General features: G+C 65.5%; 105 protein-coding genes, 1 tRNA gene, 1 pseudogene and 1 CRISPR repeat array (2 of these 108 running past the window's edge). Of the genes and pseudogenes, 43 read left to right on the top strand and 64 right to left on the bottom strand.

Features of this window, described 5'->3' with window-relative positions; all coding sequences use genetic code 11:
- Positions 1-439: the 3' portion of a hypothetical protein gene (locus tag ACFO0J_RS09275; RefSeq protein ID WP_376812780.1), read on the top strand. It extends 347 nt beyond the left edge of the window; only the last 439 of its 786 coding nucleotides appear in the window; its start codon lies beyond the left edge, outside the window; its stop codon occupies positions 437-439.
- Position 440: 1 nt separating this feature from the next.
- Here the strand turns inward: ACFO0J_RS09275 and ACFO0J_RS09270 are convergent, their stop codons facing one another.
- The 4 genes from ACFO0J_RS09270 to ACFO0J_RS09255 form a co-directional block, all read right to left on the bottom strand.
- Positions 441-1,214 carry an ABC transporter ATP-binding protein gene (locus tag ACFO0J_RS09270; protein ID WP_376812779.1) on the bottom strand — a complete coding sequence of 258 codons (774 nt, stop codon included), beginning with the start codon at positions 1,212-1,214 and terminating at the stop codon, positions 441-443.
- Complete coding sequence (locus tag ACFO0J_RS09265) at positions 1,211-3,043, bottom strand: branched-chain amino acid ABC transporter ATP-binding protein/permease (RefSeq protein WP_376812778.1); 1,833 nt, start codon at positions 3,041-3,043, stop codon at positions 1,211-1,213. Before ACFO0J_RS09265 ends, ACFO0J_RS09270 begins: the two co-directional genes overlap by 4 nt.
- A gap of 6 nt (positions 3,044-3,049) precedes the next feature.
- On the bottom strand, positions 3,050-4,087 hold the full coding sequence (locus ACFO0J_RS09260) for a branched-chain amino acid ABC transporter permease (RefSeq protein ID WP_376812777.1): 1,038 nt from the start codon (positions 4,085-4,087) through the stop codon (positions 3,050-3,052).
- An 88-nt stretch (positions 4,088-4,175) separates the two neighbouring features.
- Positions 4,176-5,345 carry an ABC transporter substrate-binding protein gene (locus tag ACFO0J_RS09255; RefSeq protein ID WP_376812776.1) on the bottom strand — a complete coding sequence of 390 codons (1,170 nt, stop codon included), beginning with the start codon at positions 5,343-5,345 and terminating at the stop codon, positions 4,176-4,178.
- Between the two features lie 234 nt (positions 5,346-5,579).
- Here ACFO0J_RS09255 and msrB point away from each other — a divergent pair, with 234 nt between their 5' ends.
- The 6 genes from msrB (at position 5,580) to ACFO0J_RS09225 (ending at position 8,474) form a co-directional block, all read left to right on the top strand.
- Positions 5,580-5,975, top strand: coding sequence for a peptide-methionine (R)-S-oxide reductase MsrB (gene msrB / locus ACFO0J_RS09250; RefSeq protein WP_376812775.1), 396 nt, complete (start codon positions 5,580-5,582; stop codon positions 5,973-5,975).
- Positions 5,976-5,982: 7 nt separating this feature from the next.
- Entirely contained in the window at positions 5,983-6,567 is a 585-nt protein-coding gene (locus ACFO0J_RS09245; protein WP_376812774.1) for a septation protein A, read from the top strand.
- A gap of 43 nt (positions 6,568-6,610) precedes the next feature.
- Positions 6,611-6,901 (top strand): BolA family protein, encoded by a 291-nt coding sequence (locus ACFO0J_RS09240; protein WP_376812773.1) that lies wholly within the window; start codon positions 6,611-6,613, stop codon positions 6,899-6,901.
- Positions 6,898-7,692 (top strand): peptidylprolyl isomerase, encoded by a 795-nt coding sequence (locus tag ACFO0J_RS09235; RefSeq protein WP_376812772.1) that lies wholly within the window; start codon positions 6,898-6,900, stop codon positions 7,690-7,692. Before ACFO0J_RS09240 ends, ACFO0J_RS09235 begins: the two co-directional genes overlap by 4 nt.
- Positions 7,693-7,845: 153 nt before the next feature.
- The gene (locus ACFO0J_RS09230) at positions 7,846-8,088 is read left to right on the top strand and encodes a type II toxin-antitoxin system Phd/YefM family antitoxin (protein ID WP_376812771.1); all 243 of its coding nucleotides are present in this window, start codon (positions 7,846-7,848) and stop codon (positions 8,086-8,088) included.
- Positions 8,085-8,474, top strand: a complete 390-nt coding sequence (locus ACFO0J_RS09225) for a type II toxin-antitoxin system VapC family toxin (RefSeq protein WP_376812770.1) — start codon at positions 8,085-8,087, stop codon at positions 8,472-8,474. The genes ACFO0J_RS09230 and ACFO0J_RS09225 overlap by 4 nt, the downstream gene beginning before the upstream one ends.
- Positions 8,475-8,555: 81 nt before the next feature.
- Here ACFO0J_RS09225 and ligA read toward each other — a convergent pair whose 3' ends face one another.
- Genes ligA through smc form a run of 3 tightly spaced genes read right to left on the bottom strand, consistent with a single transcriptional unit; the run spans position 8,556 to position 15,288 of the window.
- On the bottom strand, positions 8,556-10,694 hold the full coding sequence (ligA, locus tag ACFO0J_RS09220) for an NAD-dependent DNA ligase LigA (RefSeq protein ID WP_376812992.1): 2,139 nt from the start codon (positions 10,692-10,694) through the stop codon (positions 8,556-8,558).
- A 53-nt stretch (positions 10,695-10,747) separates the two neighbouring features.
- Positions 10,748-11,737 carry a cell division protein ZipA C-terminal FtsZ-binding domain-containing protein gene (locus ACFO0J_RS09215; protein WP_376812769.1) on the bottom strand — a complete coding sequence of 330 codons (990 nt, stop codon included), beginning with the start codon at positions 11,735-11,737 and terminating at the stop codon, positions 10,748-10,750.
- 17 nt (positions 11,738-11,754) lie between these two features.
- Positions 11,755-15,288, bottom strand: a complete 3,534-nt coding sequence (gene smc, locus ACFO0J_RS09210) for a chromosome segregation protein SMC (RefSeq protein ID WP_376812768.1) — start codon at positions 15,286-15,288, stop codon at positions 11,755-11,757.
- A gap of 168 nt (positions 15,289-15,456) precedes the next feature.
- Here smc and lplT point away from each other — a divergent pair, with 168 nt between their 5' ends.
- Positions 15,457-16,761: a lysophospholipid transporter LplT gene (gene lplT, locus ACFO0J_RS09205; RefSeq protein ID WP_376812767.1), complete on the top strand. Its 1,305-nt coding sequence runs from the start codon at positions 15,457-15,459 to the stop codon at positions 16,759-16,761.
- 2 nt (positions 16,762-16,763) lie between these two features.
- Here the strand turns inward: lplT and ACFO0J_RS09200 are convergent, their stop codons facing one another.
- Positions 16,764-17,708 (bottom strand): uracil-DNA glycosylase, encoded by a 945-nt coding sequence (locus ACFO0J_RS09200; protein WP_376812766.1) that lies wholly within the window; start codon positions 17,706-17,708, stop codon positions 16,764-16,766.
- Positions 17,705-18,982: a tRNA (adenosine(37)-N6)-threonylcarbamoyltransferase complex dimerization subunit type 1 TsaB gene (gene tsaB, locus ACFO0J_RS09195; protein WP_376812765.1), complete on the bottom strand. Its 1,278-nt coding sequence runs from the start codon at positions 18,980-18,982 to the stop codon at positions 17,705-17,707. Before tsaB ends, ACFO0J_RS09200 begins: the two co-directional genes overlap by 4 nt.
- A 127-nt stretch (positions 18,983-19,109) precedes the next feature.
- Between tsaB and ompR the strand changes: the two genes are divergently transcribed.
- From ompR to ACFO0J_RS09180, 3 genes are all read left to right on the top strand, one after another.
- Positions 19,110-19,844 carry an osmolarity response regulator transcription factor OmpR gene (ompR, locus tag ACFO0J_RS09190; protein WP_376812764.1) on the top strand — a complete coding sequence of 245 codons (735 nt, stop codon included), beginning with the start codon at positions 19,110-19,112 and terminating at the stop codon, positions 19,842-19,844.
- A 122-nt stretch (positions 19,845-19,966) separates the two neighbouring features.
- Positions 19,967-21,337 carry an ATP-binding protein gene (locus ACFO0J_RS09185; RefSeq protein ID WP_376812763.1) on the top strand — a complete coding sequence of 457 codons (1,371 nt, stop codon included), beginning with the start codon at positions 19,967-19,969 and terminating at the stop codon, positions 21,335-21,337.
- 122 nt (positions 21,338-21,459) lie between these two features.
- A complete protein-coding gene (locus tag ACFO0J_RS09180; RefSeq protein WP_376812762.1) occupies positions 21,460-22,008 on the top strand; it encodes a peroxiredoxin in 549 nt (182 codons plus the stop codon).
- Positions 22,009-22,049: 41 nt separating this feature from the next.
- Here ACFO0J_RS09180 and ispF read toward each other — a convergent pair whose 3' ends face one another.
- Entirely contained in the window at positions 22,050-22,541 is a 492-nt protein-coding gene (gene ispF / locus ACFO0J_RS09175; RefSeq protein ID WP_376812761.1) for a 2-C-methyl-D-erythritol 2,4-cyclodiphosphate synthase, read from the bottom strand.
- 27 nt (positions 22,542-22,568) lie between these two features.
- Complete coding sequence (locus ACFO0J_RS09170) at positions 22,569-23,357, bottom strand: IspD/TarI family cytidylyltransferase (protein ID WP_376812760.1); 789 nt, start codon at positions 23,355-23,357, stop codon at positions 22,569-22,571.
- 257 nt (positions 23,358-23,614) lie between these two features.
- Here ACFO0J_RS09170 and eda point away from each other — a divergent pair, with 257 nt between their 5' ends.
- On the top strand, positions 23,615-24,241 hold the full coding sequence (gene eda, locus ACFO0J_RS09165; RefSeq protein WP_376812759.1) for a bifunctional 4-hydroxy-2-oxoglutarate aldolase/2-dehydro-3-deoxy-phosphogluconate aldolase: 627 nt from the start codon (positions 23,615-23,617) through the stop codon (positions 24,239-24,241).
- 3 nt (positions 24,242-24,244) lie between these two features.
- Here the strand turns inward: eda and ACFO0J_RS09160 are convergent, their stop codons facing one another.
- The 9 genes from ACFO0J_RS09160 to edd form a co-directional block, all read right to left on the bottom strand.
- The gene (locus ACFO0J_RS09160) at positions 24,245-25,222 is read right to left on the bottom strand and encodes a 2-hydroxyacid dehydrogenase (protein WP_376812758.1); all 978 of its coding nucleotides are present in this window, start codon (positions 25,220-25,222) and stop codon (positions 24,245-24,247) included.
- Between the two features lie 112 nt (positions 25,223-25,334).
- Positions 25,335-26,285: a sugar kinase gene (locus ACFO0J_RS09155; RefSeq protein WP_376812757.1), complete on the bottom strand. Its 951-nt coding sequence runs from the start codon at positions 26,283-26,285 to the stop codon at positions 25,335-25,337.
- The gene (locus ACFO0J_RS09150; protein WP_376812756.1) at positions 26,272-27,069 is read right to left on the bottom strand and encodes a sugar phosphate isomerase/epimerase family protein; all 798 of its coding nucleotides are present in this window, start codon (positions 27,067-27,069) and stop codon (positions 26,272-26,274) included. Before ACFO0J_RS09150 ends, ACFO0J_RS09155 begins: the two co-directional genes overlap by 14 nt.
- Positions 27,070-27,078: 9 nt before the next feature.
- A complete protein-coding gene (locus ACFO0J_RS09145) occupies positions 27,079-27,849 on the bottom strand; it encodes an amino acid ABC transporter ATP-binding protein (protein ID WP_376812755.1) in 771 nt (256 codons plus the stop codon).
- 26 nt (positions 27,850-27,875) lie between these two features.
- Positions 27,876-28,682, bottom strand: a complete 807-nt coding sequence (locus ACFO0J_RS09140; RefSeq protein ID WP_376812754.1) for a transporter substrate-binding domain-containing protein — start codon at positions 28,680-28,682, stop codon at positions 27,876-27,878.
- An 80-nt stretch (positions 28,683-28,762) separates the two neighbouring features.
- A complete protein-coding gene (locus ACFO0J_RS09135) occupies positions 28,763-29,419 on the bottom strand; it encodes an amino acid ABC transporter permease (protein WP_376812753.1) in 657 nt (218 codons plus the stop codon).
- Complete coding sequence (locus tag ACFO0J_RS09130; RefSeq protein WP_376812752.1) at positions 29,416-30,090, bottom strand: amino acid ABC transporter permease; 675 nt, start codon at positions 30,088-30,090, stop codon at positions 29,416-29,418. Before ACFO0J_RS09130 ends, ACFO0J_RS09135 begins: the two co-directional genes overlap by 4 nt.
- A 132-nt stretch (positions 30,091-30,222) precedes the next feature.
- On the bottom strand, positions 30,223-31,248 hold the full coding sequence (locus tag ACFO0J_RS09125) for a LacI family DNA-binding transcriptional regulator (RefSeq protein WP_376812751.1): 1,026 nt from the start codon (positions 31,246-31,248) through the stop codon (positions 30,223-30,225).
- A 79-nt stretch (positions 31,249-31,327) separates the two neighbouring features.
- Complete coding sequence (gene edd, locus ACFO0J_RS09120; RefSeq protein ID WP_376812750.1) at positions 31,328-33,169, bottom strand: phosphogluconate dehydratase; 1,842 nt, start codon at positions 33,167-33,169, stop codon at positions 31,328-31,330.
- Positions 33,170-33,352: 183 nt separating this feature from the next.
- Between edd and hexR the strand changes: the two genes are divergently transcribed.
- The 6 genes from hexR to ACFO0J_RS09090 all read left to right on the top strand — a co-directional run bounded on the left by hexR (position 33,353) and on the right by ACFO0J_RS09090 (position 42,168).
- On the top strand, positions 33,353-34,198 hold the full coding sequence (gene hexR, locus ACFO0J_RS09115; protein ID WP_376812749.1) for a transcriptional regulator HexR: 846 nt from the start codon (positions 33,353-33,355) through the stop codon (positions 34,196-34,198).
- A gap of 17 nt (positions 34,199-34,215) precedes the next feature.
- Positions 34,216-37,680: a transcription-repair coupling factor gene (gene mfd / locus ACFO0J_RS09110; RefSeq protein ID WP_376812748.1), complete on the top strand. Its 3,465-nt coding sequence runs from the start codon at positions 34,216-34,218 to the stop codon at positions 37,678-37,680.
- A gap of 140 nt (positions 37,681-37,820) precedes the next feature.
- Positions 37,821-38,069 (top strand): DUF4160 domain-containing protein, encoded by a 249-nt coding sequence (locus tag ACFO0J_RS09105; RefSeq protein WP_376812747.1) that lies wholly within the window; start codon positions 37,821-37,823, stop codon positions 38,067-38,069.
- The gene (locus ACFO0J_RS09100; protein WP_376812746.1) at positions 38,056-38,472 is read left to right on the top strand and encodes a DUF2442 domain-containing protein; all 417 of its coding nucleotides are present in this window, start codon (positions 38,056-38,058) and stop codon (positions 38,470-38,472) included. The genes ACFO0J_RS09105 and ACFO0J_RS09100 overlap by 14 nt, the downstream gene beginning before the upstream one ends.
- A 242-nt stretch (positions 38,473-38,714) precedes the next feature.
- Complete coding sequence (locus ACFO0J_RS09095) at positions 38,715-40,844, top strand: TonB-dependent siderophore receptor (protein WP_376812745.1); 2,130 nt, start codon at positions 38,715-38,717, stop codon at positions 40,842-40,844.
- Between the two features lie 4 nt (positions 40,845-40,848).
- Positions 40,849-42,168 (top strand): MFS transporter, encoded by a 1,320-nt coding sequence (locus ACFO0J_RS09090; protein WP_376812744.1) that lies wholly within the window; start codon positions 40,849-40,851, stop codon positions 42,166-42,168.
- On the opposite strand, the gene ACFO0J_RS09085 is transcribed toward ACFO0J_RS09090, so the two are convergent.
- Positions 42,165-44,288: a S9 family peptidase gene (locus ACFO0J_RS09085; RefSeq protein ID WP_376812743.1), complete on the bottom strand. Its 2,124-nt coding sequence runs from the start codon at positions 44,286-44,288 to the stop codon at positions 42,165-42,167. The two genes, ACFO0J_RS09090 and ACFO0J_RS09085, sit on opposite strands and share 4 nt — an antisense overlap.
- Positions 44,289-44,498: 210 nt before the next feature.
- Between ACFO0J_RS09085 and ACFO0J_RS09080 the strand changes: the two genes are divergently transcribed.
- The 7 genes from ACFO0J_RS09080 (at position 44,499) to ACFO0J_RS09050 (ending at position 52,043) form a co-directional block, all read left to right on the top strand.
- Positions 44,499-46,736, top strand: a complete 2,238-nt coding sequence (locus tag ACFO0J_RS09080) for a TonB-dependent receptor (RefSeq protein WP_376812742.1) — start codon at positions 44,499-44,501, stop codon at positions 46,734-46,736.
- A 360-nt stretch (positions 46,737-47,096) separates the two neighbouring features.
- Positions 47,097-49,418, top strand: coding sequence for a TonB-dependent receptor (locus tag ACFO0J_RS09075; RefSeq protein ID WP_376812741.1), 2,322 nt, complete (start codon positions 47,097-47,099; stop codon positions 49,416-49,418).
- Positions 49,419-49,599: 181 nt separating this feature from the next.
- The gene (locus ACFO0J_RS09070) at positions 49,600-50,280 is read left to right on the top strand and encodes a Fe2+-dependent dioxygenase (protein ID WP_376812740.1); all 681 of its coding nucleotides are present in this window, start codon (positions 49,600-49,602) and stop codon (positions 50,278-50,280) included.
- A 226-nt stretch (positions 50,281-50,506) separates the two neighbouring features.
- Positions 50,507-50,761, top strand: a complete 255-nt coding sequence (locus tag ACFO0J_RS09065; RefSeq protein ID WP_376812739.1) for a type II toxin-antitoxin system HicA family toxin — start codon at positions 50,507-50,509, stop codon at positions 50,759-50,761.
- Positions 50,758-51,144, top strand: a complete 387-nt coding sequence (locus tag ACFO0J_RS09060) for a type II toxin-antitoxin system HicB family antitoxin (RefSeq protein ID WP_376812738.1) — start codon at positions 50,758-50,760, stop codon at positions 51,142-51,144. The genes ACFO0J_RS09065 and ACFO0J_RS09060 overlap by 4 nt, the downstream gene beginning before the upstream one ends.
- Before the next feature lie 267 nt (positions 51,145-51,411).
- Positions 51,412-51,732 (top strand): type II toxin-antitoxin system RelE/ParE family toxin, encoded by a 321-nt coding sequence (locus ACFO0J_RS09055; protein WP_376812737.1) that lies wholly within the window; start codon positions 51,412-51,414, stop codon positions 51,730-51,732.
- 2 nt (positions 51,733-51,734) lie between these two features.
- Positions 51,735-52,043, top strand: a complete 309-nt coding sequence (locus ACFO0J_RS09050; RefSeq protein ID WP_376812736.1) for a helix-turn-helix domain-containing protein — start codon at positions 51,735-51,737, stop codon at positions 52,041-52,043.
- A 6-nt stretch (positions 52,044-52,049) separates the two neighbouring features.
- Here the strand turns inward: ACFO0J_RS09050 and ACFO0J_RS09045 are convergent, their stop codons facing one another.
- On the bottom strand, positions 52,050-52,184 hold the full coding sequence (locus tag ACFO0J_RS09045) for a hypothetical protein (protein ID WP_376812735.1): 135 nt from the start codon (positions 52,182-52,184) through the stop codon (positions 52,050-52,052).
- A 123-nt stretch (positions 52,185-52,307) separates the two neighbouring features.
- On the opposite strand from ACFO0J_RS09045, the gene ACFO0J_RS09040 reads away from it, so the two are divergent.
- Entirely contained in the window at positions 52,308-53,258 is a 951-nt protein-coding gene (locus ACFO0J_RS09040; protein ID WP_376812734.1) for an Rpn family recombination-promoting nuclease/putative transposase, read from the top strand.
- An 8-nt stretch (positions 53,259-53,266) separates the two neighbouring features.
- On the opposite strand, the gene serB is transcribed toward ACFO0J_RS09040, so the two are convergent.
- Entirely contained in the window at positions 53,267-54,118 is an 852-nt protein-coding gene (gene serB / locus ACFO0J_RS09035; RefSeq protein WP_376812733.1) for a phosphoserine phosphatase SerB, read from the bottom strand.
- Between the two features lie 130 nt (positions 54,119-54,248).
- Between serB and ACFO0J_RS09030 the strand changes: the two genes are divergently transcribed.
- Complete coding sequence (locus ACFO0J_RS09030) at positions 54,249-55,328, top strand: alpha-hydroxy acid oxidase (protein ID WP_376812732.1); 1,080 nt, start codon at positions 54,249-54,251, stop codon at positions 55,326-55,328.
- Between the two features lies 1 nt (position 55,329).
- On the opposite strand, the gene ACFO0J_RS09025 is transcribed toward ACFO0J_RS09030, so the two are convergent.
- From ACFO0J_RS09025 to ACFO0J_RS08930, 20 genes are all read right to left on the bottom strand, one after another.
- Positions 55,330-55,671, bottom strand: coding sequence for a DUF2818 family protein (locus ACFO0J_RS09025; protein WP_376812991.1), 342 nt, complete (start codon positions 55,669-55,671; stop codon positions 55,330-55,332).
- A gap of 247 nt (positions 55,672-55,918) precedes the next feature.
- On the bottom strand, positions 55,919-57,403 hold the full coding sequence (gene nuoN, locus ACFO0J_RS09020) for an NADH-quinone oxidoreductase subunit NuoN (protein ID WP_376812731.1): 1,485 nt from the start codon (positions 57,401-57,403) through the stop codon (positions 55,919-55,921).
- 12 nt (positions 57,404-57,415) lie between these two features.
- Complete coding sequence (locus ACFO0J_RS09015) at positions 57,416-58,918, bottom strand: NADH-quinone oxidoreductase subunit M (RefSeq protein WP_376812990.1); 1,503 nt, start codon at positions 58,916-58,918, stop codon at positions 57,416-57,418.
- Complete coding sequence (gene nuoL, locus ACFO0J_RS09010) at positions 58,915-60,990, bottom strand: NADH-quinone oxidoreductase subunit L (RefSeq protein WP_376812730.1); 2,076 nt, start codon at positions 60,988-60,990, stop codon at positions 58,915-58,917. The genes ACFO0J_RS09015 and nuoL overlap by 4 nt, the downstream gene beginning before the upstream one ends.
- A gap of 7 nt (positions 60,991-60,997) precedes the next feature.
- Positions 60,998-61,306, bottom strand: coding sequence for an NADH-quinone oxidoreductase subunit NuoK (gene nuoK, locus ACFO0J_RS09005; protein WP_376812989.1), 309 nt, complete (start codon positions 61,304-61,306; stop codon positions 60,998-61,000).
- Positions 61,306-61,932 (bottom strand): NADH-quinone oxidoreductase subunit J, encoded by a 627-nt coding sequence (locus tag ACFO0J_RS09000; RefSeq protein ID WP_376812729.1) that lies wholly within the window; start codon positions 61,930-61,932, stop codon positions 61,306-61,308. The genes nuoK and ACFO0J_RS09000 overlap by 1 nt, the downstream gene beginning before the upstream one ends.
- Positions 61,933-61,949: 17 nt before the next feature.
- A complete protein-coding gene (nuoI, locus tag ACFO0J_RS08995; protein ID WP_376812728.1) occupies positions 61,950-62,438 on the bottom strand; it encodes an NADH-quinone oxidoreductase subunit NuoI in 489 nt (162 codons plus the stop codon).
- 10 nt (positions 62,439-62,448) lie between these two features.
- Positions 62,449-63,522: an NADH-quinone oxidoreductase subunit NuoH gene (gene nuoH, locus ACFO0J_RS08990; protein WP_376812727.1), complete on the bottom strand. Its 1,074-nt coding sequence runs from the start codon at positions 63,520-63,522 to the stop codon at positions 62,449-62,451.
- Positions 63,522-65,852 (bottom strand): NADH-quinone oxidoreductase subunit NuoG, encoded by a 2,331-nt coding sequence (nuoG, locus tag ACFO0J_RS08985; protein ID WP_376812726.1) that lies wholly within the window; start codon positions 65,850-65,852, stop codon positions 63,522-63,524. The genes nuoH and nuoG overlap by 1 nt, the downstream gene beginning before the upstream one ends.
- Before the next feature lie 14 nt (positions 65,853-65,866).
- Positions 65,867-67,156, bottom strand: a complete 1,290-nt coding sequence (nuoF, locus tag ACFO0J_RS08980; RefSeq protein WP_376812988.1) for an NADH-quinone oxidoreductase subunit NuoF — start codon at positions 67,154-67,156, stop codon at positions 65,867-65,869.
- A 74-nt stretch (positions 67,157-67,230) separates the two neighbouring features.
- The gene (nuoE, locus tag ACFO0J_RS08975) at positions 67,231-67,713 is read right to left on the bottom strand and encodes an NADH-quinone oxidoreductase subunit NuoE (protein WP_376812987.1); all 483 of its coding nucleotides are present in this window, start codon (positions 67,711-67,713) and stop codon (positions 67,231-67,233) included.
- A gap of 31 nt (positions 67,714-67,744) precedes the next feature.
- Positions 67,745-68,998 carry an NADH-quinone oxidoreductase subunit D gene (locus tag ACFO0J_RS08970; protein ID WP_376812725.1) on the bottom strand — a complete coding sequence of 418 codons (1,254 nt, stop codon included), beginning with the start codon at positions 68,996-68,998 and terminating at the stop codon, positions 67,745-67,747.
- A 1-nt stretch (position 68,999) separates the two neighbouring features.
- Positions 69,000-69,611 (bottom strand): NADH-quinone oxidoreductase subunit C, encoded by a 612-nt coding sequence (locus ACFO0J_RS08965; RefSeq protein ID WP_376812724.1) that lies wholly within the window; start codon positions 69,609-69,611, stop codon positions 69,000-69,002.
- Between the two features lie 29 nt (positions 69,612-69,640).
- Complete coding sequence (locus ACFO0J_RS08960) at positions 69,641-70,117, bottom strand: NuoB/complex I 20 kDa subunit family protein (RefSeq protein ID WP_043680684.1); 477 nt, start codon at positions 70,115-70,117, stop codon at positions 69,641-69,643.
- 12 nt (positions 70,118-70,129) lie between these two features.
- The gene (locus tag ACFO0J_RS08955; protein WP_376812723.1) at positions 70,130-70,489 is read right to left on the bottom strand and encodes an NADH-quinone oxidoreductase subunit A; all 360 of its coding nucleotides are present in this window, start codon (positions 70,487-70,489) and stop codon (positions 70,130-70,132) included.
- 306 nt (positions 70,490-70,795) lie between these two features.
- A complete protein-coding gene (locus ACFO0J_RS08950) occupies positions 70,796-71,083 on the bottom strand; it encodes a BrnA antitoxin family protein (RefSeq protein ID WP_376812722.1) in 288 nt (95 codons plus the stop codon).
- A 564-nt stretch (positions 71,084-71,647) separates the two neighbouring features.
- Positions 71,648-71,956: a DUF4148 domain-containing protein gene (locus ACFO0J_RS08945; protein ID WP_376812721.1), complete on the bottom strand. Its 309-nt coding sequence runs from the start codon at positions 71,954-71,956 to the stop codon at positions 71,648-71,650.
- Positions 71,957-72,239: 283 nt separating this feature from the next.
- Positions 72,240-72,983: a porin gene (locus tag ACFO0J_RS08940; protein WP_376812720.1), complete on the bottom strand. Its 744-nt coding sequence runs from the start codon at positions 72,981-72,983 to the stop codon at positions 72,240-72,242.
- Positions 72,955-73,335, bottom strand: a complete 381-nt coding sequence (locus ACFO0J_RS08935; protein WP_376812719.1) for a porin — start codon at positions 73,333-73,335, stop codon at positions 72,955-72,957. The genes ACFO0J_RS08940 and ACFO0J_RS08935 overlap by 29 nt, the downstream gene beginning before the upstream one ends.
- A gap of 329 nt (positions 73,336-73,664) precedes the next feature.
- Positions 73,665-74,873 (bottom strand): porin, encoded by a 1,209-nt coding sequence (locus ACFO0J_RS08930; RefSeq protein ID WP_376812718.1) that lies wholly within the window; start codon positions 74,871-74,873, stop codon positions 73,665-73,667.
- A gap of 344 nt (positions 74,874-75,217) precedes the next feature.
- Between ACFO0J_RS08930 and ACFO0J_RS08925 the strand changes: the two genes are divergently transcribed.
- Complete coding sequence (locus ACFO0J_RS08925; protein WP_376812717.1) at positions 75,218-76,447, top strand: nucleoside recognition domain-containing protein; 1,230 nt, start codon at positions 75,218-75,220, stop codon at positions 76,445-76,447.
- Positions 76,448-76,529: 82 nt separating this feature from the next.
- On the opposite strand, the gene ACFO0J_RS08920 is transcribed toward ACFO0J_RS08925, so the two are convergent.
- Positions 76,530-76,850, bottom strand: a complete 321-nt coding sequence (locus ACFO0J_RS08920) for a helix-turn-helix domain-containing protein (protein ID WP_376812716.1) — start codon at positions 76,848-76,850, stop codon at positions 76,530-76,532.
- Between the two features lie 88 nt (positions 76,851-76,938).
- On the bottom strand, positions 76,939-77,859 hold the full coding sequence (locus ACFO0J_RS08915; protein ID WP_376812715.1) for an ATP adenylyltransferase family protein: 921 nt from the start codon (positions 77,857-77,859) through the stop codon (positions 76,939-76,941).
- Positions 77,860-78,000: 141 nt separating this feature from the next.
- On the opposite strand from ACFO0J_RS08915, the gene ACFO0J_RS08910 reads away from it, so the two are divergent.
- Positions 78,001-78,531, top strand: coding sequence for a hypothetical protein (locus ACFO0J_RS08910; RefSeq protein WP_376812714.1), 531 nt, complete (start codon positions 78,001-78,003; stop codon positions 78,529-78,531).
- A 6-nt stretch (positions 78,532-78,537) separates the two neighbouring features.
- Here ACFO0J_RS08910 and ACFO0J_RS08905 read toward each other — a convergent pair whose 3' ends face one another.
- From ACFO0J_RS08905 to ACFO0J_RS08895, 3 genes are all read right to left on the bottom strand, one after another.
- Positions 78,538-79,680 (bottom strand): YbfB/YjiJ family MFS transporter, encoded by a 1,143-nt coding sequence (locus ACFO0J_RS08905; RefSeq protein ID WP_376812713.1) that lies wholly within the window; start codon positions 79,678-79,680, stop codon positions 78,538-78,540.
- Complete coding sequence (locus ACFO0J_RS08900) at positions 79,677-80,285, bottom strand: TetR/AcrR family transcriptional regulator (RefSeq protein WP_376812712.1); 609 nt, start codon at positions 80,283-80,285, stop codon at positions 79,677-79,679. The genes ACFO0J_RS08905 and ACFO0J_RS08900 overlap by 4 nt, the downstream gene beginning before the upstream one ends.
- Before the next feature lie 146 nt (positions 80,286-80,431).
- Positions 80,432-80,974 carry a hypothetical protein gene (locus ACFO0J_RS08895; RefSeq protein WP_376812711.1) on the bottom strand — a complete coding sequence of 181 codons (543 nt, stop codon included), beginning with the start codon at positions 80,972-80,974 and terminating at the stop codon, positions 80,432-80,434.
- Between the two features lie 530 nt (positions 80,975-81,504).
- Here ACFO0J_RS08895 and ACFO0J_RS08890 point away from each other — a divergent pair.
- The 5 genes from ACFO0J_RS08890 to ACFO0J_RS08870 all read left to right on the top strand — a co-directional run bounded on the left by ACFO0J_RS08890 (position 81,505) and on the right by ACFO0J_RS08870 (position 86,561).
- Positions 81,505-82,749, top strand: coding sequence for a tyrosine-type recombinase/integrase (locus ACFO0J_RS08890; RefSeq protein ID WP_376812710.1), 1,245 nt, complete (start codon positions 81,505-81,507; stop codon positions 82,747-82,749).
- Between the two features lie 14 nt (positions 82,750-82,763).
- Entirely contained in the window at positions 82,764-83,348 is a 585-nt protein-coding gene (locus ACFO0J_RS08885) for a hypothetical protein (protein WP_376812709.1), read from the top strand.
- 122 nt (positions 83,349-83,470) lie between these two features.
- Positions 83,471-83,656 carry a hypothetical protein gene (locus tag ACFO0J_RS08880; protein ID WP_376812708.1) on the top strand — a complete coding sequence of 62 codons (186 nt, stop codon included), beginning with the start codon at positions 83,471-83,473 and terminating at the stop codon, positions 83,654-83,656.
- A gap of 506 nt (positions 83,657-84,162) precedes the next feature.
- Positions 84,163-86,202: an AAA family ATPase gene (locus ACFO0J_RS08875; RefSeq protein ID WP_376812707.1), complete on the top strand. Its 2,040-nt coding sequence runs from the start codon at positions 84,163-84,165 to the stop codon at positions 86,200-86,202.
- A 59-nt stretch (positions 86,203-86,261) separates the two neighbouring features.
- The gene (locus tag ACFO0J_RS08870; protein WP_376812706.1) at positions 86,262-86,561 is read left to right on the top strand and encodes a hypothetical protein; all 300 of its coding nucleotides are present in this window, start codon (positions 86,262-86,264) and stop codon (positions 86,559-86,561) included.
- Positions 86,562-87,048: 487 nt separating this feature from the next.
- Here ACFO0J_RS08870 and ACFO0J_RS08865 read toward each other — a convergent pair.
- A pseudogene (locus ACFO0J_RS08865) lies at positions 87,049-87,258 on the bottom strand (IS66 family transposase); the annotation flags it as partial.
- A 108-nt stretch (positions 87,259-87,366) separates the two neighbouring features.
- Positions 87,367-88,287 (bottom strand): hypothetical protein, encoded by a 921-nt coding sequence (locus ACFO0J_RS08860; RefSeq protein ID WP_376812705.1) that lies wholly within the window; start codon positions 88,285-88,287, stop codon positions 87,367-87,369.
- Between the two features lie 108 nt (positions 88,288-88,395).
- Here ACFO0J_RS08860 and ACFO0J_RS08855 point away from each other — a divergent pair, with 108 nt between their 5' ends.
- On the top strand, positions 88,396-88,728 hold the full coding sequence (locus ACFO0J_RS08855) for a helix-turn-helix domain-containing protein (RefSeq protein WP_376812986.1): 333 nt from the start codon (positions 88,396-88,398) through the stop codon (positions 88,726-88,728).
- Between the two features lie 724 nt (positions 88,729-89,452).
- Here the strand turns inward: ACFO0J_RS08855 and ACFO0J_RS08850 are convergent.
- The 6 genes from ACFO0J_RS08850 to cysS all read right to left on the bottom strand — a co-directional run bounded on the left by ACFO0J_RS08850 (position 89,453) and on the right by cysS (position 95,108).
- A tRNA-Ser gene (locus ACFO0J_RS08850) sits at positions 89,453-89,545 on the bottom strand.
- 69 nt (positions 89,546-89,614) lie between these two features.
- On the bottom strand, positions 89,615-90,883 hold the full coding sequence (locus ACFO0J_RS08845; protein WP_376812985.1) for an aspartate kinase: 1,269 nt from the start codon (positions 90,881-90,883) through the stop codon (positions 89,615-89,617).
- Positions 90,884-90,970: 87 nt separating this feature from the next.
- Positions 90,971-92,005, bottom strand: coding sequence for a tRNA lysidine(34) synthetase TilS (tilS, locus tag ACFO0J_RS08840; RefSeq protein ID WP_376812704.1), 1,035 nt, complete (start codon positions 92,003-92,005; stop codon positions 90,971-90,973).
- On the bottom strand, positions 91,980-92,942 hold the full coding sequence (locus ACFO0J_RS08835) for an acetyl-CoA carboxylase carboxyltransferase subunit alpha (protein WP_376812703.1): 963 nt from the start codon (positions 92,940-92,942) through the stop codon (positions 91,980-91,982). Before ACFO0J_RS08835 ends, tilS begins: the two co-directional genes overlap by 26 nt.
- A 67-nt stretch (positions 92,943-93,009) precedes the next feature.
- The gene (locus ACFO0J_RS08830; RefSeq protein ID WP_376812702.1) at positions 93,010-93,657 is read right to left on the bottom strand and encodes a DNA-3-methyladenine glycosylase family protein; all 648 of its coding nucleotides are present in this window, start codon (positions 93,655-93,657) and stop codon (positions 93,010-93,012) included.
- 8 nt (positions 93,658-93,665) lie between these two features.
- Positions 93,666-95,108 (bottom strand): cysteine--tRNA ligase, encoded by a 1,443-nt coding sequence (cysS, locus tag ACFO0J_RS08825; RefSeq protein WP_376812701.1) that lies wholly within the window; start codon positions 95,106-95,108, stop codon positions 93,666-93,668.
- Between the two features lie 131 nt (positions 95,109-95,239).
- Here cysS and ACFO0J_RS08820 point away from each other — a divergent pair, with 131 nt between their 5' ends.
- The 3 genes from ACFO0J_RS08820 to ACFO0J_RS08810 all read left to right on the top strand — a co-directional run bounded on the left by ACFO0J_RS08820 (position 95,240) and on the right by ACFO0J_RS08810 (position 97,467).
- Positions 95,240-95,902 carry a tetratricopeptide repeat protein gene (locus ACFO0J_RS08820; RefSeq protein WP_376812700.1) on the top strand — a complete coding sequence of 221 codons (663 nt, stop codon included), beginning with the start codon at positions 95,240-95,242 and terminating at the stop codon, positions 95,900-95,902.
- 85 nt (positions 95,903-95,987) lie between these two features.
- Positions 95,988-96,632 carry a peptidylprolyl isomerase gene (locus tag ACFO0J_RS08815; RefSeq protein WP_376812699.1) on the top strand — a complete coding sequence of 215 codons (645 nt, stop codon included), beginning with the start codon at positions 95,988-95,990 and terminating at the stop codon, positions 96,630-96,632.
- The gene (locus tag ACFO0J_RS08810; RefSeq protein WP_376812698.1) at positions 96,625-97,467 is read left to right on the top strand and encodes a UDP-2,3-diacylglucosamine diphosphatase; all 843 of its coding nucleotides are present in this window, start codon (positions 96,625-96,627) and stop codon (positions 97,465-97,467) included. The genes ACFO0J_RS08815 and ACFO0J_RS08810 overlap by 8 nt, the downstream gene beginning before the upstream one ends.
- Here the strand turns inward: ACFO0J_RS08810 and ACFO0J_RS08805 are convergent.
- Together ACFO0J_RS08805 and ACFO0J_RS08800 are read right to left on the bottom strand one after the other, a co-directional pair.
- Complete coding sequence (locus ACFO0J_RS08805; RefSeq protein ID WP_376812984.1) at positions 97,464-99,038, bottom strand: TerC family protein; 1,575 nt, start codon at positions 99,036-99,038, stop codon at positions 97,464-97,466. The two genes, ACFO0J_RS08810 and ACFO0J_RS08805, sit on opposite strands and share 4 nt — an antisense overlap.
- 12 nt (positions 99,039-99,050) lie before the next feature.
- Positions 99,051-99,833, bottom strand: coding sequence for an inositol monophosphatase family protein (locus tag ACFO0J_RS08800; RefSeq protein ID WP_376812697.1), 783 nt, complete (start codon positions 99,831-99,833; stop codon positions 99,051-99,053).
- Positions 99,834-99,872: 39 nt separating this feature from the next.
- Between ACFO0J_RS08800 and ACFO0J_RS08795 the strand changes: the two genes are divergently transcribed.
- Positions 99,873-100,754 (top strand): RNA methyltransferase, encoded by an 882-nt coding sequence (locus tag ACFO0J_RS08795; RefSeq protein ID WP_376812696.1) that lies wholly within the window; start codon positions 99,873-99,875, stop codon positions 100,752-100,754.
- Positions 100,747-101,703, top strand: coding sequence for a serine O-acetyltransferase (gene cysE / locus ACFO0J_RS08790; protein WP_376812695.1), 957 nt, complete (start codon positions 100,747-100,749; stop codon positions 101,701-101,703). The genes ACFO0J_RS08795 and cysE overlap by 8 nt, the downstream gene beginning before the upstream one ends.
- 2 nt (positions 101,704-101,705) lie before the next feature.
- Here the strand turns inward: cysE and ACFO0J_RS08785 are convergent, their stop codons facing one another.
- Positions 101,706-102,524 carry a mechanosensitive ion channel family protein gene (locus ACFO0J_RS08785; RefSeq protein ID WP_376812694.1) on the bottom strand — a complete coding sequence of 273 codons (819 nt, stop codon included), beginning with the start codon at positions 102,522-102,524 and terminating at the stop codon, positions 101,706-101,708.
- 509 nt (positions 102,525-103,033) lie between these two features.
- On the opposite strand from ACFO0J_RS08785, the gene ACFO0J_RS08780 reads away from it, so the two are divergent.
- On the top strand, positions 103,034-104,200 hold the full coding sequence (locus ACFO0J_RS08780) for a methyl-accepting chemotaxis protein (protein ID WP_376812693.1): 1,167 nt from the start codon (positions 103,034-103,036) through the stop codon (positions 104,198-104,200).
- Positions 104,201-104,352: 152 nt separating this feature from the next.
- On the opposite strand, the gene gnd is transcribed toward ACFO0J_RS08780, so the two are convergent.
- The 5 genes from gnd to csy1 all read right to left on the bottom strand — a co-directional run bounded on the left by gnd (position 104,353) and on the right by csy1 (position 111,370).
- The gene (gene gnd / locus ACFO0J_RS08775) at positions 104,353-105,408 is read right to left on the bottom strand and encodes a phosphogluconate dehydrogenase (NAD(+)-dependent, decarboxylating) (protein ID WP_376812692.1); all 1,056 of its coding nucleotides are present in this window, start codon (positions 105,406-105,408) and stop codon (positions 104,353-104,355) included.
- A gap of 196 nt (positions 105,409-105,604) precedes the next feature.
- A CRISPR array of direct repeats spans positions 105,605-107,192; the repeat unit is 28 nt; unit sequence TTTCTCAGCTGCCTGCGCGGCAGCGAAC.
- A gap of 130 nt (positions 107,193-107,322) precedes the next feature.
- Positions 107,323-107,889 (bottom strand): type I-F CRISPR-associated endoribonuclease Cas6/Csy4, encoded by a 567-nt coding sequence (gene cas6f / locus ACFO0J_RS08770; protein ID WP_376812691.1) that lies wholly within the window; start codon positions 107,887-107,889, stop codon positions 107,323-107,325.
- A gap of 5 nt (positions 107,890-107,894) precedes the next feature.
- Entirely contained in the window at positions 107,895-108,920 is a 1,026-nt protein-coding gene (gene csy3, locus ACFO0J_RS08765) for a type I-F CRISPR-associated protein Csy3 (RefSeq protein ID WP_376812690.1), read from the bottom strand.
- A gap of 36 nt (positions 108,921-108,956) precedes the next feature.
- The gene (gene csy2, locus ACFO0J_RS08760) at positions 108,957-109,997 is read right to left on the bottom strand and encodes a type I-F CRISPR-associated protein Csy2 (RefSeq protein WP_376812689.1); all 1,041 of its coding nucleotides are present in this window, start codon (positions 109,995-109,997) and stop codon (positions 108,957-108,959) included.
- The gene (gene csy1, locus ACFO0J_RS08755; RefSeq protein ID WP_376812688.1) at positions 109,994-111,370 is read right to left on the bottom strand and encodes a type I-F CRISPR-associated protein Csy1; all 1,377 of its coding nucleotides are present in this window, start codon (positions 111,368-111,370) and stop codon (positions 109,994-109,996) included. Before csy1 ends, csy2 begins: the two co-directional genes overlap by 4 nt.
- 180 nt (positions 111,371-111,550) lie before the next feature.
- Between csy1 and ACFO0J_RS08750 the strand changes: the two genes are divergently transcribed.
- Both ACFO0J_RS08750 and ACFO0J_RS08745 read left to right on the top strand, forming a co-directional pair.
- Positions 111,551-111,832 (top strand): type II toxin-antitoxin system RelE/ParE family toxin, encoded by a 282-nt coding sequence (locus ACFO0J_RS08750; protein WP_376812687.1) that lies wholly within the window; start codon positions 111,551-111,553, stop codon positions 111,830-111,832.
- Between the two features lie 50 nt (positions 111,833-111,882).
- On the top strand, positions 111,883-111,957 hold the 5' end (the start) of the coding sequence (locus ACFO0J_RS08745; RefSeq protein ID WP_376812686.1) for a HigA family addiction module antitoxin. The gene runs 237 nt beyond the window's last position; only the first 75 of its 312 coding nucleotides appear in the window; its start codon is at positions 111,883-111,885; its stop codon lies off the right edge, out of view.

Below are 111,957 nucleotides of genomic sequence, written 5' to 3'. Positions count from 1 at the left end.
GGCCCTGTTCCTGGACCAGGGTGCGGGCCGGATCAGCCGCTTCCTGATGCGCCTGGACGATCCGGGAGAAATGGACATCAGCGCCCCGTCCATCGGCCGCGCCGGTCCGGACACCATGCTGGAACTGCCGGTCTCGGTCAGCGGCACGGGCGCCTTCAGCGACGACGACGTGTTTTTCTTTCAGCAAGACCGCTGGACGCGGCTGGACACCCAGTGTTGGGAATCCGATCTGCAGAAACGCCTTCCGGCCGGCCTGTCCGTCGACAAGGGCGTGAATCTGAATCTGGTCGGCCTCACCGCCCAGGCCTGGCTGTACCGCAAGCAAGACGCCAACTGCTGCCCGACGGGCGGCTCGGTGGACGTCAATCTGAAGCGGGCCGGCGACCGGCTGGTGATCGAGTCGCTGCAGGTCGACCGGAAGGCACGGCCGGACGGCTAGGCTAGGCGTCCTTTTTCGCGCCTGTCAGTCCTAGATAGCTCTCAATCACCCGAGGATGGCCCGCCAGCATGCGGGCCTCGCCTTCCAGGACGACGGCGCCGGTTTCCAGGACATAGCCCCGGTCGGCCACGTGCAGGGCGGCGCGGGCGTTCTGCTCCACCAGCAGGATGGACACGCCGGTGCTGCGTAATTGCTGAATCGTCTGGAAGATTTCGCGCACCACCCGGGGGGCCAGGCCCAGGCTGGGCTCGTCCAGCATCAGCAGCGCCGGGCGCGCCATCAGGGCGCGGCCCAGGGCCAGCATCTGGCGCTCACCACCCGACAGCGTGCCCGCTGCCTGGGCCGCACGTTCCTTCAGACGCGGAAACAGGGTGTAGACCTCGTCCAGCGTGTCACGCCAGCCGCGCACGCCGGCGCGGTACAGGCGAAAGCCCCCCAGCAGCAGGTTGTCGCGCACCGACATGCTGGCGAACAGTTCGCGGCGTTCCGGCACCAGGGACAAGCCCTGGCCGACGCGGCGTTCGATGTCCCAGCCCTGCACTTCGGCGCCCTGGAACAGGATCGAGCCCCGGCTATGCCCCCGCAGAGGCAGCGCCCCCATGATGGCGCCCAGCAGCGTCGATTTCCCGGCGCCGTTGGCGCCGATGACGGTCACGATCTCGCCCCGGGCCACGGTCAGGTCGATGGGGTCCAGCGCGGCGACCTTGCCGTAATGCGCCGACAGGCCTTGGAGCGCCAGCAGGGTGTCGGGCGTCATGTGCTTGTCCACGCTCATGACGCCTCTCCTTGCGGCACGGCGTCAGGGACGCTCCAGGTCTCGTCGAGACCGCCCAGATAGGCTTCCAGCACGGCTGGATTGCGCTGAATGTCCGCCGGAACGCCCTCGGCCAGCGGCGTGCCGAAATCCATGACCAGCAGATGATCGGTGAGGTTCATCACGAAGTCCATATCGTGCTCGACCAGCAGCAGGCTCATGCCCTCGCGGCGCAACTGGTCCAGCACGGCGGCCAAAGCCTGTTTTTCCTGATAGCGCAGGCCGGCCGCCGGCTCGTCGAGCAGCAGCGCGATCGGATCGCAGCACAGCGCCCGGGCGATCTCCACGATGCGCTGGCGGCCCAGCGGCAGGCTGCCGGCCGGCTGGTCGATCACGTCGCCCAGCCCCACCCGCTCGATCTGGCGCGCCGCCTCGCGCAGCAGCGAGGCCTCGGCGGTGCGGTCCAGTCGCAGCGCGGCCGACACCACGCCGGCGCTGCTGCGCAGATGGGCGCCCAACGCGACGTTTTCCAGCACGCTCATGTCCGGCAGCAACTGCACGTGCTGGAAGCTGCGCGCCATCCCCCGGCGGGCGATCTCGCGCGCCGGCAGGCCGTCGATGCGATCCCCCATGAAGCGCACCGTACCGCCGGACAGGGGCGCCACGCCGCTGATCAGGTTGAAGGTCGTGCTTTTGCCCGCCCCGTTGGGGCCGATCAGCCCCATGATCTCGCCCGCCCGCAGGCTGAAGCTGATGTCGTTGACCGCCACCAGACCGCCGAACTCCTTGCGCACGCGATCGACTTCCAGCACCAGATCGCCCGCCTTGGGCGCCGGCCGGCGCGGCAGTTCGGGCGCGGCGGCCAAGCGCGCCGGGTCGTGGCCGCTGGATTCGGCGCGTCCGCCCAGCCGTTGCCACAAGCGGGCCAGGACGGGCCACAGGCCGTCGCGCGCATATTGCAGCACCAGGATCATCAGCACGCCGAAGGCCAGCAGTTCCAGATTGGCGGTGGTGCCCACCAGGCCGGGCAGGACGTTCTGCAACTGATCCTTGACGACCAGGATGGCGGCGGCGCCCGCCACCGCGCCCCAGACGCTGCCCGAACCGCCCACCACGGCCATGAACAGGTATTCGATGCCGTAGCCCAGGCCGAAGGGGCTGGGGCTGACGGCGCGCTGCATGTGCGCATACAACCAGCCCGACACGCAGCCCAGCAGGGCCGCGTGGACGAAGATCACGACTTTGTAGTGCTTGAGGTCCACGCCGAAGGACTCGGCCATGGAACCGCTACGCAGGGCGCGGATGGCCCGCCCGGCGCGCGAATCCAGCAGATTGTGCGTGGCCCACAGCGCCAGCAGCAGGACCAGCCAGATCAAGAGATACATGCGCTCGCCGGTCCCCAGGGACCAGCCGCCCAGGGACAGCGGCGGAATGCCCGCGATGCCGTCGTAGCGGCCCAGGAAATCCAGATTGCCGTACAGGTAATACAGCGCCAGGCACCAGGCCAGGGTGCACAAGGGCAGATAGTGGCCGGACAGGCGCAGCGTGATCGCCCCCAGCGCATACGCTACCAGACAGGTCAGCAACAGGCCCGCGATCAGCCCCAGCCAGGGGGACATGCCGCCCGCCGTCGACAGCCAGGCCGTGGTGTAGGCCCCCAGGCCGACAAAAGCCGACTGGCCGAAGGACGTCAGTCCGCCGACGCCGGTCAGCAGCACCAGCCCCAGCACCACCAGGCTGTAGAGCCCGATGTAGTTCATCTGGGTGATCCAGAAGGCGGGCACGCCCGGAATCCAGGGCAGCACCGCCAGGATCGGGAGCAGGATCATCAACAGGTGACGCGGGCGCATGGGAACCTATTCCTCCTCGTCCAGGTGGACGCTGCCGAACGAGCGCCACAGCAGGACCGGGATGATCAGGGTGAAGACGATGGCTTCCTTGAAGGGACTGGCCCAGAAAGAGGAAAACGCCTCCAGGATGCCGACGAACAGGGCGCCCGCCGCCGCCACCGGATAGCTGACCAGGCCGCCGAAAATCGCCGCCACGAAGCCCTTCAGGCCGATCAGAAAGCCCGTGTCGTAATAAATGGTGGTGATGGCGGCGATCAGCATGCCCGACAGCGCGCCGATGGCGGCCGCCAAGGTGAACGTCAGGCTGCCCGCCACCCGCGTGCTGATGCCCACCAGCCGCGCACCGCGCCGGTTGACGGCGGTGGCCCGCAAGGCGCTGCCATACAGGGTGCGGCTGAAGAACAGCCACAGCCCGCCGATCAGCACGATACAGGTGGCCAGCACCGCGAAAGTCTGGGCCGTCCATTCCACCGGCCCGATCTGCACCGAACCTTCGACCAGGGCCGGCGTGCGCCAGCCCTCGGCGCCAAAGAACAGCAGCCCCAGACCGGTCAGGGCAAAATGCACGGCGACCGACACGATCAGCAGCACCAGCACGCTGGCCTGCTCCACCGGCTGATACACCAGGCGGTAGATCATCGGCCCCATGGGCACCACCAGCGCCAGCGCGCACAGCACTTGCAGGATCAGCGGCACGTCAGGCCCGACGGCCAGCGGCGCCAGGGCCTCCAGCACCAGCGGCAGGACCAGCGCCCAGCCCAGGGTGCGGACATAGCCGCGCCACTGGCGCGCGCGCCAGCACGACAGCGCCTCGACCAGGCAGACCAGCACGCCCATGATCACCAGCAGATGCACCGTGCCCGGCACCCGGCCATTGGCCAGGAAGGCCAGGGACAGCGCGCCGAAGGTGACGAATTCCCCCTGGGGAATCAGGATCACCCGCGTCACCACGAACACCAGCACCAGCGCCAGGCCCAGCAGGGCGTAGATGGCGCCGTTCAGGATGCCGTCCTGCAGCAGGATCAGCGCAATGGTCAGATCCATGCGCCCTCCCCCCGGCCGGCGCACGCGCCGACAGGCGCGGGCCGGAGAACAGCCCGGGAAACGAACCGGAGGGCGTGCGAATGCATCCTTACAGATCCGGCTGGTAGGTCCACTTGCCGTCGACGACCTTGACCATGACGCGGCCGCGCTCGTCCATGCCGGCGTGGTCGGTCGGGCTCATGGTGAAGACCCCCTGCGAAGCGGGCAGGTCCTTGACCTGTTCCAGCGCATCGCGCAGGGCCGAGCGGAATTCCGGCGTGCCCGGCTTGGCGCCGGTCTTCAGGGCGCGCGGAATGGCGTCGTTGATCAACTGGCCGGCGTCCCACATATGGCCGCCGAAGGTGTTGGTCGTGCCCGCGCCGTACTTGCCTTCGTAGGCCTTGACGTACGTCAGGGCGCTGGCCTTGACCGGGTTGCTGTCGGGCAACTGGGCCGCCACCAGCAACGGGCCGGCGGGCAGGACCATGCCCTCGCAGGCCTTGCCGCAGACGCGCAGCACGTCATTGTTGGCCGCGCCGTGGGTCTGATAGATCCGGCCCTTGTAGCCGCGCTCCACCAGTTCACGCTGCGGCAGGGCCGCCGGCGTGCCGGCACCGGCGATCAGGATGCCGTCGGGCTTGGCCGCAAGCAGCTTCAGCACCTGGCCGGTGACGCTGGTGTCGGGCCGGGCATAGCGTTCCGCGGCCACGACCTTGATGCCCTTCGCCTCGGCCTTGGCGGTCATTTCCTGCAGCCAGCCCTCGCCGTAGGCATCGCTGAAACCAATGAAGCCCAGGGTCTTGACGTGCTGCTTGACCATCGCATCCGCCAGGGCCGCAGCCATCAGGGCGTCGTTCTGCGGCGTCTTGAAGACCCACTTGCGCGGACCGTCCACGGGCGCGACGAGCTTGACGCCGGCGGCCACGCTGATCATGGGCGTGCCGGTCTCGGCGGCGACGTCGGACATGGCCAGCGAACCCGGCACGGCGGACGTCCCCAGCACCACGTCGACGTGATCGTCGGCCGTGAGCTTGCGGATGTTCTTCACCGCCTGGGTGGTGTCGGTGGCGTCATCCAGCACAATGTATTGCACGGCCTGGCCGCCGATTTCCGCGGGCAGCAGCGCCACGGTGTCGCGTTCGGGAATGCCCAGCGAGGCGGCCGGTCCGGTGGACGACACCGTCACGCCGACCTTGATTTGAGCCGTGGCGGCCAGGGGCAGCGCGGCCAGCAGCGCGGCCGCGCCCAGGGTGAGCCGCAGGGAAAGCGGAAATGTCATGATTGTCTCCGAATGTTTTTTGACGGACCGTGCAATTCATAGCCGCGAACCCGGCGGGCTGAGGCATAAACACATGAACGGGCGTCATATTATCGCAGCCTGCAGCAATTTGCTGCCATACGGCGCAGGCCCGAACCCGCCATAGCGCCGGATGCACCGCGCCCCGGATCCCTGCCTCGACATCCAAAGTCGATTAAGATGGAGGATTGAAGTGAGATTCTGGACACCTTTCCCGTGGACAAGATCACGCGCACGGACGCCGAATGGCGCGCGCAGCTCTCCCCCGACGAATTCGCGGTCACGCGGCTGAAACACACCGAGCGGCCGTTCACGGGCCGCTACTGGGACACCGCCCAGGCGGGCACCTATTTCTGTGTCTGCTGCGGCACGCCCCTGTTCGCCTCGGACACCAAATTCGACGCAGGCTGCGGCTGGCCCAGTTATTTCGAGCCGGTCGCCCCCGACCGCGTGCGCGAACTGCGCGACACCAGCCACGGCATGATCCGCACGGAAATCCTGTGCGCCGCCTGCGACGCCCATCTGGGCCACGTGTTCCCCGACGGTCCGCCGCCCACGGGGCTGCGCTACTGCATCAACTCTCTTTCCCTGCGCTTCGTCCCGGCCGAATAAGTCTCCTGTGAAAAAATTCCTTTTCGACCTCTTTCCGCTGATCCTGTTCTTCCTGGCGTTCCGCTTCGCCGACATTTACGTCGCCACCGGGACCGCCATGGCGGCGGCCGTGCTGCAGATCCTGTGGCTGCGCCTGACCGGCCGCGCGATCGAACCCATGCACTGGATCAACCTGACGGTGATCGTCGTGTTCGGCGGCGCGACCTTGCTGCTGCACGACGATACCTTCATCAAATGGAAACCCACGGTGCTGTATTGGCTGTTCGCCGCCATCCTGGTGGGCGCGCGCCTGCTCACCGGCCGCAACCTGATGCGCCGCCTGATGGGCGACAAGATCGCCCTGCCCGAGCGCGCCTGGAACCGCCTGAACGACAGTTGGGCCGCGTTCTTCGTGGCCTCGGGCGCGCTGAACCTGTACGTGGCCTTCTCCGGCCGCTTCACCGAGTCGCAATGGGTGAATTTCAAGGTCTTCGGCCTGATGGTCCTGCTGCTGCTCTTCGTGGTGGTGCAGTCCCTGTGGCTGAGCCGGCACATCCAGGCCGAACCCGCCGAGCCCCAGGCCGGCGACCCCGACGGCGAGCCGCGCGGATGACGGCACGCATGCGCCCCAGTCCGCTCTTCGCCGGAGACCGCCCATGAGCAGCCCCGCACCTGCCGATCTGCGCGCCCTGCTGCTCGAACGCCTGAGCGCGCTCGATCCCACGCAGCTCGACCTGATCGACGAATCCCACCTGCACGCCGGCCACGCCGGCGCGCAAGGCGGCGCACGGCACTTTCGCGTCCGCATCCTGTCCAAGCAATTCCAGGGGCTCGGCACCCTCGCCCGCCATCGTCTTGTGTATGATTGCGTGCGAGATCTGATGCCCCATCCGATCCACGCGCTGGCCATCGAGGCCGGCACCCCTCCCATCGAAGGATTTTCATGAAACGTATCGCTGCTGTCGCCCTGGCCTGCTCCCTGACGCTGCCGGTCTGGGCCAAGGACATCGCCACCGTCAACGGCCAGGGCATCTCCCAGGCCAAATTCGACCAGTTCGTCGGCATGCTGGTCACCCAGGGCGCCCAGGATACGCCTCAATTGCGCGATCAGGTCAAGCAGGAAATGATCAACCGCCTGGTGGCCGTCCAGGCCGCCGAGAAGGCCGGTCTGCAAAAGGACCCCGCCGTCCAGCAGGAAACCGAGCTGGCCACGCAAAGCATTCTGGTGCGCGCTCTGATGGCCAAGTACCTGAAGGACAACCCCGTCAGCGAAGCCGACCTGAAGAAGGAATACGACACCATCAAGGCCGAACAGGGGTCGCGCCAGGAATTCAAGCTGCGCCACATCCTGGTCAAGGACGAGGCCAAGGCCAAGGAACTGATCAAGGCGATCAAGGCCAAGAAGACCACCTTCGAAGCCGCCGCCAAGAAAGACTCCATCGACACCGGCAGCGGCAAGAACGGCGGCGAACTGGGCTGGGGCCCGACCAGCAACTACGTGCCCGAATTCGCCCAGGCCGTGGAAAGCATGAAGAAGGGCGACCTCAGCGCCCAGCCCGTGCAGACCCAATTCGGCTGGCACGTGATCCAGGTCGAGGACGTGCGCCCGATCGCCTTCCCGTCCTTTGACGAAGCCAAGCCCCAACTGGAAGAAATGATGCGCCAGCAAGCCCTGGCCGGCTACCAGAAGGGCCTGATGAAGGACGCCAAGGTCGTGGACAACAGCGCGGCAAAGTAATAAGCCCCCACGCTGCGCAGCATCCAGTCCCAACATGGTTCAAAGAGGCGGCCTTCGCAAGAAGGTCGCCTCTTTATTTTGAAGATGGCTGACTGCTGAGTGGAAATCAAATAAACTAAGTTTAATGAACTAAGTTTAATCAAGGATTCCGTCATGAACGCCATCAACATCCACGAGGCCAAAACCCATTTGTCGCGCCTGGTCGAGCAGGCCGCTCAGGGCGAGCCCTTCATCATCGCCAAGGCGGGCAAGCCCCTGGTCAAGGTCGTCGCTCTGGACACGCCTGTGCGGCCCATCCGGAGGCTGGGCTTTCTAAGCGGCCGGTTGTCCGTGCCGGACGATTTCGACCGCATGTCCGCCACGACGGTCCAGGCGCTGTTCGAGGGGACCGAATGAACTTCCTGCTGGATACACATGTCCTGCTCTGGTCCGCCGGGCAACCCGAAAAGCTGACCGGGCAGGCACGCGCCTGGCTGGAAGACGACAACAACGTCCTGATCTTCAGTGCCGCCAGCCTTTGGGAAATCACCATCAAATCCGGGCTGGGCCGCGACGATTTTCAGGTAGATCCCCATGTGCTGCGCCGAGGACTGCTGGACAACGGCTACGAAGAACTGCGGATCAGCAGTCAGCACGCCGTGGCAGTCGCAGGCCTGCCCGCGCTGCACAAAGACCCATTCGACCGGCTGCTGATCGCCCAAGCCACACTGGAAGGCATCACACTGCTGACGGCCGACAGCCAGATTCTGCAATATCCGGGACCGATCCAAAGCGTGTCCTGAGGCGGCCGGGGAGACCTCGTCGCCCCCGTCTCCGGTCAGATGCTGCGTACGGACGCAGAGAACATCCGCCCGGACTCGGGCTCAGCTTCGAGACACCCCGTCCAGCAACGCCAGCAGCCCGGCCTCGTCGATCACGGGCACGCCCAACTCGGCCGCCTTGGCGAGCTTGCTGCCGGCTTCCTCGCCGGCCACCACCCAGGCGGTCTTGCGCGACACCGAGCCGCTGACTTTGCCGCCGGCGGCCAGGACGCGGCGGGTGGCCTCGTCGCGGCTGAGGGTCGGCAGGGTGCCGGTCAACACCAGGGTCTTGCCCGCCAGGGGCTTCTCGCCGACCGGCGCCGCGTCGGCCTGGGGTTCGACCCCGACGGCACGCAGATCGGCGATGACTTCGCGGTTATGCGCCTCGGCGAAGAAACGCCGGATCGAGGCGGCCACCACCGGGCCGACGTCCGGCACCTGCAGCAGGTCTTCCTCGGACGCGTCCATGATGGCTTCGATGGCGCCGAAATGCCGCGCCACGTCGCGCGCCGTGGTCTCGCCCACATGGCGGATGCCCAGGGCGTACAACAGACGGGACAGGGGCGGGCTGCGACGCTCATTGATGGCCTCGACCAGATTGCGCGCCGATTTCGCCCCCATGCGGGGATAGGTGGACAGTTCCAGCTCGCCGCCGCCGGACGGATCCGCCAGCTTGTACAGATCGGCCAGGGTGTGAACCTTGCCGTTGTCCACCAGTTGCTCGATCAGCTTGTCGCCCAGGCCGTCGATGTCCAGGGCCTTGCGGCTGGCGGCATGCCACAGGGTCTGCTTGCGCTGCGCGGGACAGAACAGCCCGCCGGTGCAGCGCGTGATGGCTTCGCCTTCCGGGCGTTCGACCGCCGAGCCGCACTCCGGGCACACCGGGCAGACGGCCAGCAGGTCGAAGACCGGCGCATCGGCCGGACGCAGCGCCAGCACCGGCCCGACGACTTCGGGGATCACGTCGCCCGCGCGGCGCACCACCACGGTGTCGCCGATGCGCACGTCCTTGCGGCGGATCTCGTCCTCGTTGTGCAGCGTGGCGTTGGTGACGGTCACGCCGCCGACGAAGACCGGCTGCAGCCGCGCCACCGGCGTCAACGCGCCGGTGCGCCCCACCTGGACGTCGATGCCGATCAGGCGGGTGGTTTCCTCCTGGGCGGGGAATTTGTGCGCCAGGGCGAAGCGCGGCGCGCGCGCGACAAAGCCCAGGACTTCCTGGGCGCGCAGGTCATCGACCTTGTAAACCACGCCGTCGATGTCGTAGGGCAGGTTCGCGCGGGATGCGCCCACGGTTTCGTAGAAACGCAGCAGCTCCGACGCCCCCCGGCACAGCGCGCGGCCGGGGCTGACGGCAAAGCCGAAGCCGGCCAGCCAGTCCAGCATCCCGGAATGGCTGGCGCGCGGCTGCAACGGGGCCCCGGCGGCGTCCTGGATCAGCCCCCAGCCGTAGGCGTAGAAGCGCAACGGCCGGGTCGCCGTGATGCGCGGGTCCAGTTGACGCAGGCTGCCGGCGGCCGCGTTGCGCGGATTGACGAAGGGCTTGTCGCCCCGGGCGACCTGGGCCTCGTTCAGCCGCGCGAAATCCGCCCGCGTCATCAGCACCTCGCCGCGCACTTCCAGCACTGCGGGCGCGTCCGCGCCGCGCAGGCGCAGGGGCACCGAGCGCAGCGTGCGGATGTTGACGGTGATGTCCTCGCCCTGCGCGCCGTCGCCCCGGGTCGCCGCCTGGACCAGGCGGCCCTGCTCGTAGCGCAGGCTGACGGCCAGGCCGTCGAATTTGTATTCCGCGACGTAGGCCACGCCGGGCGGCGGCGCAGGCCCGTCGCTCAGCGGCAGCGTTCCCTGGACGTGAGCGGCCTGCGCGGCTCCGGCATCAGGATCGGCTGCGGCCCCGCTCAACAGACCCGACTCGATCAAGGTCGCCACGATCCGCTCGTCAAAGGCGACGACGTCTTCGGTCTCGAAGGCATTGCCCAGCGACAGCATGCGCACGGCATGCGTCACGGAGGCGAAATGATCCAGCGGCGCCGCGCCGACCCGCTGCGTCGGGGAATCGGGCGTCACCCAGTCGGGATGCGCGGTTTCCAGCGCCTGCAGCTCGGCCATCAACTGGTCGTACTGCGCGTCCGAGATGGACGGCGCGTCCTCGACGTAATAGCGGCGGTTGTGGGCTTCGATGTCGGCGCGCAGGGCGTCCAGGCGGCTGCGGTCGGCGGCCTCGCGATCGGGGCCGCCCGCGTCGGATCCGGTGGTCACGAGAACACCCGCGCTGCGCGGTCGGTGCCGGCCAGAAAGCCCGCCTGATCCAGTTGGTCGTACAAGGCGCTGATCTGCCGGTCGATGGCAGGCGCGGAGTCGTCCTGGAAGGTGCGGCCCTGATCATCCAGCACGTGGGCGTCCAGACGCGCAGCCAGGTCGCGGCCCACGGTCACCATGCGGCTGAAGGCCTGATCATCCGGCAGGCTGTTGGGCACGTCCAGCACCAGATCGACGCGGTGCGTGGCGTCACCTTCCGAGGCCTCGACCTGCAAGGCGAAGCGCGGCAGGCCGTTTTCCGCCATCCAGGCCCACTGCCCGCGCGCCTGGACGAAACCCGCCTCGGCGGCCGACTGGGCGATCGCCGCGACCGCGCGCGGCTGGGCCAATTGCAGGATCAGCCCGACCTGGGCGTCCATGGCGGCGCAGCGCGCGTCCAGGTCCGCCGCCTGGCGCAGCACCACGTCCTGGTCCGGGGCCTCGATCAGGCCCTCGAAGCGTTCAGCCAGGTTCTGCGCCAGGGTCCATAGATTGGACCATTCGATGGCCGTCAGGGGGCCGCTGCGGTTGGCCAGCACGACCGCCAGTTGCAGCGACACGTAGGATTCGCCCGGCTGCGCCCCGGCGCGGTGGCCGCCGCCTTCGCGTTCGGCGAACACACGCACGGGTTTCTTGCCCACGCGGCCGATGGCCCGCAAGGCCTCGGCCAGGGACTCGCCCGCCACGGGATGCGCCAGGGCGATGTCGATGACGGCCTCGCAGGCGGGGTCGGCCTCCGGGCTGTCGTCGGCGGCGGGCCGGCCGGCTTGCCACAGGCCCGGCTCGCGCCGCGGTTCCGTGTCACGCATCAGCACGTCATGGCCGGCCTCCGGCAGCGACTGGCGCATGCTGCGCCGCGCCCGCCAATCCTGCCAGGTGTTGTACAGCAGGACGACGACGATCAGCGCCACCCCGATCGAAATCAGCAAGATCTGCAAGTCGCTCATAAAGTCCTCTTATCCGCTCAGGCCGCCTCGGCCGCCCATTGCAGGGCAGAATCCATGTCCACGGCCACGATCCGCGACACACCCTGTTCCTGCATGGTCACCCCGACCAGTTGCCGGGCCATCTGCATGGCGATTTTATTGTGTGAAATGAACAGAAACTGCGTCTGGTCGCTCATGCCGCGCACCAGGTTCGCATAGCGTTCGGTATTGGCGTCGTCCAGCGGCGCATCGACCTCGTCGAGCAGGCAGAACGGCGCCGGATTGAGCTTGAACAAGGCAAACACCAGCGCCGTCGCCGTCAGGGCCTTTTCGCCGCCCGACAGCAGATGGATGGTGCTGTTGCGCTTGCCCGGCGGCTGGGCCATGACCTGCACCCCGGCGTCCAGGATTTCCTCGCCGGTCATGGTCAGGCGGGCCTCGCCGCCGCCGAACAGGCGCGGGAACAGTTCGCCGAAATGGCCGTTGACTGTCTCGAAGGTCTGCGACAGCAGTTCGCGGGTCTCGCGGTCAATGCGGCGGATGGCGTTTTCCAGGGTCTCGATGGCCGCCAGCAAGTCGGCGTGCTGGGCGTCCAGGAAGCCCTTGCGCTCGCGCGCCGCCGTCAATTCGTCCAGCGCCGCCAGGTTCACGGCCCCCAGCGATTCGATGTTGCGCGTGATGCGCTGGACTTCGGACTGCAGCCACTCCAGACGCCGCCACTGGGGCGGCTGTTCGTCCAGGTGGCGGCGCAAAGCGTCACGGTCCACCTGACGGGCGTCGAGCTGCTCGGCGAACTGCTCGACCGACAGGCGCGACGCCTGTTCCTTCAGTTGCAGTTCGGTGATGCGCGCCCGCAGCGGGTCCAGGCCGCGCTCCAGCGTCAGCCGGCCCTCGTCGGCTTCGCGCAGGACGGCGGCCGCCTGATCCTGGGCCAGCCGCGCCTCGCGCAGGGCTTCTTCGCACGCAGCCCGGGATTCGAGCGCGTCCTGCAAGCCGGCCTGCGCCATGGACTCGTCCAGATCGAACAGTTCGCCCTGCAGGGATTCGAGTTCGGCGCCCGAGCGGCGGGCCTGGTCTTCGGCCAGTTGCAGGGTGCGGCGCAATTCGTCCAGCCGGTTGCGCAGGGTGCGCACGGCGTATTCGGCTTCCTGGGCGGCGCGTTCCTGGTCGCGGCCCTGCTGGCGGGATTGTTCGGCCTGCCGGGACAGGTCTTCGGCCTGCATGTCCAGTTCCGCCAGGCGTTCCTGCTGTTCGGCCAGGACCTGGTCCAGCGATTCGAAGCGGGCCTCGGATTCGGCCCGCCGGGTATCCAGCCCGGCCTGCTGCTCGGCCAGTTCCTTCAGGTCGCGGTCCAGGCGGCGGGATTGCTCGTCGGACTGCGCCGCCTGCTGGCTGAGCTGCTGGTGGCGGATCTGGGCATCGTGCTGCGCCCGCATGCGCTCGGCGATCTGCTGGCGCGCGGGCTGCAGCGCCTGGGTCAGGTTGCGGCAGGCGGCGTCGGCCTGGGCGTGGGCATCCAGCGCCTGGTCGGCGATCAACTGCGCGGCGCGGATTTCCAGGGCCAGGTTGTCGATCTGCTGGCGGCGCGCCAACTGGCCGGCCTGTTCGGAATCGGCGGCGTAGAAGCGCACGCTGCACGCATCGACCCGGTGGCCGTCGCGCAGCACCCAGACGCCGCCCGGCGGCAGTTCACCGCGCCGCGCGATGGCGGCGCCCAGGTCGTCGGCCACGCGCACGTCGCGCAGCCAGACGGCCAGCAGGGCCTGCAAAGCGGCGTCGCGCGCCTGGACGAAATCCAGCAGGCGCGGTGCGTCCGTCGCGGTCGCGGCGGGCTGCCCGGCATCGCCGGGCGTCTGATAAAAGGCCAGGCGCGCAGGCGGGACATCCTGGGCGAAGGCGCGCACGTGGTCCAGCGTACGCAGGCCCAGGGCGTTCATGCGTTCGTGCAGCACGGCTTCCAGGGCGGTTTCCCAGCCCGCGTCAACGTGCAGTTGCTGCCACAGGCGCGTCAAGCCGCCCAGTTCCTGACGCTGCAGCCAGGGCTCCAGCGCGTCCTCGGACTGGATCTTTTCCTGCAGCGCGATCAGGGCCTGGCGGCGCGCATCCAGCTTTTCCAGGTCCAGACGGGCCGCCTGGCTGGCCTGCAAGGCCTCGGCGCGGGCCTCTTCCAGTTCCGGCAGGCGGGATTCGAGTTCCAGCAGGCGCGCCTGGGCTTCTTCCAGGCGTTCCTGGGCGACGGCGCATTCCCCCGCCCAGCGCTGCAATTCGGCCGGGTCGGGCGCACCCAGGGCGGCGCGCTCATCATCCAGCCGCGCGCGGCGGTCTTCCAGGGCGCGCAACTGGCCGTCGGCGTCCCGCTGGGACTGCGCCGCCAGCGCCAGTTCCTGTTCGGTGCGCGCCAGCACACGGCGATCCTCGTCGCGCCGGGCCGCCAGATCGCGCAGCCGGGCGTCCAGGTCCGGCAGGCCGTCCTGGGCGTGCTGCGCCCGCTCGGCCAACTGTTCCGCCCGCGCCTCGGCTTCCTCGATCTGCGCCTGGGTGTCCTCGATCGACGCCTGGCTGTGGGTGCGCTGATCGCCCCATTCCTGCTGCTGGGCCTGTAATTGCGTGCGCCGGATCTGCAGGCGGTTGCGGGAATCGACCACGTGGCGGATTTCGGCTTCCAGGCGGCTGACCTGGGCGCCGGCCTCGAACAGGCGGCCCTGCGTCTGGTGGACCTGCTCGCTGGCCTCGAAGTGCGCGGCGCGGCGGGTTTCCAGGTCGGATTCCAGGGCGCGCAACCCGGCCACGGCGGATTCCAGCTCGGCCTGGGCGCGTTCGGTGTCGACGGCCAGGGACTGGCGGCTTTCACGCGCGGCCTGCTCGCGCAGCAGCCACAGGGCGTGCTGCTTGAGCTCGCCTTCGGCCTGCAGCGCCCGGTAATCGGCCGCCACCTTGGCCTGGGATTCCAGCTTGTCGAGCTGGCTGGCGAGTTCGCGCAGGATGTCGTCCAGGCGGGTCAGGTTTTCACGCGTGTCGCCCAGGCGGTTCTCGGTTTCGCGACGGCGTTCTTTGTAGCGCGACACCCCGGCGGCTTCTTCGAGATAGACGCGCAGTTCCTCGGGACGGGCCTCGATCAGGCGATTGATCATGCCCTGGCCGATGATGGCGTAGCCGCGCGCGCCCAGCCCGGTCCCCAGGAAGATGTCGTGGATGTCGCGGCGGCGCACCGCCTGATTGTTCACGAAATAACTGCTGGCGCCGTCGCGGGTCAGTACCCGGCGCACGGCGATTTCCGCGAAGGTGGACCACTGGCCCGCCGCCCTGCCCTGGCTGTTGTCGAACACCAGTTCGACCGAGGCGCGCGCAGCCGGCTTGCGCTGGCCGGATCCGTTGAAGATCACGTCCTGCATCGAGGCGCCGCGCAGTTCGGACGCCTTGGTCTCGCCCAGGACCCAGCGCACGGCATCGATGATGTTGGATTTCCCGCAGCCGTTGGGACCCACCACGCCGACCAGCTCGCTGGGCGTGGGAATCACGGTCGGATCCACGAAGGACTTGAATCCGGCAAGTTTGATCTGCGTGAGGCGCACGGTGCTGGGACGAACGAAAAATCGGGGCGCGTAAGTGACAGCGTATGATAACGCACCGGGCCTGAGCGGCCGCCTGCGGGCGGTCCACAACCCGCTATACTGCAACTCTTTTTTACGGGCGCGCCTCACGGCAGCCGCCCCTTTCGTCAACCACTTCGGGGTCCGCGATTGAACAAGGGCTTTTTCATGGTCATGGCTGCGCAGGCGCTGTCGTCCGTCGCGGACAACGCCCTGCTCATCGCCGCCATCGGGCTGATCGCCGACCTCAGCGGCCCGGACTGGATGGCCCCCATGATGAAGTGGTGGTTCGCCCTGGCCTACGTCGTGCTGGCGGCCTTCGTCGGCGCCTTCGCCGACGCCTTCCCCAAGGGCCGGGTCATGTTCGCCACCAACGCGCTCAAGACCTGCGGCTGCCTGCTGATGTTCAGCTACGGCGCGTTCGGCCTGGGCCACAACCAGCAACTGATCCTGATCTTCGCGGCCTACACCGTCGTCGGCATCGGCGCCGCCGCCTATTCCCCGGCCAAATACGGCATCGTCACCGAAATGCTGCCGCCCGAACTGCTGGTCAAAGGCAATAGCTGGATCGAGGGCCTGACCGTGCTGTCGGTCATCGTCGGCACCGTGCTGGGCGGCTTGCTGATCAGCCCGTCGGTCTCGGCCTGGCTGATGTCCCTGGCCTGGGTGGACCGTCTGGCCGACAACGCCGCGCAAAGCGCCATCCTGATGATCGGCCTGGTCTACGTCGCCGCCGCCCTGTGCAATCTGCTGATCCCCGACACCCATGCCTTCTATCCCCGCCAGCAGACGCATCCGACGGCCCTGATCCGCAATTTCACCCGCTACGTCCGCATCCTGTGGTCGGACAAGCTCGGCCAGATCTCGCTGGCCGTCACCACGCTGTTCTGGGGCGCGGGCGCAACACTGCAGTTCATCGTCATTGAATGGGGCGCCCAGCACCTGGGCTACCGCCTGGACCAGGCGTCCGTGCTGATGGGCGTGGCCGCCTTCGGGACGGTGATCGGCGCGGTCTGCGCCGGCCGGGTGCCGCTGCGCCGCGCGCTGGCTGTCCTGCCGGTGGGGGTGGCCATGGGCCTGGTGGTGCTGCTGATGCCGGCCGTCTACACACCCTGGGCGGTGTACTGCCTGCTGCTGCTGATCGGCGGCCTGTCGGGCTTTTTCGTGGTCCCGATGAATGCGCTGCTGCAGCATCGCGGCCACGTGCTGCTGTCAGCCGGGCATTCGATCGCAGTGCAGAATTTCAACGAACAGTTGAACATCCTGCTGATGCTGGCCATGTACAGCCTGATGCTGTGGCTGGGCCTGTCGATCAATCTGATCATCGCCCTGTTCGGCATCCTGGTGGCCTGCCTGATGCTGGTCTTCATCCACTGGAACCGGCTGAATCACCGCGCCCACCCGGAACTGAGCCAGATGATCGGCCAGACAGGGCATGGGACTGCGCTGCACTGAACTCAGGTTTTTTCCGCCGCTCGCACGGCCTGCGCCAGGCCCGCCAGATCCCGCCATGCTTCGGCCTTCCAGGCCGAACGCACCAGCAGCGATGAAGGCTGGTGCGTGACCCAGACGGGAATCGGTGCGCCCTGGTCAGGCATGTACTGATGCGGGCCGCCCCGCAGTGCGTCCAGATCCTTGTCCGTGCCGATCACCGCCCGCGCGGCCACCCGGCCCAGCGCCAGGATCCAGCGCGGCTGCAACAAGGCGATCTGCCGGTGCAGCCAGGGCAGGCAGGCGGCGACGTCCTGAGAGGTGGGCTCATGGCCGCCGACGGCGCGGCATTTGACCCCATGGGCCAGATAGACCGAGTCGGCATGCGGCAGGCGCGCGGCCGCCAGCATGGCCGTCAGCAGACGCCCCGGGTCGCCCTGGAACGGCAGGCCGCTGGCGTCATCCTCCATGCCGGGCTGCTCGCCGATGATCAGGTAATACGGCCGGTCGGCCTGGCCCATCCCGGGCACCGCCCGGGCGCGCTGGGTGTGTCGGGCGCAAGCGGTGCAGGCCGAGACGGCGGTGTCCAGCACGGTCAGGTCGGGGCACGCGGCTGGAGCGATAGCGGCGGGAGTTTGCGGTGCGACCAGCCCTGCCGGGGCGCGCACGCGCGTCAGTCCGGAAGCCGACGGGGCACGGGATTCGGGGAGGATGGCCGCGATGGCGGCGTCCCGGGCGTCCATGGCGGCCCGTGCGCCCGCATCGGACTCGGTCGAGGCCACGGCGGCGGGCGCCGAACCGGCCACTGCGGGCCCGGCAACGGCGGCCGCTGTCTGCGGCGCACGCGCCATCGACGCGGCGGCCCCCTCGTCGGCGGCCGGCTCCGGGCGCGTCGCCAGCCAATGGGTGTTCAGGCCGATCTCGGCCAGCCAGGCGATCTGGCCCGGACGCAGCAGGGCGCGCGGCGTCATGAGCGCCCCCAGGACCGGGCGATGCCCGGCCCGGCGTTTCCTTGGGCAGCGTCCACCGTCAGGGTCATGATCCAGGCGTCCTCGCGGCCCTGGACCGCCGGGTAATAGCCCCGCCGCAAGCCGACCTGGGCGAAGCCGTGCTGATGGTAGAACGCGATGGCGTTTTCGTTGCTGGGACGGACTTCGAGCGTCAGGGCCGGCTGGCCGGTCTGGCGGCAATGGTCGATGCAGTGGCGCAGCAGCCGCGCGCCCACGCCCTGGCGCTGGGCGTCCGGGCGCACACCGATGACCAGCAGGTGCGCCATGTCCGGTGCGTCCATCACCAGGGCGAAGCCCAGCATCGCGCCCATGCGGCGCACCACCCAGCCGCGATAGCCGGCGGCCAGGCCGTCGGCGAAATTCTTGCGGGTCCAGGGAAAGGACTGCACCCGGCCTTCGATGGCGGCGACCTCGTTGACGTCGGCCGGCATCATGTCGTGCAAAGTCAGGGTCGCGGCGTCGACCAGGGGATTGCCCCCCAGCCCGCCGGCGCGCTCGACCGTGGTATAGGCGACCTTGTCGCGCACATAGGCGGGCGAGGCCAGGGCGGCGTCCACCGCGCGCCCTTCCCGCCAGGCCTGTTCCGCCAGCCGGGCGATGGTGCCGGCCTGCGCGTGAACGCTTTCCGGCGGCACGGGTGTGCAACGCCCACCCAGGGCTTCGAGTTCGTCACCCAGGCCGGGAAACACGTCGAGCGCATCGCCATGCACCGTCCAGCCGCCCCCCGCCCACATATCCCAGCCGGCCGACTCGCGGGCGGCCCAGGCCGCCACATCGGCGCGCGCCAGCAGGGCCGGCGCCTGCAGCGTGACCCAGCCCGCGCCATCGGCCCGGTAGGCGGCGGCGTAGACCTCGTTCATGCGCGCGTCCTGCAGCACCACGTGGACCCCGGCCGGGTCCTCTCCGGCGCCTTGCAGCGCCACCGCGCACAGGGAATCGACCGGCAGCACCGGGACGTCCAGCGCCACGGCCAGGCCCTGGGCCACCCCGCAGGCTACGCGCAGCCCGGTGAACCCGCCCGGCCCCTGGCCGAAGGCGATCGCCGACAGGGCGCGCCGGTCCAGGCCGGCCTGATCCAGCAGATCGCACGCCATGGGCAGGATGCGTTCGGCGTGCGCGCTCCGGCCCTCGTGCAGGGCCGTGCGCAGCCGCGTCCGGCCGTCCGTTCGGGACAGCAGCGCGACACCGCACAAAGTGCTTGATGTTTCAAACGAGAGAATGTGAAAATCGTCCATGGCCTGGCTATTTTAAAGGAGACCCAAAAGGGCCCCGCTTATTTCCAAAACGAAGACCAAACGCTTATTGTGTAATTTGTTGTGATAAGCGCTGGAACCTGCTTCCCGACCCTGTTACATTTTCCGCATGAACACGCAAAACCAGACCCTCACCCGCAAGATCCTCATCGTCGACGACGATCCCAGGCTGCGCGATCTGCTACGCCGTTATCTGTCCGAACAGGGCTTCAATGTCTACGTCGCCGAAGACGCCAAGGAAATGGCGAAGCTCTGGCAACGGGAACATTTTGATCTCCTGGTGCTGGACCTGATGCTCCCCGGAGAAGACGGCCTGTCCATCTGCCGCCGGCTGCGTGGCAACCATGACAACACGCCCATCATCATGCTGACCGCCAAGGCCGAGGAAATCGACCGCATCGTCGGTCTGGAAATGGGGGCCGACGACTACCTGACCAAGCCGTTCAACCCTCGCGAACTGCTGGCCCGGGTCAACGCCATCCTGCGCCGCCGCGGCACCGAGGAACACCCCGGCGCCCCCAGCCAGGAAAACGAATCCGTCGAATTCGGTCCCTACGTGCTGAACCTCTCCACCCGCACCCTGACGCGCAGCGGCGAGGCCGTCCCCATCACCACCGGCGAATTCTCCGTCCTCAAGGTCTTCGCCCGCCATCCCAAGGTCCCGCTGTCGCGCGACAAGCTCATGGAACTGGCCCGGGGCCGCGAATACGAAGCCTTCGACCGCAGCCTGGACGTCCAGATATCACGGCTGCGCAAGCTGATCGAACCCAACCCTTCCAAGCCGGTTTTCATCCAGACGGTCTGGGGCCTGGGCTACGTCTTCGTTCCCGACGGCGGCCAATAACAGTGCCCCCACGCTGCGCCTTCGGCTTGCTGCCCCCCAAGGGGGCGCTTATTGCCTTGGGGCGGCCCGGCGGCAATAAGTAAACCTCTGGCGGCCTTCGGGCCGCGCGCATCGTTCCTCCCATGACTTTCCTGAGACGGCTGCTCCGGCACGGCATCCGGCCCCGGCTGCGGCTGGGGCTGTTCAGCCGTTCCTTCCTGCTGATCGCCTCCCTGATGCTGGTCAGCCTGGGGGCGTGGCTGCAGATCGTCTTCAACATCGAAGAAGGCCCCCGCGCCGCCCAACTGGCGCAGCGTATCGCCACCACGGTCAGCATCACGCGCTCGGCCCTGATGTACGCCGACCCGGCCGTGCGACCCTCGCTGCTGCTGGACCTGGCCACCCAGGAAAGCCTTCGCGTCCAGCCCCGCGAGCGCTCCGATGTGCTCGAACCCCTGCCCCACACCGACTACTGGAACAATGTGTCCGGCGAGATCCGCTCCCGCCTGGGCAGCCAGACGGCCGTCATGTGGTCCGTCAACCAGGCCCCCGGCATCTGGATCAGCTTCCACATCAACGAAGACTTGTACTGGCTGGTCTTCGACCGCGACCAGTTGCGCCTGACCACCGGCCGAGAATGGCTGGGCTGGGTGGCGGCGTCCCTGATGCTGGCGCTGCTGGGGGCGGCCATCAGCGTGCGCTTCATCAATCAGCCCCTGGCCCAGTTGGCCAAGGTCGCCCAGCAACTGGCGCGCGGCGAAATGCCCACGCCGCTGCCCGAAAAGGGGCCGATCGAGATCCGCGACATGAACATGGCGTTCAACCGCATGGCGCGCGACCTGCGGCAGAACGAGGCCGACCGGGAAATCATGCTGGCGGGGATTTCCCACGACCTGCGCACTCCCCTGGCGCGCATCCGCCTGGAAATCGAGATGAGCCACATGACCGACGAGGCCCGCCAGGCCATCGACGAGGATCTGGCCCAGATCAACCACAGCATCGGCCAGTTGATGGAATACGCGCGTCCGGCCGGCCAGGTGCCGGCGACCGGCGTCGACGTCTCGCGCGCGCTGCAGGACCTGTTCGAGCGTGAGCGCAGCCACACCGCGTCCCTGGGCGGCGAATTGCAGGCCTCCATTCAGCCCGGCCTGCAGGCGCGCATCAGCGCCAACGATCTCAAGCGCATCGTCAGCAACCTGATCGAGAACGCGCGCCGCTACGGCCGCAGCGCCAGCGACGGCCGCGCCCACATCAGCCTGGCCGCCTACCAGAGCGGCAACCAGTTGACCATCGAAGTCCGCGACCAGGGCGTCGGCATCCCCCAGACCGACATCCAGCGCCTGCTGCGGCCCTTCGCGCGCGGTGAATCCGCCCGCACCGGGGTCAGCGGCGCAGGCCTGGGCTTGTCCATCGTCGAACGGCTGCTGGGCCAGGTGGGCGGAAAATTCACCCTGGCGACCAACGCCCCCCAGGGCCTGCTGGCGCGCATCGAGATCCCCAAGGCCAAGGGTTAGGGAGCGCCTGAACAAGTCCTCGCGCCGCGTGCATCCGCGGACTCGGACGGCCTGCGGCGGACGAGGCCGATGGCGTAGAATGGGATGCGGCCCCGATGGCCGTACTCATCTCAGGAGCCCCGATGAAAACCATAGGCGACAAGCTCGAGGCCTTCCGCGTCACCGGCGTCAAACCCGGCTTCAATCAGCACGAGGAAAACGGCGTCTCAGCCTTCGAGGACATCACGGAATCGTCCTTCCCCGGCAAATGGAAGGTGATCTACTTCTACCCCAAGGACTTCACCCAGGTCTGCCCCACCGAAATCGTCGGCTTCAACGCCCTGGCCGACGAATTCGAGGAACGCGGCGCCGTCCTCATGGGCGGCTCGACCGACAATGAATACGTCAAGCTCGCCTGGCGGCGCGACAGCCCGGAACTGGGCAAGCTCAACCACTACCAGTTCAGCGACACGGCCGGCGCGCTGGTCGACCCGCTGGGCATCCGCGAAAAGTCCGAAGGCGTCGCCCTGCGCGCCACCTTCATCGTCGATCCGGACAACATCATCCAGCACGTGGCGGTCAACAATTTCAACGTCGGCCGCAGCCCCGAGGAAACCCTGCGCGTCCTGGACGCGCTGCAGACCGAAGGCCTGTGCGCCTGCAACCGTCCTATCGGCGGCGGCACCCTGTAGTCCTTCCCACGCCGGGCCGCGCCTGCGGTCCGGCATCTGTCTCAGATTCTCGCCAGCAACGCCACTGCGCTGGTCGCAATCCCTTCGCCCCGCCCCAGATAGCCCAGGCCTTCGTTGGTCTTGGCCTTGACGTTGACCAGCGTCGGATCGATCCCCAGATCACCGGCGATGCAGGCGACCATGGCCGGCGCATGCGGCGCGATCTTGGGCGCCTGGGCGTGCACCGTGGCGTCCACATTGACCACGGTCCAGCCCGCCTCGCGGGCCAGGCGCGCGGCTTCGCGCAGGAACAGGCGGCTGTCGGCCCCGGCCCAGCGCGGATCGCGATCGGAAAAGTGCCGGCCGATGTCCCCCAGCCCCGCCGCCCCCAGCACGGCGTCGGTGATCGCATGCAGCAAGGCGTCCGCATCCGAATGGCCGACCAGCCCTCGCTCGTAGGGAATGTGCACGCCGCCGAGGATCAGCGGCCGGCCCTCGGCCAGCACGTGCAGATCGTGGCCCTGGCCGATGCGGAAAGGAAAGGGGGACGTCATGATGGGATGGCTCCAATGGGATGTGGCTCAGCGGTCAGCAGGCGCGCGGCCTGCCGCCAATCGGTCCTCGAACCAGTCGAAATCTTCCGGCCAGGTCAGCTTGTCGTTGGCGCGCGCGCCGCGCACCAGCAAGGGCGCGCGGCCGGAGGCGCCGGCCAGCTCCACCGCCGAGGCCTCGTCGGTCACCCGGGGATCGCCCGCGCAGGCGTCCAGCGCCGCCTGCAATTCCCGGGCACGGAACATCTGCGGCGTCTGCGCCAGCCACAAGCCCTCGCGCGGCAGGGTCCGCGCCACCCGGGCGTAACCGACCTGCGTGTGCCCGGCCTGCGCGTCACCGTCCGCCGAGCATCGATCCGAGCGGCCTGCATCCAGCGCGCCCCAGGCCTGTTTGACCGTATCGGCCACCGGCAGGGCCAGCAGCCCGCCCCGGTCCCTGGCCAGGCAGGCATCGATCAGGCGCCCCAGGGCATCGACCGGCAAGCCCGGCCGTGCAGCGTCGTGCACCAGCACCCAGGCGTCGTCCGCCAGACCGGCGTCCTGCAGGGCGGCGCGTACGGTCTCGGCCCGCGTGGGGCCGCCGCAAGGACGCCAGACCGTGCGCGGCAAGCCGGCCAGGGCAGCCTCCACCCAGGAATCGCCGGGCGCCACCGCTACCCGCACCTGCATGATGCGCGGATCAGCCAGCAAGGCCCGTACTGTACGGCGCAGCATGGGTTCGCCGCCCAGATCACGATACTGCTTGGGCCGGCCATCGGGGCTGCCGGCGCGCGCGCCGATACCCGCGGCCGGCACCAGGGCGATCAGGGCTTCGGTCATCGGCTTGGCCGGTCCTGCGCGGCGGGACGGATCGCCCTGCCGCGACGCGTAGAAGGAAGGGATTTCATGAAGGGCGATTTTAGCCCACGGGGCGCGCCTTACCCCTGGGTCCGGCAGCACGGCCATCCCCCCAAGTCCTCGGCTGCGAGCACACCAAAAAGTAGCCGAAAGATCAAAATCACAAAAATATCAATGACATCGCCTTTCGCTTGTAGAATGGCTACATCTTTTCTTTCGGCACCCCGCCTCTGACATCCATGAATGCTCTCGAACTGATCGAACTCAGCCCCGTCATGCCGGTCATCGTGGTCCATGACGCAGACTCGGCCGTGAACCTGGCCCGCGCCCTGGTGGCAGGGGGAGTCCGCACGCTGGAAATCACGCTGCGCTCGGCGGCCGCGCTGGACGCGATCCGCGCCATTCAGGATCAGGTGCCCGACGCCGTGGTCGGCGTGGGCACCGTGCGCACGCCGCAGCAACTGGACGCCGCCATGCGCGCCGGCGCCCGCTTCGGCATCAGCCCCGGCCTGACCGAAGACCTGGCCCGCGCCGTGCGGGATTCGGGCATGCCTTTCCTGCCGGGCGTGGCCACAGCCTCCGAGGCCATGCGCGCAGCCGACCTGGGCTTTCTGGTGCAGAAACTGTTTCCGGCCGAGGCCGTGGGCGGCGCGGCGCTGCTGAAAGCCTGGCACGGCCCCCTGCCCGATCTGATCTTCTGCCCCACCGGGGGCATCCACGCGGGCAACGCCGCCCAGTACCTGGCCCTGCCCAACGTCGGTTGCATCGGCGGTTCCTGGCTGACGCCCGCCGCCGCCGTCCAGGCCGGCCAATGGGACGCCATCACCGCGCTGGCCCGCGAAGCCTGCGCGCTCGCGGCAAGATAGGCGCTACAGGGGATAAGCCGCGCGCGGGGCCTCGCCCCGCAACACGTGCAGCAGATTATCCACCGCCATGGCCGCCATGGCGGTGCGGGTCTCGTGCGTGGCCGAACCGATGTGCGGCAACGCCAGGATGCGCGGATGGCCGCGCAGCGGCGAATCCTGGGGCAGCGGCTCGACGTCGAACACGTCCAGCCCGGCGCCGCGCAGGCGCCCGCCCTCCAGGGCGTCCAGCAGGGCGCGTTCCTGGACAATGGGGCCGCGCGCACCGTTGATCAGGATCGCGCCGGGCTTCATGCGGGCAAAGGCCTGCGGCCCGATCAGACCCCGCGTGGACTCGGTCAGCGGCAACACCAGCACGACAAAATCGGCGGTCTCCAGCAGCGCCTCCAGCCCGACGGCCCGCGCCTTGCCGGACGGCAGGCCGCTGTCGACCGGCCGGCGGCTGTGATAGACCACCGGCATATTGAAGCCCAGGGCCGCGCGGCGGGCCAGCGCCTGGCCGATCCGGCCGTAGCCGACGATACCCAGAGTCTTGCCGTTCACATCCCAACCGTATTCGGCAGGGCCGACGCTGTGCAGCCAGCGCCCCTCGCGCACCAGATTCGCCATCTCGCACAGCCGGCGGCTGGTGGCCAGCACCATGCCGAACAGCAGATCCGCGACGGATTCCGTCAGGACGTCCGGGGTATGGCACAGCACGATGCCGCGCTCGCGCAGCGCGTCCAGCGGATAGGCATCGACGCCGACCGAAATACTGGACACCACCCGCAGCGCGGGCGCCCGGTCCAGCATCGCCGGGTCCAGGCGCACGCTGGAGCCGATCATGCCCTGGACCCGGCCCAGCGCCTGGAAGAACGCCTCGCGCTGATCTTCGCGGCGGGGGTCGGCCCGGATGACCTCGTGCTCGGCCTGAATCCGCGCCAATTGCGGCTCGGGCAGATCGCGATAGACGAGAACGGTTTGACGGGACGTTTGGGCGGACATGCAAGGGACTCCAGAAAATGCCCCCACGCCGCGCCCTTCGGGCTTGCCGCCCCCATCCCATGGGGGCGGGCCTTAGGGCGGCCTGGCGGCAAAAATACACGCCGACGGCGGACTACAGCCCCGCCGCCTGCAACTCGGCCCGCGTGGGCAGGCCCTCGGTATCGCCCGGCACCTGCACCATGCGCGCACCGATCCAGGCGCCGCGCGCCACGGCGCGTTCCAGCGGCAGGCCTTCGAGCAGGCCGCTGATCACCCCCACGGCAAAGCCATCGCCCGCGCCCACGGTGTCCACGACCTGCGCCACGGGGCTGGCCGGCACGTGGCCGCTGCGCGTGCCGTCATCGTAATACGCTCCGTCCGCACCCAGCTTGACGACCACCAGCCGCGCGCCCAGGTCGAGGTAGAAACGCGCGATGGCTTCGGGCGCGCGCTCGCCGGTCAGCAGCAAACCTTCTTCCACGCCGGGCAGCACCCAGTCGGCCAGCGCGGCCAGCTCATTGATCCCGGCGCGCATGGCCTCGGTCGAGGCCCACAGCGTGGGGCGCAGATTGGTATCGAAGGACACGGTCCGGCCGGCCTCGCGCATCAGGCGCATGGTCTGTTTCGTGACCTGGAAACTGCCGTCCGACACTGCGGCAAATACGCCGGTCGAGTGCAGATGCCGGGCCGACAGCAGCCAGCCCTGATCCACGTCGTCCGGGCGCATGCGGCTGGCCGCAGAGCCGGCGCGGTGGTATTCGACCTTGGGATCGCTGCCGTCCAGGACCCGGTCCTTGAACAGCAGGCCGGTGCGCTCGCCCGCCACCAGGGCCACGCGCGAGCAATCCACACCCTCGCCGCGCAGGCTGTCGAGCAGGTAGCGGCCCAGGGAATCCTGCCCCAGGCGGCTGCCCCAGCCGACCCGCAGACCCAGGCGGGCCAGTCCGATGGCCACGTTGGTCTCGGCGCCCGCCGTACGCTTGTCAAAAGCGTCTACCTGCTCCAGCGGCCCGGGCTGCCCGGCCACCAGCATCACCATCGCCTCGCCCAGCGTGACGACGTCGAGCGATTCATTTGTTGTCATAGAGAGCCTGCTCCAGTCGGCGCAGCGCATCCAGCGCCTGGCCCGTGATGCGGGTGAGGTCCTCGCCCACCAAGGGATATTCGATGGCCCGGGGGGCCGTGGCCGGCAGCGCCCGCAGCACCGCGCGCCAGGGTGCGGCGGACGATTCCAGCGGCACGGCCACCCAGCGGTCGGACCGCCGCAGCGCCCCCTTGCAATGCACGTAGCGCACCCGCGAGGCGAACGCCGCGGCCGCCTGCAGCGGGCATTCGCCCACCCAGTGCCAATTGCCCATGTCAAAAGTCATGCCCAAGGGCACGCCCGCATCGTCCGCAGCGCGAAAGAACGCGGCCAGGGCCGGGAGGGTGCCCGCCGATTCCGTCTGGTCGTTTTCCACCAGCAGTTCGACCGGATGACCGGCCAGCAAGGTTCGCAAAGCGTCCAGGCCCGCCGGAGCACGCGGCGCAAAGCCGCCGATCGACATTTTCAACCAGCCGGCGCCCAGCCGGAGCGCGCGTTCCAAGCCTTCGTGGACGGCCGTCGCGTCAAAGTGGCCGGCCGCATCCCACATCCCCCGCGGACTGGAATAGACGCAGGCCAGGCCGGTTTCAGCAGCCAGCGCCGCCAACGCATCGAGTTCGCCCGCCGCGTCTTCGCGCAACAGTTCGCCGCGCACCTCGACACCATGGGCGCCGGCCGTGCGGGCCAGGCGCGCAAACCAGGCCTGGCCGTGGCGCCGGACCTCGTCCGCGCCAAACGAGGTCAGGGAAACCAGTGCGCCGTGCACCGGGATCTGCGTATTCATGCCCCGCCCTCAGTGATTCAGAATCTGGCCGAGGAAACCGCGCGTCTTTTCGTGACTCGGAGACTCGAAGAACTGGTCCGGCGGCGCCTGCTCGATGATCCGGCCGTCGGCCATGAAGATCACCCGGTCGGCCACGCTGCGGGCGAAACCCATTTCATGGGTCACGCACAGCATGGTCATGCCGTCGCGGGCCAGGCCGATCATGGTGTCCAGGACTTCCTTGACCATTTCCGGGTCCAGGGCCGAAGTGGGTTCGTCGAACAGCATGACCTTGGGAGTCATGCACAGGGCGCGGGCGATGGCCACGCGCTGCTGCTGCCCGCCCGAAAGCTGGCTGGGGTATTTGTGCGCCTGTTCGGCGATCCGCACGCGCGACAGGTATTCCATCGCCAGGGCCTCGGCCTGCGCGGCCGTCAGCCCGCGCGAACGCATCGGCGCCAGCATGCAATTGCGCAGCACCGTCATGTGGGGAAACAGATTGAACTGCTGAAACACCATCCCGACTTCCTGCCGCACGGCGTCGATCCCGCGCCCGTCGGCGCCCAGGGTGATGCCGTCCACCACGATACGCCCGTCCCGGATGGTCTCCAGGCCGTTGATGCAGCGGATCAGGGTGGACTTGCCCGAGCCCGAAGGGCCGCAGATCACGATGCGCTCGCCCGCCGCCACCGTCAGGTCAATGTCGGTCAGGGCATGGAACTGCCCGTACCATTTGTTGAGCTTCTCGATCTGGATGATCGGATCGCCGGAAGGCGTATTGCGGGGCGGGGTCGAAGTCATGGCGGCCAGTCGTCAATCAGTCAGGATTATTGCTTCAGTTCGGGCAGCGGCGAGCCCAGCCACTTCTGGTAGAGCTTGCTGAATTCACCGTTCTGGATGTTGCGGTCGACCAGTTCGTTGACGGCCTTGAGCGTTTCGGGCTGGCCCGGGCGCATGGCCACGGCCATTTCCTGCTGCAGCAGCACGAACTTGTTGTCGAAGCGGTCCGGCGCACGCTTGGCGATGCCGGCGGCCACCGTGGTGGAGCACCCGATCGCGTCGACCTGGCCGGACAGCAGCGCTTGCATGGCCGAGGCGTCGTCGTCGAAGCGGCGGATGTCGGCATCCTTCGGGGCGATCTTGGTGACGGCGATGTCCTGGGTGCTGGCGCGCGCCACGCCGATCTTCTTGCCCGACAGACCTTCCGGACCGGAGACCTTCAGATCCTTGCCACCGAACACCACGATCTGCGCGGCCGAATACGGATGCGAGAACTGCACCTGCTTGGCCCGCTCCGGCGTGATCGCCAGCGAGGCCACCAGCAGATCGACCTTGTCGGTCAGCAGGTAGGGAATGCGGTTGGGTCCGGTCACCGGCAGGATCTTGACCTTGACGCCCAGGTCCTTGGCCAGCAGCTTGGCCACGTCGGCGTCGTAGCCGTCGGGCTGGTTCTCGGTGTTCATGATGCCGTAGGGCGGGAAATCGACCAGCATGCCGATCGTCAGTTCGCCCTTTTGCTTGACCTGATCGATGGTCTCGGCCGAGGCCGCAGGCGCCAGGCCGATGGCCAGGGTGGCGCAGGCGGCCAGCAGGGTGCCGCCCAACATGCCGCGCAAGGTGTGTTTCTTGAACATAGAACGTCTCCGTAAGTTTGTCGGCCCGGGGCCTGTTGACACTGAAATGGGGCGGGATCCGCCCCGAAACCCTGGATGCTTCAACTGCGCGCCTGGGACAGGGCCAGACGCCGCTCCATCCGCCCCGCCAGCAGCGACAGCGGCCAGCACAGCAGAAAATACAGGGCCGCCACGATGGAAAAGACCACCATGGGCTCGAACGTGGCGTTGTTCACGATCTGGCCCGCGCGGGTCAGTTCGGTAAAGCCGATGATGGCCGCCAGCGACGTGCCCTTGATGACCTGGACCAGATAACCCACGGTGGGCGGCACGGCGACCTTCAGGGCCTGCGGCAGGATCACGTCGCGCAGGCGGTCACGGTAATTCAGCCCCAGGGCGGCGGCGGCTTCCCATTGGCCGCGCGGCACGGCCTCGATGCAGCCGCGCCAGATCTCGGCCAGAAACGAGCCGGCATTCAGCGTCAGCGCCACGGCGGCGGCCGTCCAGGGGTCGATTTCCAGACCGATCACCGGCGCGCCGAAAAACACCAGGAACAACTGCAGCAGCAGCGGCGTGCCCTGGAACACTTTGATGAATCCCGTGGCCAGCGCCCGGGCGGCGCGGTGCGTGCCGGTACGCGCCAGGGCCACCGCCAGCCCGACCACCCCGCCGCCGATGAAGGCGATGATCGACAGCAGCACGGTCCACTGGGCGGCCTGCAGGATGTACCAGAAATCAGAGGAGCCGAAGGTTCTCATGAGCGGCCGTCCGGATAATGAAGATAGCGGTCGTGGATCCAGCGAAAGACGGTGGAAAAGCACAGCGTCAACACCAGATAGATCAGCGTGATGACGATGTAGATCTCGAAGCTGCGGAAGGTCTCGGACTGCAGGGTGGCGGCCACCGACGTCAGGTCATCGGCCGAGATCACCGACACCACGCTGGAGGCCAGCATCAGCAGGATGAACTGGCTGGTGAGCGCCGGATAGATGGCGCGCAGCGCGGGCCTGAGCACCACGAAGCGGAAAACCTCGAGCCGCGTCAGGTTCAGGGCCAGGCCGGCCTCGATCTGGCCCCGGGGGATGGCCTCGATCCCAGCACGCACGATTTCCGTGGCGTAGGCGCCCAGGTTGACCGTCATGGCCACCAGCGCGGCCGTATAGGGCGACCAGCGCACGCCGACGGCCGGCAGGGCGAAGAAGAAAAAGAACAACTGGACCAGGAAAGGCGTGTTGCGGATGAGTTCGATGTAGACCTGGATCAGCGCACGGGCGGGCGCCGGCCCGGCCGTCTTGCCCCAGGCGCACAGCACCGCGACCGCCAGGCCGAACAACATGGCCAGGCCGGAGAGCTGGATCGTCATCCAGGTGCCGTGCAGCAGCAGCGGCCATGCCTCGAACACCGGACCGAACTGGAAGGTGTAATTCATGGGAATTACCGTAAATCCGTCTTTATGAAACCGGTTTCATTATACTGAAATGCAGAATTGGCGAATATCGGGGCTAACCCTGGAATCCGGATCCCGGGTTTGGCGGTCTTCAAGCCCCAGGGGGCGGGGGCTTTACGGCGTCAGGCGCGTCGAACCCCGCGCCATCAGTGTCCCGGGCAGCCGGATCGTGCGCGCGGGCACGGCCAGACCGCCGATGCGCTCGATCAGGCAGCGTGCCGCCAGGCTGCCCAACGCGTCCGTCGGCTGCGCCACGGCGCTGATCCCCGGCCCGACATACGGCGCCCAGGACGTGTCGTCGATGCCGATCAGGCCGATCTCTTCCCCCAGGCGCCAGCCCAGCGCCGTCACGGCGGCCACGATGCGCATGGTCACCACCCCGTTGGCCGCAATCACGGCAGGCGGTCGGCGCGCACCGGCGCGCGCATCCTGCAAGGCACGCGCCAGGCCGTCCGGATCATCGGCGCCGGCCTCGACCCAGCGGCCCTCGGCCGCCGGCGCCAGCGCCGCCAGGCGGGCCTCGCAGGCGCGCACGCGCTCGATCCGGGAACTGACGGCCCCCAGCGGTTCAGTGACGAACAGGAAATCCCGATAACCCGCCGCCATCAAATGATCGAAGCAGGCGTCGATGGCCTGCACATTGTCCAGCGAGACGAAATCGACTTCCAGGCCCTGGTACAGACGGTCGACCAACACCACCGGCCGGTCCTGCAGGACCGACTTGAGCACCGCGCCCTGCTCCAGGCCCAGCGTGTTGAGGATGAAGCCTTCGACCTGGTAGGAGGACAGCATCTGCAGGCCCACGCTTTCGCGTTCGCGCTCGTTGGCCAGATTGAACAGCATCATCAGATAGCCCGCCTGACGGCAGGCCTGCTCCGCCCCGCTGAGGACGGCGACGGAATAGGGATTGGTGATGTCGGCCACCACCAGGCCGATCAGCCGCGAACGGCCGCGCTTGAGCGCCCGGGCCATCGGGCTGGGCGTGTAGGCCAGGGCCTCGATCGCGGCCTCGACCCGCTGGGCGATTTCCGGCGACAGCAGGGTATCGCGGTGGTTGAGGAACCGCGATACCGTGGCCTTGGACACGCCCGCGCGGCGGGCCACGTCGGCGATCGTGCTGCGCGGCGGATGAGGGCTCATGGGCGTAAAGGCCTGGTCAGGAAACTTGGCGCCCCATTGTATCCACCAGATCGGCGATATCCATCGGACCGGCGCATGCTCAGCGCCCCGCCCATTGCGGCCACTGGAAAAAACCGGCGCCCTGCTCGGCCCCGTCCGCCTGGGCGCGGGCCACGCCGAACAGGTCCCGGCCGATGCCCTGGGCGGACGCCGCCGGATCGAACCCGGCCGGCGCGCGCGCCGGCCAGTCCGTGTCCCCCAGCACCGCCAGCGTGCCGGTCGACGCGTCCAGCCGCACGACGTCCCCGTCGCGCAGGCGCGCCAACGGTCCGCCTGCGCAAGCCTCGGGGGTGACGTGGATCGCAGCGGGCACCTTGCCCGAGGCGCCCGACATCCGGCCGTCGGTCACCAGGGCCACCCGGTGCCCCCGGGCCTGCAGCACGGACAGGGCGGGCGTCAGTTGATGCAGTTCAGGCATGCCGTTGGCACGCGGCCCCTGAAAACGCAGCACCGCCACCAGATCGCGCTCCAGTTCGCCGCGCCCGAAGGCCTGCAACAGCGCCTCTTGCGTGTCGAAGATCCGCGCCGGGGCCTCGACCACGCGATGCTCGGGCGCGACGGCGGAGACCTTGATCACCGCACGCCCCAGATTGCCCCGCAGCAGCTTCAAGCCACCGTCCGGACTGAAAGGCGCATCCGCCCCGCGCAGCACCGACAGGTCGGTGGAGGCGCACGGGCCGTCTTCCCAGACCACGGCGCCCTCGCGCAGCGCCGGACGGCGCGTGTAGGCCGCCAGTCCCCGGCCCATGACGGTGGTCACCTCATCATGCAGCAGTCCGGCGTCGCGCAGGCTGCGGATCAGCAAGGCCATGCCGCCCGCCGCCTGGAACTGGTTCACGTCGGCCGCGCCGTTGGGATAGACGCGCGTCAACAGCGGCACCACGGCCGACAGGTCGGAAAAATCGTCCCAGTCGATTGCGATGCCGGCCGCGCGGGCGACCGCGACCAGATGCAAAGTGTGGTTCGTGGAACCTCCGGTCGCCAGCAGGCCGACGATGCCGTTGACCAGCGCGCGTTCGTCGATGACTTCGGCCACCGGCGTGAAGCGCCCGCCCCCGGCGGCCAGCCCCAGCGCATGGCGCGCGGCCTCGCGCGTCAGGGCCTCGCGCAGCGCCGTGCCCGGCGGCACAAAGGACGCCCCGGGCAGGTGCAGGCCCATGATCTCCATCAGCATCTGGTTGGAATTGGCCGTGCCGTAGAACGTGCAGGTGCCGGGCGCGTGATAGGCGCCCATTTCCGAGGCCAGCAGGGCGTCGCGGTCCGCTTCGCCGCGTGCATGCGCTTGCCTCACGCGGGACTTTTCCTCGTTGGAGACGCCGGACGGCATCGGCCCGGCCGGTACGAACACCACCGGCAGATGCCCGAAAGCGAGCGCGCCGATCAGCATGCCCGGCACGATCTTGTCGCACACTCCCAGGCAGACCGCCGCGTCGAACATCTGGTGGCTGAGCGCAATCGCCGTGGACATGGCAATCACGTCGCGGGAGAACAGGCTCAGTTCCATGCCCGCCTGGCCCTGGGTGATGCCGTCGCACATGGCCGGCACCCCGCCCGCGAACTGGGCGCTGCCGCCGGCGGCAAACGCGGCCTGCTTGATCCAGGCCGGATAGCGGCCCAGCGGCTGATGCGCCGACAACATGTCGTTGTAGGCCGACACGATGGCCAGATTGGGCCGCTCCGTGCCCGCCAGGCGCGCCTTGGCGGCATCGGGTTCGGCGGCCAGGGCGTGCGCCAGATTGGCGCACGCCAGCCCGGCGCGCTGCGTCTTTCGCCCATAGGCGGCGCGGCTGCGCGCCAGATAAGGTTCACGGGTGGCGCGGCTGCGGGCGATGATGCGCGCGGTCACGGACTGGACGACGGGATGCAGGGGTGCGGGCGCCACAGGAACCTCCGGAATGCAGAGATGAACGAGGCTTCAGTATAGGCTTGTTTTTAGTAAAACTACATTTTTTATTTATTCAATTGAAATTTACTTAGTTTATGTAATTTCACTACTTATCGCGGCCGCCCGATCTCGTCCCTGTTGCGCCCAGCCGCAACAGGCCGCCTTTATACTGATGCCCACATGAACACATCCATCCTGCCCGAGCTGCGCGCCCGCCTGCCCAGGCTGAGCCGCGCCGCCGCCCGCGTTGCGCGCCTGGCCATCGCCCACCCCGGCGACGTCGCGCGCATGACCATCGGCGAAATCGCCCAGGCGGCCGAGGTCAGCGAGCCCACGGTCATCCGCTTCTGCCGCGCGCTGGGCCACGCAGGATGGCCCGATTTCAAGGTCCAGTTGGCCGCCAGCCTGATGACCGGCGTGCCCTATGTGCATTCCTCGCTGCAATCCGACGAAAGCGTGGCCGGCCTGACCGGCAAGGTCTTCGACAACGCCGTCTCGGCGCTGCTGCGCGTGCGCGACGCGCTCGACCCCGCCGCCGTCGAGTCGGCCATCGGCCTGCTGGCGCAGGCCCGCCGCATCGAGTTCTACGGCGTGGGCAATTCCGGCATCGTCGCCACCGACGCGCAGCACAAGTTCTTCCGCTTCGATCTGGCGGTCGCCGCCTACGCCGACAGCCACATCCAGGCCATGGCGGCCTCCTTGCTGGGCCCCGCCGACGTGCTGGTGGCCATCTCGCATTCGGGCCGCTCGCGTGAACTGCTCGAAGCCGTCGATCTGGCACGGGCGAACGCGTGCCCGATCATCGCCCTGACCGCCTCCGGCACGCCCCTGGCCGAACGGGCCACCCTGATCCTGCGCGCCGACACCCAGGAAGACACCGCGCTCTACAGCCCCATGATCTCGCGGCTGGCGCATCTGACCATCATCGACGTGCTGGCCCTGGGCGTGGCCCTGCGGCGCGGCGACCAGGCCAGCCGCGTGCTGGAAAAAACCAAGAAAAGCCTGATCGGCAAGCGCCGGCCGTAACTTCTCCCGAACACCCCATGGATTCTTCGAACACCCCTCTGTCCCTGCCGTCGATCGGCCCCACCCTGGCCGCCCTGCGGCCCGGCCAGCGCTACGCCCAGCCACGCCCGCCGGGCTCCGGCGACGCCCTGCTGCTGGCCTCGCTGGCCCGCGAGGCCCGGCATCCGCTGGCCGCGTTCTGCGCCGATCCGCTGGCCGCGCGGCGCCTGGCCGACGAGATCGCCCTGTTCGACCCGGACCTGCGGGTGCGCTTCCTGCCCGACTGGGAAACCCTGCCCTATGACAGTTTTTCCCCGCACCAGGACCTGATATCCGAACGCCTGCGGACCTTGCATGCCCTGGGCCAGGGCGCCGTGGACATCCTGGTGGTGCCGGTCACCACCGCCCTGGTCCGCCTGGCCCCGCCCGCCTTCCTGGCGGCCTACACCTTCCAGTTCCGCCAAGGTGATGCGCTGGATGAAGAACGCCTGCGCACCCAGTTGACCCTGGCCAACTACAACCACGTCACCCAGGTCGGCGCGCCGGGCGAGTTCTGCATCCGCGGCGGCCTGATCGACCTGTTCCCCATGGGATCGGCCCTGCCCTACCGTCTCGACCTGTTCGACCGCGAGATCGAGTCCATCCGCAGCTTCGACGGCGACACCCAGCGCAGCCTGTACCCGGTGCGCGAAATCGAACTGCTGCCGGGCCGCGAATTCCCCATGGACGAGGCCGCGCGCAACCGCTTCCGCGCGCGTTTCCGCGAAGTTTTCGAGGGCGATCCGTCACGCGCCCTGCCCTACAAGGACATCGGCAACGGCATCGCCTTCGCCGGCATCGAATACTACCTGCCGCTGTTCTTCGAGCAGACCGCCACGCTGTTCGACTACCTGCCGCCCGACACCATCGCCGTCACCCTGGGCGACGCCTCGGCCGCCATCGAGCGCTTTGTCCAGGACGCCCGCAACCGCTGGCAGTTCCTGAAGTCCGACCCGGAACGCCCGGTGCTGCCGCCCGACGCCCTGTTCCTGGACGACGAGGCCTTTCACACCGGCCTGCGCAGCCTGGCCCGGCTGGCGCTGACCGACGAAGGCGCGCACCCGGACTTCAGCCCCTGCCCGGCTGCGGCCGTCAACCGCCGCGCCGACGATCCCCTGGCCGACCTGCGCCGCCATCTGGACGCGACACCGCTGCGCACGGCGCTGTGCGTGGACTCCGCCGGGCGCCGGGAAACCATCGCCGAACTGCTGGCCGACTATCGTCTGAAGCCGGACGCGATCTTTGATTCCTGGCAGGACTGCCTGCAGGGTGAAGCACGCTTCTCTCTGGTCGTGGCGCCGCTGACGGGCGGCTTCCAGTCGCCGCCCGCCGGGCTGGCGGTGCTGACGGAAAACGATCTCTATCCCGCCCAGGCCGGACGGCCGGCGCGCACGCGCCGCCGCCACGAACACAGCAGCAACATCGACGCCATGGTGCGCGATCTGGCCGAACTGCACGTGGGCGACCCGGTGGTGCACGTCCAGCACGGCATCGGCCGCTATCACGGCCTGGTCAGCATGGACCTGGGCGAAGGCCCCATCGAACTGCTGCATCTTGAATACGCCCGCGACGCCACCCTGTACGTGCCGGTCTCGCAACTGCACCTGATCGCCCGCTACAGCGGCGCCGACCCGGATCAGGCGCCGCTGCACCCGCTGGGCTCGGGCCAATGGGAAAAGGCCCGCCGCAAGGCCGCCCGCCAGGCGCGCGACACGGCGGCCGAGCTGCTCGCCCTGTATGCCCGCCGCGCCGCGCGCGAAGGCCTGCACTTCAAATTCCCCGCCCGCGACTACCAGGCCTTCGCCGAGGGCTTCGGCTTCGAGGAAACCCCGGATCAGGCCGACGCCATCCACGCGGTCATCCAGGACATGACCTCCGGCCGTCCCATGGACCGCCTGGTCTGCGGCGACGTGGGCTTCGGCAAGACCGAAGTCGCCCTGCGCGCCGCCTTCCTGGCCGTGATGAACGGCCGTCAGGTGGCGCTGCTGTGCCCCACCACCCTGCTGGCCGAACAGCACGCGCATAACTTCGCCACCCGCTTCGCCGACTGGCCGGTGCGCATCGCCGAACTCTCGCGCTTTCGCACCGGCAAGGAAACGGCCAAGGCCATCGACGGCCTGGCCGCAGGATCCGTGGACATCGTCATCGGCACGCACAAGCTCCTGTCCAAGGACGTGCGCTACAAACAACTGGGCCTGGTCATCATCGACGAGGAACACCGCTTCGGCGTGCGCCAGAAGGAAGCCCTGAAGGCCTTGCGCGCCGAAGTCGACGTGCTGACCCTGACGGCCACGCCCATCCCCCGCACCCTGGGCATGTCCCTGGAAGGCATCCGCGACTTCTCCGTCATCGCCACCGCGCCGCAGAAACGCCTGGCGATCAAGACCTTCGTGCGCCGCGAGGACGGCAGCACCATCCGCGAGGCCGTCCTGCGCGAGCTCAAGCGCGGCGGCCAGGTCTACTTCCTGCACAACGAGGTCGAGACCATCCACAACCGCCGCGCGCGGCTGGAGGAACTCGTCCCCGAAGCCCGCATCGCCGTCGCCCACGGCCAGATGGCCGAGCGCGAACTGGAAGAAGTCATGAAGGGCTTCTACCAGCAGCGCTACAACGTGCTGCTGTGCACCACCATCATCGAGACCGGCATCGACGTGCCCTCGGCCAACACCATCCTCATCCACCGCGCCGACAAGCTGGGCCTGGCCCAGTTGCACCAGTTGCGCGGCCGGGTCGGCCGGTCCCACCACCAGGCCTACGCCTACCTGCTGACTCCAGGCGAGGATGCCATCACGGCCAACGCCAAAAAGCGCCTGGAAGCCATCCAGTCCATGGAGGAACTGGGCGCCGGCTTCTTCCTGGCCATGCACGACCTGGAGATCCGCGGCAGCGGCGAGGTCCTGGGCGAATCGCAGTCCGGCAACATCCAGGAAATCGGCTACAGCCTGTACAACGACATGCTGGCCGCCGCCGTGCGCGCCCTGAAATCCGGCGAGGAGCCCGACCTGGAATCGCCCTTCGGCAGCCAGTGCGAAGTCAACCTGCACGCCCCGGCGCTGCTGCCCTCGGACTACTGCGCCGACGTCCAGGCCCGCCTGGGCCTGTACAAGCGCCTGGCGCACGCCGCCGACGCCGACGCGCTCACCCTGCTGCAGGAAGAACTGATCGACCGCTACGGCAAGCTGCCCGAGGCCGGCCAGACCCTGCTGTCGCTGCACCGCCTGCGCCTGCTGGCCGAGCCGCTGGGCGTGATCAAGATCGACGCCGGCGAAACCCAGGCCTCGATCCAGTTCTCCGCCCAGCCCAACGTGGATCCGATCCGCATCATTGAACTGGTGCAACAGGACCGCCAGGTCCGCCTGAACGGCCCCGACCGCCTGAAAATCGCCTTCGGCGGCGCCGTGGACGTGCCGGGTCGCGTGCAGAAGCTGAGGGGCTTGCTGCAAAGGCTGGGCGGAACGGCGTAGGCGGCCGGACCTAAGCCTCCATCCGGAATATCCTCAGCGGACCAAACTCGCGCCATAGACTCCCCATCCAGCATGCCCACAGGCATGCTGGTGGTTTGGCATGTTCGCTACTATCCAAACCGCTTGGGTTTATATAAACTATGGCTACCATCCTGCGATTCGAAGGCTGGCGTGTCGTGATCTACCCCAATGATCACCGTCCGCCCCACGTCCACGTGATCGGCCACGACGCTGAGGCCGTGTTCTGGCTCAATTGCCCGCATGGCCCACCGGAGCCCGCCCGGATCGCCGGGTTGGCGCACCACACGCTGTCCCGGATTCGCAAGCGGCTGGAAGCACACGCCCATCTGCTATGCCTGCACTGGAGCATGACCCATGACGATCTCTGACACCTTCCCCACGTCGCTCCCGGACGATGATGACCCCATCCCGGACACCGGCTACGCCGAGGCCGTGCGTTACGATGCCGCCTCACGGCGGATCGTCATCACGCTGCGCCACGGCCTCGAGCTGACCATTTCGGTTCATCTGCTGCAAGGGCTGGCGGACGCGCCGCCGGCCTCCCTGGACAGGATCGAAATCAGCCCGGAAGGCACTGGGCTGCACTGGCCGGATCTGGACGCGGATTTATATGTGCCCGCCCTGATCCAGGGGCTGTTCGGCACGCGCCGCTGGATGGCGAGCCTGCTCGGACAGGCGGGCGGGCGAGCTCGCTCCGAGGCCAAGACCCGGGCGGCGCGCCTCAATGGCCGCAAAGGCGGGCGACCACGCAAGCGGCCGGATGGCGGCTGAGATCACGCACCGCCCTCTCGAACACAGGCGCACCACCGCCAGGCCTGTCGATCTGACAATTTACTTAATATTTGAACTGATAATCATTATTGTTTAGAATTTATCCCTCATTCAGGACAGGTCTACAAGACACGCCTGATCCAGAGAGGGGAAATTCGCGCGAAGCCGCCGTCGGGCCCGGAAAACCTGCGGGGCTTTCACACCCTTTCCGCTCCCTTCATCGTCCACCGACCAGGAAAGACATGCGGAAATCCATTCATTCACCCAAGACCTGGGCGGCGCTCGCCGCGACCGGGTGCCTCGCGCTGGCCTCGGCGCCCGGCCATGCGCAAAACACCGCAACGAACGCGGGCGCCGCCGGCTCGACGGCCGCAACCGCCGACCAGGCGGCCAATGCCGGCAACGGCCAGGCGGTCAAGGAACTCGGCGCCGTCACCGTGACCGGCTCCGTCGGCGATCTGCAGAGCCTGGACTTCTACGCCCCCAATTCCAGCGTCGTGATCAGCGCCAAGGACATCGAAAATCAGGGCGCACGCAAGCTCGACGAGGCCCTGCAATACCAGGCGGGCATCCTCAGCGAACCCTTCGGCGGGGACAACAAGGTCGAATGGTTCAAGATCCGGGGGTTTGACGCATCGACCTCGCTGGACGGCACGCCGACGACCCCGAACGGATTCTTCGTCTGGAAACCGGAGATCTTCGGCGTTGAACAGGTTGAAGTCCTGAAAGGCCCCAGCGCACTGGAATTCGGCGCATCCGAGACCGGCGGCGCAGTCAACCTGGTCACCAAGCGGCCCCACAAGGAAGAATCCCTGCTGATGAACGCCGAGGCAGGCCATCGCGGCCGCCTGGGCCTGGGCATCGACTACAACGGCATCGCCAACGAGGCAGGCAACGTCTATTACCGCATCGTCGCCCAGGCTCGCCGCGCGGACAGCATGCAGCGCGAAACGGACATGAAGAGCTACTATCTGGCGCCCAGCCTGACGATGGACTTCAATGATCGTACGTCCCTGACGCTGCTCACCAGCATCCAGCGCGAGGACGGCCGCCCCACCAACGGTTTCCTGTCCGGCTACGGCACCCTCATCGACACTCCCTACGGCAAGATCGATCGGCGGCTGAACGCGGGCGAGCCTGGTTTCGACCATCTGAAGCGCACGCAGATCAGCGCCGGCTGGCTGTTCAGCCACAAGCTGAGCCCGGACTGGACCTTCACGCAGAACTACAAGTATTCCCACCTGGACATCGACCAGCGCAACGTATTCGCCTGGTCATCGGACAACAATCGCGAACTGCTGCGCGGCTATTCGCTCACCGACGGCAGCACCAGCAACCACTACATCGACAACCGGATCAAAGGCCATGTGCGCCTGGGCGAATCGGTGGAGATCCTGCCCGTCGTCGGCATCGACTACCTGAAGTCCAGCACCTCTGGCCGCAACAACGGCTTCGGCTGGGCGCCGAACCTGGACATGTTCGATCCGGTCTACGGCCAGTCTTTCCCGGTCACCGCACTCCCTTACGACCTGCATACCAACCAGCTGGGCTTGTACGCCTCCGCCCAGGCGCGGGTCGGGTCGCACTGGAACTTCAATGCCGGCATCCGGCACGACCGTGCCAGAAGTGACAGCCTCAGCAGCGGGACGATCGCCGGATACGACGCCAGCCACAACAGCGTGAACGTCGGCGCCATGTACATCAGCGACTACGGTGTCTCCCCCTACGTCAGCTATTCCGAATCCTTCAAGCCCATCGCAGGCGCCGACGGCCACGGCAATGGCTACCAGCCCTACGAGGGGAAACAGAAGGAAGTCGGGATCAAGCTGGAGCCCGACTGGCTGGACGGCACCGTGACCCTGGCCTATTTCGACATCGAAGAAAAGAACGCCCTCGTCACGGACGCATCCAACATCCAATCGCAGAGCGGCAAACGCACCAACAAAGGCGTGGAACTGCAGGGTGATTTCAGGATCACGCCACGCACCGGCCTGAAGGTCAGCTACACCTACAACCACTCCCGCCAGGACATCGACGGTGGACGGACCATCCGCACGCCGTTGATCCCTCGCCACCAGGCCAGCCTCTGGGTCGATCACCGCTTCGACATGCCTCGCGGCGGCGCACTGACGGTCGCAGCCGGCGTACGCTACAACGGCTCGACGAACGATCAGAAAAACTACCCGGGCGAAACCGTGCCCAGCTACACCCTGCTCGACCTGATGGCACGCTACCAGATCGACCGCAACTGGGCCGTGCAGTTGAACGCGCGCAACCTGGCCGACAAGACCTACGTCAGCGCTTGCGACTTCTACTGCTACTACGGCAGTGAACGCACCATCGACATGCAGTTGCAATATCAATGGCGCTGAGTCAATGACACTGAGCCCGGCCCCATCCCGGGACGCCGCATGCCCTGGACAGTCCGCCTGGACTGTCCAGGGTCTTTTCACGGTCGCTTTCCTGGGCATCGCCGCCGGCCTGCAAATGGCCGACGTCGGGCTGCAGGCCGTCTCCCTGTCCGCCATCCAGAAAAGCTTCGGCGTCGGCGACGCCGCCCTGGGCGCGCTGCAGGGACTGGCAGGCATCCTGATCGCCAGCGCGCTGGCGATCCCGCTGGCGCGCTTCGCGGACCGCTACTCGCGCAAGCGGGTGCTGCTGTGCCTGATCGCGGTCTCGTCCGCCCTGATGGGGCTGAGCGCCATCGCGCACACGTTCCCGCTCTTCTTCATCGGCCGTTCGGCCGCGGGCGTCACCGAATTCGCCATGGTTCCGCTGGTCTACTCCATGATTCCCGACCTGGCACCGGAGCGGCACCGGGTGGCGTCCAATCTCGGCTTCGCGGCCCTGATGGCGGCCGGGGCGAGCGGCGGCTTCTATTTCAGCGACGTCATCCTGTCCGCGGCGGACACGCTGTTCGCCTGGGAGGCGGAACCCTGGCGCAAGGCCTTTCTGCTGCTCGGCATGGCCGGCCTGCCCCTGCTGCTGCTCGGCGCCCTGACGGCCGACCCTGTCCGCCACCTCGGTGCGGACGACCGCGCGGCCCACGGGTCGCTGCCGGCCTTCCTGCGGCTGCGCTGGCGGGCCGTCGGCCTGTTCGTCGGCACGGCCGGCTGCCTGATCACCGCGGTGCAGGCGCTCAACCAGTTGATCGCGCTGTCGCTGGAACGCCGGTTCGACGCCGCGCCCGGCGACATCGGCCACGCCATGGGGCTCATCATCCTGCTCACCAGCGTCGGCTGCCTGCCGGTGGCCGGACTGCTGGACCGCGCCCTGGCCAGGCGCATCGGCCAGGCGGCGCGCCCCCTGGTCATGGGCCTGTCGGTGGTCATCGCCATCCCGGTGCTCCTGCTGCTGACGTCCATGCGCACGCTCGACCAGGCCTTCATCGCCGTCGGGCTGTTCCTGTTCATGACCTGCACGGCCAACGCCCTGGTGCCCACCATGCTGCAGGATCTGGCGCCCGCGTCCCTCAGGGCGCGCTGCTTCGCCCTCTGGAGCTTCGTCGTTTCGCTGTTCGGCGCCGCCGGCCCGCTGCTGGCCGGCACGCTGTCGGACGGGATGTTCGACAAGCATCTGCTGAACGCCGTCGCCGCCGTCGCCGTGCCGGCGCTGACGGTGTCCGCCGGCTGCGCCCTGCGGTCCGTCCTGCGGACGATCAAAGAACGGCGGCTGGCGGCGGAAAGCCCCGCCTAGGAGCGCCCCGCCCCTGCCGGCGGCACCGGCACCCCCGCGCACCGGCAGGCGAAGGCCCAGAACAGCGCCGCCTGCGCGAACGCCTGGTCCCGATCGTCGCTGCCCTGGTGGCCGCTGTCCGGGTCCAGGACCAGGATCGCCGGCCGGTCGCCGGTCCCCCGGCGGCGGATGTTCGCCACCAGCTTGGCCGGTTCCCAATAGGGCACGCGGTCGTCCTTCAGTCCGGCCGTGCACAGCAGCGGCGGATAATCGGCCCGGCCGACGTTCTCGTAGGGCGAAATGCCGGCGATCCAGTCATAGGCCTGCGGGTCGTCCAGCGGGTCGCCCCAGTCCGGGCGCAACAGCGGCACCAGCGGATGATCGGCGTCGCTCATGGTGTTCAGCATGTCGACGAAAGGCACCTGGGCGATCACGCCCGCCCAGAGCCCGGGCTCCATGTTCATCGCGCCGCACACCAGCAGCCCGCCGGCCGACACGCCATGGGCCACGATCCGGCCGGGCGCGGCATGGCCGCTTGCCGCCAGATGGCGCGCGCAGGCGATGAAATCGGTCATCGAATGGCCTTTGTGTTCGCGGCATCCGTCCTGGTACCAGCGCGCGCCCTTCTCCGATCCGCCGCGCACGTGCGCGATCGCATACCGGAACCCGGCATCGACCAGCACCGCCGCCGGCCAGGAAAAATCGGGCTCCCGGGCGATGCCGTAGGCGCCATAGCCCGTCAGCAGCAACGGCTGCGGCCCATGCGCATCCCGTCGGGACAGCACGGTCATGGGCACGGTTTCCCCATCCGGCGCCCGTGCCTCCAGTCGTTCGACACAGTACGCAGCGGGATCGAAGCCGCGCGGATCGGCGCGTCCCGCCACATGCCGGCGTCCGCTCGCCAGGTCCACGTCCACCCAGCACGGCGGGCTGGCCGGCGCCTGATGCGTGATGCGCGCCTGCCCGGCGCCATAGGGCTGCAGGGCGGCGAGCGCGAGGCAATAGGCGGGCTCATCGAATCCGATCGTCGTCTCCCGCCCGTCGAGATGCGTCAGCACGAGACGATGCAGGCCCTGGACGCGTTCCAGCCGGACGAGCGCCTCGGCGAAAGGCCGGATCGCGAGGATGGGCACACCGGCCCGGTGGGGGATCAGTTCGTCGCGGACCTCGAGCGTGACGGGATCGAGGCGCAGCAGCTTGCGATCGACCGCCCCGTCCGCATCGGTCAGCATCAGCAGGGCGCCGTTCCACTCGTCCACCTCGTAGCGCACGCCCCGCCGGCGCGGCCGCACCGGACGGGGCGAGTCCGTCTCGGCGTCGGCGGCGATCAGCCGGACCTCGCCGGTGTCCGGGCCGGCCAGCGTCAGCGTCACGAAGCCGCCGGCCGCCGTACGCGCCACCCGCATGAAGATGGCGGGATCCTGCTCCTCGTGGACCAGCGCCGCCTCGCCGCCCTCGACCGGGGAACGGTACAGGCGGGTCGGACGGCTGTGCGCGTCGCGCCAGATCCAGAACAGGTGGCGGGACGAAGGTGAAAAGGTGAAGCCGCCGTAGCCGAAGGCATCGGCCGCCACCAGGGTGCGGACGTCGCCGCTGGCGATGTCGAGCAGGCAGATCCGGTGGCGATCATCGCCGACCACATCTTCCGCCCAGGCAAAATAGCGGCCGTCCGGGCTGGGCTGATGGTCCGTCGCGCGATAGTAGGCGTGCCCCTCGGCGCGCACGGCTTCGTCGAGCAGGCGCTGAGTCCGCCCATCCGCGTCGGAACGGCAAAAGACGCGATGCGAACCGCCTTCGGGCAGCCCGGCGTGATAGCGCCAGCCCGCCGCCGCGGGGGGCGGCGGCTCCTGGATGGCAGGTGCTCCGGCGCTCAGGCGTTCATGGAACCATCGAACGTCGGCTTCCAGGGGATGCAGGACGTCCTGCGCATACCGCATCTCGGCCTGCAGATGATCGCGCAGGCGCGGCGGCAGCGTGTCCAGCGTCCGCGTCCCGGATGACGGGATGAGTTTCATCCAGGCATAGGCATCGGTGCGCACGCGTCCGAGCTGCCGGATTTCGTGGGTCTCGCGGGGAGCGACGGGAGGCTGGACATCGGGCCAGACCGGCGGCCGGCCGGGAGATACGAAAGAGGAAGGCATGGACGCGGAGAGGATCGGGGCATGCCCTTGATCGAGAATGAATCGCAGGGATTCTATCACCCTGACTCGAGCGGAAATGGCGCGGAACCTGACAGGAACCTGTCAACGAATTTGTATCTCTTCTTCACAATTCCTTCACATTTCAATCTTCTAATAATAGAATGCGATTCGTTCTTATTTAGATTCTTATAACATTTAATGGAGAAGCTCTTGGTATCGCACCCTTCCGCCTCCCGGACCCTGCTGGGCTCGTCCCTCGCCCTGGCGCTCGCCGCACCGGGAACATTTCTGCCAACGGCCGCGCAAGCCCAAGCCACCGGCAAACCCGCCACGCTGAGTCCCGTGACGGTTCAAGGCGACCGGGGCGACACCTACAAGACCGACGAAGCATCCCAGGCCAAGTTCACGGCGCCGCTGCTGGACACGCCCAAGTCCGTCCAGGTCATTCCCCAGGCCATCATCCAGGACACCAACGCGACCTCGCTGGAAGACGTCCTGCGCAATTCACCGGGCATCACCTTCGGCGCCGGCGAAGGCGGCCAGCCCCTGGCCGACCGCCCCTTCATTCGCGGGGCCTCTTCGGCCAGCAACCTCTACGTGGACGGTGTCCGCGATGCGGGTGGCCAGACGCGCGAGATATTCAATCTGGAAAGCGTGGAAGTCATCCGCGGCGCCGACTCTGTCCTGGGCGGGCGAGGCACCGGCGGCGGCAGCATCAATCTGACCAGCAAGCACGCGCATCTGGGCAACGCCGCCAGCGCCAGCCTGGGCATCGGCACCGACAAGTATTTCCGCGCCACCGCCGACGGCAACTGGCAGTTCAGCGACACAGCGGCCTTCCGCCTGAACGTCATGGGCGCCTCGGGCGACATGCCGGGCCGCGATGCCGTGGACTACAAGAACTGGGGCGTAGCGCCGACGATTTCTTTCGGGCTGGGCACGCCGACGCGCGCCTCGATCAGCTTCTACCACTATCAGACGGACGGAATGCCGGATTACGGGGTGCCGTTGACGCGCGGCACCACCATTGAGACCGACACCGGCATCCTCGACGTAGACCGCGATACTTTCTACGGCCTGGACCGCGACTTCCGCAAGACCAGGGCGGACATCGGCACGATCGAATTGGAACACGACATCACGGATCGGCTGACCCTGCGCAACGCCACCCGCTACGGGGAAACAATCAATGACTACGTCGTCACCAACCCGGGGGACGGCACCCGAAAATTCGATCCGGTCACCCAACAATGGTGGCTGCAGCGCGGCACCAAGTCCCGTTGGCAGAAAAGCACCATGCTGGCCAACGTGACCGAACTGTCGGGCAAGTTCGAGACGGGCGGCCTGAAGCACAGCTTCAACGCCGGCATCGAACTGTCCCAGGAAACCACGAAGAACGCGAGCTACGCTCTCAGCACTACACGCGGCGCGGCATGCCCGGCCGTCTTCGGCGCCGGCAAGCTCGACTGCACACCACTCTACAACCCCAATCCGAACGACCCCTGGTCCGGCTCCATCACACGCGGCGCGTTGAGCCTGGACGCCAAGTCCACTACGCAAGCCGCCTACTTCTCCGACAGCATCGCCCTGTCCGACCAGTTCATGGTCAATGCCGGCCTGCGCTTCGACCGCTACCGGATCTCGGGCGAATCGACCGTGGGACGCGGCTCGACCGCGATGGTGCCCAGCGACGGCTCCTGGAACATGTTCAACTATCAGATCGGCCTGATCTACAAACCCGCGCAGAACGGCAGCATCTACCTGAGCTACGCCACCGCCTCGACTCCGCCGACCATGTCGGGCGGCGACCAGGAAGGCATCAGCCCCACCATGGAAGAGCTGCGCCCCGAAAAAAGCAGCACCGTCGAGCTGGGCACCAAGTGGAACGTCCTGGACGAGCGCCTGGGCCTGACCGCCGCAATCTTCCAGACTGAACGCCGCGATGCGCAGATTGAAGTCGAGCCCGGCCTCTTCGCTCAGGCAGGCAAGACTCGCGTGCGCGGCCTGGAACTGGGTATCAACGGCAAGATCACGCCGAAGTGGGCTGTCTACGGCGGCTACACCTACATGGACAGCGAGCTGGTGCAAGGCGCCTACAACGGCGTCAACGAAGGCGATCCCCTGGCGAATACGCCCAAGCACAGCTTCAGCCTGTGGTCCACCTACAAGGTCCTGCCGCCCCTCACCGTGGGCGCAGGCGCCTACTACGTCGGCAAGACCTTCGGCGGCAATCAGGGCGGGGCCGGCGGCGGCGCCAGCGGCGTCTACATGCCCGCCTACTGGCGCTTCGACGCCATGGCGGCCTACCAGGTCAACAAGAACCTCAGCTTCCAACTGAACGCCCTGAACCTGACCGACAAGGACTACTACACGCATACCAACGGCGTGCACCATGCCGACTTCGGGCCCGGCCGCCAGTTCATCCTGACCGCGAACCTGAAGTATTGATCTGAAGGATTGACCCTCCCTGAAGCCTCGGGCGCCAGGCCCGGAGCTTCAAGTGCCCAACCTGGCAAGACGCCCTCGCAGCGACTCTGCTGCGGGGGCGTCTTGCCATGCGCCGCCCGCTGCCACGTTCAGCCCGCCCCTCGGCTCACCTCATCACACCACACTACGCTTGATCACACCCCGATGCACACTGCCCGCCCGTGCATGGCAATTTCCACTCCGTTGTTATTTTCCTACACGGCACTGTGTTTTACATCAAATTCTGACATTTTCCTGACTGTATTCTGACAGATTACTGAATTTTTAATGAGAACGGTTATCATGCGTCTTCTCACTCAATAAATTGATACCTGTCAAGAAATGGAACCGATCAACGAGCATCAGCCACAAAAATCCACGAAACGGCCACTAAGTCAGACGACGTCTCTCAGTGCGGCTCTGTGCGGCGCCCTGACAGTGGCGCCCGGGTTTGCCCTGGCGCAGACCACCGGTGTCTCGGAGCTGTCGCCCATCCAGGTGACTGGCCAGGCACCCGCTTTCAAGGCGGATCATGTCCAGTCCGTGAAATTCCAGGCGCCCCTGGTGGATACCCCGCAGACCATCAGCATCGTGCCTGCGGAGGTACTGGAACAACAAGGTGCTCAAAGCCTGCAGGACGTGCTGCGCAACGTGCCCGGCATCACCTTCTCATCCGGCGAAGGCGGCGCGGGCTGGGGTGACATGTTCACCATTCGCGGCTTTTCGGCCGAACAGAGCATCACGGTGGACGGCGTGCGCGACAGCCAACTGTCCACCCGCACCGACATCTTCAACATGGAGCAGGCCGAGGTCTACAAGGGCACGGGGTCCATCGAATCCGGCGTGGCCGCCGTCGGCGGTTCGGTCAACCTGGTCAGCAAGACGCCCCATCTGGGCAGTCTGTACCGCGCCGGCCTGGGCGTGGGCACCGACCAGTACCGCCGGGCGACAGTGGACATCAACCACCAGCTCGGCGAATCCACGGCGTTCCGCATCAATGCCATGGGCCACCACAACCGCGTCGCGGGCCGGGGCCCCACCGAGTTCGAGCGCTGGGGTGTCGCGCCCTCACTGAGCTTCGGCCTGGGCACCCCCACGCGCGTCACGCTGTCCTACTTCCACCAGAAGGACAAGAACATCCCGGACTTCGGCGTGCCGGTCGGACGCGACGGCGAACGCATGCAACACATCTCACGGGACTTCTGGGGCGGCCTGAAGAACGCCGACATCGAGGAAACCGAAGTCGACGCCTTCGACCTGAACCTGGAACATGACTTCACCGACAAGGCATCGATCCGCAATCATTCCCGCTGGTCGCAGACCAAGCGTTTCACGCACCTGACGACTGGCGGACGGTTGCTGAACGCGCCCGGAGCCACCCATCAAGGGCAGATCATCCCCAACCCCGGAAACAGTAACTATTGGGGTTATGACAACGCCGGCAATGAAGTCTATCCGACCGGCCACTGGGCTGTGGCACGGCTGTTCGGCAACACCAATTCCTACCGGGGCAAGATCTTCGCCAACCAGACCGACCTGAACCTGGACTTCCAGACCGGCGCCGTCCGCCATCAGATGGTTACGGGCGTGGAGTACTACCAGGAAAGCTACCGCAAGGATCCCTACAGCCGCTGGTTGCCGAATATCGGCAACAATCGCTGGGTCATTGATGTCCGCGATCCGAACACCCATTATGACGGCCCCTGGGCCACCAAGACCAGCACGGACAGCAGCGGCGCCGAAGTCACCAACCTGGGGGTCTACGTCTACGACCAGATCACCTTGACGCCGCAATGGGAAGTCGCCGCCGGCCTGCGTCACGACTACTACAAAGTGAAATGGTACGAAGCCAACGGCCAAGTCGCGCCCTATAGCCAAAGCGACGGCATCTGGAGCGGTCGCCTGGGCCTGATCTACAAGCCCGCCGAAAACGGCAGCGTGTACCTGTCCTACAGCCGCGCCTCCCAGCCCTCTGCTTCGGCGGCGGCCTCGCGCAGCGGCGGCGGCGGCAATGCCAACGTCTCATCTTACTCGCCAGGCGTGGCCAACACCTGGGAACTGGGCACCAAATGGGAACTGTTCGACCAGCGCCTGCTGGCCACGGCCGCCCTGTTCCAGGTCGAGCGCAGCAATCCCAGCGATACCGACGACCTGGGGAATCCGACCCAGCGCGCTGCCAAGGAACGGGTGCGCGGTCTGGAACTGGGCCTGGCGGGATCGTTCACTCCGCGCTGGTCGGCCTATGCAGGCGCAGCCTTCATGCAGAGCAAGATCCTGGAGGACGCAGGCGATCCGCTGCAGGAAGGCGGCAAGATGAAGAACGTGCCCGACATGACCTTCAATCTGTGGACAACCTACGACTTCACACCCAAGTTCTCCGGCAGCCTGGGAGCCCAGTATGTCGGCGAGCGGCGCTTCCGTGAAGGCAATACCGTATCAGCCAAGGGGGGGCACTCCGCCAAGGTCGATGCGCCGTCCTACTGGGTCGCCAATGCCGCATTGTCCTATCAGGCGAACAAGAACCTGAACCTGCGGCTGAACGTGAACAACCTGTTCGACAAGTTCTACTACCAGCAGGTGTCCAGCAGTTCCGACGGCTTCCAGTTGTTCGGCGTACCGGGCGCAGGCCGTACTGTCATCCTGAGCGCCGAAGCCAGCTTCTAAGGCCAGTCGTCATTGCCCGAACGCAGCTCATGCCGCGTCCGGGCGTGAAAACGGGGCAGCCCCGCCTGGGTCGGCCCCGTTTTCATGTCTGGAGAAGACAATCATCCGGCCCCGGGCCAGCTCCGGAGTTGCTATGCTTGCAGTCTGATCCCAAACCGATTCCCAAAGCGGAACGTCCCCCATGCTGCTGACCCTCCCCGATCTGCTGACCCCCGAGCAAACCCGCCAATGCCGCGCCGCGTTGGAGCAGGCGGCCTGGGCCGATGGCCGCGAGACCGCCGGCCACGTTGCCGCGCAGGTCAAGCGCAACCGGCAACTGCCGCTGGACCATTCCGACGCCCAGCAATGGGGCCAGATCATCGTCCAGGCCCTGTCGGCGAACCCCACCTTCATGTCCGCCGCCCTGCCCGCGCGCATCCTGCCGCCGCGCTTCAACCGCTACGAAGGCGGCGAGGAATACGGTTTTCACATCGACAACGCGATCTTCCAGGTGTCCAATACGACCACGCGCATCCGCACGGACGTGTCCACCACGGTATTCTTCAGCGACCCGGACGAATACGAGGGCGGCGAACTCATCATCCAGGACACCTACGGCGAACAGCGCATCAAGCTGCCCGCCGGCCACGCCGTGGTCTACCCCGGGACCAGTCTGCACCGCGTCACCCCCGTCACCCGGGGCGTGCGCTATGGCTCATTCTTCTGGACCCAAAGCCTGGTGCGCGACGACAGCCGCCGCGCACTGCTGCTGAACCAGGACATCGCCATCCAGCGCCTGATCCAGGCCGGCGCCGACCCCGAAACCGTCGCCCAACTGACGGGGGTCTATCACAATCTGCTGCGCATGTGGTCGGAGGTGTAAGGCAGCACGCCGCCACACTGCATTCGTAGTTCTCCGCACGGACATTTCCGCACCGTCGACGCTCATGCGTCAACGGGAACGAGCATACTCATCTCGCTCGCGCCAATTCAGCGCAAAGCCCCAACCTCTTGGCCCACCTCCGGCCCACGCCATGCCGCTACAGCTGACGCGGGATGATCCGTCACACCTGTTCTTTTAATAAGTACTATTTTTTAGTATCATTTAAATGAAAAGCAGGCACCGCAAGACATTAGCGCTGATCTTCTCCAAGCCCACCCCAGCCGGTGTGAAATGGGCCGATGCCTGTGCACTGTTGACCGAGTTGGGCGCCAGCCTGACCGAACGCGAAGGGTCCCGCGTCGCGATCTTCCTGTACGGACAAGTGAAGGTCATGCATCGGCCACACCCTTCTCGAGACATGGACAAGGGCGCCATCGCCTCGCTGCGGCGCTGGCTCGAAGAGCATGGAGTACAGCCATGAAGAACATCATGACGATCAACGGCCATCCAGCCGTCATCAACTACGATCCCGACCTGGAAATGTTCCGGGGCGAATTTATCGGACTCAATGGCGGCGCTGACTTCTATGCCAGCGACATCGTCGGATTACGGCACGAAGGTGAGCAATCGCTCGAGATATTCCTGGAAGAATGCCGTCGGCGCGGGGTCGAGCCGCGAAAGCGCTTCTCGGGCCGGTTCGTGCTCCGGCTCCCGGCCGATACACACGAGGCCGCAACCCTGGCGGCAGCTGCGCATGGAGAAAGCCTGAATCAATGGGCCGCCAGAATACTAGGCAGCGCACTGGATCGCCCCCCAAGCAAACCGCCTGGACCTCACTGCTGGACGCCTGATGCCGCAACCTGAACCCGTTCAGCACCGCGTCCAGCGGGCTGAGGTCCAGGGCGAAGCGCGCCTGGGCAAGCACCCCGACTTTATGATTTGACGCGGCATTCGCAGTTCTCCCCACGGATGTTTCCATCCCGCCAGCGTCCTAAGTTCCCCGAGTATCCGCATACTGTTCTGGCGACTCACAACAAGTGATACGTCGTGCAAGAACACATCACTTGCTCTCACTTCATTCAAATATTTGCATATTTATGCAGGTACAAGCATAATTTACCCATCGACATCATGAAACCTCTGAAGTTTCTCGGGTCCAGCCAGAAAGATCTGCTCGCTATGCCCGCTGACGTGCGGTACGAGCTCGGGCTTGAATTGATGACTGTGCAGTTCGGCGGGGAACCGCGCGATTTCAAGCCCATGCCGGACGTAGGCCCGAGCGCTTATGAAATTCGCTACCGAGACGCCGCCAACGGTGCATTCCGAGTGATGTACGTCGCCAAGTTCGCCGATGCGATCTATGTCTTGCACGCCCTCCAGAAGAAGACGCAAAAGACAACCAAGGCAGACGTGGGCCTGACCGCCAAACGCTACAAGATGATTAGAGTCTGATCATGAAAAAAACCGATCCCCGCTGGAATGACGAAAGCTGCACGCCCGGCAGCGGCAATGTCTTCATCGATCTGGGCTTCGATCCCGCCGAAGCTCAAGTCATGCAGTTGCGTGCCGAAGTCATGATCCGCACAGCCCAGCGCTTGAAAGAGCAAGGCTGGACTCAAGCCGAAGCCGCTCAAAAACTCGGCATTACGCAGCCTCGCGTCTCTCGCCTGATCAGGGGCAAGGTGGAAGACTTCAGCCTGGATATGTTGCTGACGCTGGCAGCCCGCGCCGGCCTGCACCCGGAACTGCGACTGTCAAGCTGATCCGTTTCATCGGATCGACAGCATCAGGCGCCAGGCCGACATCGCCCACCACGAATCCGCCTGATGCCGCAACCTGAACCCGTTCAGCACCGCGTCCAGCGGACTAAGGTCCAGGGCGAAGCGCGCCTGGGCGCGCACCACGAGTCTGCTGGGTTGACGGTCCTGCCGTAGTTTCCCTCACGGACCTTCCTGTCCCGACGATGCGCATTCGGCCGTCGGCGCAAGCATGCTATTCCCCCATAGCCCACTTTCCGGGGAGTCCGCATGAATCGGCACGATGCCTGCTACCGACGCCTGTTTTCCGACCCACGCCTACTGCGTGATCTGCTTGCCTGCGCCGTCCAGGATCCCTGGATCGATACGCTGAACTGGATCGGCCTGCAACCGGTACCCGCTGAATACATCAGCGACGATCTGCGCCGCCGTTGCGGCGACGCGGTCTGGCGTATCCCTCAAAAACCCGCTGCCGACGGCACACCGCCCGCCACCGATCTGTACATCCTGATCCTGCTGGAATTTCAGAGTCAGCCAGTCCGGATCATGGCACTACGACTGCTGACCTATGCCGGCCTGCTGTATGAATCTCTGCTGCAGCACCGGCTGATTCCAACCGGTGCGCCATTGCCACTGCTGCTGCCGATCGTCTTGTACAGCGGCCATCGCCGCTGGCGCGCGCCCACGGAACTGTCGGCTCTGCTGACACCCGCCGATCCCGCGCTGGCCCGCTACCAGCCCCAATTGCGCTACCTGCTGATCGACGAAGGCGCCCTGCTGCAAGCGGGCGCGCTGCCTGACCGGAATCTGGCCACACTGTTGTTTCGCATGGAGCATGCCCAGGGCATTGATGAACTACGAGAAATCGTCCACACTTTGCTCGACGCCACGATCGATCCTGGTTTCGAGGAACTACGGCGCGCCTTTACCCTCTGGTTGCGTCATGTGCTGCTGGCGCGCGTCGTCCCCAGCGCATCACCCCCAGAAACCACTGATCTGCAGGAGTTCAACATGACACTCGCTGAAAAAGCCATCACCTGGACCGAGCAATGGGAACAGCAAGGCCAAGCGCACTTGTTGGAGCATCAACTTGCCCACCGCTTTGGTCCGCTGCCCGCTCACCTCATCGAACAACTGCACAGCGCATCGGCCACTCAGCTGGAAGCCTGGGCGCTGAATGTCATCGACGCCGCCACCCTGGACGAGGTGTTTCGGGGCTGACACCCGCCCTAATGCCGCAACCTGAACCAGTTCAGCACCGCATCCAGCGGGCTGTGGTCCAGGGCGAAGCGCGCCTGGGCGCGCACCACGGGCTTGGCCCGGTAAGCCACTGAATAGAACGCCTGCGCCATCATGGGCAGGTCATTCGACCCATCTCCCAGCACGATGATCTGCTCGGACGTTGCGCCCACGGATTCGGCCAGCGCGCGCACGTGGCGCGCCTTGGTGGCGCCGTCGACGATGTCGCCCAGCACCCGGCCCGTCAGCACGCCGTCAACGGCCTCCAGGACGTTGGCATGGGCCTCGTCCAGCGCCAGCCCCCGGCGCAGGCGTTCGGTGAAGAAGGTAAATCCCCCGGACACCAGGATCGTCTTCAGGCCGTGAGCGCGGACAGCTTCGATCAGGCGCTCGGCGCCGGGGTTCAGCCGCAGGCGTTCGGTAAACACCTGCTCCAGCGCGGTTTCCGGCACGCCGCGCAGCAGGGCGACGCGACGGCGCAGGCTTTCGGAGAAATCCTTGATCTCGCCGCGCATGGACGCCTCGGTGATCGCGGCGACCTCGGCCTTGCGGCCCACGGCGTCGGCGATCTCATCGATGCACTCGATATTGACCAGGGTAGAGTCCATGTCCATGGCCAGCACCCGGCAGTCGCCCAGGCGATGCACGGTCTCCAGCCAGGCCGCGTCCATGCGGACGGCCGCAGCCTGCGCCAGAGCCTCGTCCCGGCAATCCGGATCGACGTCCAGCAGGCGCACGGCGGTGGGGCCCAGTTCCTGGACGCCGCCCGCGCAGGCCACGGCTGCCAGCCGTTCGATGTCCGCCGCCGACAGGCGCGGCGCCTGCAGGATGATGTGTGCCATGTCAAAAGTCCTCGGGATTCAGCGCGGCCATTTTAGTGGATACTGACGACAAGACCAGGCGGGAACGCCCACGCGCCGCCGACCGGTCTATGGCATCCTTCACCTTCCATCCCAAACCCCGGAACCTCCCATGACCGCCCCCCTCTGCGCCCAGGACTATGCCGAACAGGCCCGCGCACGCCTGGACCCCTCGATCTGGGCCTGGCTGGACTCCGGCGGCGCGGACGAACATACCGCCCACGCCAATCTCGGCGCCTGGCCGGCCCTGCGGCTGCGCAGCCGCGCGCTGCGGCCGCTGGCCGGCGCGCATACCCGCCTGACACTGAATGGCCGGACGCTGGCGCACCCGATCCTCATCGCTCCGACCGCCTGGCACGGCCTGGTCCACCCGGACGGCGAAACCGCGACCGCGCTGGCGGCTGCGGCCACCGGCACGCCTTATGTGCTCAGCGCCCAGTCCGGCACGGCCATCGAAACACTGGCCGCCCTGCCCGAGCCCCCCCATCTGTGGTTCCAGCTCTACGCCCAGACCCGCCGCGAGGACACGCTGGCCCTGGCAAGCCGCGCCCTGCGGGCCGGCGCCCGCGCCCTGGTGCTGACTGTGGACGCCCCCGTGAACGGCGTGCGCAACGCCGAACAACGCAGCGGTTTCAGCAAGCCCGACACGATCCGCTCCGTGCATCTGGACGGCCTGTCGCCGCCCGCTGCGCGAACAGCGCCGCCCGGCGGCAGCCCCCTGTTCGACAGCGGCCTGCTGGATACCGCCCCGACCTGGGATGACGTGGCCTGGCTGCGCCACCGCCTGCCCGCCGGCACGCCGCTATGGCTCAAGGGGATTCTGGACCCGGAGGACGCGCGTCTGGCCCTGGCGCACGGGGTCGACGGCCTGATCGTTTCCAACCACGGCGGCCGCTGCCTGGACACCCTGCCCTCCACCTGCGAAGCCCTGCCGGCCATCGCGCAGGCCGTGGCGGGCCGCATCCCCATGCTGGTGGACGGCGGCATCCGGCGCGGCACGGACATCCTCAAGGCCTTGGCGCTGGGCGCCCAGGGCGTGCTGATCGGCCGGCCCGCGCTGCACGCGCTGGCCGTCGGCGGCGCACCCGCGCTGGCGCACCTGGTTCAAATACTGCGGGGGGAACTGGAAGTGGCGATGGCCCTGACGGGCTGCCGCACGCTGGCCGACGTGGACGCAGGAGTGCTCTATTGAATCAACGGCGCCGCCGCAACATATAGCGCCAGACGAATCCCGGATAACCCAGCACCAGGAACAGGGCCAGGGTCACGGCATAGAATTCCCAGCGCTGGGGAAAGGCGTTGCCCAGGTTCAGTTCCAGGGCGAAGCCCAGGGTGCCGACCAGCACGTAGCCGACCAGGACTTCCAGCAGGCGGTCGAAGAAGGACTTGACGTGGCCGACACGGCGCGGCGCGGCGGCAGAGGCCGCACCCGCGGCAGCCGTACTCGAAGCGACCGCACCCGAAGCCGCCCAGCGCCAGCCCGGCAGCGCCAGCAGCGCTCCCGCGATCAGCAGGCTGACCAGCAGCTTCAGCAAAAACAGCGCCGTCGTCGCGCCCCCGCCGGCGAACGACCCGCCCACCAGCTTCAGCGTGCCCCAGGACCACAGGGCCAGCGCCGCCAGAAAGACCAGGCCCAGGCACCAGCGCATCAAACCGGACAGCGCACCGCCCGCCCCCCAAGGCCAGGGCGCCAGCCGCCGTTCCAGCAGGAACGGCAGATTGGCCATGACCAAGGCGCAGAGGATGACGATCCAGGCCGCTACCGTAAGGGACATGGCTCGATCAGAAAGCCAGCGACTGGCGGATGACGTCCACGCACAGGGACATCAGGCCGCCCGGCAGGATGCCCAGGCCGATCACCAGCAGGCCGTTGACGGACATCACGCCGCGCGTGACCAGCGTGCCGGCGCCCAGCGTGACGGTGTCCTCGGGCTCGTCGAAGTACGCCGTCTTGACCACGCGCAGGTAGTAGAAGGCGCCGATCAGCGAGCACATCACCGCGAACACGGCCAGCCAGACATGGCCGGCGCCGACCACGGCCTGCAGCACGACCAGCTTGGCGTAGAAGCCCGACAGCGGCGGGATGCCCGCCAGCGAGAACATGGACAGCAGCAGCACGCCGGCCAGCAGCGGGTTGCGGCGGTTCAGGCCCTTGAGGTCGGAGATTTCCTCGCACTCGAAGCCCTGGCGCGACAGCAGCAGGATCAGGCCGAAGGTGGACAGCGTGGTCAGCACATAGATGACCACATAGAACAGCGAGGAGCCGTAGGCTGCGGCGCTGGCGCCGGCCTGGCCCTCGTACACGCCCGACATCAGGCCCAGGAACACGAAGCCCATCTGGCCGATGGTCGAATACGCCAGCATGCGCTTGAAGTTGGTCTGGGCGATGGCGACGATGTTGCCGATGGCCAGCGACAACACGGCCAGGATCAGCAGCATCGGCTGCCAGTCCACCGCGATGCCGTGCAGGGCTTCGATCAGCAGCCGCAGCGTGATGACGAAGGCGGCGAACTTCGGCGCCGAGCCCACCAGCAGCGTCACCGTGGTCGGCGCGCCCTGGTAGACGTCGGGCGTCCACATGTGGAAAGGTGCAGCCGTCATCTTGAAGGCCAGACCCGAGACAATGAACACCACGCCGAACACCAGCGGCATGCGCTGGGCGCCGCCGTCGCGGATCACCTGGGCGATTTCGGCCAGACCCAGCTGGCCGGTGGCGCCGTAGATCATGGACATGCCGTACAGCAAAATGCCCGAGGCCAGGCAGCCCAGCACGTAGTATTTCATCGCGGCTTCGGTCGAGGCCAGATGATCGCGGCGCAGGGCCACCAGGCCGTACAGGGCGAAGGACATCAGCTCCACGCCCAGGTACACCGTCAGCATGCTGCCGGCCGAGATCATCACGAACACGCCCAGCAGGGTCAGCAGCGCCAGGGAATACATGTCGCCGCCGCGCACCACCATGTCGCGCTTTTCAGCGTAGGCACGGCCGTAGATCAGCGTCACGCCGACCGTGATGGCCGACAGGATCTTCAGGAAATGGCCCAGAGAGTCCGCCACGTACAGGCCGCTGAAGGTGCGGCCCTGCGTCGCCTCGCCCCACTGCCCCCAGGACACCAGGATGACGACCAGCAGCGTGCCCATGGTCAGCATGAAGGTCATGCGCCGGGAAGGTTCGTTGCCGAAGGCGTCGATCAGCAGCACGGCCCCGGTCAGCACCAGCAGAACGATCTCGGGAGTCGCCAGCGCGAAGTCGAAAAGATTTTGCATAGTGGTTCAGGCCTACAGTTTCGAGAGGGACACGTGCTGCAGCAAGGCTTGCACCGAGGGATGCATCAGGTCCGTGAAGGGCTTGGGATAGATGCCCATGAACAGCGTCAGGATGGCCAGCAGGCCCAGGATCAGGAACTCGCGGCTGCACAGGTCGGACATGCCGTCCACCTGCTCGTTGGCCACGGGGCCGAAGGCCACGCGCTTGACCATCCACAGCGAATACCCCGCGCCCCAGATCAGGGCCGAGGCGGCCAGCAGGCCGATCCAGAAGTTGTACTGCACCGCGCCCAGGATCACGGTGAATTCACCGATGAAACCGCTGGTGCCCGGCAGGCCCGCGTTGGCCATGGAGAACAGCACGAAATACGTGACGAAGCGCGGCATGCGGTGCACCACCCCGCCATAGGCGTCGATGCGGCGCGTGTGCAGGCGGTCGTACATGACGCCGATGCACATGAACATGGCGCCCGACACGAAGCCGTGCGAGATCATCTGGATGATGGCGCCTTCCATACCCGTGACGTTGAACACGAAAAAGCCCAGGGTCACGAAGCCCATGTGCGCCACGGACGAATACGCCACGAGTTTCTTCATGTCGTCCTGGACGATGGCGACCAGGCCGATGTAGATCACCGCGATCAGCGACAGCGCGATCATCAGGCCGGCCAGGCTGTGCGAGGCGTCCGGGGCGATCGGCAGCGAAAAGCGCAGGAAACCATAGGCGCCCAGCTTCAGCATGATGGCCGCCAGCACGATGGAGCCGCCCGTGGGCGCCTCGACGTGGGCGTCCGGCAGCCAGGTGTGCACCGGCCACATCGGCACCTTGACCGCAAAGGCGGCCAGCAGCGCCACGAAGATGAAGATCTGCTCGGTCTTGTCCAGGGGCAGCTTGTGCCAGGTCGCCACATCAAAGGACCCGCCCGAGGCGTGCCACAGGTAGATGAAGGCGATCAGGGTCAGCAGCGAGCCCATCAGCGTGTAGAGGAAGAACTTGAACGCCGCGTACACCCGGTTCGGACCGCCCCAGGCGCCGATGATGATGTACATCGGGATCAGGGTGGCCTCGAAGAACACGTAGAACAACATGCCGTCCAGGGCGCAGAATACCCCGATCATCAGGCCCGACAGGATCAGGAACGCGGCCATGTACTGGGCCACGCGCGACTTGATGATTTCCCAGCCGGCCAGCACCACGATGATGGTGATGAAGGCCGTCAGCAGCACGAACCACACCGAGATGCCGTCGATCCCCAGGTGGTAATTGAGGTTGAAGGCCTCGATCCAGGGCTTGTTCTCGACGAACTGCATCTCGGCCGTGTCCGGGTTGAAGCCGGTGTACAGGGGAATGGTCACCAGCAGCCCGACGATGGAGCCGACCAGCGACAGCACCCGGGCCGGACCCGGATTGTCGTCCCGGCCGATCAGCAGCACCAGCAGCCCGAAGAAGATCGGGACGAAGATCGAGAGGGTCAGCCAGGGGAGTGTAGAGGACGCCATTTCGCTAGCCATCAGTGAACCATCAAGACGAAGAAAGTGAGAAACACCATGATGCCGATGATCATGGCGAAGGCGTAGTGATAGATGTAGCCGGACTGCATCAGGCGGGCCGTGGCGGACACCGCCCCCACCAGCCGCGCGCTGCCGTTGACGACCAGACCGTCGATGATGCCGCGGTCGCCGCCTTGCCACAGGCCGCGCCCCAGGGCGCGGGCAAAGCGGGCGATGACGTTCTCATTGAACCAGTCGAAGTAGTACTTGTTGTCCAGCAGGCGATAGACCGGCGCCAGGCTGCGCGCGAACGCGGCCGGCACGGACGGATTCACCAGCCAGCAGTACCAGGCGACCACGAAGCCGGCCAGCAGCAGCAGGAACGGCACCGAGGTGAAGCCGTGCAGCGCGAAGGCCACCCAGCCGTGCCACTCGTGGGCCAGTTCGGCCATGGCCGGATGATGCGACGCAATCGTGATGCTCTTGGCGAAATAGCCGTTGAACAGCAGCGGGTCGATGAACCAGACACCGGCCACCACCGACATCACCGCCAGCAGCACCAGCGGCAGCGTCACCACCCAGGGCGACTCCTTGGGCAGGCCGCCGCCGTGATGGTCGTCGTGACCGTGATCGTGGCCGTGCGCATGCGTGTCATGGCCGTGCGCGTCGTGACCGGCCAGGGTGCGGCCTTCGTCATGATGGACGTGCGCCGGACCGTGCTTGAGGTCGAAACGTTCCTTGCCGTGGAAGACCAGGAAGTACAGGCGGAAGGAATACAGCGAGGTCACGAACACGCCGCACAGCGTCGCGTAGTAGGCGAAGTTCGCCCCCCAGATGCCGGCAGCGCCCGCAGCCTCGATGATGTGTTCCTTGGAATAGAAGCCCGAGAAGAACGGCGTGCCCACCAGGGCCAGCGTGCCGATCAGCATGGTGATCCAGGTGATCGGCATGTATTTGCGCAGGCCGCCCATGTGGCGCATGTCCTGATCGTGGTGCATGCCCAGGATGACCGAGCCCGCGCCCAGGAACAGCAGCGCCTTGAAGAACGCGTGCGTCATCAGGTGGAAAATCGCCACCGGGTAGGCCGAGGCGCCCAGCGCCACCGTCATATAGCCCAGCTGCGACAGCGTGGAATACGCCACCACGCGCTTGATGTCGTTCTGCACCACCCCGAGGATGCCCAGGAACAGCGCGCCAAAAGCGCCGATCACGATGATGACCGACAGCGCCGTGGGCGACATCTCGAACACGGGCGAGAAGCGCGCCACCATAAAGATGCCGGCCGTCACCATGGTGGCGGCGTGGATCAGGGCGGAAATCGGCGTCGGGCCTTCCATGGAGTCCGGCAGCCAGACGTGCAGCGGGGCCTGGGCGGACTTGCCCATGGCGCCCACGAACAGGCACAGGCAGGCCACGGTCAGCAGATGCCATTCGGTGCCCGGGAACAGCAGGCCGGACAGCTTGTCGACCTGGGCGAAAACTTCGGCGTAGTTCAGGCTGCCGGTATAGGCGTACAGCAGGCCGATCCCCAGCACGAAGCCGAAGTCGCCCACGCGGTTCACCAGAAAGGCCTTCATGTTGGCGAACACCGCCGACGGACGGCCGTAGTAAAAGCCGATCAGCAGGTAGGACACCAGGCCCACGGCTTCCCAGCCGAAGAACAGCTGCAGCATATTGTTCGCCATCACCAGCATCAGCATGGAGAAGGTGAACAGGGAAATGTACGAGAAGAAACGCTGGTAGCCCGGATCGTCGGACATGTAGCCGATGGTGTAGATGTGCACCATCAGCGACACCGAGGTCACCACCACCATCATCAGCGCCGTCAGCGGATCGATCAGGAAACCGATCTCGAACTTGACCGAACCGATCATGGACCAGGTGTAGACCGTGCCTTCGAAGGTCTGGCCGTCCAGCACCTGCTGCAGCACCAGCAGCGAGCCGGCGAAGGACACCGCCACCCCCAGGATGGTCAGCAGATGCGAGCCGCGGCGCCCCAGCCACGAGCCGAGAAAGCCCGTGCCGAAGAAGCCGGCGATCACGGCAGTGACCAGCGGCGCCAGGGCGATCAGGAGATACAGATTCTGTGCGGACATGGCGTGACTACCCCTTCAGCGAGTCGAGCTTGTCGACGTTGATGGTGCTGAGATTGCGAAACAGCAGCACCAGGATGGCCAGCCCGATGGCGGCTTCGGCAGCGGCCACGGTCAGCACGAAGAACACGAAAATCTGTCCGGCGGGATCGCCCGATCCGATGGAGAAGGCGACGAAGTTCATATTGGCTGCCAGCAGGATCAGTTCGATCGACATCAGCAGCACGATCAGGTTGCGGCGGTTCAGGAAAAAGCCGAACACCCCCACGGCGAACAGGATCGCCCCGATGATCAGGTAATGGCTCAGGCCTATCGTCATCATTTTTCGGCTCCTTCGGATTGCGCGTCGGCCGTCTCGACCTGCGCGGGCATGCTCACCAGACGCACCCGGTCGGCGGCGCGCACACGCACCTGCTTGCTCGGGTTGGTGCGCTTGTAGTCGGCGCGCTTGCGCATGGTCAGGGCGATGGCGCAGATCATGCCCACCAGCAGGATCACCCCGCCGATTTCGACGGCGTAGGTGTACTGGGTGTACATCGCGGTGCCCAGGGCCAGGGTATTGTCGAAATCATCGGCCGGGGTCGGCAGCGCCGGGGCGTTGCCCCAGGAACGCATCACCACGAAGGCCATTTCCAGCACCATGATCCCGCCGATGGTCAGGCCCAGCGGCAGGTAGACCTTCAGGCCTTGCTTCAGGCCCTCGGTGCGCATGTCGAGCATCATGACGACGAACAGGAACAGCACCATCACGGCGCCGACGTAGACGATCACCAGCACCAGCGCCAGGAATTCGGCCTGGAGCAGCATCCACATCATGGACGCGGTGAAGAAGGTCAGGATCAGATGCAGCACCCCGGTCACGGGGCTGGTGGCCGTGATGACGCGGAACGCCGCCACGACCAGCACGATGGCCAGCAGGTAGAACAGAACGGTATCGAAACTCATGGTCGGTGTTCCCGGCATCAACGATAAGGCGCGTCGGCGGCGCGGCGGGCCGCGATTTCCGACTCGTAGCGGTCGCCCACGGCCAGCAACATGTCCTTGGTGTAGTACAGGTCGCCGCGCTTTTCACCGTGGTATTCGTGCAGGTGCGTCTCCACGATGGCGTCCGTGGGACAGGCTTCTTCGCAGAAGCCGCAGAAGATGCACTTGGCCAGATCGATGTCGTAGCGCGTGGTGCGGCGCGTGCCGTCCTCGCGCTGGTGCGACTCGATCGTGATGGCCAGGGCCGGGCAGACCGCTTCGCACAGCTTGCAGGCGATGCAGCGCTCTTCGCCGTTGGCGTAGCGACGCTGCGCGTGCAGACCGCGGAACCGCGGCGAGGCCGGCGTCTTTTCCACCGGATAGCGCAGCGTGATCTTGCGCTTGAAGAAGTATTTGCCCGTCAGGCGCATGCCTTCGAGCATTTCCTTCAGCATCAGGCTGCCGAAGAAATCCTTGATCGCTTCCATCTCGTACCCCTTACTGCCAGATGTTCCAGGGCGTCTGCATCCAGATCGCCACCACCACCAGCCAGATCCCCGTCAGGGGGATGAAGACCTTCCAGCCCAGACGCATGATCTGGTCGTAGCGGTAGCGCGGGAACGTCGCGCGGAACCAGATGAACATGGACACCACCACGAAGGTCTTGATCCCCAGCCACAGCCAACCCGGCACCCAGGTGAAGGGTGCGAAGTCCAGCGGCGCGGCCCAGCCGCCCAGGAACATGATCGACGCCATCGCCGACAGCAGAATCATGTTGGCGTATTCGCCCAGGAAGAACAGCGCGAAGCCCATGCCGGAATATTCCACCATGTGGCCGGCCACGATTTCCGATTCGCCTTCCACCACGTCGAAGGGGTGGCGGTTGGTTTCCGCCACCGAAGATACGACGTAGATCACGAACAGCGGCAGCAGCGGCAGCCAGTTCCAGGACAGGAAGCTGAGGCCCATGCCGGCGAAGTAGCCGACGGTCTGGCCCTCGACGATGCCCGACAGGTTCAGCGTGCCGGAGACCAGCAGCACCGTGACCATGACGAAGCCGATGCCCAGTTCGTAGGACACCATCTGCGCCGAGGCGCGCAGCGCGCCCAGCAGCGCGTATTTCGAGTTCGACGCCCAGCCGGCCATGATGACGCCGTAGACCTCGACCGACGTGATGGCCAGGATGAACAGCAGGCCGGCGTTGACGTCCGCCAGGACGACTTCCGGCTGGAACGGAATCACCGCCCAGGCGGCCAGCGCCGGCATCAGCGTGACCACCGGGGCCAGCACGTACAGGACGCGGTTGGCCTGCGACGGCACGATCAGTTCTTTGGTCAGCAGCTTGAACACGTCGGCGAAAGGCTGCAGCAGGCCCCGGTAGCCCACGCGGGTGGGTCCCAGGCGCACGTGCATGGCGCCGATCATCTTGCGTTCCCAGTACGTCAGGTAAGCCACGCACAGAATGATGGGCACGGCGATGACGACGATCTTCACCAGCGTCCAGACCACCAGCCAGGGGGTCTCGCCGATCAGGCCGGCGCCGAAGGCGTTGAGGGTATTCAGCCAGTCCATTAGCGACGCTCCACCTGGATTGCGCCCGAGCCCATGCCCAAGGCGGCGGTCTGTTCAAAGGCCCCGGCGATGCGCACGGCCCCGTCGGCCACCGTGTCATCCAGGGCGGCTTCCAGTTCGACCGAGCCGTGGGCCGTGGACACGCGCACGGCGTCCCCGGCCGACAGGCCCTGCAATTGCAGCGTGGCGGCGTTCATCGCCGCACGCGGCGGCGCGGAATTGATGTGTTCCTGCAGCGGCTGCGACCGGCGCACCAGCGCGTCGGTGCGGTAGATGGGCAGTTCGGCCACACGTTCCAGACCGGCGGCCGCGGCGATCGCGGCCGGCGCCAGACGGATCTCGTTGGACAGGCGGCCGTCCAGGCCTCCGACCATCACCGTGTCGCGCACCGATTCGGAGGTCTCGTCGTCGAAACCCTGCAGATCCATCAGGTTGCCCAGCACGCGCAGCACCTTCCAGGCCGGGCGGGTGTCGCCCACCGGGGCGGCCACGCCCTTGAAGCTCTGCACGCGGCCTTCGGCGTTGACGAAGGTGCCGGAGGTTTCGGTGAAGGGCGCGATCGGCAGCATCACGTCGGCCCAGTCCTCGGCCGCCGAGCGGAAGGCCGTGAAGGCCACCGCCATGGCCGAACCCTGCAGCGCGCGCACGGCGCGCTCGCCCAGTTCACTGTCCAGGCGCGGTTCGGCGTGCAGCACCAGATAGGCCTTGAGGGGCTCGCCGCCCAGCATGCGCCGGGCGTCCAGGCCGCCCTCGGCCGGCACCGCGCCCGCCAGGTAGCCGCCCACCGTGTTGCCGCCGGGGGTCAGGAAACCGAAGCGCCCGCCCGCCAGCGCGGCGATGGCCTGGGCATTGGCGGCCAGTTGCGCAGCCTGATCGTCGGCCAGGGCCAGATTGCCCATCAGCACCGCCACCCGCTCGCCCGAGGCGAGGCTGGCGGCGATGGCGCGCGCGGACTCGCCCGGCTGCACGCCGGACAGGCCCTCGGGGACAGGCTGGGATTTGAGTTCAGCCAGGGCCACGGCGATTTCGGCCAGGGCCGGCGCCAGGGCGGACGGCTTGACCGTCAGGCGGCCGGCGACCGGCACCAGCGGATCGGCAGCCACACTGTCCACCAGGGACAGTTGCATGCCGCGCTTGGCCGCCTGGCGCAGGCGCTGCGCCAGCAGCGGATGATCCTTGCGCAGGATGGAACCCACCACCAGGGTGCGGTCGAGCGTATTCAGGTCGGCAATCGGCAGGCCCAGCCAGGGCGCGCCCGAACGCACGGCGTCAAACGCCGCGCCGTCGCCGCGCAGGCGGAAGTCGATATTGTCCGAACCCAGGGCGCGCGTCAGGCGCGCCAGCAGGGCGAGTTCTTCGAGCGTGGACGTTTCGGTGGCCAGCGCGCCGATCTGGGCGCCGCCGCCGTCCTCACGCACCTGCTTCAGGCCGGTGACCACGGACTGCAGCGCGTCGGACCAGGAGGCCTCGTGCCACTGGCCGTCGCAGCCGCGCACCATCGGGTGCTGCAGGCGGTCTTCGGAATACAGGCCGGCGTAGGAGAAGCGGTCGCGGTCGCTGATCCAGCATTCGTTGACCGGCTCGTTTTCAAACGGCACCACGCGCAGCACGCGGTCCATCTTGGTCTGCACCACCAGGTTGGCGCCCACGCTGTCGTGCGGGCTGACCGAACGGCGGCGCGCCAGTTCCCAGGTGCGGGCGTTCATGCTGAAGGGCTTGGACAGCAGTGCGCCGACCGGGCAGACGTCGATCATATTGCCCGACAGTTCGGATTCCACGGCCTCGCCCACAAAGGTGGTGATTTCGGAGAATTCACCCCGGTTCAGCATGCCGAGTTCCATGTAGCCGCTGATTTCCTGGCCCACGCGCACGCAGCGGGTGCAGTGGATGCAGCGCTGCATCTGTTCGGCCGAGATCAAGGGGCCCATGGGCTTGTGGAACACCACGCGCTTGGGTTCTTTGTAGCGCGAGGCCGATTCGCCGTAGCCCACGGCCAGATCCTGGAGCTGGCACTCGCCGCCCTGGTCGCAGACCGGGCAATCCAGCGGGTGGTTGATCAGCAGGAATTCCATGACCGCGCGCTGGGCGTCGATGGCCTTGGGCGAGCGGGTGTGCACCACCATGCCGTTGGTGACCGGCGTCGCACAGGCCGGCAGGGCCTTGGGGGCCTTTTCGACTTCGACCAGGCACATCCGGCAGTTGGCGGCGATGCTGAGTTTCTTGTGATAGCAGAAATGGGGGATGTACAGGCCCGCCTCGTGGGCAGCCTGAATCAGCATGCTGCCTTCTGCGGCTTCGACCTTAAGTCCGTCGATGGTGAGTTCTACCATGGCGTGTCCTGACCCTACAGATACTTGGCAACCACGCAGTCCTTATGGTCCACGTGGTGCACGAATTCGTCGCGGAAATGCTTGATGAAGCTGCGCACGGGCATGGCGGCCGCATCGGCCAGGGCGCAAATCGTGCGCCCCATCATGTTGTGCGCCACGGAGTCCAGGGTGTCGATGTCTTCCATCGTGCCCTGGCCGTTTTCCATGCGGTGCATCATGCGGTACAGCCAGCCCGTGCCCTCGCGGCAGGGCGTGCATTGACCGCAGGATTCCTCGAAGTAGAAATACGACAGACGCATCAGCGACTTGACCATGCAGCGGGTCTCGTCCATGACGATGACCGCGCCCGAACCCAGCATGGAGCCGGCCTTGGCGATGGAGTCATAGTCCATATTGGTCTGCATCATGATGTCGGCCGGCAGCACCGGGGCCGAAGAGCCCCCGGGAATCACGGCCTTCAGCTTGCGCCCGCCGCGCATCCCGCCCGCCAGTTCCAGCAGCGTGGCAAACGGCGTGCCCAGCGGGATTTCGTAGTTGCCGGGGCGCTCGACGTCGCCCGAGATCGAGAAGATCTTGGTGCCGCCCGCCTTTTCGATGCCCAGTTCGGCGTAGGCCTGGGAGCCCATGCGGATCACCCAGGGCACGGCCGCGAAGGTTTCCGTGTTGTTGATCGTGGTGGGCTTGCCGTACAGGCCGAAGCTGGCCGGGAACGGCGGCTTGAAGCGCGGCTGGCCCTTTTTGCCTTCGAGGGATTCCAGCAGCGCGGTTTCTTCGCCGCAGATGTAGGCGCCGAAGCCGTGGTGCGAGTGCAACTGGAAGCTGAAGCCCGAACCCAGGATGTCGTCGCCCAGGAAGCCGGCCTCGCGGGCTTCTTCCAGGGCCTGCTCGAAGCGCTGGTGGATCTGGAAAATTTCGCCGTGGATGTAGTTGTAGCCCACCGACGCGCCCATCGCGAAACCGCCGATGATCATGCCTTCGATCACGGCGTGCGGGTTGTAGCGCAGGATGTCGCGGTCCTTGAAGGTCCCGGGCTCGCCCTCGTCCGAGTTGCAGACCACGTATTTCTGGCCGGGGATGTTGCGCGGCATGAAGGACCACTTCAGGCCCGTCGGGAAGCCCGCGCCGCCTCGGCCGCGCAGGTTCGACGCCTTCAGTTCGGCGATCACGTCGTCGGCCGTCATGCCCGACAGGACTTTTTTCAGGGCTTCGTAGCCGCCGCGCGCCATGTAGTCGCGGATGCCCCAGTTGTGCCCGTCCAGATCGGCCAGGATCTGCGGCTGGATGTGGCGGCCGTGGAAGATCATGCTGCGGGCGGGATCACCGCCCAGATCGGGCGCGAACGCGTCCGTGGAGAATTTCTGCAGTACGTCCTGGGCGCTCATGCGGATTCCTTCAGTTCACCGATCAAGGCGTCGATCTTGGCCGGCTGCATGCGGCAGCACATGTGCGTGCCGTTGGCCAGCATCACGGGCGCGTCACCGCAGGCGCCCATGCACTCACCCTCGACCAGGGTGAACAGGCCGTCCGGCGTGGTCTCGTGAAAATCGATGCCCAGCGTGCGCTTGAGGTGCTCGGCGGCCTCGGTGCCGCCCTGGAGCGCACAGGGCAGATTGGTGCAGATGGACAGCGTGAAGCGGCCCACCGGCTTGGTGTTGTACATATTGTAGAAAGTGGCGACTTCCTGGACCGCGACCGGCGGCATGCCCAGGTAGGCGGCCACGTCGCGGATCACGTCCGGCGACACCCAGCCTTGTTCGCCCTGGGCGATCGTCAGCGCCGCCATCACGGCGGACTGCTTCTGGTCCGCCGGGTATTTGGCGATTTCCCGGTCGATGTGCCGGTAGGCTTGTTCGGAAAGCAACATAATCAGATTCCCTGTGATGTCCGCGCGGCTAGCGATCGATCTCGCCGAACACGATGTCCTGGGTCCCGATGATGGTGACCACGTCGGCGATCATGTGGCCCTTGGACATTTCTTCCAGCGAGTGCAGGTGGGCAAAGCCCGGCGCACGGATCTTCAGGCGGTAGGGCTTGTTGGCCCCGTCGGACACCAGATAGATGCCGAACTCGCCCTTGGGGTGTTCGACGGCGGCGTAGGCCTCGCCCTCGGGGACGTGCATGCCCTCGGTAAACAGCTTGAAGTGGTGGATCAGGTCTTCCATGCCCGTCTTCATCTTCTCGCGCGCGGGCGGGGCGACCTTGTGGTTGCCGGTGATGACGGGACCGGGGTTGTTGCGCAGCCATTCCACACACTGGCGGATGATGCGGTTGGATTCGCGCATTTCCGCGATGCGGCACAGATAACGGTCGTAGCAGTCGCCGTTCTTGCCCACGGGAATGTCGAAATCCACGCGATCGTAGACTTCGTAGGGCTGGTGCTTGCGCAGGTCCCATTCGATGCCGGAGCCGCGCAGCATCGGGCCGGTAAAGCCCAGCGCCAGCGCGCGTTCCGGCGACACGATACCGACGTCCACCAGGCGCTGCTTCCAGATGCGGTTGTCCGTCAGCAGGACCTCGTATTCGTCCACACAGGCCGGGAAGCGGTTGGTGAAGTCTTCGATGAAGTCCAGCAGCGAACCCGAACGCGCCTCGTTCATGGCGCGCACTTCCTTGTCGGAACGGTACTTGGAGCCCTTGAACTGCGGCATCGTGTCGGGCAGATCGCGGTACACGCCGCCCGGACGATAGTAGGCCGCATGCATGCGCGCGCCCGAGACCGCCTCGTAGCAGTCCATCAGGTCTTCGCGTTCGCGGAAAGCGTACAGGAACACCGCCATGGCGCCCACGTCCAGCGCGTGCGAACCCAGCGACATCAGGTGATTCAGGACGCGCGTGATCTCGTCGAACATGACGCGGATGTACTGCGCGCGCAGCGGGATTTCGATGCCCAGCAGCTTTTCCACCGCCATGCAGTAGGCGTGCTCGTTGCTCATCATGGACACGTAGTCCAGACGATCCATATAGGGCAGCGTCTGCAGGAAGGTGCGGGTTTCCGCCAGTTTTTCAGTAGCGCGGTGCAGCAGGCCGATGTGCGGGTCGGCGCGCTGGACGACTTCGCCGTCCAGTTCGAGCACCAGGCGCAGCACCCCGTGCGCGGCCGGGTGCTGCGGGCCGAAGTTCAGGTTGTAGTTCTGGATTTCTGCCATGTCAGTACCGTTCTATGCCGTAGTGGTCTTCGCGCACGATGCGCGGGGTGACCTCGCGCGGCTCGATCGTGACGGGTTGGTAGACGACGCGCTTCTGTTCGGGGTCGTAGCGCATTTCCACGTGCCCGGAAATCGGGAAGTCCTTGCGGAACGGGTGGCCGATGAAGCCGTAGTCCGTCAGAATGCGGCGCAGGTCGGGGTGGCCTTCGAAGACGACGCCGTACAGGTCGAAGGCTTCGCGCTCGTACCAGTTGACCGAGGGCCAGATGTCCACCAGCGAAGCGACCACCGGGAACGCGTCGTCGGTCGCGTACACCCGCACCCGCAGGCGCCAGTTGTGCGTCACCGACAGCAGGTGGATCACCACGGCGAAACGCTGGGGATGCGCGTCGCCGGCGGCGTACGTGGGCGCCTTCCAGGCGGAATAATCGACCCCGCAGAGGTCGACGCAGGATTCGAAGCGCAGGCTGGCGTGGTCGCGCAGCACGCGGCAGGTTTCCACCCAGGCGTCCGCGGGCACGCGCAGCGTCAGTTCGCCGCGATCTTCGGTCAGTTCAGCCGAGGCCCCCAGGACCGCGCGCAGGTTCGTGTCTAAAGTCTGTAGCCGTGTCATATCGTGTGCATCAACGGTTGGACGGCGCCTTAGCGGGCGATGGTGTTGGTCAGGCGGATCTTGTTCTGCATCTGCAGCAGGCCGTAGACCAGGGCCTCGGCCGTCGGCGGACAGCCCGGCACGTAGACGTCCACCGGCACGATGCGGTCACAGCCGCGCACCACAGAATAGGAATAGTGGTAGTAACCGCCGCCGTTGGCACAGGAACCCATGGAAACCACCCAGCGGGGTTCGGGCATCTGGTCGTAGACCTTGCGCAGGGCCGGAGCCATCTTGTTGCACAGCGTGCCGGCCACGATCATCAGGTCGGACTGACGCGGGCTGGGACGGAAAATAATGCCGAACTGGTCCAGGTCGTAGCGCGCCGCGCCGGCATGCATCATCTCGACCGCGCAACAGGCCAGGCCGAACGTCATGGGCCACAGCGAGCCCGTCTTTGCCCAGTTCAGGAACTTGTCCGCACTGGTGGTGATGAAACCTTTGTCCATGACACCTTCGATAGCCATATGAACCCCCGTTTATTCCCAGTCCAGCGCGCCGCGCCGCCACTCGTAGATGAAGCCGACCGTCAGCACGCCGAGGAAGATGGCGACCGTCCAGAAACCGACCATGCCCACCGCGCCATTGGCCATGGCCCAGGGGAACAGGAAAGCGATTTCCAGGTCGAACATGATGAACAGGATGGCCACCAGGTAGTAGCGCACGTCGAACTTCATGCGCGAATCACCGAAGGTCTCGAAGCCGCACTCGTAGGCCGAGAGCTTTTCGGGATCCGGCACGTTCCGGCCCAGCAGGCGGCCCGCGCCCAGCAGGGCCGCGCCGATCAGCGTGGCGACGATGATGAAAAGCAGCACGGGAAAGTACTGTGCCAGATTCATGGATGGCCCCTGTTCCAAAAGATCAAACCACGGGATTGTAGCATTTCGACAAGCTCAAACGCCGGGAAAACCCGCAGTGGAAACATATTCGAGATCAAGAATTCAGCAGATCACGAGAAGCCTTTCAAGCACCTGAAAAGACGCATCCCACCGGAAGGCGGGATGGGGCGGCAAGACGGCGATACGACCCGCAGGGGCGTCAGTCGCGGAAGACGTCTTCCAGGGTGGTCGCGTCCAGGATGTTCAGGGACCAGGTTTCGAGGTCTGCGGATTGGGCTGACGACCACCCGACGGCTGCCTCGGCTCTTATGAATGCTTGCGCCGCATGGCGCCCGCCCCCTGCATGACGTCTGTTTCCAGCACCATGCGCACGTAGCGGGTGTAGGGAATGCCCCTGGCTTTCGCGCGAGCCTTGACTGCGTCGAGCAGCGCGACGGGCAAACGCATGTTCAGCGACGCGGATTTAGGTTCGATCTCGAAGTGCACGGGCTTGAACTGCGACAGGTCGTACTCCGTCAAGTCCGCGTTGGCGACAAAGTCCTCTGCCTCCTCATCGCTGCGCAGTGTGGGAATGGGTTTCAACTTGGCGTTCATAGTGTGCAATCTCTTTTTGATGCATGTAGCGAGCGCTGATTGGACGAATCTTCAACTGCTCGCCGACCGCCCGAAGCAAAACACCAGAAAAACGTATCGTCCGGCCCACGTTCTGCCGATCGCCCGCTGGCGCGGCTCATCAGGAAACGGGTCCGACATACAAGCCGGCGCCCCAGACATGACTTGCTCTATTTCCGTTTGGGACACGCCGTGCTTGCCACATTTCGGCCAGTTGCCGGCATCCCAGTCAAAGCCTGCGATCTTCATTTCAGCTTACGCCTTTGTGTAGACAAAAGCAAAACAAACCCGGTATGGGTCAGAAGCTTCATGATGACCGGACCACCAGATCACGGCCAGATCACAAAACTACGATTGGTTAAAAACGTCCCGTTTTCTCCGTTCGCCACAAAAACTGCTGGATCTCATCGTGCGCAAGGGACTGAAAGCCATGTGCTGAACACCGCAGGCCCAGGTGCAAAAAAGCCTGCTGCACCTTAAGCACAGCAGGCTTTCGGGCCCGGCACTGCAAGCTGATGCTGCAGCCCGACGCGGCAATGAGCATGTTCAAGAAGGATGCAGCGCGGTGTTATCGAGGACGACCTGGCCGTCGAGCTCGGCTTGCTTGAGTTGAGCCAGCACTTGGGCGCGGCTCAGGGACGGGCCGGTGTTCTGCAATTGAGGATAGTCGGGTTGCTGGTCCTCGGTGACCAGACCCTGGGACTGCGCCACGCGCAGTTCATGCACGACTTCCGCCCGGGTCTGGGTGCTGGGGGTCACGATGTCCGGATAATTGCCCTGATCGGCTTGCGCGATACCCGCAGAGGCAAGGCCCAGGGACAGGATGGCGATAGAGGCAGCGGTCACAGTTTTCATGATGATTTCCTTCACATTCAAGTGCATGTGAAAGCAGGACCTCACGGGCCATCTGCGGGTGAATCACGTCCTGCCCCACTGGAAACACTCTACGCTTGCGCTGCGCTGCAATAAACAACACAGAGGAAAATTCAGTGTCCATTTTTGTCGATCTTTTGTCGCGCATGACCCAAGAAAGCCACCCGAAGGCGGCTTTCTTGCTGCCGGGGGCCGAAGCCCCCGTCATTCGGGACGGCCCGGCGGACCGGGCCTCACGCGGCATGGGGGGTTCCATGCGCAGTGATCAGAACTTGTGATTCAGGCCGACACCGGCTTCCTTCACCTTCACGCCGTCGACATAGCCGACACCCGTTCCATAGCTGCCGTAGGCGTACACCGAGGTACGCTTGGACAGGGGGTACTTGTAGTTCACGTGATAGATGTTCTGGGCCTTGGCCTTGTCGCCCCACTTGTCGCTGTCGTCCAGATTGGACGAAGATCGCGACCAGGACGCCACCAGGGTGCCCGCGCCGACCGGCGCCGACAGGCCCACGTAGTAGTTGCTGGACTTGAAGTCCTTGCCCAACGAATAGGTGCCGATCAGCTTTTCGTACAGGTCTTTCGCTTCGTTGGCCCAGCCCAGCTTGCCATAGCGGTCCTGGCCATAGGCCAGGTGCAGCTTGACCACCTCGAAGTCGTAGGCGCCGGCGATGGCCCAGTTGGTGATCGCGTTGTCCAGCGAGCTGCTGGCGCGGTCATAACTGGCGGCGACAAAGAGAGGACCGCTCTCGTATTTCAAGGCGGTCGACAGGTGATTGCTGCGATCCGACTTGCTCGCACCGTTGATGCGGGTGACGGTCGTGTCGGGGTTGCCGTAGGCAATCCCGGCCTTGAAGCCTGACAGACTGGGGGTGACGTACTTGAACGAGTTGTCCATGCGGGTGCTTGAACCCTGCGCCCCAAAGGCCCGATCCATGTCACCGAAGCTCACCCCTTCATTCACATCATGGGTGAATCCGTTATAGCCCAGGTTGTACTGGCGGCCCATCGTGAAGGCCCCCCCAGCTATCACTGGTCAGACCGACAAACGTCTGGCGCGCAAAGCCGCTGTGCTTGCTGCCCGACCCTTCGCCCAGATTGGCGTTGGCTTCCAGCTGGAAGACGGCGCGCAGGCCGTCGCCCAGGTCTTCAGAACCCTTCAGGCCCCAGCGGCTGCCGTTAAAGATACCATCGCGCAAACCCGAACTGGTGTTCGAGCCCTGCACATTATTCCTGTCGTACTTGACCTGGCTATAGCCGTAGCCGGTGTCCAGGATGCCATAAAGCGTGACGGACGTTTCCGCTTGGGCCACGCCGGCAAAGCCGACACACAGCGCCGCAGCGAGGAGCGTCTTTTTCATGAGAGAGATCTCCGTAAGTTGAATGAATCAGGACAGCCCGTCGACGAAAAGCGTGGCTGCCCCCGGCCGCGCCGCAACGAGACGTTGCTGCCGGAACCGGTACGGAGTCTGACATTCGAATATGACCGTTATAGGACTACATCCTGATAAACGCCCATTAAATTTATTGACCGTTTTGCCGCGGCCGGATGACGGCAAGGGATCGTGCGCCACAAATGCAAAAACCACCCCGGAGGGTGGTTTTTGCATCGAGGACCGAAGCCCCCGCCGTTCGTGACGGCCCGGCAAGCCGGGCCGCATCGCAAGCGTGGACAAGCCACGCGAGACGATTAGAACTTGTGGTTGATACCCACGCCGGCTTCGGTACCCTTCAGGTCCTTGACGTAGCCAACGTTCTTCATGTACGAAGCGTACGTGTAGAGGCTGGTGCGCTTGGACAGGGGGTACACGTAGTTGACCTGGTAGGCGCTGATGTTGCCAGCCTCGTCACCCCAGGCATTCGCGTCGTCCAGGTTGGAGGTGGAGTAGTTCCAGCCAGCGTACAGGGTGCCGCCACCGATCGGGGCGCTCAGACCCACGTGGTAGTTGTTGGACTTGAAGCTGTAGTTGGCGGTATCGAGCGAGCCGTTGCCCATGCCTTCAGCAATCGTGCTCAGGGATTCAGCACCGCCATTCCAGCCGATCTTGCCGTGGCGATCCTGACCGTAGCCCAGACCCAGCTTCACGACTTCAAAGTCGTAGGCAGCGCTGATCTGCCAGTTGGTCAGAGCAGACGGCGAACCATTGGTCGTGGTCTTGGTTCCTTCGATCTTGCCCGTGGCAGGATTCAGAGCGTACGGAGCTCCCGTGGTGGAGGTAGCGCCAGTCACGCTCTGACGGTCGTAGCTAGCACCAACGCTGATCGGGCCGTTGACATACGAAGCGCCCAGAGACACGCGGGTACCGCGATCAGACAACGACTTGTCGCCGTCACGAGTGACCCAGGTGCTGCCATCAGTACCAGTGCCATACAGGGCGATGACCTTGAAGCCGGCCATATCGGGCGTCACATACTTGAAGGAGTTGTTGACGCGGGTGCCGCCACCCAGGCCAACAGAACCGAAGACCTTATCGGCATCACCCAGGTTCACACCGTTCGGACCCATGAAGGTTTCCGTGCCGGCGGAGTACTGGCGACCCATCGTGAAGGTACCCCAGCTGTCGCTGGACAGACCGACGAAGGATTGACGGTTGAAGCCGCTCTGAGCAGCACCGCCCTCACCACCCAGGTTGACGTGGGCTTCGACTTGGAAGATGGCGCGCAGGCCGTCACCCAGGTCTTCAGCACCCTTCAGACCCCAACGGCTGCCGTTGAAGGTACCGTCGCGCAGGCCCGAGGAACGAGCGCGGACGTCGGCGCCGTTGTGATCGTACTTGAAGTTCTGGTAGCCGTAGCCGGTATCCAGGATGCCGTACAGCGTCACGGACGTTTCCGCTTGAGCAACGCCAGCGGTGGCAAAGCCGGCCAGCAGAGCAGCAGCGAGCAGAGTCTTTTTCATGTAAGAAATCTCCGTAGATTTGTGTGAATCAGAGCAGGCCAACAACAACCTGTGCTGCTGCTCTTCCAACTCCGCGATGGGAAGTTGTAGGTATTGCATCAAAAATCCGGGATGAACGCTATGTTGAGCGGGACAAAACCGCCAGTTTCCCGGGAAGTCGTTGCATGTTCACAACATCGACCCCTATCCCTCCGGCCGGGATCAGGAATTACCCTAATGTTGTATCCGGACGGAGAAGTTGGATTCAGATCGCGGGTTCCCGCATGTCCATTGGCCTCGCGCCAGGCACGCGGATGCCCAGATTCTCTCATGACAGCCGGTATTGCGCCGCGCTAGACTGCGACATGCTGAACATCCTCTGGCTCGGGTTCTTCCTCGTCGCGGCGGCGGCCGCACTGTTCCAATGGCTCGTCCTGGGCGATCCGGGCGTGTTCGCCCGCCTGATCGCCAGCCTGTTCGACATGGCGGATCTGTCGGTCAAGCTGATGCTGATGCTGTTCGGCACGCTGACCTTGTGGATGGGTTTTCTGAAGATCGCGGAATCGGCCGGACTGGTGGCCGGCCTGGCGCGGCTGCTGGGACCGCTGTTCCGCCGCCTGATGCCGGAGGTGCCGGCCGGGCATCCGGCCCTGGGCCTGATCACGCTGAACTTTGCCGCCAACGCGCTGGGGCTGGACAATGCCGCCACGCCGATCGGGCTGCGGGCCATGCATGCGCTGCAGACGCTGAACCCGGAACCCAAATCCGCCAGCAACGCACAGATCCTGTTTCTGGTGCTGAACGCCTCGTCGCTGACGCTGCTGCCGGTGACGATCTTCATGTACCGGGCGCAGCAGGGCGCGGCCGATCCGACGCTGGTGTTCCTGCCGATTCTGCTGGCGACCTCGGCCTCGACTTTGACGGGCCTGCTGGCGGTGGCCTTCATGCAGCGGCTGCGGCTGCACGATCCCGTGGTCCTGGCCTGGCTGGGCAGCGGCGCGCTGCTGCTGGGCGGCTTCATGGCGCTGCTGGCCTCCATGAGCGCCGCCGCCGTGGCCGCCCTGTCCTCGCTGCTGGGCAATCTGACGCTGTTCGGCATCTTGGTCGCTTTCCTGATCGCCGGCGCCTGGAAACGCATTCCCGTCTACGAAAGCTTCATCGAGGGCGCCAAGGACGGTTTCGACGTCTGCAAGGGGCTGCTGCCCTATCTGGTCGCCATGCTGTGCGCGGTGGGAGTGCTGCGCGCCTCCGGCGCACTGGACGTGCTGCTGGACGGCATCCGCTGGCTGGTGCATGCGGGCGGCCTGGACGCGCGTTTCGTCGACGCCCTGCCCACCGCCCTGGTCAAGCCTTTTTCCGGCAGCGCGGCGCGCGCCCTGATGATCGAGACCATGCAGCACTTCGGGCCGGACAGCTTCCCCGCCCTGCTGGCCGCCACAGTCCAGGGCAGCACCGAGACGACCTTCTACGTCCTGGCCGTGTATTTCGGCGCGGTCGGCGTCCAACGCGCGCGCCACGCCGTGGGCTGCGCCCTGCTGGCGGACCTGGCAGGGGTGCTGGCCTCGATCGGGGTGTGCTATTGGTTTTTTGCATGAAACCGGACATGAGAAGCCCTTGCGAGCTATCTCATATCTGTCGAATCGGAGCGGCCTACGGACCGCGACGTGGAGGGCTGCCTCAAGCAGCGACGGTAATCCCCGGCGCATGTGCGCGCCGAGCTGGCCGCACGACGATCTCGACTTGCTGGTCCAGTGAGACCAACGCCTGCATCAACCGCTCCAGAGAAATGTTCTGGAGCTTATATCGACGGATCTGAGAGACCTTGGGCTGGGTCATGCCAGTGATTGTCGCCACGGCCATCTGGTTCAGGCCGCGCTGGTCGATCAAGGCATTGAGCTTGAGAGCGAGTGCTGCCTTGGCGGTCAGTTCCTCAGCGTCATCAAACCCTAGGTCCAACAACACGTTATCCGTGCCTTGGGGGAGATCGTTGAAACTCATAATGTCCTCTCGCCCGTTCCATGACGGGCCAATGCTGCCTTCAGGCGTTCACAAGGGACGGAAAGGTCCTGCTCAGCACACCCCGAACTCAGCCTGCCACCCCCACACTCGCCAAAGCCTGCAGCGGACCGGCCGTGCGGATGGCGTCTATCTGGGCCGGATCGCGCACGTAGATCGTGCCGCCGAAGGACAAAGCGTTCAAGGACACGCCCTGGAAATGCTCCTGGCTGCGCGGCAGCACCAACATCCAGCCGTCGCCCACCAGCATATTGCAGGGCGGCAGCAGGCCGTCTGCGCCGGAGCGCAGGTCGAGCGCAGCGCAGGCCTGACCGAAAGCGATCAGCATGGCGCGGGCGCTGGCCTCGGCATGGGCCCCCAGGCCGGCGTCCACGCGCACGAAGCAATGGGCCAGGCCCAGCGCGGGATGGCGGACGACGGTGCCCTGCGCCTGCCCTGCCGGCAGGCCGGCCCCCAGGGCGCGCAGCGAGGCGTTGCCCGGGGCATCGGGAATCCATTGGACGTGCTTGTGCCGCTGGCTGGCGCCCGCAGCGGCGCCGCCGTTATAAAAGCCCAGGCCGCCCTGAGCCGACAGGACGAAGGCCAGGGCCTGGAAGTCGATTTCTTCCAGGGGCGAAAGCTGTTCCGCGAACGTGCGCCGGGCCAGCACCAGATGGTGCAGGCACACGGGGAATTTATTGAGAATGGCCGAGTGATGATCCCCGACCGGGCCCACGAGCAAGGCAGGGTCGGGTTTCAGGAAGGGATTGAAGTCCGGGTCGCGCGGCCCGCCCGGCAGGGTCACGGCGGCGGTACTCGGAGAGGCAGGCTGCCCTGCCGCGGCGCCCTGCTTCGCCGCGTCCTTGGCCGCCAAGGCGGCCACCCAGCGGACGATGAAGGGCAGGCCCCGGTCCTCTATCACGACCTGTTCGGCCTCGATGGGCTGCAGATCGCCGGAAGCGATGGCCTGATCGCTGCGCGACCGCACGGCATCCATGAAGTTAGAATGCATATCTCTCCCCTGCATGAGCAGACCCGGCTCCGCCGGCCGCGCCGACGGGCTCGGCACCCGGACGACAAGATCATCCGATTGTAGGAGATCGTCGTCAAAGATGTCTGATCGGGGGATGAAAACCGCATATGGAGGCGTCTCATGTTTTCCCGCTCATACACGCGCACCCTCGCCCGAGGCGCCCTGGCAGCGGGCGCAGGCCTCTGGCTGGCAGGCTGCGCCAGCATCACCGCCACCCCGCCGGGCACGCCGCTGACCCAGGTGACGGCGCAGTTTGGCGCGCCGACGCTGCAATGCGTCGACCGCCAGGGCCACGACCGCGTCGTCTGGTCCCGCCAGCCGCTCGGACAATACGCCTGGGGCGCCACGGTGGATGCCCAGGGCCGCGTCCAGAAGGTCGAACCCATTCTGACGGACGAGCACTTCCAGATCCTGAAGCAAGGCACATGGACGGCGGACCAGGTGCGCTGCGAATTCGGACCGCCCGCCATCATCGACACGGCCGGCCTGCCCAACGTGCGCCAGATCGTCTGGAGCTACCGCTACAAACAGGACCACGTCTGGAATTCGCTGATGTACGTGTTCATGGGGCGCGCGGGCGACCAGGTGACCAAATTCCACCCGGGGCCGGACCCGATGTACATCTACGACGACAGCTTCCCGAGGCGCTAAGCCGTCTCAAGCCAGCGGTTTCTGCCAGGCGGCCAGCACGCCGGCCGCGAACAGCACCGCAGCCGATACAGCCAGCCCGAAGGACAGCGAGCCGGCCAGGTCGCTGATCCATCCGCAGGCCGCCGGACCGATCGTCTGGCCGATGGCGAACAGGCTGGTGGCGACCGCCATGGCGTTGCCCCAGGCCGGCCGCGCCAGATTGCCCTTGACGAAGCCGGTCACTGCGGACGGCACCATGAAGACACTGCCGCCCACCAGCATTGCGGACAGCCAGATGCCCGCCAGATCGGGCAGGATCAAGGGCAGCCCCGCACCCGCCGTCAACACGAGCAGGGCCGCTCCCATGGGCAAGCCGTCCCGGCGCCCGTTGAACAGCCGCGCCCAGAGCACCGGCGCCAGCAAAGTCGCCACCCCCAGCAGCCCCCACATCACGGAGGTGGCCATGGCCAGACGAGTCGTATCGGCCGTGTGCTGCCGCACCCAGGCCACCATGAAGGTCATGTAGGCGATGTAGCCCAGACCGAAAATGAAATAGGCGCTCAGCATCGGCAGGCAAGGCCGCCAGGGCCACCGGGCGCTGTCGCGCGAGGACGAGGGCTCGGCAATGGCCGCAGCGGCGCGGATCGCGGCAACGGCGCACGGCAGACAGACGAGCCCCATGGCGATCCACGCCGCCGGCCAGGCGACCGTCCCCTGCCATTCGAACAGCCACGGCAAGGCCGCGCCCGTCAGCAGCATGCCCAGGCCGCCGCCGCTGAAAAAGATCACAATGGCGCGCATGCCCAGCACCCCCGCCAGCACGCCCCCGCAAATGAAAGCGCCCGCTCCGCCGAACCCGGCCGCGAAGCGATAGACGCTCAGCCAGAAGAAGTCCTGCGTCAATCCGCTGGCCAGCACCGCGAGCGTCGTCAGCGCCATGCCGCCCATGAACAGTCGCCGGTTGCCCAAGCGCGCCACGAAGTGGATGGTCAGCAGGGAGCCCAACAGATAGCCAAGCGCGTTCGCAGTATTGAGCCAGCCAGCCTGCGCGTAGTTCAGTTGCAGGTCCACCCGCATCGCCGGCAGGATCAAGGCGTAGCCGAAGCGCGCGAAACCCACGGCGACCGCCGAGCCGCCGGACAGCGCCCAGGCAAGGACGGCCGGCCTCATGGCTGCTCTCCGGCGCGCCGCGCCGCGCCGGATTCGGCTGCGTCAATCAGTGTTTCAAGCGCGGCGCGGGCCGCCCGCACAGGCGCGTCGTCATAGCCGATCTGGGCGGCAGCGACGGCGCCGTCCCACAGCAACTGGCATTGCAAAGCAAACAGGTCGGGCGCGCGCCACCCCGCCTGCGCCGCGATCCGCTCAAATTCCTCAATCATGCGCCGCTTGTGCCGCATGGAAATCTCGAAGCCGGGATGCGCCGGATCGGCCAGTTCGACCGCCGCGTTGATGAAAGCGCAGCCGCGAAACCCGGGATCGTCGATCACGCGATCGAGATAGTCGAAGATGGCCAGGATCCGGCCGCGCGGCGTATCGGCCTCTTGCATGGAAACCTGGATGCCTTCGAGGCGGCGCGCCCTGCGCATGTCGAGCACCGCGCTGATGATGTCGTTCTTGGACTTGAAGTGATGATAGAGCGTCATCCGGGCCACGCCGCTGGCCTCGATGATCTCGTTGACACCCACATGGTTGATGCCCTTGCGATAGAACAGGTCCGACGCGCAGGACAGAATGCGTGAACGGGCAATTGAAACAGTACCGGCTGGACGCGCCATGGCGGAGGCTCTCGAATCGGATGATGATTAATTATACATACCAGTCTGTATAATTAATAGGAAAATATACCCACACCCGACTGCCTGATCACCAAGCTGTTTTCCAAGCCCGAAGCGCGAGCAGGCCGGGCCGGCGCGAACCGCCGTCAGTTCCCGTTCCCGACCGACCGCCGATCGTCCAGCGACCGGACCGCCGGCAACACAGTCTTGTCCCAGGCGCTGTAGCCGAAGGCGTGCCACACGACTTTGTGGCGCACGATGACGTCATACGAAGGCACGGCCAGGTTGGCCTTGCCTTTGCCTGCGCGTTTGTCGTACAGCCAGGCCAACGCCCCGGGATAGAGATCCCCGGTTTCCGCGTCGGCGATCCGCGATCGTTCCACCACGTAATAGCGCACGCCCGGATGGGTATCCGCATACCGCGCGATTTCGCCCTGCCCTCCCAGGGAGCCCTTCCAGCGTTGGCAGAACACGCAATCCTTGGCCGAATGGACCAGAACCACCACCTCATCATCGGGGCCGACGCGAGCTCGTGCCAACCGGTCCGCGAAATCAACCTTGTGACGCGATCCGGCCTCGACGTCGGGCCCGCCGGAGGCGTCGTCCGCCGCCTGGGCGGCGGGAGCACCCGCGCCCAGCATCAGGACGCAGGACAGGAACAGCCGGAATCCGGAGACGGTCAGCTTCATGGTCGGCTCGCTGGCAAGAAGGGACGAGAGCTACCGCGAAAGTGTACGCCCGCGGGCGACCGATGGATGAGCCGACTCGAAAAAATCGATCGGCCAAAACAAAACCCGCGGAACCGAGGTTCGGCGGGTTTCGGGATCCGGCGGGTCGGCGCCGGGAATTGCTGGGACGGAGGCATCCCCAAGATGTCCCGAAAGCCCTGATTTTCCTAGCTTTCGCCCTGACGCAAAGACCGTGTACCAACAAAATGCCCATCAAGTGATGCTCACACCATCTCATTTGAGGGAAACTATATGTACACGGAACACGAAGTTGCATTGCTGTTGGAAGTCCGGGTAAGCCAAGTCCGCCGCTGGCGGGATGGATATCTGGCAACGGGTCGGAGGGTCGGCCCGCCATTTCGCATCGAGGATGGCCGCGTCTGCTATCCCGACGATGCGCTCCACGCATGGCTCACAGGAGCCGCGACCGATTAACCCCCCGGTCCCGCCCCGGCATCCGTCGGGGCTGTCACTATGCTGGAGTATGCCCCATGACCACCACCACGACGGCGCACCGCCGCAACACCCAGTTGTCGGACACGGCCTGCCGCGCCGCGAAGCCTGCCGACAAACCCTACAACCTGCCCGATCAACGCGGCCTGTACCTGCGCGTGATGCCGACGGGCGGCAAGTTGTGGCGCTGGAACTACCGATACCACGACAAACAAAAGACGATGACTTTCGGCATCTACCCTGATGTGCCGCTGGCCCTGGCCCGGGAACGCCACGACGCCGCCCGTAAGCTGCTGGCGGCAGACCATGACCCCATGGCGGAACGCAAGGCCACCAAAGCGGCCCGGGCTGCTGCCGCTGAAAACTCATTCGAGCGTGTAGCCCGTCAATGGTTCGACCATTGGAAGCCGTCGAAAAGCCCCGCCCATGCTGGGTACGTCATCCGGCGACTGGAGGCAGACGCTTTCCCCCTGATCGGGAAATTGCCTGTCTCCGAAATCCCCGCATCCGCGTTCCGGGACGTTGCCAAGCGGATCGAAAGCCGCGGGGCGCTAGATGTCGCAAAGCGAGTCCTCGAAACCTGCGGACAGGTCATGCGGTACTCCGTGGCCCACGACCTCGCGCCCCGCAACACAGCGGCGGACATCAAGCCTGCCGACATCCTGCCTGCCCGCTCGAAAACGAATTACGCCCGGGTAGACACAAAAGAACTACCCGCCCTGCTGCGGGCCATCGACCGATACAACGGACGCATCCGTACCCGGCTGGCTATGCAACTGATGGCCCTGACGTTCGTCCGAACTGGCGAACTGATCGGTGCCCGCTGGGATGAGTTCGACCTCGACGCGGCCCGCTGGACGCTTCCTGCCGACAGAATGAAGATGCGCACCCCGCATATCGTGCCCTTGTCGCGGCAGGCCCTGGCAGTCCTGGCCGACGTGCGGCAACTGACCGGGGATAGCCCGCTGTTGTTTTGCAACGACCGGGACCACCGCCGCCCCATGTCGAACAATGCCATCCTGGCCGCGCTCGATGCGATGGGCTACAAGGGCAGGATGACCGGCCACGGGTTTAGGGGTGTGGCCTCGACCCTGCTGCATGAGCAAGGCTGGCCCCACGAGCATATCGAACTGCAACTCGCCCACCAGCCGCGCAACGCCGTATCGGCTGCCTACAACCACGCCCTGTACCTGCCCCAGCGGGCCGCGATGATGGATGCATGGGGTGATTTCCTCGACGGGCAACGGGCGGATAACGTCGTGCAACTGGCGCGGGTGGCGTAATCAAGGGAGACCGTATGGCCATTAAGAATCCAGTCTCCTTCTCGCGTATCGTCTCCGTCGAACCACTGACGGCAGATGAAATGCGGGCCATCCAACAGGCCCTCTGTAAGCCGGGGATTGATACCAGTCACCACGAACAGGAGATTGCGCACCTGATCGCGCAGTTTCGAGCAAAACGGGCAGTCATGCAGGGGCCGACGTTGCGCACCCAGCAAGCGTACGCCCGCCGCCTGCGTAAGTATTACAAAAGAACCCAGTCTCTGCCTGAACCCCAGGCGGTCCCCTTCATGGTGAAAGCCGCCGTAGTAAATGGCGCCCCTGTCGGGACTGCCCTGCAAGAATATGAACAGCAGGTCTCTGCCACGAGGCACACCCCCGGACAACCCGCGCAACCGGACCGCGACGCCCTGATCCGGAACCTCTACAACCTGTTTCACAGCACAGGGGCGTCCCGGCCCCACGCTGAGCAGAAAACCAGGGATGTATTAGTTGCCTGCGGAATTTTCCAACAGGACCAAGACCCCGACAGCAACCAAGACCCTGGGGGCATGCGCCGCGCCCGCAACCGCGCCATCAAGCGCATGAAAAATCGCAAATAACTGCACCCCACCTATTCCCTGACCTGCCTCACACTTGGTTCCAACTCCCCACTCGTACGGGAGAATCTAAGGAAACCAATATGCAAGTCATCCCCACTTATGCACGTTTTCTCCCGGAACGCATGCGCCCCCGCCTCGCCGCCCAATTCCTGGACATGGGTGTCTCCACCCTCTGGGACCGTGTCAAGAACGATCCCGACTGCCCCCAGGGCTACCACGAAGGGCGGATCAGGTATTTCGATACGGTGGACCTGCAAGCCTACGCGGCGCGGCTGAAAACCAGGGCGCTAGACCGTGCAGCGGCCTAAAAGAAAACCCCCGCCGGGCATGACGGGGGTCATTGATTCCACCAAATACGAAAATGGAGAACCCTTATGCATCATAGTACAAGCGGTTACATCAGGCCAACGAGCGCAAATGCTGCCCAGATGACGGATGCAGCCTACTACCGTGCCCTGAGCGCACTCGAAATCTACAAGTGTGGGCCTGATAAGCGGGTTGCCCTGCTGGGGGTCCCGTTCGACGGGAATGGGCTGGCAGTCCGGGTATGCGGGAACGCTGTATGCACCACTTACACCCTGACCGCCGATGATGTCGCTAGCCTGGAGTCCCTCGCTAGCTGGTGCCGTGGGCATGATGCGGCCTGGGCAATCCACCCGCCCCGACTGATGGCGCTGCACAATAAGGCGCTGGCATGGTTCGACCGCCTGAGTGAATACACCCGTCCCGACTGGGCGAACGGGTACCGTCGCGCCCCGTTGCCTCCCAGTTTCAAGAACCGGCACGGGTTGACGTCGATCCCTGGGGGGATGTGATGACGGCCCACGCATCGTTCGCAGAACGTGTCCGCCCCCTGGTCGCCGCAGGCATCCCCGTTTTCCCCTGCGACGCCGACAAGCGGCCCCTGACACGACACGGGTTCAAGGATGCGTCCGCCGACCCCGACCAGATCGCCGCCTGGGATCAAATGCACCCCGACGCGCTGGTAGGCCAGCCGACGGGGGGCGGGCTGATTGTGCTGGACATCGACCGGAAAAACGGGGCGGACGGCATCAACACCATGAAGGCACGGGGCTACGGGGTGCCGAAGACCTTTGTCTATCGAACCCGGAGTGGCGGGGTGCATTTTTATTTCCGCCTGCCTGACGGTCTGTCGGCCCGTAGTTCAGCGGGGCAACTCGGTCCTGGGCTGGATATTCGCGCCGATGGAGGCTATGTCATCCGCCACGACCTGGAGGGGTTGCCCGCCGCAAACGAAGGAGTCATGGCAGAGGCCCCTCAATGGCTGCTGGACTTTGCGACGAGGACTACGCCCCCCGCTATCGTGCATATCCCGTCGGGCTTTGCGAACAACGACGACTTGAGCGCGGGACTTTACCCACAGGTAACCCCTGACCGGATCGCTGCATGCCTGGATGCTCTGTCACCGGACTGCAACCGGGACACCTGGATTCGTGTGGGCATGGCGCTGCACTCTGAATACCAGGGCGATGATGTGGGCCTCGACCTCTGGGACGCCTGGAGCGCACGGGCCGTCCACCGCTACCCTGGCGCCGATGAAGTGGCGAAGCAATGGGCCTCGTTCAAACGGGATGCCGGGGGTGTCAGTATCGGCACCCTCATTCAGATGGCCCGTGATACTGGGGCAGTTCTGCCCGACACCACCCCCGTCGCGCCCACACCGACCACCCCGCAACTGCCCGCCCCTGACACCCCGGCACGGTTCCCCGTGCTGGCCGCTGGGGAATTCCTGGCCCGCCCCCCGGCAGAGTGGCACATCAAGGGCCTGATTCCCCGTGCCGGTTTGGTGGTTCTGTATGGCGAATCCGGGGCCGGGAAGTCCTTTGTTGCCCTCGATTTGGCCGGGGCTATCGTGCGAGGGGTCAACTGGCGCGGGATGCGAACCAAGCCGGGGCGGGTTGTCATCGTCGCGGCAGAGGGTGCCGGGGGATTCGGGGGCCGGGTCCGCGCCTATGAACAACATCACGACATCTCGTTTGCATCCCTGCCGCTGGGGATCGTGGATGCTGCCCCGAACCTGATGCAGCCTGCCGACGTTGCCGCCCTGACCCACAGCATTACCGACCGCGGCGGGGCTGATCTCATCATCCTGGACACCTTCGCCCAGATGACCCCCGGGGCCAATGAGAACGCCGGGGAAGATATGGGTAAGGCCCTGGGGCACTGCAAGTTCCTGCACCAGCACACCGGCGCGACCGTGATGCTGGTTCACCACGCAGGCAAAGACACCAGCCGGGGGGCGCGGGGGTGGTCGGGTCTGAAAGCCGCCGCCGATGCTGAACTGGAAGTCTCCCGTAAGGCTGGGGGGCGCATGCTGAAAGTCACCAAGTCGAAGGACGGGGTAGACGGTCTCGCGTACGGGTTCGACCTGGAGACCCTCGTTGTCGGTACGGACGCCGACGGGGATCAGATCACCAGTTGCGTGGTCAAGGGTGCGGCGGTCCCGGTTGAAACCCGCCCACTCGGCAAGTGGGAACAACTCGCAATCGACGCCATGCGTACCCTAATAATTGATCTGGGGTCCAAGGCAGCAGAATCCACCATCATTGCCGAAATGCTGGCCCACGAGGGGCCCCCAGCGGAGGGCCGCGACCGTCGCCGGGAATACGCCTCTAACGGGCTACGAAACGTGTGCAAGGACGGACGACACGGCTACACCCTCGAAGGGGGAATCGTTCGCAGTACTGAGCCGCTGCCGGTTGATGCCGTTTCCGGCAAGAAACGGCAACCGGCGCAAGCCCCGGGTTTTGCCGGCCGTGCCGGTTCCCCCTATAGGGAACCGGCAACCGGCACGGGAGCGGATCAATCGGAAGTACGAATTAAGACAAACTGATCCGCCCCCCCCCCCCCCCCGGATCGCTGCTCCCCCGTGAGGGGAATCGAGGACAAACGATGACCGATGCTCCCAGCGTTGAGAATATCCTGGCACTAGCCGACGACTTCGCCGCCACCCTCTCCGCCCACAATCCGCCCACCCCCGTCATGCCCGACACCCTGACTCGTGCCACCGCGGATCGGCAGACCTCGGACCGCCTGATGGCAGCGCAGTTGCAGGACCTCGACCGGCTGTTCCTGGCCTTCGCAAACCGGGCGGCCACTGCTAGCACCGTACAAGAGTGCGACCTGTACGGGCGGCTGGCCCTGCGCTGTCAGTACCAGGCTGCCGTCACCCTGAAAGCCCTGGCGGGCTGACACCCTGCCACGACCAGACTATTACGCTATGACAACGCGCTGGACAGAAGAACGCCGCAAACGGCAGGCCGAGGCCATCCGCCGCTGGAAGCCCTGGGAGCGATCCACCGGCCCCCGCTCCGCCGAAGGTAAGGCCATCGTATCCATGAACGGGTTAAAGCACGGCGGACGGTCCCAGGCCCGGCAGGCGCTGGCCCGGGCGGTTGCGGCCCTGCTGGAGGGTGTCGGGGGTGACACGGTTACTGCTAGCGGGAGTGCTCCAAATTATTAACCCGCTGATTCAATTGTCGCAAAGTTAGCGTCCGACGAGCACACCCTGACGGCCGTCTGTCGGCGGCCGCAGCCCTTCTAGTATGCATGCAGAAGCGATGCCGGTGGAGCAGATTTCAACTGACGACAAACCTCAGCCTGAGGCAGGCTGCCAGGGATGCGACAACGATCCCCGATCCTACTGTTCGGATGCGTGGGCAGGCGCATGAGCACGTCCTTCAGATAGGCATACGGCGTGCAAGTCGAAGAACTTGCGCCGGGCGTGCGCCATACAACCCACCTCCGTGATGCCCTGGGTAAAGCAGGCCTTGTGGCCGACGTAATAGTCACAGACCAGGCTCCCTGTCCGGTCTCTGAAGAACTCCCGGGCAGACGCTCCGGCGCGGCCTTCGGTAAAGTCGTAGACGACAGCGTTCATATCCTCGAAAACGTCTGGGGGATTCGCTCGCACTGCCAATCAAAACAGCTAACACATGGCACGTATAACCAGCAAGCAGTAGCGTTACGCCGGGCCATAGCGGCGTTGCTTACCGAATTAGAATTTTTGTTGTACTACTCGGCAGTCTCCCGTCAGTACTCTAGACTCGGTAATTCCCACTAACCAGTCGCCCCACAAAGGGTGCTGACTGGCTATAGCGGCTAAGTCGTTTCCTGCGACGTTTTTTCCTTCAGCCGTTCGCCACACCTTCAGCCGCTGATACGCCCCAGTCAATCTATCGAATATTACGATGCTATGTGCGGAAATTGGCGGTGTGGTATCAAAAGTATTGCTGCTTTTATCGTCCGTGATAATTTCCCGCTCAGACCAAGATTTAACGTTAAGGCCTGCACCGCTGGATGTTTGAATAGTTTTGGCTTGAGTGTCAATTATGTAAATAAACTGGCTGTCTCCGGCAAAATACTTCCTCCCTGGCACATCAGAAAAGACACCACATGCGAGCTTTATAGGGCTGGATTTTGAGGAATTATATCCCGTAAGCTGCGGGGATTCTGTGCCGATCATGGGTGGCGATGCTTTCTGCGCAGAATAGACCGCTACAGTTGACAAAGGCTTGTCCGACCAGCCCAAATTCATCATGCAAGCGTTAAATACTTCCGCTCTTTCTGAATTCGCCCTGGCGATTGTGCCTATAGCCATCCCTTGCGCAAAACCACTAGCAAAACTGCTCCCCGGACTTGTACTAGGGGTAACAGTTCCGGTGTAGTTATAGGTGGTATATCCAGTTTGGCCGTTATACCCACTCGCCGAACCGTGGACGTTATAGCTTTGTTGTTCAGGTATATAAATACGAGTGGCTGGCATTGGAACGGCCCCATGGGACACGGCACGACAATAGCCAGAATCTTTCTTTAGCTGATTCTGCTTTGACTCTTCACTTGGAAATTTATCGCTGTACCATGTGGTGGCGCAGCCGCCAAGGACTATGCAGGCAAAGCCAGCCATCAACTGTCGCATGGAGAATCTCCTTCTTCCTGGGCTGCACCATAAGCTGATTTGGATTGAGACATAGCCGTGATTTTCTGCCTATAACCCAAAATATAACCCCATCTGTCATAACGTGACATCGTTGGAGCCCGGGGCATCATATCTCGCGTTGTCACATATTGCAATAATTCAGTATGCTGGTGCTACATACAGCAACAAGCCAGCAGATCGGGCACGGCAAGACTATCCCCGGACTATGCTGGCAACCCTACCCTGGTAGGCATCGGGCAGACGATACGCGCACTGCGGGCAGAATCCGGCCTGTCGCAAGAATCGCTCGCCCACAAAGCCGAGATAGACCGCAGCTACATGGGCGGCATCGAGCGGGGCGAGCACAACCTGACCATCATCAACCTGCAACGCATCTGCAAGGCCTGGATGTCAGCGTTTGGGAACTGGGGTGGATGCTGACATGGTTTTCCTCACTACCCGCCGCGCCGCAACCACGCCCGCAACCGCACCATACCGCCCTGGGATTCCGGCGCTCCCCCTCGCCCTGTATGGCCCGCCGTCGTGATGTGCATTGAAGTCACGAACACCCGGCCATCAGCATCAACGCACTGCATGAAGTTCCCCCCGCCGTGTGGCTCACTGAGGAACCGCCAGCGCACGACGTTTCCGCCGACCAGCGGGGAGGGACCGGACCAGTCTTGACACCCTTCATCCAGTGCCGGGCCTGTCCATTCCTCTGATTCCTGCTTTCGATTCCCGATCAGCGACACATCGACTCCAACCTCTGGGCGCATCGCGGGCGGCCTGTCGTAGTCACTCCATTGGTTCATGGTTGCTCCTCTCCTCTGAGTGAGACGATTGTGACAAGCCACAAAAATCAATTCAAGTTTTTTGACTTCCCGTATATCCGCGATACGTGAGGGGTGGGGGGGTGGGTCCCTACCCCTGGTCCACGGGGGGACGGGGGGTGTACCCCCCACCCTGGCACCCTAACCCGCCCCCCGTCGGGCTGGGGTTTGATGGTACGAAAACTTGCGTTGATGGTATCGGGGGCGGAAAATACCATCCACTGATGGGATATGTTGGTACCGTCTATAGCAGTCTCTGCGGACAAAGAAAAAGCCCTAGAGCTTTGATTCTCTAGGACTTTCAAGACCGTCTTGGACGTTCTTGGATGCATTGCTGGCGGAGACGGAGGGATTCGAACCCTCGATGCGGGTATAAGCCGCATGCTCCCTTAGCAGGGGAGTACCTTCAACCACTCGGCCACGTCTCCAGCAAGACCGGCATTCTAGCACAGGAAGCAGCGGGCGCCGTCAAGCCGGCGCCGCATCAAAACGGCCGATCAGGCCTCGGCCTGGACGGATGCCTGGTCCAGCTCGAAGGCCTTATGCAGGGCGCGCACGGCCAGTTCCATGTACTTGTCGTTGATCAGCACGGAGGTCTTGATTTCCGAGGTGCTGATCATCTGGATGTTGATGCCTTCTTCGGCCAGGGTGCGGAACATCAGGCTGGCGACGCCGACGTGGCTGCGCATGCCGATGCCGACGATGGAGACCTTGGCGACCTTGTCGTCGGAGACGACGTCGCCGGCGCCCACGGCCGGGCCGATCTGGTCCTTGAGCAGATCCAGGGTGCGTGCAAAGTCGTTGCGGTTGACCGTGAAGGAGAAGTCGGTCATGCCCTGCTGCGAGATGTTCTGCAGGATCATGTCCACGTCGATATTGGCCGCGGCCACGGGGCCCAGGATCGAATAGGCCACGCCCGGGGTGTCGGGGACGTTGCGCAGGGTGACTTTGGCTTCGTCGCGGCTGAAAGCGATGCCGGAGACAACGGCGGTTTCCATTTTCTGGTCTTCCTCGAAAGTGATGAGTGTGCCCGAGTGCATTTCTTCGTCGACCGGGATCATGGGATCGGTCAGCGAGGACAGGACTCGCAGCGGCACCTGATATTTGCCGGCGAATTCAACGGAACGGATCTGCAGGACCTTGGAGCCCAGCGACGCCATTTCCAGCATTTCCTCGAAGGAAATGACGTTCATGCGCCGGGCTTCGGGGACGACGCGCGGGTCGGTGGTGTAGACGCCGTCCACGTCGGTGAAGATGAGGCATTCGTCGGCCCCCATGGCGGCGGCGACCGCCACGGCCGAGGTGTCCGAACCGCCCCGCCCCAGGGTGGTGATGTGACCTTCGTCGTCAATGCCCTGGAAGCCCGTGACGACCACCACGCGGCCCGAATCCAGGTCGGCGCGAATGCGGGTATCGTCAATGGAGTGGATGCGCGCTTTCGTGTACGAGCTGTCGGTCCGCACCGGCACTTGCCATCCCGTATAGCTGCGGGCGGCGACGCCCTGGCGCATCAGGGCGATGGCCAGCAATGCGCTGCTGGCCTGTTCGCCGGTGGCGGCCAACATGTCCAGTTCACGCAGATCGGGCTGGGGGGAAATTTCTTTGGCCAGACCCAGCAGGCGGTTTGTTTCGCCCGACATGGCCGAGGGGACGACGACGACCTGGTGGCCGGCTGCGTGCCATTTGGCCACACGCCGCGCAACGTTCTGAATGCGTTCGACGGAACCCATCGAGGTGCCGCCGTATTTCTGGACGATTAGCATGATGCCCTGATGAAGATTGAAGCCTGGGGGATCGTTCGGACAATTCCCGTGTAGATCGGTGATTTACCGCACAGCGTGCAGCAAAGCCAATTATTCTACCTGGGTTTTCGGGATACGGAGGACGCGGCCGCGCCGCACCACGATCCAGACGCCCTCATGCCCCAGCCGCACGTCGCGGTCATGCCCCAGGGCATGCACCCCGCGCAATTGGCGCAGCCAGGCTTGCAGGCGAGCCTCGGTGGGCATGCGCAGGCCCAGGATCCGCAGCCAGTGGCGCAAGACCGGCGCCTGGCGCGACAGGGGCAGCGCGCGCCAGGCGGCCAGTGAAAATGCCTGGTCGTCGGGGTCGGGATCCAGCCCGGCCCAATCCGCCTGCGCGGTTTCGTCCACCCAATCCGACAGATCACGCGCCTGAGCCGCGTGGCGGGCCAGGGTCCGGCGCCAGGCAGGCCAGCGCGCATCCAGCACCGGTGTCAGGCCGGTGCGCAAGGCGCCCCGGGCGTAGCGCTCGTCGGCATTGCTGGGATCGCGGACGGGCCGCCAGCCGCTCAGCGCCTCGAAACGCCGGGCGCTGTCCAGGATCAAGGACCGGGGCTGGTCCAACCAGGGCCGGAGCCAGACCAGGCCGCCGCGCGCCGTCACCGGGCGCATGGCCGCCAGGCCCAGCGGCCCGGTGCCGCGCAACAGGCGCAACAGCACGGTTTCGGCCTGATCGTCCTGATGATGGGCCAGCAGCAGGCGGCCGACGCCGGCATGGGCGGCCAGTTCGGCCAACGCGGCATAGCGGGCGTCGCGGGCGGCGGCTTCCATGCCGCGGCCATCGACATCCACGGTCACCCGGCGGCTATGGCAGCCAACCCCCAGCAGCCCTGCCAGACGATGCGCCTGGATCAGCCAGCCGTCGGCTTCGGCCTGCAGGCCGTGATGAATGTGAAAACAATGCAGAGGCAGCCCGAGTCGCCGCGCCGCGTGGGCGGCATGCAAGGCCAGTACGGCGGAATCGGCCCCGGCGCTAAGCGCCACACCGACGGCAGCGCCGGCGGGCAGCGCGGCCAGGGCGGCGTCGACCGCCCGCAACAGCGATGGGTCGAGCGCCGGACTATCGGGCGTCCTGGAAGCGCCCATAAGCGGAGACGCGCTCGAGACGGCGGCGCAGCAGTTCGTCCACGTCCAGGCTGGAGAGTTCACGCAGGGCGTCGGCCAGGGCGCGTTGAAGCTGACGGGCCATGGTGGCCGGATCCCGATGGGCGCCGCCCACGGGTTCGTTGACCACACGGTCGATCAGGCCCAGATCCTTGAGGCGCGGCGCGGTGATGGCCAGGGCCTCGGCGGCGACTGAAGCCTTGTCGGCGCTGCGCCACAGGATGGAGGCGCAGCCTTCGGGCGAGATGACGGCATAGGTGGCGTACTGCAGCATCATGACCGTGTCGCCCACGGCGATGGCCAGCGCGCCGCCCGAGCCGCCTTCACCGATGATGGTGACGATGATGGGGACTTTCAGGCCGGCCATGGCGTACAGATTGTGGCCGATGGCCTCGGACTGGCCGCGTTCCTCGGCCCCGACGCCGGGATAGGCGCCCGGCGTATCGACGAAGGTGAACACCGGCAGGCGGAATTTCTCGGCCAGTTTCATCAGGCGCAGGGCCTTGCGGTAGCCCTCGGGCAGCGGCATGCCGAAGTTGCGCAGGGCGCGTTCCTTGGTGTCGCGGCCTTTCTGGTGGCCGATCACCATGCAGGGCGTGCCGTTGAAGCGCGCCAGCCCGCCCACGATGGACTGGTCATCGGCATACATGCGGTCGCCGTGCAGTTCGTGGAAATCCGTGAACAGCGCCTGGACGTAGTCCATGGTGTAGGGCCGCTGGGGGTGGCGGGCCACCAAGGCGGTCTGCCAGGGGGTCAGCTTGGCGTAGATGCTCTTGGCCAGGGACTGACTTTTCTGCTGCAGGCGGTTGACTTCCTCGGAGATGTCGACGGCGGAATCGGTCTGCACGTAGCGCAGTTCTTCGATCTTTTGGTCGAGCTCGGCCAGAGGCTGTTCGAATTCAAGAAATGTATTTCGCATGAGAGCAGGGGTTCCAGAATGGAATTTCGGGACTCGGTCAGGATATTCGGTCAGAACGTTCAGGACATCAATACTCGACGGCGGCCGCATCCATGCTGCGCCACAGGTACCAGCTCGCCACCGTGCGCCACGGCGCCCAGGCCTGGGAGACCTCGCGGGCCTCGAAGCGCGAGACCGGCTCGCCGCTGAAGTAGTGATGGGAAATGGCCTTGAGCAGCGCCGTATCGTCCAGCGGCAGGACGTCGGGGCGGCCAAGGAAGAAGATCAGGAACATTTCAGCCGTCCAGCGGCCCACGCCGCGGATGTCGCACAGCAGCGCCATCACGGCCGCATCGTCGCGGGATTCCCACCAGGCCGGGTCCATGCGGTCATGCTGGGCAAAGAATTCGGCCGCGTCGCGCAAGTACTGGGCCTTGCGCAGGGACAGGCCGAGTTCGCGCAGTTCGGCTTCGGTGAAGCGGGCGATGCAGCCGGGCTGCATGTCGTTGCCGCAGGCCTGGACCAGCCGGGCCCAGAGCTTGCGCCCCAGCGCCAGGGAAATCTGCTGGCCGACGATGATGCGGGTCAGGGTCTGGAACGGGCTCTGGCGCGCCTGCATGGATTCGTGGCCGTAGACCGGGATCAGCTTGCGCAGGATGCGGTCGCGCTGCATCAAGTGTTCGCAAGCCTGGGTCCAATAGGCGGGCTGCAGCGCAGCGGAGCTGTGATGTTGCATGTCCACAGTCACACCCGCCGCCATTGGGTGGCGCCGCCGGCCGCATCGGCCAGCTCCACGCCCTGCTCGCGCAACTCGGCGCGGATGGCATCGGCCCGGGCGAAATCGCGCGCGGCCTTGGCCTGAGTGCGCTCGGCGATCAGGGCCTCGATGGCGTCGGACGACAGCACGTCCGCACGGACGCCGCCCGCCAGGAAACGGGTGGGGGATTTCAGATAGACGGCGGGATCGGCCTGCAACAGGCCCAGGATGCCGCCCAGGGCGCGCATCAGGCCGCTGGCCCGGGCGCTGGATTCACGGTTGGCCTGGCCGGCCAGGTCGAACAGCACAGCCACGGCCCCCGCCGTGTTGAAGTCGTCGTCCATGGCGGCGCGGAAGGCCTGCGCGGCCGGATCGTCCCAATCGACGGACACGTCGGCAGGCGGCACGCTGGCCAGCGTCTGGTAGAGCCGGTCCAGGGCGTTCTGGGCGTCCAGCAGATTGTCGGGTGCGTAGTTCTGGGCGCTGCGGTAGTGGCTGCGCACCAGGAAAAAACGCAGCATCTCGGCTTCGCGCGGGTTGACGGCGTAGTCGGAACGGTCATCGGCCGCGTCCACGGCAAGGGTATCGCGGATACGGCGGAAATTGCCCAGGGACTTGGACATTTTTTCGGCGTCCACCATCATCGGACCGCAGTGCATCCAGGCCGTGGCCAGGGTGCCGCCGAAAGCGCCTTCGCTTTGGGCGATCTCGTTTTCGTGATGGGGAAATTTCAGGTCCGGGCCGCCGCCGTGGATATCCAGCGGCATGCCCAGCAGCGCGTGGCTCATGGCCGAGCATTCGATGTGCCAGCCCGGTCGCCCCGGCCCGTAGGGAGAGTCCCAGCGGGTGTCGGCGGGCTCTTCGGGTTTGGCGGATTTCCACAGCACGAAGTCCAGCGGATCCTGCTTGCCGGCCGACACGGCGACACGTTCGCCTGCGCGCAGATCGTCCAGCGATTTGCCCGACAGCTTGCCGTAGCCAGGGAATTTGCGCACCGGGAAATTGACGTCGCCGTCTGCGCCCTGATAGGCCAAGCCCTTGGATTCGAGGGTGCGGATGATGTCGAGCATGCCGGCCACGTGCTCCGTGGCGCGCGGCTCGTCGTCGGGAGACTGGACCCCCAGGGCGCGCTCGTCGGCGCGCATGGCGTCGATGAAGAACTCGGTCAGCGCGCGGATCGTCACGCCGCGCTCGACGGCGCGGCGGATGATCTTGTCGTCGATGTCGGTGATGTTGCGCACGTAGCGCACCTGATAGCCCGAGGCCCGCAGCCAGCGCTGCACCACGTCGAAGCCGACCAGCATCCGCGCATGGCCCAGGTGGCAGAAGTCGTAGACCGTCATGCCGCAAACGTACATGCGCACCACCCCCGGTTCCGCTGTCCGCAGCGGCATTTTCTGGCGTGTCAGGGTGTCGTGGATATGGAGCATGTCGGATCGGATGAGACGAGCAAGCCCGCCGCTCCGGACCATACGGGCAGCGCGCGGGGATGTAAAATGGACTGACAAGTATACCGTCCCCCGGTCCAATCCCAGAACCCCACCCATAGGCGCCCCGAGACGTGACCCGCCCTTTCCTTCCTGTTTTGGCCCTGTGCGCCTGCCTGACGGCGGGTTCGGCCCTTGCGGCACCCTCCAGCGCCGACGCGGCCCTGCCCAGCCTGAACTACGACCCGGACACCGGGGCGTTCACCGAAACGCCTCCCCCGGATCGCGGCTGGCAGGCCTTTGCCGACCTGCTGAAAAAGGCCACCCCGTCAGTGGACACGGCCGTTCCGCTCACGGCCGCCCAGATCGCCGGTCACGTCTCGGCGCTGATCGACGCGGGCCGCGCCCAGGAAGCCCTGGACATCATCGCCAAGCGTCAGGCCGCGCGCGACGCGTCCGTCACCCCGGGCGACGACGTCCAGTTGCGCTACCTGCAGGGCCGCGCCCTGGATGCGCTGGGCCAACGCGACCAGGCCATGGCCGTCTGGCGCCAGATGACCACCGACTACCCCGAACTGCCCGAACCCTGGAACGCGCTGGCGATCGAATACGCCCGGCGAGGCCAGCTCCAACTGGCCCGCGAGGCGCTGGACATGGCGCTGGTGTCCGACCCGTCCTTCGCACCGGCGCTGGAAAACCTCGGACACGTGCAGATGCGCCTGGCCCAGGAATCCTTCGACCGCGCGCGCGCAGCAGGCGGCCACGCGCCGAAACCGGCGCAGGCCCCCGCCCAGTAGGCGCACGACAAGGGGGCCTCTGATTCAGAGGTTCCCAAGATCCCCGCGCCTCAGGCACAATAAACCCTTTATCCTGGACGCCTCCATGTCCCATTCCTCGTTTCTTTCCCGCATCCTGCCCTGGACGCGGGCCTGCAGCCTGGGCTGCGTCCTGGTCCTGGCGGGCGGCGCTGCCGTCGCCGCACAGACCGATTCCAACCCCTCACCCCAAAGCACAGCCATGAGCACTCATCCGCACGTCAAACTGCACACCAACAAGGGCGATCTGCTGATCGAACTGGACGCCGAAAAAGCCCCCAAGACCGTTGAAAACTTCCTCAGCTACGTCAAGGAAGGCTTCTATGACGGCACCGTCTTTCACCGCGTCATCAACAACTTCATGATCCAGGGCGGCGGCTTCGAGCCCGGCATGAAGCAGAAGCAGACCCACGCCCCGATCGAAAACGAGGCCAACAACGGCCTGAAGAACGACCGCTACACGCTCGCCATGGCGCGCACCGCCGATCCGCACTCGGCCACGGCCCAGTTCTTCATCAACGTGGCGGACAACGATTTCCTGAACTTCTCCGCGCCCACCTCCAATGGCTGGGGCTACGCCGTGTTCGGCCGCGTCATCGAAGGCACCGAAGTCGTCGATGAAATCAAGAAAGTGAAGACCGGCAGCAAGGGCTTCCACCAGGACGTGCCGGCCGAGGACGTCATCATCGAAAGCGCTACGCTGGTTGAATAAACTGGTACTACGAGGCGCCGTCTGGGTCGCCTCGGACATCCACCTGGGCGAGGCCGTCCCCGAGACGGCCTGCGCCTTTTACGATTTCCTGGATCGGGCCCGGCGCCAGGCCGACGCCCTGATCCTGTGCGGCGACATTTTTGACGCCTGGATTGGCGACGATCACGCCCTGCGCGATCCGCCCGACTGGCTGGCCGCCGCCCTGGACGCGCTGCGCGCCACCGCAGCCGATCTGCCCTTGTGGCTGGTGCGCGGCAACCGCGATTTCCTGATGGGCCGCGCCCTGGCCGACGCGCTGGGCGCCCGGCTACTGGACGCCCCCGTCGTCCTGGACACCGACGCCGGTGCGATCCTGCTGGCCCACGGCGATGAATTCTGCACCGACGACCTCGCCTACCAGCGCTTCCGCCGCATCGTCCATACCCCCTGGATCCAACACGTTTTTCTGGCCCTGCCGCTGAGCTTGCGGCGCGCCATCGCCGCGCGCGCCCGCGCCCGCAGCCGACAGGCCCGCCGCCACAAAACCATGGCGATCATGGACGTGAATGCCGCCGCCATCGCCCGGGCGCTGCGCGAGGCCGGGTGCGACGTCCTGATCCACGGCCACACGCACCGGCCCGCCGTCCACGCGCTGGATCTGGACAGCCGCGCGGCGCGGCGTTATGTGCTGCCGGATTGGGAATTCGACCGCGACCCGCCCCCGCGGGGGGGCTGGATCGAGATCGATGCGACCGGAATACGGATGAGGCAGGACATAGGACAGTCCACTGCGGACTGCCCTATGCCGGACGAACCTGAGCCGCTGGCAAGCGGCGAGGTCGACAAAAGTCCTTAATCCTGCGGATCCGCCTCGGGGTCGAACGGGTCCAGGCTGTCGATCTGGACAGCGGAGATCCGCCGCCCCTCCAGCGCGGCGACGGTGAAGCGGAAACCGCCGTAGCCGCTGGTCAGTTCGCAATGGTCGCCCACAGCGGGCAGACGCCCGAAACGGCTCAGCAGATAGCCGGCGATGGTGGAGTATTCCTCGTGCTCGTCGACCAGGCCGTCGGTGTGCAGGACCTGTTCCAGGTGGTGCAGGTCGGCGGCCCCGTCCACGCGCCAGCGGCCGTCGCCCTGGTCGATGATGTCGGGCACCTCGTCCTCGTCGGGGAACTCACCGGCGATGGCCTCGAAGATGTCGATCGGCGTCACCACGCCGACGATGGAGCCGAACTCATCGGCCACCAGCACCAGCAGCCCGTGCGAACGCTTGAGCGTCTCCATGAGCTGCAGGATGGGAATGGTCTCGTGGACGATGATGGGTTCGCGCAGCCGGGTCTCGCGGATGCCGCCGTGCTCCAGCAGGTCCAGCAGCAGATCTTTGGCGCGGCCCACGCCCACGACCTCGTCCAGGGTGCCGCGGCACACCGGGAAGAAGCTGTGCGGCTCGCGGATCAGTTGCGCGCGCAGATCGTCCAGCGGCACGTCCAGATTGATCCAGGACACGTCGGTGCGCGGCGTCATCACGGAATGCACGTTGCGATCACTGAGCGTCAGCACGCCGCTGACCATATTGCGCTCCTCGTCGACGAAGGCCTCGGTCGGCGGCGGCGCGTCCTCATCGTCATCCGGCTCGGGGCCGACCATGGGCTTGCGGCCCAGCATCAGCAGCACGGTCTCGGCCGTGCGCTCGCGCAGCGGCCGGCGCATCTCGGCGCGGCGCACATTACGCCGCGCCCATTGATTGAGGCTCTCGATCAGCACCGAGAACACGATGGCGGCGTACAGGTAGCCCTTGGGCACGTGGAAACTGAAGCCGTCGGCCACCAGCGAAAAACCGATCGTCAGCAGAAAGCCCAGGCACAGAATGACCACCGTCTGGTGGGCATTGACGAAGGCGGTCAGGGGCTTGGACGCCACCAGCATGATCCCCATGGCGATCACCACCGCCGCCATCATGATGGCCAGGTGATCGACCATCCCCACGGCCGTGATCACCGAATCGACGGAGAACACCGCGTCCAGGATGACGATCTGGGTGACGATCACCCAGAAGCCGGCATGCAGGCGCGACCCCGAGGCATGCTGGGTGCGGCCCTCGATGCGGTCATGCAGTTCGAAGGTGCCCTTGAACAACAGGAAAAAACCGCCCGTGATCAGGATCAGGTCGCGGCCCGAGAACGCCAGGTCGCCCAGGTGTACGATCGGCTCGGTCAGCTTCACCAGCCAGGACATCAGCGTCAGCAGGAACAGACGCATGATCAGCGCCAGGCTCAGGCCCAGGACGCGGGCGCGGTCGCGCTGCTTGGGCGGCAGCTTGTCGACCAGGATGGCGATAAAGACCAGGTTGTCGATACCCAGGACGATTTCCAGGACAACCAGGGTGAGCAAGCCCACCCAGGCTGCCGGGTCCAGCATCCACTCCATCATCATGTCCCGTCAGCCGCGCAGATGGGTGATCATCTGCGCGAATATCTTGGGCGGCGCGGCCAGCACATTGCCCGATTCCATCCAGCCCTGCTCGCCCTGGAAATCGGCCATCAGGCCGCCGGCTTCCAGCACCAGCAGGCTGCCGGCGGCCATGTCCCAGGGCTTGAGCTTGACGCCGCAAAAGCCGTCCAGACGGCCGCTGGCCACCCAGGCCAGATCCAGAACCGTGGAGCCCGTGCGCCGCGCCGCCGCGCACTCGGCCAGCAGGGGCACGAAAGGCGAGGTCGCCGGCAAGGCCGTGGACTGGGGAATGTGGGAGGCCAGCAGCGCATCGTGATAGCGCGTGCAGGAGGACACCCGCACCCGGCGATCGTTCAGAAAGGCGCCGCTGCCGCGGCTGGCGGTGAACATCTCGTTGCGCGTCGGGTCGTAGACCACGGCGTGCGCGGCCTGGCCCCGATGCATCAAGGCGATGGACACGGCATAGTGGGCGAAGCCGTGGATGAAGTTCGTGGTACCGTCCAACGGGTCGATCACCCATTGGAATTCCGATTCGGCCTGGCCGCCGCCCGCCTGCAGACGGCCGGATTCCTCGGCCAGGATGCCGTGGTCGGGATAGGCTGTGCGTAAAATGTCGATGATGGATTCCTCAGCGGCCCGATCGACTTCCGTGACATAGTCCTTGGGCCCTTTGCGCGCCACGTTCAGGCGTTCCAGGTCAAGGCTGGAGCGGTTGATGATGGCGCCGGCACGGCGTGCCGCCTTGATGGCGGTGTTGAGCATCGGGTGCATAGGTTTCCAAAGATCACGGGTAACAGAAGCCTATTTTAAATGACTCCGCCAGTTTCCTCCGACTCGCCCCCCGACACCCTGGATATTTTCAGCCGGGTGCGCTTCATCATGGTCAGCCCCACCCATCCCGGCAACGTCGGTTCGGCGGCCCGGGCGATCAAAACCATGGGCTTTCACGACCTGCATCTGGTGGCCCCCGCCGACCCGGACATCGTCGGCCACCCCGAGGCCATCGCCCTGGCGAGCGGGGCCGGCGACATCCTGGAAAGCGCGCGGCAGCACGCCAGCCTGGCCGACGCGCTGGGGCCCGTCACCCTGACCTTCGCCCTGACGGCGCGCGCGCGGGCCATCGGCCCTCCGCCCTGCGACATCCGCGAGGCCGCTGCGCAATCAGCCACCGAACTGGGCCGGCCGGACGCGCGCATCGCCATCGTCCTGGGCACGGAGCGCACCGGCCTGTCCAATGAAGACATCACCCTGTGCCAGCGGGTCTGCCACATCCCGGCCAACCCGGAGTACAGTTCCCTGAACGTGTCCCAGGCGCTGCAACTGGCGGCCTGGGAAATGCGCTACGCCCTGCTGCCCCTGGCCGGCGCGGCGCGCCTGCCCGACACCCATGCCCGGCACGACCCCGGATCGGACCCGGCCAGCAGCGAACGGGTGCAGGCGATGCTGGATCATTTCGAGCAGGCCTTGCTGGCGGTGGGATTTCTGGACCCCAGGCATCCGAAGAAACTCGTGCCGCGCATGCGGCAGATGTGGACCCGCAACCGGCTGAGCGCAGACGAGGTGGACATGATGCGCGGCCTGTGCACGGCCATGATCCGCAGCGCCGGACACCCGGCGCCCCACGGCGCGCCGTCCCCACGCACACTTCTTAACGAACACGCACAGGCCCCAGGCCCCGACCGACATGTTTGACCAGCTCCGCGAAGACCTCGCCTGCATCCACGAACGCGATCCCGCAGCCCGCAGCCGCATCGAGATCCTGACCTGCTATCCCGGCCTGCACGCCATCCTGATCCACCGCCTGGCGCACGGCCTGTGGCGGCGCGGATGGTACTGGGCGGGCCGCTTCACATCCCACCTGGGACGCCTGCTGACCGGCATCGAGATCCATCCCGGCGCGCGCATCGGCCGGCGCGTGTTCATCGACCACGGCTTTGGCGTGGTGATCGGCGAGACCGCCGAGATCGGCGATGACTGCACGATCTACCAGGGCGTCACGCTGGGCGGCACGCGGCTCTACAAGGGCGAGAAGCGCCACCCGACGCTGGAAGAAGGCGTGGTCGTGGGCGCCGGCGCCCAGATCCTGGGCGGCTTCACCGTGGGCGCCCATGCCCGGATCGGCTCCAACGCGGTGGTGATCAAGCCCGTGCCCGCCGGGGCGACGGCCGTGGGCAACCCGGCGCGGGTGATCTTGCCGGAAAGCCCGTCGGGCGCCGGTCCGGATTCGGGAACGGGCTCTTCTGGCGCTGAGTCTGACGCTGCGTCGGCTCCGGCTGCTGCGGGGACTTCAGGCGCTCCGGCTGCCGGCCAGGCGCGCGCCACCCCATCGCCCTGCCAGGAAGACGCCCCGCTCGCGCCCTCCGAATGGGCCGCCCGGCCCCTGCAGGAACTGCTGCAACGCGGCCGGACCGAATCCGCACCCGCCGGCGATACGGTCCCGCAAGAGGACTTCGCCCCCTATGGGGTGGGGCGCACGGACGACGACCCGCTGGTCAAAGTGCTGCACGAACTGATCAACCACACGGCCCAGCAGGACGCGCGCATCCAGCGCCTGTGCTCGGCCCTGGAAGACCTGGGCCAGCGCATCGAAAACGGCCAGCGCCCGCTGGATGCGGAGCGCTTGAACAGGATGGTGGATTAGGATTATCTGGAGATCGACTGGACCTCGCGCAGGGGAATGGGCGAGCGCATGCCCGCCTGACGCAGCGCCTGAGGCGCCCGGCGGTGCAGGTCGAAATACACGTCCCAGTATTTTTCCGCCTTTGCCCACACGCGGACGTTTACCATGATGGTGCTGTCCCGGTATTCCATCACCATCACCTGAGGCGCCGGATCGGACAGGATGTCGTCATGGTGGTCCACCAGCGTCTGCAGCGTGTTCAGCGCCGCGTCCAGATCGTCGTCGTAACGCACCCCCAGCATCATGTCCAGGCGGCGAGTCTTGTTGCGGCTGTAATTGGTGATCGGGCTGCCCCAGACCAGCGTGTTGGGCAGCAGGATCTGGATGCCGTCGACCTGTACGAAGCGCGTCATGAACAGGCCGATCTCGTCCACCGTGCCGGAACCCTGCCCGCCGATGGTCACGAATTCCCCCGCACGCACCGGCCGCAGCACCAGCAGCATGATGCCGGCGGCGAAATTCTGCAGCGTGCCCTGCAAGGCCAGACCGATGGCCAGGGCGGAAGCGCCCAGCATGGCCACCAGGCTGGCGGTCTGCACCCCCAGGCGGGCCAGCACGGCCAGCAGCACCACGATGCGCACCGCCCAGACCGTGACGCTGCGCACCATGGGTACGATGGTCGGGTCGATCCGGGGCGAACGAGCGGCCAAGTGACGCATCCAGCGGCCCAGCAGATTGGACACGGTCCAGCCGATGACCAGAATCGCCAGGGTCACGCCCAGATTGATCACAACGCCGCTGAGATCGGGCAGGCCGGACCAGAAAGCCTGAAGCTGTTCCATGAATGAAATCTCCTAGAGTGAAGCAGCGGAAACGATGATTTTACGTCGGCCCGGCCCCTGCTTTGGTCGAATCCCGGATCCGTGCCTGTCATGACCCGCTTATCCACGCGGATTGTGGACAATTCCATGGACAAGTCCCGGGAGACTGTGTTTTTCATTTACGAATCATAGGGATAGACCCATAGGCAGAAAAATGACCATTTCATGAACGCGACCGATCGCGCTGATTTATCCACGCAGCCTGTGGACAAATCCATGGACAAACATCGGGGAACCACGGGTTTCCCCTTAGTCTCAATCACTTAGGCGAAACGGTCGGAAATCACCCGGGATCGACCCAGTGTTCCTTGCGCGTGATGATGGGTATTGGCGCGCGCAAATGCCCCGCCGTCCCAGCGACCGATATAGTGGTCCGTTACATCACCCCAGGCGGCCGTCCATCCCCCGGCGGACGCCGAAGCATATCGATCAACCGCGCAGGCCCGCGGGCCGCGCGACGGAGACGAGACATGAAGCATTTCTTTCTGACGCGCCCCTTGCGCGCCCGGCTGGCCATGTCCACCCTGGCGCTGCTCCTGCCTACCCTGCTGGCCACCGGCGGCGTCCTGTGGCTGGCGCCGCAGATGCCGGCGAACCTGCGCAGCGGCCTGATCGGGCTGACGCTGGCAGCCGTCCTGCTCACGTGGCTGGTCTACCGCGTCCTGTTGCGCATGGTCCTGCACCCCTTGCGGGACGGCGGCCAGTTGCTGCACAAAATCGCCGCCGGCGACCTGACAACGCCCATCGAAGTCTGGACCCGGGACGAAATCGGTCAGTTGTTCCTGGGCCTGAAAAGCACCCAGGACAGCCTGCGGGCCATGATCACCATGGTGCTGGAACGCACCGGCCGCATGGTCCAGGGCGCGCGCGAGATCGCAGCCGGCAACCAGGACCTGAACGCGCGCACGGAACAGCAGGCGGCGGCCCTGCAGCAGACGGCCGCCGGCATCGAGGAACTGGCCAGCACCACCCGCCAGAACGCCGACAACGCCCGCGAAGCCAACCAACTGGCCGGCCAGGCCTCGGACGTGGCCACGGACGGCGGGCAGACCGTGGACACCTTGATCCAGACCATGGAAGGCATCTCGGAGGGTTCGCGCAAGATCGGCGAGATCGTCGGCGTCATCGACAGCATCGCCTTCCAGACCAATATCCTGGCCTTGAATGCAGCCGTGGAGGCCGCCCGCGCCGGTGAAGAGGGCTGCGGCTTTGCCGTCGTGGCGGCCGAAGTGCGGGCGCTGGCCCAACGCAGCGCCGCCGCCGCGCGGGAAATCAAGACCCTGATCGAACAGTCCGCCCTGCGCGTCGAGGACGGCTCGGCCCGCGTGCAGCAGACGGGCCGGACCATGCGGGACATCGTGGCATCGGTCCAGAAGGTGTCCGCCATCATGGGCGAGATCACCACCGCGACCGAGGAGCAATCCGCCGGCATCGAACAAATCCATCAGGCCATGTCCCAGATCGACACTGCCACGCGGCGCAACACCCAACTCGTGCAGCAGGCCGCCCGCGCCACCGGCCTGCAGGAACGCCTGGCCGACGAGGTGAAAGATTCCCTGGCCGTGTTCCGGCTGGGCATGACCGCTTTATCCACGCAGATTGTGGACAATTCCATGGACAAGTCCTGGGAGACTTGATTTCCCCTTTTCAGATCAATGGGATAGGGTCTGGGGTAAAAAAATGACCGATCCATGACAAGGACCGGCCACACACAATTATTCACTTCGCCTGTGGACAAGCCCATGGACAAACCTCGGGCTTTCCCTGATTTCAGCGCTGGGACAAAGAGTTACGCTGAATGGTTGATTTCTGTCCCCGGCTCATGGTGCCCGCCAAAGCCCTTGCGCATCGCGGACAGCACCTTGTTGGCGAACTCGGCATTGCCACGCGATTGAAAGCGCTCGAACAGCGCAGCGCTGAGCACCGGCACCGGCACGCCCTCGTCAATCGCCGCGTGCAGCGTCCAGCGGCCCTCGCCGGAATCGGACACCCGGCCGGCAAAGCCGTCCAGCCCCGGATCCGCCTGAAACGCCTGCGCCGTCAAGTCCAGCAGCCACGAACCGATCACACTGCCCCGGCGCCAGAGTTCCGCGATTTCCGGTAGATCCATGTCGTACTGATAGTGCTGCGGATCGCGCATCGGCGTGGTTTCCGCGTCGGTCGCATGATCGCTTTTGCCCACATTCGCATGGCGCAACAGATTGAAGCCCTCGGCGTAGGCCTGCATGATCCCGTACTCGATGCCGTTGTGCACCATCTTCACGAAGTGACCCGCCCCCGCCGGCCCGCAATGCAGATAGCCTTGTTCCGCCGTGCCTGCGCCGGTATCTGTGTTGGCGCTCATGCCTTCATTACGGCCCGGCGTGCGCGAAGCCGCGTCCCGGCCCGGAGACAGTGCCGCGAACACCGGATTCAGCCGCTGCACGGCCGTGGCGTCGCCGCCGATCATCAGGCAATAGCCACGCGCCTGACCATGCACGCCGCCGCTGGTGCCCACATCCAGGTAATGAATGCCCCGCCCCGCCAGCGCCTGCGCCCGCCGGATATCGTCGTGATAGCAGGAATTGCCGCCGTCGATGACGATGTCGTCCGCATCCAGCAACGGGGTGACCTGATCCAGCAGTTCATCGACCAGACCCGCCGGCACCATCAGCCAGACCGTCCGCGGGCGCGGCAGTTGCTCGACCAGATCGTTTAGGGAGACCGCTCCGATGGCACCGTCTGCGGTTAGGCGCGCCACTGCGTCTTCCTGTGGATCGTAGACCACGCAGTGGATGTTCTTGTCCATGAGGCGACGCACCATGCCTGCGCCCATGCGCCCCAAACCTACCATGCCGATTTGCATGTGAATCTCCGTGTTTTCTCAGCTGCCGGGCAGGCAGTTTGCATCAGCGAGATAGTACCGTCATCCCGGGGACTCTCTGAATGGGCTGTGATCTCTTTGTGAAGCGCCAGGGAGGCAGAGGGATACTGATTGGCCGCGTTTTTACCGGTTTATGGGCACAGTGAATGGTATGGTGATGGCGTGTGATGCGAGACGAATGCTTAGCTGCCTGTGCGGCAGCGAACCCCCGCTGCGCGGGTCCCCCCATTTATTCCACTTTCTCAGCTGCCTGCGCGGCAGCGAACCAGCACCCCGAACTGGATGAGCCGGTGCGCGTTTTCTCAGTTGCCTGCGCGGCAGCGAACAGGAAAAGGAATGTCACGCCCGGGCTTCTGCCTTTCTCAGCTGCCTGCGCGGCAGCGAACGAGCGACACGACCGACGTAGCGGTGATCGTCGTTTCTCAGCTGCCTGCGCGGCAGCGAACGCGAATGAAAAGCGCGACTGGCAAATGGATGATTTCTCAGCTGCCTGCGCGGCAGCGAACTTGACGTGTCCATTATTTGCTCCAATTGCGGGTTTCTCAGCTGCCTGCGCGGCAGCGAACCGGGCGTTCATTGCCGGCATGACTGCCGTCATTTTCTCAGTTGCCTGCGCGGCAGCGAACCACCGCGAAAACGCCGATCCGGTCAACTGGCGTTTCTCAGCTGCCTGCGCGGCAGCGAACCGTGGCCGATGGTTGCGCCCAGCGCGAAGCATTTTCTCAACTGCCTGCGCGGCAGCGAACACGGCACGCGCAAGCCCCACGGCACGCGCAATTTTCTCAGCTGCCTGCGCGGCAGCGAACTTGAATCATCGTTCCGTCCTTTTGGTGATCAGTTTCTCAGCTGCCTGCGCGGCAGCGAACACGGGCTGGACTACGGGCTTGCCTTGCTCGACTTTCTCAGCTGCCTGCGCGGCAGCGAACGCGGAAAAACGCCCGTCCACTATTGCCACACGTTTCTCAGCTGCCTGCGCGGCAGCGAACCGCTTGGCGCGCGTGCGCTTCAGACCTGGACGTTTCTCAGTTGCCTGCGCGGCAGCGAACGTTCGTCGCAGACATTTTTGCGATCGTTTCCGTTTCTCAGCTGCCTGCGCGGCAGCGAACCCGCCACGCGATGGTGCGCTGCTGGGCGGGGTTTTCTCAGCTGCCTGCGCGGCAGCGAACCGACTGGGAGCAGGTCGTTATTTCTCCTGGTTTTTCTCAGTTGCCTGCGCGGCAGCGAACGGTGTTCATGATGGATCTGGCGGAATGTCCAGTTTCTCAGTTGCCTGCGCGGCAGCGAACTTCGACGGACTGACGATGCACCTCATCAATACTTTCTCAGCTGCCTGCGCGGCAGCGAACAATATATCAAAGCGGCACGGGTGGCCGACGATTTTCTCAGCTGCCTGCGCGGCAGCGAACCGCGCCAGGGCCGCCCCAGGCGGTACGGGTGATTTCTCAGCTGCCTGCGCGGCAGCGAACGCGCTGAGGCCCTGGACGGGCTGCTCGCCATTTTTCTCAGCTGCCTGCGCGGCAGCGAACGATCTGGGAGACGGCCGTTTCATTGCTCTGACTTTCTCAGTTGCCTGCGCGGCAGCGAACGCCGCTGCGCTTCCAGATGCGGATCTCGTACTTTTCTCAGTTGCCTGCGCGGCAGCGAACCTTGCAAAACGACTCGATTTCCGCCCACGACGTTTCTCAGTTGCCTGCGCGGCAGCGAACTGGTGGCGTTGGTCATTGTTGCGAACGTGTATTTTCTCAGTTGCCTGCGCGGCAGCGAACTAGAGACAAAAGTTTCTAACTTATTGATTTGTTAAAGACCCCCAGCAGGAAAGCACGAAACACCCAAATTCTTGGGCGTTTCGTAACCTACTGATTAATAAAGGATTAGCAGGACCCCTTCAGAAAAGGGTCAGAACCAAGGCAACGTCGCCGTGCTGCTCAGACCATAGGTGTTGAACACCCCGGCGGCAGGCTGCGGTTCAGGTTCTCCTAATGCCAGGAACAGACAAAACCGCTGCCCCGTGCTGGCACTGCGCAACTGCGCATAGGGAAGGTCCGGCTGCCGTTCCACGCTATCGGGGATGGCCTGCGCCGCCTGCTCATAGGTTTCCCCTTTTCGGCGCATCCGCCGGTGACGCAGGCGGTCCACGCTAGTCTTGAACTGACGGCGCAGCAAGCGGCGATGCTGAGCGTCCTGTGGCACGGCGGACAGGGCCTCCAGTTCCACGTGATCACGCATCCCTCGCAACCAGTCGGTGGACAGCAAAGCATTCAAATCACTGTCGCTGCCATGGACCCGCATGACCTGCCCCAGGGTGCGCGGCTGCATGCTGTACTGGGGGAAACTGACGCCGATTGCATCCGTACCCAGCCCCACCAGGGCACGGTGGAACTTGGCATACAAGGCCCCCAGCAAGTGCGCCTGGCTGAACTCGGGGTCAGGCAGCAGCCTGACGTCGATGTAGTGAGTGCTCATGAGCATCACTTCCCGGCGTCGCCGAACACACCGCCCCGCACCAGCACCGCCATGACGAAATGCTGTTGCTCGATGTCGGGCGTCTTGTCCTTGAGCACCCAGTCGTCGAACAGGTTATAGAAATCGAGGCTGGGCTTGACCTTGGGCTGACGGTAGGCCGTGCCCTGCGTCGTGACGGAGCCATACGGCTCCACCGCGATCGGTCCCAGCGTATCCGCACCGTTATACCAATCATCAATCGTACGAATGGCATTGCCCAGCTTCTGGGAGTGAATCGCTGCGGCCCCGTCCACGTCATAGAGCGTCTTGCTCTTGTCACCCCGACCGCGCTCCAGCACCAGCTCTTGGGAGGGAAAGACCTCTTGCCCCGCACCCAGCCGTGCAAAAGCGGTGACCTGCAGCAGGACGTGCCGCTTGCCTGCCAACCCGTCCGCGATCAAGGCTGCCACAGCATCCCGATCCGCCTGTGCGCCACCCGCATCGAAATGCCTCAGGCTCAGGGACAAGGCATCGAAAGTCCAGCTCTGCGTGGGCTGACCGCGTTCAAGCAAGGACACGATCACACGAACTTCTTCGGCACCGACCCGGTTGCGCCACAGGAAACGGCCGCTGGCAAGGTTATGGGCATACCGACGCGCCAGCTCAGCGAAGCCCAGGGTTTCAACATACTCGCTGACCACTTGCTGTAGTTTGGCCTCGTATTCCGCGCTATTGCAGGCGGAAGGCTTGCCGGTTCCCGGCAGCACACGCAGCGTGAAACTGACTTTCAGCGTGTCCGCACTGGCCGGCAACGCAGCTACATCCACGGTCTGCAGATTCGGGTTTTCGATGGCGGCATTCAGCTTGATCTGATCCTGCTCGGCAGCCTTCAAGCGATTGGAAATGGTGCCGCGCACCGATTTTTCTTTGAGCCCGACGGCGGGCCATTGCGCAGCGTGGGCCTGATCATCCCACGTACCTGCGGCGAACAGGGCATCGGACGGGTCCAGCTTGCGTTCGAAGGCAAGGACGGAAGCGGTCTTCAAGGACATGGCAGATTTCCTTTCCAGATGAATAGTGGGTTGCAATCAAAGGGTTTCCGCGCTCATCGGCGGATGGGATGGATATTCGTCGTCGTCCACCGGCAGGGGTTCATAGCCGTTGCAGCAGCGGTACAGGCCGTCGTCGTGGGATTCGCCCCACCACAGCAGATCTCGTATCCTTTGCAGGCGATGCGGACTGATCCATTGGCCGATGGAATACACCCCTTCCACGAACCGGAACGGCGTACTCTGATCCCGTGCGTTGGCGACCTGCCCGCCGGCATACAACTCCGACAAAGCGGCATAGCCCACGGGAATAGGCACGATCCAGCCGGCCCCCTCGGGCCGATCATGAGTCCAGACGACGCGATCTTTTTCGTTCCGGCTGCTGCGATAATTGAAACGTGACAGATCCAGCCAGGCATCCAGCGCGGTCGTATCCGGGGTCTGCAGCCGCAGTTGCTCCAGGCGCTGCTGCAACAAGTCGTCCCGACCGACCAGCGTAAAGCCCGGCAGCCACTGACGACGCAAGCGCCGAAACAGCGCATGCCGTTCCTCTTCCTGATCAGGCCAACCGATCAGTGTCGGCGTGACTCGAACACCAGGCCCGGATTGCGGCGGCAGCACCGAGCCACCGGCAATCCGCATGGTGCCCACCATGTCCCGAATCGCCCAGGCGGTTTCTTTGCGGAGCGCCTCATCGCTTTGGAACAAGAGGTGCGTCTCGCCTGGTTGTTTGACCATTTTCAGTTGGAACACCAGGGTCAGGTCCAGATGGATGCGGCCCTCTTCGACAATGGCGGCCGTGCTGCCGTCCTTGTCTACTGGATTACGGCTCAGACGGAAGGTCCGGACATAGCCGTCCTGGGTCTGTTCCTGGTGCCAATGGCAGATCACGCCGACCTTTTCCAGCTTGAGCGGGATATCCGCCGCGGCCAACTTGCGCCCCAAGGCCCACATGAAGCCCAGAAAGGCTGTCATGGACGGAAAGCCATGGGTCAACGGGCTGGAAATCGCATTGGCATTCTGGACACGCACATGCGGCAAAACCAGCAAGCCATCGGGTTCTCGGTCTGTCAAGCTCATACCGTGCCCCTCCGCGTCGGAATGTAATGTGGCGCATCCAGATCGGTCCGTAACCCATGCAAGTCACGCGCCCAACCGATCTCGTCCTCATCCAGCAACAGTTCTTTTTTCCAATGGCGGTATTCGACTTCGCCGACGTAGCTGAACTTGGTTTTGAGCCGCTCGTTCAGCCAATTGCCGAAGCGGTGGCCGATCTTCGCCGGCCAGTCCATGAAGAGCCAATCGCTGCGGAATTCTTCGTCTTTTTCAGCGCGCCAGGGGTCGAGCCAGAGCCGCTCTTCATGAGCCAGTACGCAGCGGGGATCCGCCGTCCAGCCCTTGGGCAAACTACGGCGGATTTCGCTTGCCATAGCCACTAACTCATCGATCAAGCGGTTCACATAATCGTTCACCCGATCACGGGTTTTCGCATTGGGCGGTGGGTCTTTTTCTAGAAAATACAGGAATGCCTGGACGGTCCCTCTGACATTCCCATAGCGCATCAACACAGGACCAAAGACGGAAGTCACGCTCCAGAGTTGACGCGGTACGCTCGAATCCCATTGGGGCGGCAGAGAACCCAATAGATAGCTGATCCCCCCTCGTTCCGAATTCAGTTGAGAGATATTTTGAGGCTTGGTACCGCCCAGCTTGCGCACCGCCAATGCGGGGTAGTCACGGACAGCGTCCTCATGCTCCCTGCCCTCTCGCCGCGCCGCCCGAGCAGCTTTGTTGGCTTCGCCAAACCGATCTTCCTGCAGAATTTCATGGACGGACTGTGCCAAGGACGTCGCGTATAAAGGGGCCAGCAGGTGATAGTGCGCATCATCGGCAGCATCCTCACCTGTCAGCCAATACATCTGCTTGGACAGGGTATGGCTTGCCACGCCTTCTTCACGGGCCTGCACCAGGCTGACGAATGCCGCTTGCCACTCCCGTGCGCGAGTCTCGTCATCGCTCAACGCCTGGACAGCCGCCGGGTCATCCTCCAACAAGCGATCCAGCAACACGCGACCATCCACTTCCAGTTTCAAGAATTTATAGACGTCCAGCGCCGCCGCATTGCCGACCACGTCGCTGGCAAATCCATCACCCAGCAGGTGACTCCCCACCACCGGATGAGGCGCCATCCTGGACGGATCCACATAGAGATTGGTGCCTCGTGCATCGGGATGAACCGCCTTGAGCGCATGCGTCACCGCCTGAATCTGGCGGACACGGCGGGCGGCATCTTCCAGCCAAGCTGCGGGCTGGTACTGAGCGGCCAGTTCTTCCCGCTTCGGGTCTTCCTCCGGCAGCTTTGAGAGTTTGGTTTGCAGGCGATCGTTGAGAAAAATGGTGATCGCGTCACGGATGCGATGAATTCGTCCTGCTGGGTCTTGTGCTTCCGACATGAATCCTCCAACATAGAGCCGTTTCCATTAGACTACCACTGTTTCCACGACTCTTTAAAAATCGATCTACTGCAATAAGTAGCTGAGAAAACTGTATCCAAGACTCTCTTGCTACAGCCATGCTTTCTGCCGCACAGGCAGCATCCCGAATCCCGGTAAACGGTATAAAATGGTATCCACATGACCATCCAGTCCTTTCTCTGCGAGGAGACTCGGTGTCTGTTCATGACGGGCAGCACTCGCCGCTTCACCAACTTTCAACAAGCAGCTGAACGTAAACTGGCACAACTGGATGCTGCAGTCACATTGGATTTTTTGCGCAGCCCGCCCGGCAATCGGCTTGAAAAGCTGACGGGCGACCGGCAGGGGCGCCACAGCATCAGAATCAATGCGCAATGGCGCATCTGCTTTATCTGGACAGACGAGGGGCCGACAGAGGTCGAGATCGTGGACTATCACTGACGGGCTCCCTCTCTAGAAATGGAAACACACTTCGATAAAAGGACTCCGACATGATCAAAAACGGCATGCGCCCTGTGCACCCGGGCGAGATCCTGCGCGAGGACTACCTGATTCCCCTGGGAATG

This window comes from Castellaniella hirudinis (assembly GCF_042651965.1).
Lineage (GTDB): Bacteria > Pseudomonadota > Gammaproteobacteria > Burkholderiales > Burkholderiaceae_B > Castellaniella > Castellaniella hirudinis.
This window is presented reverse-complemented; position numbering and strand designations above follow the sequence as displayed.

What these genes read in the sequence shown, in the direction of transcription:
- ACFO0J_RS08940 (WP_376812720.1), bottom strand. Translation starts at nt 72,983, where the DNA reads ATGGGCCGCCAGTACAACCTGGGCTATAACGGATTCACCCATGATGTG.
- ACFO0J_RS08785 (WP_376812694.1), bottom strand. Translation starts at nt 102,524, where the DNA reads ATGGAACAGCTTCAGGCTTTCTGGTCCGGCCTGCCCGATCTCAGCGGC.
- ACFO0J_RS08945 (WP_376812721.1), bottom strand. Translation starts at nt 71,956, where the DNA reads ATGAAAACTGTGACCGCTGCCTCTATCGCCATCCTGTCCCTGGGCCTT.
- ACFO0J_RS08915 (WP_376812715.1), bottom strand. Translation starts at nt 77,859, where the DNA reads ATGCATTCTAACTTCATGGATGCCGTGCGGTCGCGCAGCGATCAGGCC.
- ACFO0J_RS09000 (WP_376812729.1), bottom strand. Translation starts at nt 61,932, where the DNA reads ATGAGTTTCGATACCGTTCTGTTCTACCTGCTGGCCATCGTGCTGGTC.
- ACFO0J_RS08875 (WP_376812707.1), top strand. Translation starts at nt 84,163, where the DNA reads ATGACGGCCCACGCATCGTTCGCAGAACGTGTCCGCCCCCTGGTCGCC.
- ACFO0J_RS08900 (WP_376812712.1), bottom strand. Translation starts at nt 80,285, where the DNA reads ATGGCGCGTCCAGCCGGTACTGTTTCAATTGCCCGTTCACGCATTCTG.
- ACFO0J_RS09040 (WP_376812734.1), top strand. Translation starts at nt 52,308, where the DNA reads ATGAATCGGCACGATGCCTGCTACCGACGCCTGTTTTCCGACCCACGC.
- ACFO0J_RS09265 (WP_376812778.1), bottom strand. Translation starts at nt 3,043, where the DNA reads ATGCGCCCGCGTCACCTGTTGATGATCCTGCTCCCGATCCTGGCGGTG.
- ACFO0J_RS09125 (WP_376812751.1), bottom strand. Translation starts at nt 31,248, where the DNA reads ATGAGCCCTCATCCGCCGCGCAGCACGATCGCCGACGTGGCCCGCCGC.
- ACFO0J_RS09230 (WP_376812771.1), top strand. Translation starts at nt 7,846, where the DNA reads ATGAACGCCATCAACATCCACGAGGCCAAAACCCATTTGTCGCGCCTG.
- ACFO0J_RS08895 (WP_376812711.1), bottom strand. Translation starts at nt 80,974, where the DNA reads ATGAAGCTGACCGTCTCCGGATTCCGGCTGTTCCTGTCCTGCGTCCTG.
- serB (WP_376812733.1), bottom strand. Translation starts at nt 54,118, where the DNA reads ATGGCACACATCATCCTGCAGGCGCCGCGCCTGTCGGCGGCGGACATC.
- ACFO0J_RS08910 (WP_376812714.1), top strand. Translation starts at nt 78,001, where the DNA reads ATGTTTTCCCGCTCATACACGCGCACCCTCGCCCGAGGCGCCCTGGCA.
- ACFO0J_RS08920 (WP_376812716.1), bottom strand. Translation starts at nt 76,850, where the DNA reads ATGAGTTTCAACGATCTCCCCCAAGGCACGGATAACGTGTTGTTGGAC.
- ACFO0J_RS09085 (WP_376812743.1), bottom strand. Translation starts at nt 44,288, where the DNA reads ATGCCTTCCTCTTTCGTATCTCCCGGCCGGCCGCCGGTCTGGCCCGAT.
- ompR (WP_376812764.1), top strand. Translation starts at nt 19,110, where the DNA reads ATGAACACGCAAAACCAGACCCTCACCCGCAAGATCCTCATCGTCGAC.
- ACFO0J_RS09090 (WP_376812744.1), top strand. Translation starts at nt 40,849, where the DNA reads ATGACACTGAGCCCGGCCCCATCCCGGGACGCCGCATGCCCTGGACAG.
- ACFO0J_RS08965 (WP_376812724.1), bottom strand. Translation starts at nt 69,611, where the DNA reads ATGACACGGCTACAGACTTTAGACACGAACCTGCGCGCGGTCCTGGGG.
- ACFO0J_RS09155 (WP_376812757.1), bottom strand. Translation starts at nt 26,285, where the DNA reads ATGACAACAAATGAATCGCTCGACGTCGTCACGCTGGGCGAGGCGATG.
- ACFO0J_RS09075 (WP_376812741.1), top strand. Translation starts at nt 47,097, where the DNA reads ATGGAACCGATCAACGAGCATCAGCCACAAAAATCCACGAAACGGCCA.
- ACFO0J_RS09270 (WP_376812779.1), bottom strand. Translation starts at nt 1,214, where the DNA reads ATGAGCGTGGACAAGCACATGACGCCCGACACCCTGCTGGCGCTCCAA.
- ACFO0J_RS09215 (WP_376812769.1), bottom strand. Translation starts at nt 11,737, where the DNA reads ATGAGCGACTTGCAGATCTTGCTGATTTCGATCGGGGTGGCGCTGATC.
- nuoF (WP_376812988.1), bottom strand. Translation starts at nt 67,156, where the DNA reads ATGATCTTCCACGGCCGCCACATCCAGCCGCAGATCCTGGCCGATCTG.
- ACFO0J_RS08955 (WP_376812723.1), bottom strand. Translation starts at nt 70,489, where the DNA reads ATGAATCTGGCACAGTACTTTCCCGTGCTGCTTTTCATCATCGTCGCC.
- ACFO0J_RS09130 (WP_376812752.1), bottom strand. Translation starts at nt 30,090, where the DNA reads ATGAATTACACCTTCCAGTTCGGTCCGGTGTTCGAGGCATGGCCGCTG.
- ispF (WP_376812761.1), bottom strand. Translation starts at nt 22,541, where the DNA reads ATGACGTCCCCCTTTCCTTTCCGCATCGGCCAGGGCCACGATCTGCAC.
- ACFO0J_RS08935 (WP_376812719.1), bottom strand. Translation starts at nt 73,335, where the DNA reads ATGAAAAAGACGCTCCTCGCTGCGGCGCTGTGTGTCGGCTTTGCCGGC.
- ACFO0J_RS09145 (WP_376812755.1), bottom strand. Translation starts at nt 27,849, where the DNA reads ATGACTTCGACCCCGCCCCGCAATACGCCTTCCGGCGATCCGATCATC.
- ACFO0J_RS09240 (WP_376812773.1), top strand. Translation starts at nt 6,611, where the DNA reads ATGAGCAGCCCCGCACCTGCCGATCTGCGCGCCCTGCTGCTCGAACGC.
- ACFO0J_RS08960 (WP_043680684.1), bottom strand. Translation starts at nt 70,117, where the DNA reads ATGGCTATCGAAGGTGTCATGGACAAAGGTTTCATCACCACCAGTGCG.
- csy2 (WP_376812689.1), bottom strand. Translation starts at nt 109,997, where the DNA reads ATGAGCTTGACAGACCGAGAACCCGATGGCTTGCTGGTTTTGCCGCAT.
- tilS (WP_376812704.1), bottom strand. Translation starts at nt 92,005, where the DNA reads ATGGGCGCTTCCAGGACGCCCGATAGTCCGGCGCTCGACCCATCGCTG.
- ACFO0J_RS09070 (WP_376812740.1), top strand. Translation starts at nt 49,600, where the DNA reads ATGCTGCTGACCCTCCCCGATCTGCTGACCCCCGAGCAAACCCGCCAA.
- ACFO0J_RS09030 (WP_376812732.1), top strand. Translation starts at nt 54,249, where the DNA reads ATGACCGCCCCCCTCTGCGCCCAGGACTATGCCGAACAGGCCCGCGCA.
- csy1 (WP_376812688.1), bottom strand. Translation starts at nt 111,370, where the DNA reads ATGTCGGAAGCACAAGACCCAGCAGGACGAATTCATCGCATCCGTGAC.
- ACFO0J_RS09105 (WP_376812747.1), top strand. Translation starts at nt 37,821, where the DNA reads ATGGCTACCATCCTGCGATTCGAAGGCTGGCGTGTCGTGATCTACCCC.
- nuoG (WP_376812726.1), bottom strand. Translation starts at nt 65,852, where the DNA reads ATGGTAGAACTCACCATCGACGGACTTAAGGTCGAAGCCGCAGAAGGC.
- gnd (WP_376812692.1), bottom strand. Translation starts at nt 105,408, where the DNA reads ATGCAAATCGGCATGGTAGGTTTGGGGCGCATGGGCGCAGGCATGGTG.
- ACFO0J_RS08930 (WP_376812718.1), bottom strand. Translation starts at nt 74,873, where the DNA reads ATGAAAAAGACTCTGCTCGCTGCTGCTCTGCTGGCCGGCTTTGCCACC.
- ACFO0J_RS08805 (WP_376812984.1), bottom strand. Translation starts at nt 99,038, where the DNA reads ATGGAGTGGATGCTGGACCCGGCAGCCTGGGTGGGCTTGCTCACCCTG.
- ACFO0J_RS09180 (WP_376812762.1), top strand. Translation starts at nt 21,460, where the DNA reads ATGAAAACCATAGGCGACAAGCTCGAGGCCTTCCGCGTCACCGGCGTC.
- ACFO0J_RS08750 (WP_376812687.1), top strand. Translation starts at nt 111,551, where the DNA reads ATGACCATCCAGTCCTTTCTCTGCGAGGAGACTCGGTGTCTGTTCATG.
- ACFO0J_RS08860 (WP_376812705.1), bottom strand. Translation starts at nt 88,287, where the DNA reads ATGCGACAGTTGATGGCTGGCTTTGCCTGCATAGTCCTTGGCGGCTGC.
- ACFO0J_RS08950 (WP_376812722.1), bottom strand. Translation starts at nt 71,083, where the DNA reads ATGAACGCCAAGTTGAAACCCATTCCCACACTGCGCAGCGATGAGGAG.
- ACFO0J_RS08800 (WP_376812697.1), bottom strand. Translation starts at nt 99,833, where the DNA reads ATGCACCCGATGCTCAACACCGCCATCAAGGCGGCACGCCGTGCCGGC.
- ACFO0J_RS08890 (WP_376812710.1), top strand. Translation starts at nt 81,505, where the DNA reads ATGACCACCACCACGACGGCGCACCGCCGCAACACCCAGTTGTCGGAC.
- ACFO0J_RS08835 (WP_376812703.1), bottom strand. Translation starts at nt 92,942, where the DNA reads ATGCGAAATACATTTCTTGAATTCGAACAGCCTCTGGCCGAGCTCGAC.
- ACFO0J_RS09065 (WP_376812739.1), top strand. Translation starts at nt 50,507, where the DNA reads ATGAAAAGCAGGCACCGCAAGACATTAGCGCTGATCTTCTCCAAGCCC.
- eda (WP_376812759.1), top strand. Translation starts at nt 23,615, where the DNA reads ATGAATGCTCTCGAACTGATCGAACTCAGCCCCGTCATGCCGGTCATC.
- cas6f (WP_376812691.1), bottom strand. Translation starts at nt 107,889, where the DNA reads ATGAGCACTCACTACATCGACGTCAGGCTGCTGCCTGACCCCGAGTTC.
- hexR (WP_376812749.1), top strand. Translation starts at nt 33,353, where the DNA reads ATGAACACATCCATCCTGCCCGAGCTGCGCGCCCGCCTGCCCAGGCTG.
- ACFO0J_RS09135 (WP_376812753.1), bottom strand. Translation starts at nt 29,419, where the DNA reads ATGAGAACCTTCGGCTCCTCTGATTTCTGGTACATCCTGCAGGCCGCC.
- ACFO0J_RS09260 (WP_376812777.1), bottom strand. Translation starts at nt 4,087, where the DNA reads ATGGATCTGACCATTGCGCTGATCCTGCTGCAGGACGGCATCCTGAAC.
- ACFO0J_RS09095 (WP_376812745.1), top strand. Translation starts at nt 38,715, where the DNA reads ATGCGGAAATCCATTCATTCACCCAAGACCTGGGCGGCGCTCGCCGCG.
- ACFO0J_RS08795 (WP_376812696.1), top strand. Translation starts at nt 99,873, where the DNA reads ATGACTCCGCCAGTTTCCTCCGACTCGCCCCCCGACACCCTGGATATT.
- ACFO0J_RS08830 (WP_376812702.1), bottom strand. Translation starts at nt 93,657, where the DNA reads ATGCAACATCACAGCTCCGCTGCGCTGCAGCCCGCCTATTGGACCCAG.
- ACFO0J_RS09225 (WP_376812770.1), top strand. Translation starts at nt 8,085, where the DNA reads ATGAACTTCCTGCTGGATACACATGTCCTGCTCTGGTCCGCCGGGCAA.
- ACFO0J_RS08780 (WP_376812693.1), top strand. Translation starts at nt 103,034, where the DNA reads ATGAAGCATTTCTTTCTGACGCGCCCCTTGCGCGCCCGGCTGGCCATG.
- ACFO0J_RS08970 (WP_376812725.1), bottom strand. Translation starts at nt 68,998, where the DNA reads ATGGCAGAAATCCAGAACTACAACCTGAACTTCGGCCCGCAGCACCCG.
- ACFO0J_RS09160 (WP_376812758.1), bottom strand. Translation starts at nt 25,222, where the DNA reads ATGTCCGCCCAAACGTCCCGTCAAACCGTTCTCGTCTATCGCGATCTG.
- ACFO0J_RS09060 (WP_376812738.1), top strand. Translation starts at nt 50,758, where the DNA reads ATGAAGAACATCATGACGATCAACGGCCATCCAGCCGTCATCAACTAC.
- ACFO0J_RS09140 (WP_376812754.1), bottom strand. Translation starts at nt 28,682, where the DNA reads ATGTTCAAGAAACACACCTTGCGCGGCATGTTGGGCGGCACCCTGCTG.
- csy3 (WP_376812690.1), bottom strand. Translation starts at nt 108,920, where the DNA reads ATGTCCTTGAAGACCGCTTCCGTCCTTGCCTTCGAACGCAAGCTGGAC.
- ACFO0J_RS08870 (WP_376812706.1), top strand. Translation starts at nt 86,262, where the DNA reads ATGACCGATGCTCCCAGCGTTGAGAATATCCTGGCACTAGCCGACGAC.
- ACFO0J_RS09055 (WP_376812737.1), top strand. Translation starts at nt 51,412, where the DNA reads ATGAAACCTCTGAAGTTTCTCGGGTCCAGCCAGAAAGATCTGCTCGCT.
- tsaB (WP_376812765.1), bottom strand. Translation starts at nt 18,982, where the DNA reads ATGGACGATTTTCACATTCTCTCGTTTGAAACATCAAGCACTTTGTGC.
- nuoI (WP_376812728.1), bottom strand. Translation starts at nt 62,438, where the DNA reads ATGGAAGCGATCAAGGATTTCTTCGGCAGCCTGATGCTGAAGGAAATG.
- ACFO0J_RS08815 (WP_376812699.1), top strand. Translation starts at nt 95,988, where the DNA reads ATGTCCCATTCCTCGTTTCTTTCCCGCATCCTGCCCTGGACGCGGGCC.
- ACFO0J_RS09100 (WP_376812746.1), top strand. Translation starts at nt 38,056, where the DNA reads ATGACGATCTCTGACACCTTCCCCACGTCGCTCCCGGACGATGATGAC.
- cysE (WP_376812695.1), top strand. Translation starts at nt 100,747, where the DNA reads ATGTTTGACCAGCTCCGCGAAGACCTCGCCTGCATCCACGAACGCGAT.
- nuoN (WP_376812731.1), bottom strand. Translation starts at nt 57,403, where the DNA reads ATGCAAAATCTTTTCGACTTCGCGCTGGCGACTCCCGAGATCGTTCTG.
- ACFO0J_RS09235 (WP_376812772.1), top strand. Translation starts at nt 6,898, where the DNA reads ATGAAACGTATCGCTGCTGTCGCCCTGGCCTGCTCCCTGACGCTGCCG.
- ACFO0J_RS09185 (WP_376812763.1), top strand. Translation starts at nt 19,967, where the DNA reads ATGACTTTCCTGAGACGGCTGCTCCGGCACGGCATCCGGCCCCGGCTG.
- nuoK (WP_376812989.1), bottom strand. Translation starts at nt 61,306, where the DNA reads ATGACGATAGGCCTGAGCCATTACCTGATCATCGGGGCGATCCTGTTC.
- ACFO0J_RS08925 (WP_376812717.1), top strand. Translation starts at nt 75,218, where the DNA reads ATGCTGAACATCCTCTGGCTCGGGTTCTTCCTCGTCGCGGCGGCGGCC.
- ACFO0J_RS08885 (WP_376812709.1), top strand. Translation starts at nt 82,764, where the DNA reads ATGGCCATTAAGAATCCAGTCTCCTTCTCGCGTATCGTCTCCGTCGAA.
- ACFO0J_RS09150 (WP_376812756.1), bottom strand. Translation starts at nt 27,069, where the DNA reads ATGAATACGCAGATCCCGGTGCACGGCGCACTGGTTTCCCTGACCTCG.
- mfd (WP_376812748.1), top strand. Translation starts at nt 34,216, where the DNA reads ATGGATTCTTCGAACACCCCTCTGTCCCTGCCGTCGATCGGCCCCACC.
- nuoL (WP_376812730.1), bottom strand. Translation starts at nt 60,990, where the DNA reads ATGTCCGCACAGAATCTGTATCTCCTGATCGCCCTGGCGCCGCTGGTC.
- nuoH (WP_376812727.1), bottom strand. Translation starts at nt 63,522, where the DNA reads ATGGACTGGCTGAATACCCTCAACGCCTTCGGCGCCGGCCTGATCGGC.
- cysS (WP_376812701.1), bottom strand. Translation starts at nt 95,108, where the DNA reads ATGCTCCATATCCACGACACCCTGACACGCCAGAAAATGCCGCTGCGG.
- ACFO0J_RS09255 (WP_376812776.1), bottom strand. Translation starts at nt 5,345, where the DNA reads ATGACATTTCCGCTTTCCCTGCGGCTCACCCTGGGCGCGGCCGCGCTG.
- ACFO0J_RS08905 (WP_376812713.1), bottom strand. Translation starts at nt 79,680, where the DNA reads ATGAGGCCGGCCGTCCTTGCCTGGGCGCTGTCCGGCGGCTCGGCGGTC.
- ACFO0J_RS08880 (WP_376812708.1), top strand. Translation starts at nt 83,471, where the DNA reads ATGCGCCCCCGCCTCGCCGCCCAATTCCTGGACATGGGTGTCTCCACC.
- ACFO0J_RS09050 (WP_376812736.1), top strand. Translation starts at nt 51,735, where the DNA reads ATGAAAAAAACCGATCCCCGCTGGAATGACGAAAGCTGCACGCCCGGC.
- ACFO0J_RS09170 (WP_376812760.1), bottom strand. Translation starts at nt 23,357, where the DNA reads ATGACCGAAGCCCTGATCGCCCTGGTGCCGGCCGCGGGTATCGGCGCG.
- ACFO0J_RS09200 (WP_376812766.1), bottom strand. Translation starts at nt 17,708, where the DNA reads ATGACGCCGCGCGCCCTGCTGCGTCCGGGCCAGATCGCCTGGCTGGCC.